The organism is Psychrobacter sp. MES7-P7E, from assembly GCF_002863645.1.
Lineage (GTDB): Bacteria > Pseudomonadota > Gammaproteobacteria > Pseudomonadales > Moraxellaceae > Psychrobacter.
In genome coordinates, this window is record NZ_PJBU01000070.1 from 1 (window position 1) to 97426 (window position 97426).

Consider the following 97426-nt stretch of genomic DNA (forward strand, 5'->3'; position numbering starts at 1 on the left):
GACTTCGTCAGCAGATTTTAAATATTCAAAGAAACGTTCACACTGCTTGTAAGCCTTTATTATCAAATCTTTTATAGATTGTGAATGGCGCTTAAAATCAAGTTCAGGTGAAGCTATGCTCGCAGCTGCGCCAGCTTTAGCTTCAACGAGGTAAAGTACATCATCAATTAAAACTAGGGTATCGTTTTCAGCCCATTGTTTAGTTTTGGGGTCTTTATAATAGACTTCTTGATAGATTACTGCTCCACTCAGTTGTTCAGCAAGTATTTCGGGGAACGCAGCTTCACTCATTACTTTCTGTCGTTCTTTAAAAGCTTCTTTGTAATCAGGCTTCTTTTGCAACAAATTAAAAAGAAGCGAACGGTACCCTGCGTCCCGGATAAAACAAGGATCTACAGCATAATAGTCTTCACCAAGTTTGATTAAAGGTTTTTTACGAGCAGGTAATGTCCTGTAAGGTGTGCCGGAAAAATCACCTTCACTGAAGAAATCAAGCTCCTCACCACGTGAGTACGCCAAATCTGCTAAAAGTTCTGAAGGTAGTTTTGTATGTCTACTGACATTGGATATACCACCTCTTAGCATATCATCCACAGCTAAGCCCGCACTTTTCGTTTGTTGAGCGTTTGCTTCGACCCATTCTTCCATAGCATCTTCGAGCGGTTTATTCTGCTTTTCAGCGAAATCTTGAGCAGCTTGAAACTGCTTCATCATTTCTTCAATAGCATTAGCCTGGCCTACACGCGTTGCATTGGCTAACTGTTGAAACCCCTCAGCAATTTCAATAGCTCCAATACCATAAATATCTTTTAAAACATCATCATGTGGTGCAAGAACATATTGATAAAACTCACCTTCTAACACCTGATAGCGATTTCCTCTGAGCATAAGCCAAGATGATTTGGCCTGAAATTCAATATCCGCCGTATTAGAACCGAAGTCTTTATTCTGAGTATTTATAGAAGAAACCATCGCAAAACACATGGATTTTTCTCGTAAATTTCGACTAAGTGCAAATAATTCACCGCATTTTCTTTCATCAAACACCACATATTCTTGGGCTACATCAGAAGCAAGAACCGCATGCACGTACTCTAATAAGAATTGAATTTCATTTTTTTCTTTATTTTGAGTATCGGAGCTTAGTTCTGGCGAAGTGGTATTACTGTTCATCATCATAAGTTGGCCATAAATGTACCCAAGCAGTTCTTCTGGTGGGATCCCATTTATTAAAATACGTATTTTTGTAGCAACCTGCTCCATCTCCTTTAACAGGTTAGCGATTACTTTTTCTTGTTCGATATTCATCACTTTCAATCCTTTATAGGAAAAGTAGAAATTCAGCGCGATACAACGTTGATGAGGATTTGTAAAGATAAGCTCACAAATATCAGTTTAATGATCGAAAAAAGCACTTGCTCAATACTAACAGTTAGTTATAACCAATATAATTCCGGCATTATCAATCTTAATATTAAACTATAAGAAATTAGTATTACTGGTTATTCTCTAATATCATTCTATTTATATTCAATAAAACGTGGAGGGTTATAACTAAGATATATTATAAAACCATTACCCACCAGATTTGCACAAAACCCGTTACCATTCAACCCATCGTATTTACTCGCAATTTATATAAACGTTATCAAAAAAATCTTGCGATAGCGGTGTCAAAATTGGACAACCAAATACCAAGAGCCATGAATTAACATCACTAACAAACCTATAGTTGCATCTGACGCTTATTACGCCTAGTATTTCGCTCCTTTAAATAACTCTATTTTTAACAATAGCACCTCCATAGGTTTGTCTACTCACAATAAAGAAGGATTCGTTATGCCAATAAATACAACCACAATTATTGATGGTGGCATGGGACGAGAATTGGCGAAACGTGGTGCACCGTTTCGTCAACCTGAATGGTCAGCACTGGCAATGATAGAAGCGCCAGAGATCGTTCGTGATGTACACCGTGCTTATATAAAGAGCGGCGCGGCAGTCATTACGACCAACAGTTACGCCCTAGTACCCTTTCATATCGGCGAGGAGCGTTTTGTGGCGCAAGCACAAGATTTGGCAGCAGCATCAGGCGAAATGGCACGTGCAGCAGTGACGCTAGAAGGCGCAGCAACCAAAGTAGCTGGCTCTATCCCGCCACTATTTGGCTCCTACCGTGCAGACTTGTTTGATGCTGACCACGTAGAAGATATCGCCACCCCACTAATCAAAGGTCTAAATCCGTATGTCGATTTTTGGCTCGCTGAGACTCAGAGTCTAATCGCCGAGTCTATCGCTGTTCGTGAGCTACTTAGTACGCTAGATACAGACAATAAACCGCTATGGGTAGCTTTTACTTTAGAAGACAGTATGGATATCGATGTACCACGTCTGCGTTCAGGAGAAACCGTCGAGGAAGCTGTGGCAACGATGGCTGCTCTCGATGTCGAGGCGATACTCTTTAACTGCTGCCAACCTGATGTCATCGAGCAAGCACTAGATGTCGCACAAACTGTACTGCAAGCAAAACAAGCGCAGCATATCAAACTTGGCGCTTATGCCAATGCTTTCCCGCCGCAACCAAAAAATGCTGCGGCAAATGATACGCTTAATGAAGTACGTGATGATTTGACCCCGCCTGCCTATCTGCTCTGGGCACAAAAGTGGCAAGCACAGGGTGCTTCATTAATCGGTGGCTGCTGCGGTATTGGCCCTGAGCATATTCAGGAATTAAGCCAACATTTCACTGCTACTGCCTAGACATAGGCTGATCTGAACATAGAAAATGTAAGATAATTAGATCGTTGAGTTCATCATGCTGACGACCATCGAATGTTATTTAATGGTCGGCATGTTGCTGGTCATGGAGCTATGCTGTAAACGTATCGAAAAATTCAGTAGCAGCTACAGGCTTGAATGAAATCATTGACTAGCTTGTCATAAATATGCGTATTGTATTTTTAACAGCCTACCATTCCTACCGCTACCCTGAAGTCTTTCTACCCGTTTGTATCAGTAGGACACCACTTAAAATCAGTACCAACGCTATAATTTCTAAGCTGGTGATGTCCTCTCCAATTACAGCGCCAATGATGACAGCAACGACTGGAGCAATATAAGTAGCACCAGCAGCCCGCACCGAACCCAACGTCTCGATAATAAAATAATAAATCAAAAAAGCAGCGCCAGTACCCAAAGCACCCAGACCAAGTATCGTTCCCCACATTGCCCTAGTATCTGTCGACAGCTGGGTTATACCATCGAAATCGATGAGTATCGAAAGCGTTATGACAGCCAACCCCACTTGCCAAGTGGCTAACGCCAGTGGCGGCAACCTCAAAGGAGACAGATAGCGCCGCGCATATACAAAAGACGCACCCACACTCAAAGATCCTGCCAACATCCACAAAACGCCAACGAGAGAGACACCAGTAGCGCCTTGCCATGGTCGCGCACTTAATGCGATACCAGCAAATCCTAGCGCAAGTCCAATCGCCATTTGCTTGGTCGGACGCTCATCAGGTAAGAACAGCGCCGCGCCCAAAAAGGTAAATATAGGGATTGAGCCACTTAATAGACCTGCAATGCTACTGGGCAATAGCGCCGTACCTGCGACAAATCCATAATAGTAAAAAGACGTTGCGAGCACTGACATCACTATAAAGTATGGCAAATGCTGTAACTGCGCCCGAGTAATTACTTTACTGTGCCAGGCAACGGCAACCAATGGTAAGAACCCAAATAGCAGGCGTAAAAATACGGTTTGTGAGGGGCTAATTAGAGCCGTCGCCCATTTCATAAAAATAAAATTCGACCCCCAGATGACACCAAGTAGCACCAGTGCAGCATATGCTCGAAACATAACATTGGCCTTAATAAATAGATGAGCTGCTTTTTTCAAGCAGCTAGCGTCGATAGTGTTTTATTGCTTGTACTAACAGTCTGGTATTAACTATCTTGTATCAATAGGCTTGTATTGATTGATTCGTTACACAGAGCGAATGACGCCACCATCAACCCGTATATTCTGACCAGTGATATATCCGGCAGCTTCGGATAATAAAAAGGCAATCGTTGAGGCGACTTCTTCAGAGGTGCCATAACGCTCCATCGGTACACTAGCACGTCGCTCATCGACTTCAGGCAAGCTATCAATCCAGCCAGGTAAGACATTATTAATACGCACACCTTTTGCTGCATAGTCATCTGAGAAAATCTTGGTAAAAGCGCCAAGGCTGGCACGAAAAGCCGTTGACGTAGGAAAAAGCGCAGTCGGCTGCGTTACCCAAGAGGTAGATATATTGACGATAGCACCGCTACCCTGTGCCACCATGATTGGCGTGACCAAACGAATTGCACGTACCGCACTAAGAAAGTAAACCTCTAGCCCTTTATGCCAATCCTCATCAGTGATGTCCAAGATAGGTGCGCGCGGGCCATGACCAGCAGAGTTTACAAGCGCATCAATACGTCCCCACTGTTGCATCGCCAAATCAACCAAACGTTGTACATCTTCATTAATAAGGTTGGAGCCAGTAACACCAATGCCGCCCAACTCTTTTGCTAAAGCCTCACCTTTACCAGAGGAAGACAGAATAGCGACATGATAACCATCGGCTGCAAGTTTACGAGCAGCGGCAGCACCCATGCCTGATCCGCCTGCGGTGATAAGCGCTACTTTTTTTGTTGTTGTAATATTATTCATCTTTCTTTCTCCATTAGTTATCGTTTCATTTATCATAACCAATAAAATCAGATTCCTAACATCATAATAAAAGATGCTAGACTGTAGAAAATCTATAGTCTAGGAAAACAAAATGTCAAACAGCCATCGTACATTGCCACCGCTCAATGCCTTACGTGCATTTGAGGCTGCTGGGCGTCATCTTAATTTTCGGGCGGCGGCGGATGAGCTGTTTGTGACACAGGGCGCGGTCGCTCAGCAGGTAAGAATGCTAGAGGAGCATATCGGCTTTCCTTTGTTTCAAAGACTACCAAGAGGCGTGGCTCTCACTAGCCAAGGTTCTGTTTACTTTGCAGAAGTTACTCGCGCTTTTAAAATTTTGGATAAAGCAACAGCTCAGCTACTCAGAGAACCCAAGACAGTCACTATCAGCGTGACACCGACTTTTGCCACCAAGCTATTATTACCTCAGTTGTCAGCTTTGACCGCTGCTATCCCTGATGTAGAATTGCGTACGGTAGCGACTGAGTCCATTGCAGATTTTGACCGTGATCAAGTAGATATCGCTGTGCGTTTAACACGCCCTCCCTTTCCTACCTCACTCGAGGCTCAGCTACTGTTTAACCAAACACTCGTGGCAGTTGCCAGCCCGCACCTGATAGCCAGTAGAGAACTGCCTATATCAACAGAGGCGCTACAAGAAATGCCATTGCTCCATGACTCACATCATCATTGGCCACGATTTTTTGGTACCACAGATAAGCTGCCCGGCGCTGTATTTAACCAAACCGCATTGGCTTTAGATGCAGCGCTGGCGGGTCAGGGCGTTGCGATTGCTTGTCAGGCTTTTGTACAAGCGGATTTGAATGCAGGAAGATTGGTTCAGGTAAGTGAGTCAACGCTAACAGTCGATCCAGATTATTATCTCGTTCGCAAAAAGAGTTCGTCATCAACACCAACTGTCGACGCTGTCTGGAACTGGTGTGTCACTCATTTAGCACTGGCTTAGTACAGGCTTAGCACTGACTTGATTTAGCTAGGGCTAGCTAAGCATTAAGTTAAGCGTCAATATACATAATCTAATCTCAAACTTATTAACGTAGTTAGCTTCTGAAACTAACTACGATTTCAGTCGTGCTTCAACGTAATGATGTAGACCTTTCTGCTTTTTTATCCTCGTCTTTTCTCCTCTTTTTTCCTTATGCTAATTACCCTAACTTAAAAATAAAACACAGCTACCTACCCCATTCTGAATCAAAAAACGCCCTATTTTTACGTTATTAAACTACTAAGTTTTTATGTCACATTACATACAACTTACACAGTTAATTTATCACAAACAATTATCGGCTAAATTATTACTTAATTTTGTATTAGTATGCCTTGGTATTCATTAAATGACTGAGGATACAAGTACTTACATTGTCTATAGGCCCATTCTTTCTATATAAATTTCATTTGCTGTACATGCTTAAGGACCAGACATGACTGCTAACACACAAAAAGCTCTAACTAGCGCAGCACTCAGTTTTCAATTGATGACGCGAGCTGAGCCTCCAGAGCTGGTTATCGCCACGATAAAGTCGTTATTAGCAGTAAAAGAAGCACGCGATGAGATATTGATTATCGATAATAATAATAGGGAGACGTCGTTATATAAGCCATTAGCAGCATTTTGCCAAAGCTTAGACGTTAAATTGAACGTCCATTTTTATCATATTGATCGTGTCGAAGGATTCAAAGCGGGTGCTTTAAACTTGGCACTTGGGTTAATGTGTCCAGACTGTAGTCACATTGTGGTGGTCGATAGTGATTACCAAGCATTACCACATGCTAGAGCCTCTATTACGCAGGCTATCGCTCAATATCCTGAGTATACCCTACTGCAGTTTCCGCAGTTTTATCGTAATGAAGGACAGCTCGATGCGCATAGCGAGTTGAATCACTATTTCAATCATCATTTGTATCGTCCTTTTAATCGCAATCGCGCCTTATCAACGGGTACTTACGCAGTCATTCGACGCTCAGACCTTTTGAGCATAGGAGGCTGGTCAGGCGCTTCTATCACTGAAGATGCTCAGATGGGCGTGCTTATGCATCGACAAGGTTTTCGCAGTCAGTTTGTGCCAGAAGTTATTGCCACAGGCTTACTACCTAACACGCTAGATGACCTAATATGTCAACGCCGACGCTGGATCTACGGCAATATGCAAGTGCTCACGGATTACTTGTCAGTCCCGTACAACTCTCCATTTCAACATGTCTCGCAATCTAAAAGTATGGATGAACGTTTAGCATATATACGCGCTCATCTGTCTCAATTAAGTGCTTGGGCAAACTTCACGGGGTTCTTTATCCTTTTGCATATCTGCTCATTATTGGTAATGGTTGATATGCTTTTAATAAATAACGCTGACGTGTCGATGCTTGCACCTTTATATCTGGTTTATGCAGGCTACACATTTTTTATCCTTAGACGTCTATGGGCTTACTGCCGTGATCAATCGCCTCTCAATCAACAAATAGATGACAGCTACCAGCCCCGTTTTGGTAGAAAAATACGTGCATGGTTGATGCATTTGAACTTTTGGGAAATTGGTGCCTTGTCATGGCTTCCGGTGCTGTGGGGACGAGAAAAACCTTTTGTCTGTACGCCAAAACAAAACTATATCCAAAATCGTCATTCCTTATTCCTTAAGAATATAGCGGCGTTACCAAAACTGCTGTTGGTGCTAAATATCATTACAGCCATAGTTGTAGCGCCATTTTCACCGCTCTATTCGCCAGTACTATTTATATGTGCAGCGGCAGTTTGTATTCTTAAACTAAGCGCCGCCAAGGTCGCAATGGATAATTTCTCTGATGCTCGAGCAGATATATTAAGTATGAGTAAGGTTCTGAGACAGACTCTAAAAGTAGCCCATGAAAAGAAGACGACTATCACGACATCTTATGCGACGTCTTTATTTAAAGATAAAAAGACCATCGACTCGTAAGAATCAGTACTTATAAAGATAGCGGTTTATATAAGCCAATTTTGAAACAAGGTCATTCTATTGTCTTTTATTGTTTCTATACTAAGTTCCCTATACGCCACTCTACTAACCAAAACGCTTATAGCCATGATGCTTATAACTATAAAGGTCTTAAAAACATGATTAGGTCTTCGAATTCACCGCTACGTATTGCCATTATTGCGCATTCACTATATCCCATTGCCCAGCCTTACGCGGGTGGTCTAGAAATGATTACCCAATTGATTTGTGATGAGCTAGTGGCGCAAGGTCATGAGGTATTGCTTTACGCTCATAAAGATAGCGAGACGAAAGCAACGCTGGTGCCATTATTGACTCGTCATGAGTTTAACAAGATGGTCTATGATAATGAGCATGAAACGGTCGCCATGGGCCGTGAAGAGATGTACCAATATCTCACCTATCAGATAGCCCTACGAGATATTATCGAACGTGATGAGCGCGGTGAGATTGATATCGTACATAACCACAGTCTGCATCATATTCCGATGATGACAGGCCAAGCATTTGGCGAAAGGTTTTTTACCACTTTTCATACGCCTATTTTTCCACAGTTACGTTTGGCACTTTTGACGCTACGCTCTGGTACAACCACTCAGTTTACAGCGATTAGTAAACATCAACAGCAGTTATTCGCTGAGTTTGTTCCCTCACAAGTGGTGTATAACGGCATCGATGTCGAATCCTTTACTGCCAATACAGAATCGCTTGGCAATACTAATGGTAGCGATGACGAGGTGTATTTGTGGTATGGACGCATCTGCCCTGAAAAAGGCACTCATTTAGCCATGCGGTACTGTATGGAAGCTGGGAAGAAACTTATCATAGCAGGACCTAAAAGCAACGAAGACTACTTTAATCAAAAAGTAGCCCCTTTATTATTTAAAGACAGTAAGAGTGGCGATGACAAACTATTCAGTTACGTAGGTCATGTCACCAAGGACGAGATTAACAATTACTTATGCCAAGCAACTGCCATGCTATTCACCAGTACTTGGGACGAGCCATATGGATTGACCTTGGCTGAAAGTTTGGCATGTGGCACACCAGTGATTGGTTTCGATGCTGGAGCCAGTGCAGAAATTATTACTCCAGAGACAGGAGTCATCGTACCTAAAAAAGACAAAGCCGCCTTTATCAATGGCTTTGCTACGATTAAAAACATATCACGCCAAGCCTGCCGTGACCGTGCTTTAGAGTTTTGTTCAGTGTCAGCCATGGTAGACGGCTATCTGGAACTTTACCGAGCAGCGTTAAAAAATAGAACTGCGTTAATAGAAGACAATTCAGTAAGTTATATCAACAATATCAACAGCTATGAGCTCTCTGATTTAACAAAAGACTCCCTGCAGTTTTTCAATCAGGCCATTCAAGCACCAATTGAAACTGATAATGATCTTGTTAGCTTTTCTGAGGGATCGTAATGATGCGTATTGGATATTATGCTCATCATCACGGCTCAGGACATTGCCGACAGGCAGACAAACTGGCTGCATTGCTACCTAATGACGCAAGAGCGCAATTAACGGTATTTACGAGCTTAGATATAGATAGCTATCGTTTTACCGCTATTGATGAACAACAAATCGTACGTTTAAATGCAGAAGATGAACGCCCAGATGACATACTAGCAGGTCGTGCAGGAGAATATTGGCAACCAGCCAGCCTACATTACTCGCCCGTAGGCAATGGCGACATTCAAAAACGCAGTCACCAAATATTAGACACTATCTTTCAATGTAAGATTGATCTGATGATTATCGATGTCAGCGTTGAGGTGGCAATGCTCTGCCGTGCAGCAAGTATTCCTTACCTTTACGTTAGGCTTCCTGGCATTCGCGATGATACGCCACATTTGGGTGCTTTCGTTGGCGCGCTTGCCTTACTAGCACCTTATCCTAAAGCGTTAGAGTCTGCCCAGACATCTGAGTGGGTCTGTGATAAGACGCTCTATCTTGACTTTATCTACTCTCAAAAAGCTGAGTCATACACTTATGAGAGTTTTATAGATATCTTGGCAAAATTAAGCGTAGGTGGCGAAATTTCTGCGCCTAAATCTACAAACCTACCATCTATTGAAACTCAATTAACAGATAAGTCCGGAGCTACAATACCTGTTATCACCGTTATCAAAGGCTACGGTGGACACAAAGCGATTGACGAAAAATTATCAGAGTTGCGCTCACTGCTACCCAATGCATTAATTATCTCTCTCGGGCCTATAGACGATGACAAACGATGTTATGTCGATATCTCAACTGAAGTAAATGACGTCACACCATTTATTTGTCATAGCGATTATCTGATGATGGCCTGTGGCTTAAATGCTGTTGCGCAAGCGTATCATTACGATACGCCGCTCATAGTAGTGCCTGATGACAGACCGCATAATGAACAGGTCGTCATGGCTGAAGCGTTAGTTACTCAAAATAAAGCGCTAAATTGGCAGCAGTTTAAAACCTTGATGAGCGTCAATAACGGTCAACCTGAATCTATTGCCCAAACAATTCATGGTCGAAATAAACCACACCCCACTACCTCGGTTGATAGCATTGAAAAAAATAACAGTGAGGAAGATAGCATTGAGGAAATCAACGCAGTTACGCCAATAGCTGCTCAAGCGTTTATGCATAGCACCACTGATTATCCTACTACTAATCTTTGGTTTGAAAACTGGTTGCTTCCTCGACTCAACTTAATGCCCGAATCAACAATTAAATACTGACTTATTAAAAATAACAGGCAACCTGATAGCGAGGTAAAGACAAGCGATGACCATTCAGCCAACGAATAACGCTAGCACAACTTCTGATACTGTATCGATGACCGTCATTACGACTTGCTATGGTCGTAATCGTCATCTCTACAACCTACTCAGCAGTCTAGAAAATAGTAGTGTAAAGCCAGCCGAAGTCATTATCGTCAATGACGATGCCGATCCCAATCGGTTAGCTGAATTTTCACTAAATATCGTGAAATTACCAACTACGGTTAAATCAGCTGTAAATGATGGTGGTGATACTACAACTACAGAGTTTGATATCGGACATAATCGCAATCTTGGAGCGTTGCAGGCAACTCACGATATGCTGATTTTTTTGGATGTTGATTGTATCGTAGCGCCTACGTTTATTGAGCAAATGTATAAGAAGCTTCTACAATATCCTAGTGCGCTTTTGATGGGTCAACCGCGCTATCTAACGCGACCATTATCAGTAGAAGAAAATGCACAATTAAAAATCAATCATCTGCCTTTGTCTCTTTTAGACGAGCTGTCTGTCTATAACCCTTATCGTTATAATTTTGATGAAGCTGACTCATATCCTACTGAAACAGAGCAAACAGCCATCAAACAAACTGATGATTACGGTGCATTTTGGAGCCTATGCTTCGCTATCAAGCGGCAGACTTTTGATAAAATTGGCGGTTTTGACACCCAATATACAGGTTATGGTGCAGAAGATACCGATTTTGCCTTTACAGCACGTCGATTAGGTATCAATTTTTACCTTACTGCTGATATCGCTTATCATCAGCAGCACAGTGTCTACCGGCCACCTCTTAATCATCTGGACAGTATCATTGTCAATGCCAATCGCTTCTATCAAAAATGGCACTGTTGGCCCATGACAGGATGGCTGTCCCAATTTTCCGATATGGATCTGATTGATTGGAAAGAAGAACAGTCATCATTGATAGCCGTCCGACGAGAGCCTGACGATAACGAGATAAAGCGCGCTCATTGCCCAGACGCTCCTTATGTTTAACTATTTCTAGCAATTTTTAGCTAACGAAAACTTAGCTAATCAATATTCTAGTACCGATGAATAGTCACTCCTTTAGGTAGTCGACTCATTTCCTGACGTTCAAAATCCCAATTATGACCATGCCAAAAGTGAGCAGTTTTATCATTGTCATTGAAGCCGATCATTAATATCTCTAATGGTAGTTTTGTCTTTTGAATATGGTGTAAGTATGCTCGAGCTACCAGCATCAGCCGATATAACAGAAAACCTGATGAGGGTGCTGACGAATGAATCTCGGTAAAGCATGGATAGTCAGCAACGACTTTATGATGCTCTGATAGCACACTGTGATAGGTAGGGCTTGATAATAGTTTTTGCATGTTCGAGGGAATATCTAAGATGCGATGAGCAGTGATAGGATCGTCATTAGGGCTTGGATCATCAGCTAATGTTGGAAACTGATAAGGCTGGTTGCTCGTCAATATCCCTAATGGCGCGGTCTCTGCCATTTGCTCCACCACTGATATATGATTGCTTCTAGGCGGTAGGCCAAAATGCAGTTTACTGTCACCAATCTGACGAAAAAACAACAGCTTAGGCAGTAAACTAGCTAGCTGATGGCTAGCAAAAAAATCAGCGTGAATAAAGTGATTAAATAACACTAAGACATCATCGGGCTGTAACAACATCTCAAGCTGCGTCGTGGTTACAGCAGGATTATTTGCAATTAGAACAACTCGTTTAGCTTGCTCTAGTGCAGTCTGTATAACGACTGGTAGTGTTAAGAAAGCAGATTGCGCTGTATTTATGTCATTAGATATATATTCGCTATTCTTTGACAGCGCGATACTCTGTTTGAATATTGGTTTTTCTGTATTGGACTCTATATTAGACATAGCAACCTTAGTTAATGTGAACTTTTTATTGCTACTTTAGCATTATTAGCGATTTTTATAGAAAAATTGACGATGTTAGTATGCCTATTGCTTTTGCCTTAAATAAGTAAAGCCCTTAAAACTTATACTTGATCAAATTTTTTCACGCTTATATATGAAGCCTTCTTCGTCATAAATTTGATAAGTAACATCTAATAACGTTTCCAGTAATCCAGACTTATCAAAATGTCTAACACTCATCACGATTGGCGAAGTTAATATCCCCTCTTCAAATGGGATATAGGTTATCTCTTGATGACGTAAATGCTCAAGTGTCTTTGGTACGATAGTCAACCCTTCTCCTGCTGCTACTAACCCTAGGGCAATATGCAATTCACGTACTTCCATGAAATAATTCGCCTTCAAATTACGATTTTCAAATAGTTCTAATACGTAATCAATGAAACTGGGCCTCGGTGCTGTTGGATAAAGTAAGAGGTTTTCATTTGTTAAATCGATCAAGCTTAAACTGTCGCGTTTTTCTTTTGATAATGGGTGTTCGATAGGAACAGCAACTACTAAATCTTCCTCTCTAAGCACCATTCGCCTAATAGAAGCATCTTCAAATAATAACCTGCCAAAACCTACATCTATCTTACCTTCTGTCAATGCTTGCATTTGTTGCCAAGAGTTTAGCTCATACAATTTAACTTCGATATTCGGATGAACTTCTCTGAAACGGGATATTACTCTCGGCAATATGCCATACAATATAGATGATACAAAGCCTATTGAGAGCGAATTATCAAAATTTCCCTTACGAATAGTCATAGTACGCAGATCGTCTGATTTTTTTAAAATTTGAATAGCATGATCATAAAAAAATTCGCCAGCCTCAGTGAGTTTCAAGGGACGATTCTCCCTATCGATAAGCGTAACGCCAATCTCTTCTTCCAACTGTTTTATCTGCCGGCTAAGTGGTGGCTGCGAGATGTATAAACGAGCAGCTGCTTTATTGAAGCTTTTTTCTTCTGCCACGGCTATGAAATAGCGTAAATGCCTGAGTTCCATTATTCTTCCTTGATTGACTTCCTATTGTTTCTATCCTAAGTCGTTCTAATTTCTTCCCTTTTATCCATCACCTACTTCATATACAAAACATCCATACCTAAAGAACATAACATACCACCTACCTTTCGACAAAATACCTAAAAAGTATTAAAAAAAGACTAAATAGGTCTTAGACATGTCGATATTTAACACTTATAGTTCTTATTAAGCATAAGGAAGCCAAAATTTTATACTAAGGATAGATATGATTCGTTCAATTAATACTTTACTAGTACCAATACCTACTATTCGAGCGCATAAACTGGCTTGTACCGTGATGAATGAACAAGTATTGGTTCTGGTGCATATCCAAACCGAAGATGGCTACGAAGGTTGGGGCGAAGCAACGACGATTGGCGGCTTAAGTTATGCTGAAGAAAGTCCTCATAGTATCAAAACTAATATCGATACTTACTTTACCCCTCTCTTGATGAAAGAAAAGCCTACAAGCACAGCAAAAGCAATGCAGCTATTGAATACCCACATCAGCGGCAATCGTTTTGCAAAATGCGCGATTGAAACTGCTCTACTCGACATCGAAGGCAAAAGACTCAATCTACCTATCAGCGAGCTCATCGGTGGTCGCGTCCGTGATCGTATCGAAGTGGCATGGACGCTTGCTAGCGGAAATACTGATACCGATATCGCTGAAGCTCATCAGATGATTGAACAGAGAAAGCATCGGATTTTTAAATTAAAAATAGGTAGCAACCCTATCCTTGATGATGTCGCCCATGTGTTAGCTATTAAACAAGCTTTACCTGATTGCCGCATCACCGTTGATGTTAATCAAGCATGGACAGAGCTTGAAGCTATGAAAGGTATTAGTCTGTTGCAAAATGGCGGTGTTGATTTAATCGAGCAACCAGTATCGATGCGTAATAAATCAGCGCTAAAGCGTTTAACTGAACACTTTGACGTGGCTATTATGGCTGACGAAGTCGTGCAAGATCCACATAATGCGTTCCAATTGGCAACGGATCATTGTGCCGATGTCTTTGCTGTAAAAATCAATCAAGCTGGTGGATTAAAAGCTGCATGCTTAATCGGACAAATGGCACATCTAGCAGGTATCGAGCTTTATGGCGGGACGATGCTTGAAGGACCTATCGGTACGGCAGCATCCGCCCATGTGTTCTCGACATATCCAAGTCTCAACTTCGACACTGAACTCTTTGGTCCTTTGTTATTAACTGACGACGTTTTAGCACAGCCTCTTGATTATCAAAATTTTGGATTGAGTGTACCTACGGGCGCAGGCCTTGGTATCGAAGTAGATAGCGATAAAGTCTATCACTACGCCAAACAAGCAGTCCCTACGTTACCTAAACCATCAAATCCATAATTCTCTACCAACGCTCAAACTGAAACGCTGTAAAAGTCAGCCAAATTATCTTTCATCACGTATAAGGAAATAATTATGTTATACCACGTCAGAATGGATGTCTTAATCCCAACAGATATGGATACCGATAAAGTCAACGAGCTTAAGGCAACTGAGAAAGCACTGTCACAGAAGCTGCAAGAGCAAGGTAAATGGCGTCATATTTGGCGTATAGCAGGTCAGTATTCTAACTTCAGTATCTTTGATGTTGAGAGTAATGAAGAGCTACACGATATTATGATGTCATTACCACTTTATCCGTACATGAAGGTTGAAGTGACACCGTTATTGCGTCACCCATCATCTGTTCGTAGTGATGACAGTTAAATCAAGGCATTAAATCTGTAATCAGAATCTATAAAAGGTGGGTAAGAATACTCACTGTAGTTACCCCTTAATAAAACAGTCCTCAACAAGGAGAGAGACATGGAACGCAGCCAAATTGAAGCATTAGCCACTCAGTTCATCAAAGGCAAAATCGACTTCCCTGAACAAGTAAATCCACGTGTACAAGAGATTGTATTACGTATTGTGACCGACCTTATGCAAACCATTAATGACTTAAAAATAACCGCCGATGAGTATTGGTCTGGGGTTGAGTTCATTGGTGATTTAGGCAAAGAAGCCGGTTTGTTATCACCAGGTCTTGGTTTTGATCACTTCATGGATTTAATGATTGAAGAAGATTTAAAAGAAGCAGGATTGGATGGCGGGACTGTACGTACTATTGAAGGCCCTCTCTATGTCGCTGGCGCACCAGAAGAAAAAGGGTTTGCACGTCTTGATGACGGTACAGATATTGATAATGGCACGGTGCTATTTATGCAAGGCACTGTTTATGGTGAAAATGGAAAACCTCTTCCAAACGCAAAGGTAGAAGTATGGCATGCCAACAGCTTAGGTAACTACTCTTTCTTTGATGAATCACAGTCTCACTTCAACTTGCGTCGTAGCATCATTACAGATGAGAACGGCAATTATGCATTCCGCAGCATCGTTCCGCTAGGTTACTCGGTACCACCAGAAGGAATGACGCAAAAAGTATTGGGCGCGCTAGGACGTCATGGTCATCGCCCAGCTCACATTCATTTCTTCGCCAGTGCTGACGGTCATCGCAAACTGACCACGCAGATTAACATCGATGGCGATGAGTACCTATGGGATGACTTTGCTTTTGCAAGCCGCGAAGGTTTGGTACCAGAGGTAACGATGGTCGAAGATGCGGACAAGCTAAAAGAAAAAGCGCTGGATAAGCCTTACGCAAGTATCGACTTTGACTTTCATTTAGTAAAAGACATTGACCAAGCTGTACAAGGCAGCGAAGTAGAACGCCGCCGTGCTCAAGGTTAATGAGCACTCATATTAAATAGCATTAATTAATTGATCACTACTAGCGACTTACGTTTGATATGCCCTCAGTTGCCGTATCAAACGTAAAATTCTAATCTCATTTTATACCGTCATTATACAAGGAAGGCAGCCATGAGCGAGCGTATCAATTTAGTACCTGAAGGATCAGACATCACTATTGATGATTTTTTAGAAGAGAACAGTGAAAAAGGGATTTATCGTCTGCATCGTAGCGCCTTCACTAACGAAGAGCTGTTCGAGCTTGAGATGAAGTACATCTTTGAGAGCAACTGGGTCTATTTGGCTCATGAGTCTCAAGTTCCTGATAACAATGACTACTACACCTCATACATCGGTCGTCAGCCCGTGATTCTTGCCCGCAATAAAGAAGGCGAGCTGCATTGCATGATTAACTCATGCTCACATCGTGGTGCACAGCTCTGCCGTCATAAGAAAGGCAATAAAGCCACTTACACTTGCCCTTTTCACGGTTGGACTTTTAACAACTCAGGTAAGCTGCTTAAAGTTAAAGACCCAAGACACGCCGGCTACCCAGAATGTTTCAATAAAGAAGGTTCACACGACCTAAAACAAGTGAAAATGGCCAATTATAAAGGCTTTATCTTTGCTAGCTTAAATGATGATGTTCAGTCAATTGAAGACTGGCTTGGTGGTTCTACCAAAATTCTTGACATGATTGTCAATCAGTCGCCAGAAGGTCTAGAAGTTCTACGCGGCACATCAACCTATACTTTTGATGGTAACTGGAAACTGCAAGCTGAAAACGGTGCTGATGGCTATCACGTATCAGCTGTGCATTGGAATTATGCGGCTACCACTGCACGTCGTAAAGAACAAGAAGCAGTCAAAGAAGACAACATCAAAGCCATGAACGCTGGAAAATGGGGACGTCAAGGTGGCGGTTTCTACTCTTTTGAAAACGGACACATGCTGTTATGGACACAGTGGGAAAACCCACAGGACCGTCCAAACTATGCCTATCGCGATGATTATGTCGCTAAATACGGTGAAGCAATGGCGGACTGGATGATTGGACGTTCACGTAACTTATGCCTATATCCAAACGTCTACATTATGGATCAGTTCAGCTCACAAATTCGTATGCTCCGCCCTATCGCGGTTGACAAAACTGAAGTCAGCATATGGTGTATCGCACCAAAAGGCGAAAGCGATGAGTCACGTGCACGCCGTATCCGTCAGTATGAAGATTTCTTTAACGTTACTGGTATGGCAACACCTGATGACTTAGAAGAGTTCCGCTCATGCCAAGAAGGTTATAACGGTATCAAACTTGAATGGAATGATATGTGCCGAGGCTCCGAGCACTGGATTCAAGGAGCAGATGAAGGCGCTGCCGCTATTGACTTAAAACCTTTAATGAGCGGTGTTAAGACTGAAGATGAAGGGCTATATACCGTCCAACATCGCTACTGGCATGAAGAGATGAAAAAAGCTCTAGAGCAAGAGCAGCAGCTACACGGTGCTAATAGCGACTAATACATTTTTATTATTACTCTGCTATTTATTGTAGAACTGACAAAAAATAAGGATATCAATCATGAAAAACACAACTGTTAACATTGAAGACATTAGACAGTTTCTATACCGTGAAGCGCGTTTATTGGATGAGAAAAAATGGGAAGAATGGCTCACTTATTACGATGAAGACTGCCCTTTCTGGATGCCAAGTTGGGATGATGATGGTCAGCTCATCAGCGACCCACAACGAGAAATTTCGCTGATTTATTATCCGGACCGCCGTGGTCTTGAAGATCGTATCTTCCGCATCGAGACTGAGCGCTCATCAGCGACCATACCTGATACACGTACCACGCACAATTTATCAAATATTGAATTACTCGAAAACAATGACGGTATTGTGACGGTACGTTTCAACTGGATCAACAAGTCCTTTCGCTATCACGAGACCAATACCTATTGGGGTTACTCTCAGTACAAAATAGACATGACTCAAGACCAACCAAAAATTTTGGATAAGTATGTGGTCTTAAAAGACGACTATGTGCATCAAATCATGGATGTCTATCACGTCTAATCATTATTCACTCATTACTTAATCACTAGCTTTTAATTAATACGTGTTGAAAAGGGATATTTCTCATGGAATATAATATTGCTCTACAGTTCGAAGACGGCGTCACGGGCTTCATCAAATGTGAAGCCGACGAAACAGTTGCCGAAGCAGCGTATCGTCAAAAATTTAATATCCCTGTGGACTGCCTAGATGGTGCTTGCGGTACTTGCCGTTGCCATTGTGAATCTGGCAGCTATGACATGCACCCTGATATGTATATCGAAGATGCACTCACAGAAGCTGAAGCTGAAGAAGGTTATGTACTCACCTGTCAGATGATTCCTGAAAGCGACTGCGTGATCAAAGTACCAACCTCCTCTGAAGCTTGCAAAGTTGGCAAGTCTGTATTCAAAGGCAAACTACAGCAGCTGAATGTACTGTCTGAGTCTACCATTCACTTTGGCGTCGAAGTCGATAATCCAGATGCGCTAGTATTTTTGCCAGGCCAGTATGTCAATGTCAGTATTCCTGATTCTAACGAGACACGCTCCTATTCATTTAGCTCTATACCTAGTGCCAATCAGGCCGAATTTGTCGTCCGCAATATTCCTAACGGCAAAATGAGCACCTTTTTATCTGATACTGCAACTATAGGCCAAGAGATTAATTTTGAGGGTCCATTTGGTAGCTTTTACCTGCGCCCTCTAATCCGCCCGACCCTATTTCTAGCAGGCGGTACCGGTATCGCGCCTTTTTTATCGATGCTAAAAAGTTTAGAAGTGTCTGGTGCTCATCATCCTGTCAGGATGGTCTACGGCGTCACCAACGATTTTGATCTGATAGAAGTCGAGAAACTAGAAGAAGTAAAACAAAACCACCCTTGGTTTGACTACCGCACCTGTGTCGCCACAGAAGATAGTAGTCATGAGCGTAAAGGTTATGTTACCGGTCATGTTGATAATGAGTGGCTGAACGATGGTGACGTCGATGTGTACTTGTGTGGTCCGTTAGGGATGGTGGATGCGGTGAGTAATTGGTTAGACAGCAGTAATCTAAAACCGTGCAATTTTTACTATGAAAAATTCACGCCCAGTGAACAATAACATAGCTTAGCCGTATTACTCTACTAGCAAAGCATGAGCAAGATTTTTAGGAGACTGTCATGAGTAAAAGATTTGATAATAAAGTATGTATCGTTACTGGTGCCGCCCAAGGCATCGGGCGCGGAGTCGCATTACGCTTAGCAAGTGAGGGCGGAAAAATCGTCATGGCAGACTTTTCTCCATTAGTAGAAGAGGTGCTGGCTGAAATCATTGCTAATGGTGGACAAGCCGTTACCATTCAAGCTGACCTTGAAACCCGTCAAGGTGCTAAAGAGGCTATTGATAAGGCACTTGATAGCTATGGGCGTATCGATATATTAGTCAACAATGTCGGCGGCGCAATATGGATGAAACCTTTTACCTGCTTCTCTGAAGCAGAAATCCAAAAGGAAATCAGTCGCTCATTATTTCCAACATTATGGTGTTGTCATGCGGTATTACCAACCATGGTCAAACAGCAGTCAGGCATTATTGTTAATGTGTCCTCTATCGCTACTCGTGGTATCAACCGCATACCCTACTCGACAGCGAAAGGCGGCGTGAACGCCATGACCGCATCGCTCGCTTTTGAGTATGCAAACGATGGCATCCGTGTGAATGCCGTGGCAACTGGCGGTACTGAAGCGCCGCCCAGAAAGATTCCACGTAACGCCAAACCATTAACTGATGATGAAAAATCATGGATGAATGCGGTGGTTGATCAGACCATTGATCGCACCTTTATGAAACGCTACGGCACGATAGATGAGCAAGTCAATGCCATCTTGTTTTTAGCATCCGATGAGTCTTCTTATATTACTGGTAGTACCATTCCTGTAGGCGGTGGCGACGAAGGCTAATAATAAATCTGTCAATCAGTAGCATGCATCTTAATTTGCAACCCCGTAACGAATGCTAATTTGCAAGGAAGCAATATGGCCTCTGTAATCCAAACCTTAAAAAACGACTGGTCGCTCTCTGCATCGGTTGCAGGGTTCTTAGCGGTTCTTATTTCCTATGCAGGTCCTTTGATTATTTTTTTTCAGGCCGCACAAGCCGCACAAGTATCGGATGCCATGATGGCGTCTTGGATTTGGGGTGTCTCCATTGGTGCTGCCATTCCTGGTATTTATTTATCTATTAAATATAAAACACCGGTTATTACAGCATGGTCCGCACCTGGTACCGCTTTACTGGTTACCCTATTTCCACAGATGAGTATTAATGAAGCTGTTGCCGGTTATATCATCTCAGCGATTGTCATATTTATTATTGGAGCGACAGGTTACTTCGACAAAATATTAAAATGGATTCCTAACGGTATTGCCGCTGGCATGATGGCAGGCATCCTATTTCAGTTCGGCTTAGAATTATTTAAAGCCACTGATAGCATGCCATTTATCGTCTTTAGCATGCTCGGTTGCTATTTATTAGCCAAACGCTTTTCGCCGCGCTATACGATGATCTGGGTGTTGATATGCGGTGTTATCTTAAGCGTCTTACTTGGCAAAATGAACCCTGTCCATTTCGATTTAGCCGTTACCATACCTAATTTTATTGCACCTGAATGGTCGTGGAACTCAACGTTTAACCTCGCTATACCACTCATCCTTGTGAGCTTAACTGGTCAATTCTTACCCGGCATGGCTATTTTAAATCTAAGTGGCTATGACACGCCAGCCAAGCCTATTGTGAGTGTTACAAGCCTCGCCTCTTTAGCAGTTGCATGTGTTGGTGGTATCACTATCGTACTTGCCGCTATCACAGCCGCGCTTTGTACTGGCAAAGATGCGCATGAACTTAAGGAAAAGCGCTATATCGCAGGTGTCGCTAATGGCATCTTCTATTTATTTGGCGGTTTATTTGCTGGCAGTATCGTGATGGTATTTAGCTTGCTTCCAAAAGAGCTTGTCGCGGCACTGGCCGGCCTTGCGTTAATCGGTGCCATTTCTGCCAATATCACCATTGCTATGAAAAATGATGAGCAAAGAGATGCAGCGTTAATTACCTTTTTGGCGACAGCATCGGGTATGAGCTTTTTGGGATTAAGCTCTGTGTTTTGGGGCATTCTTATTGGCATGATTGCTCACTATATTCTGACCAAAAAACGCCTACTACCAACATCATCTATCTCATTAACGACCTCTAATAATGAAGCCAATTAAAAGCAAGTCTCTTACAAAAAATTTAAGTAGTGTCAGAGCAATGAGTCTAACCCATGTACCACTTATTAATTTTAAAGACACTACCTCATATGACTTTTTATAGGATATAAACATGATTAACAAAGCTGATAAAGGTATCACTGACGTACTTAGTCAAATCAAAGATGGCGCCACCATTATGATTGGTGGCTTTGGCACGGCAGGTCAACCCGCTGAACTCATTGACGGGCTTATTAATTTGGGCGTAAAAGATTTGGTCATCATTAATAATAATGCCGGTAACGGCGACCATGGCCTTGCCAAACTCTTACAAACAGGTGCTGTACGTAAGATAATTTGCTCTTTTCCCCGTCAATCAGACTCTTGGGTATTTGATGAGCTTTATCATGCTGGCAAGATTGAACTGGAGCTAGTACCACAAGGTAATTTGGCTTGTCGTATTCAAGCAGCAGGTATGGGACTCGGCGCAGTATATACGCCAACAGGCTTTGGCACTTTACTCGCAGAAGGTAAAGAGACTCGTCATATCGATGGTAAAGACTATGTTCTTGAATATCCGATAAAGGCTGATTTTGCCTTAATTAAAGCCAATAAAGGCGATCGCTGGGGCAACTTGGTGTACCGCAAGTCTGCACGCAACTTTGGTCCAATCATGGCAATGGCAGCTGAAGTAACTATCGCCCAAGTCTCTGAAACGGTGGATCTTGGTGAACTTGATCCTGAGTATGTTATTACACCGGGTATCTTTGTGCAGCATGTGGTGCAAATCCAGCCTACTAGTACTGAACCTGCTAGTGATGAATATGCTAGCACAGCAACGACAGCCACCGCTTAATACTGCCAATTATAAGGATCGTCATCATGAGCCATACTTCCTACACCGTTTTGACCCGCGATCAAATTGCCGAGCGCGCTGCACAAGATATTCCAGATGGTGCTTATGTCAATTTAGGCATCGGACTACCGACCAAAATTGCCCAATACCTACCGGATGATAAAGATGTATTTTTACATTCAGAAAATGGCTTACTAGCTTTTGGACCACCACCTGCTAAAGGTGAAGAGGATCCCGAGCTGATTAATGCCGGCAAAGAATACGTCACCATGCTCGATGGCGGTAGCTTCTTCCATCATGGCGACTCTTTTGCGATGATGCGTGGTGGTCATATCGACATTTGCGTATTGGGCGCGTTTCAAGTGGCAGCCAATGGCGACTTAGCCAACTGGAGTACCGGTGCAGAGGATGCAATACCTGCCGTTGGCGGCGCAATGGACTTAGCCGTCGGTGCCAAAAAAGTCTTTGTCATGACCAATCATACCACCAAGACGGGCGACCCTAAAATCGTCAGCGAGCTTACTTATCCTGTGACTGGCAAAAACTGCGTTGATCGCATTTATACTGATTTATGTGTCATTAATGTCACCGATAAAGGCTTAGTAGTCACCGAAATGGTCGATGGCATTAGCTTCGAAGACTTACAGGCCTTGACGGGTGCCACACTGACTGACGCTACTACAGTAAAATAATAAAAAGGATAATATCTACAATGGATAACTTAACAAACGCTTATATCATTGACGCCATTCGCACCCCTTTTGGACGCTACGGCGGCGGTCTAGCACCCGTACGTGCAGACGACCTAGGCGCTATCCCTATCAAGGCGTTAATAGAACGTAATGCTAATGTCGACTGGGTACAAGTAGATGACGTCATCTATGGCTGTGCCAACCAAAGCGGCGAAGACAATCGCAACGTCGGACGTATGTCGTCATTGCTAGCCGGCCTACCTTATCAAGTGCCTGCGACAACTGTTAACCGCTTGTGCGGCTCGTCGATGGATGCGTTAGCGATAGCTGCTCGTGCGATTAAAGCTGGTGAAGCCAATTTAATTATCGCAGGTGGTGTTGAGAGCATGAGCCGTGCGCCATTTGTGATGGGCAAATCAGGTCAGGCATTTGGTCGTAGTCAAAAGCTGGAAGATACTACTATGGGCTGGCGCTTTATCAATCCAAAGCTTGATGAGCTATATGGCACAGAGACTATGCCGCAAACCGCTGAAAATGTCGCAGAGCAATTCAATGTCAATCGAGCTGACCAAGATGCATTTGCGCTACGTAGCCAACAACGTACCGCAGCGGCGCAAGCGTCAGGATTCTTTAAAGACGAGATGACCCCTGTCGTCATCCCGCAGCGTAAAGGCGAGCCTGTCACCGTCGATACTGATGAGCATCCTCGTGCTGACACCACCCTTGAGAAGTTGACTAAACTGCGTCCTATCGTCACCGCAGATGGTACGGTGACTGCTGGTAATGCCTCTGGAATTAATGATGGTGCAGCAGCCTTCCTAGTAGCGTCAGAGCAAGCGGTTAGAGAATTTAATCTAAAGCCGCGTGCGCGTATTGTGGCCTCAACTACGGTAGGCGTTGAGCCACGTATTATGGGTTTCGCCCCAGCACCAGCGATGAAAAAATTGCTTGAGCATACGGGACTAACGCTTGATGAGATGGATGTCATTGAATTAAACGAAGCTTTTGCCGCGCAAGCTCTAGCTTGTACGCGTGACTTGGAGTTAGCTGATGATAGCGAGCGCGTCAATCCTAATGGCGGTGCGATTGCCCTTGGTCATCCACTCGGCGCCTCAGGTGCCCGTTTGATCTTAACTGCCCTCAATCAACTTGAAAAAACGAGTAAGCGTTATGCAATCTGCTCAATGTGTATCGGTGTTGGACAAGGCATCGCAATGATTATTGAGCGCGTTGAAGGCTGATTAATCGTTCAAAATAAAATAAATAATACCCACCTCAATAGGTCAAAAGTAATACTTCAATCACACGATAGTCAAAATAAGGACATTCATCATGCCTGTATTTGAAAATAAAGACGTAACGCTAAATTATGCCACCTTTGGTGATAGCAGCAACCCCGCCCTAATATTTTCCAACTCTTTAGGTACTAGCTATCGTATGTGGCAACCACAAATCGATACCTTGCAAGATGATTATTTTATTATCTGCTATGACACTCGTGGTCATGGTAAATCATCAGCACCCAGAGGCCCTTATAATTTAAACCAGCTGGGGCAAGATGTGATTGATTTGTTAGATCACCTGCATCTTGATAAGGCATTTTTTTGTGGCATTTCTATGGGCGGCATAACAGGTCAATGGTTAGCTATCAATCATCCCGATCGCTTCCACCACTTGATGTTATGTAATACCGCCGCGAAAATTGGTAACGAAACAGCATGGACGGAGCGTGCAAGGTTGGTACGTGAGAAAGGTCTAGCGCCTATCGCAGCTACAGCTGCTCCGCGTTGGTTTACAGCAGATTTTATCGATCATTACCCAGATGTAGTCGCGGCATTGTCTAGCGCTCTTGCGGCTGGCAGTGCAGAGGGCTACGCAAGCTGCTGCGAGGCGTTATCTATCGCTGATACTCGCGAGCAGTTACAAAATATTCGTGTACCCGTCACAGTAGTTGCAGGTATCGAGGATCCAGTGACAACGGTTGCCGATGGTCAATATATAGTCGATCATATTCCTAGTGCTAAGCTCGCCACTATCAATGCCTCGCATATCTCAAATATTGAACAACCTGAAGCATTTAATGAGTATATTAAATATTACCTGCAATAACGCCAATAAATGCTTTTAAAAAACACATTCATTAGCGTTGATTAATTAGGCTAATTTTATCTATTTATCTTATATTTTTAATCATCTATATATTTTTTTAGTATATGGATGATTTTCTGCGTATTCAGTATTTTCATAATAGAAATTAATGAAACTTCTTGGCGTTAGTTGTCTTACACACACTCACTGCAAGCATCATTCTTCGTATCTAATACTTTATAAGAGTACCGAATACTCTAATAAAGATAAAAGTCAACATTGTTTCAATAGAATGTTATATAGAAAAATATACCTTTTAGGTATCGATTGATACCTAGATAGTTTTTGACTTAGCACCTGTAAAACCCTAACTTGTAAAGCACGTATAAGGATATCATCAACGGAGAATATGAATGGAATCTCAAACCTTAAACATCAATAAAGTTATTGATGAAGCCAAATTTTCACCTTTTCATTGGAAAGTCCTGTTTTGGTGCTTACTGATTATTATCTTTGACGGCTACGACCTCATTATTTACGGCGTGGCCCTGCCATTACTTATGGAGGAGTGGTCATTGACTTCGGTACAAGCAGGTTTTCTTGCTAGCGCAGCACTATTCGGTATGATGTTTGGTGCCATGATTTTTGGCACTTTATCTGACAAAATCGGTCGTAAAAAAACAATTATGATTTGTGTCGCTCTATTCAGTAGCTTTACTTTTTTTGGTGCTTTCGCTAGCGGGCCTATGCAGTTTGCGGCTTTGCGCTTCATTGCAGGTCTAGGTATTGGCGGCGTGATGCCAATCTGCGTGGCACTAACATCTGAATACGCACCGAAACGTATGCGTAGTACTTTAGTCGCTATTATGTTCAGCGGTTATGCAATTGGTGGTATGACGTCAGCATTATTAGGATCTTTTTTGGTGCTAGATTTTGGCTGGGAAATTATGTTTTATATTGCGGGCATCCCTACTTTGCTATTGCCAATTATCTGGAAGATGCTACCTGAATCCTTGATGTATTTGGTCAAAGAAAAGCGAGAAGACGAAGCTAAAAATATCGTTCAAAAATTGGCTCCTCAAGAAAAAGTTACACCCTCTACTACGTTAGTACTAGACGAACCCACCAAAGGTGATGATGCACCAATTAAAGCGTTATTTCTGAACAGACGTGGATTCACTACTATTATGTTTTGGGTAGCATTTTTTATGTGTTTGCTGATGGTTTACGCTTTAGCAAGCTGGTTACCAAAGCTAATGATTCAAGCCGGTTACTCATTAGGTGCTAGTATGTTATTTCTATTTGCACTTAATATTGGTGGGATGATTGGGGCTATTGGCGGTGGTGTCCTAGCTGATAAATTCCATTTAAAACCTGTACTAACTATTATGTTTGTCGCTGGGGCAATAGCATTAATTTTGCTTGGCTACAACAGTCCTCAGATTGTACTATATACGCTCATTGCGATTGCAGGTGCTACAACCATCGGCTCACAAATTCTGCTCTATACTTTTGTGGCTCAATATTATCCTACCGCTGTACGTACGACTGCTATGGGTTGGGCGTCAGGGATTGGACGTATTGGTGCTATCGTAGGTCCAATCCTAACTGGTGCGCTTCTCACCTTAGAGCTGACCCATCAGATGAACTTCTTATTTATCGCTATACCAGGTATTATCGCAGCCATCGCTATCTTCTTAGTAAATCTGAGCGCAGCGGTCGACAGCAAAGAAAGCAAACTGCAACCAACAAGATTAGATACTTCAGCAGCGTAAAAGTAATATTGACTTTAAAAATCGTATTTCTGTTACCGTAGAAAACACATAGTACCTTATCTTTTTATAAACTAATATAACTGGCGTTTCGATTCTTACAATTGCAACGTCAGTTATATTTATAAAAAAGCTCCTAGTATATATTCTAATACCTGAATAACATGATAAGTATCAATAAAAAATCATTAATCAAGATAATACATCCCCACTATAACTATGAAGATGCGCCATCGTATCGCTTACTCCTCTCAACACTTCAACTCAAAAATCATATTTTGCCATTATTTCAATTTGCTGACCTGCTGGCATCCATGGGAATGTCGTTACGTCCTGATTTCTCCACTCAATACCCAAATCTAGATCTGGTAGATACTCATAGATAAGGTTTGCGCTTTTTACATTAGCAGAAGTGTCTGCCGCATCGTTTACATTTACTTCACCATAACGCAAGTTGCCACGCAGCTTTTGGGTAAACTGATGCTTATATCCTACGCTATAGCCAGTTTGCGAGATCAGCTTCCCATCCTCGGCATCACAGTCTACGCCGCCATTCATAATTAGCGGTCCTCCAACACAGATGGCAGAATAGGCACCCATGCCTTTACCATTATATATACTGGCATGGAGCGAATCTTTACCCAATGTTAGCTTGCCAGCTAAAGAAACACCGATACCCACATCTGAACCATCTCCGTTCTCAGCATCACGAGCCGTGACAGCCACGTTATAGTCAAAGTTAGATATCTTATCTTTGTAGCTTACCACCATATCAGGTAAGCTCGCATTATCGTAAACAGGGTCTTGCGCCGTAAAACGTAGCCCCTTATAAGTATAGTGCAACGTCAAATCTGGACGAATATAAGAACCACCACCAGAGGCCGTGCCCAAACCAGTGCCCCAAAAATCAAGCTGCTCCGTAGACAGAGGTGCCACTGCCAAAAATTGACCGTTCCAAGTCTTACCCACTGTCAAATCATCAACCTGAACATAAGCATGACGCAAACGCAGATTTGAGCCGCCCTTGGCGTAATCGCCATAAAAATCACCTTCGATAAACCCCGTGAGTTTTTTATCATCTACCGACTTAGTCGTTTTCACATTAATACGAGACTGGCGTAAATTACCCTTAAATTCCGACTCGCCTTCATCAGGAGAGTTAAAAGCACCTTCTGCTTTGATGTAACCACCGATACTCAAAGTCGTGTCATCTGTTGTCACAAGATCGATTGCTTGTGCAGATACGCATGTTACAACCGTAGCAAAACCTACAGATAGCCTTTTTATATAAAGCATCATTCATCTATTCCCTGTTTTATGTTGATATCCTTATCAATCCCAATTGCTACTACGCTTTCTTTAATCCATAAAAATAAATAATCCTTTTAGATGAAAATTAACTTCTAATTAATAAGTACTTTCTAATTAAAAACCCAATCATAATTTGACCGATATATTAGGTTTTAGGCTTCTTGATTAATACTTTCCAAAGCAGCAATCGCGTCTTTTTGCGACTCATTGATAGGCTTTTTTTGCCCACTCAATTTATCGAGATATACCAACACCGACTCACCGATTGCAACGACTGCTTTCTGCACCGTACTGTAATAGGTATATTCATGAATCAGACTTGAATTACCTATTTTTTTGACCTTGACACCAATCCATAATTCATCAGGGTAAGCAACCGATTTGAGGTATCGACATGACGAGGCAGCCATCACCGAAGACGTCTGTTCGTTAAATAAACCAAGCCGCCTGTTGTAGTAGATACGAGCATTTTGAGCATATTCGTAATAAACCACATTATTGACATGACCAAAGGAGTCCATATCACCCCATTCCACTTGCTGAGGATAGATAACGGTAAAGTCATGCAATGGGTGATTGTCATCGCTTGTGACAATCTCTTGTATTTCTGGGAACGTAGGCGCAGCTTCCATAATTTCTCTCTTTTTATTAGATAGGCTTTGTTATATAGACGATAAATATGACTCAGGGTGCGCGTGACTCACACACCTCCCCTATCCCTAGCATTTAATCAAGCACTAGGGTTTATGCAAGTTTTCCTTTTGTCAGAGTCGATTTGATGGTGACCAGATTATTTGACTAGATGAGGTTTTCTGAGTACATCGACCGCATGCGTTTTTTATCGAGTTTACCGACGCTGGTTTTTGGCATGTCTGGCAAAAACCTCACTTCACTTGGCACACCGTATTTTGGCAGATGACCTCTCTCTACTGCTTGATGACCCAATGCCAAAATATCTTCCATTTTTGTGTCGACATGGTCTGGTTTTAGCACTATCAATGCCAAGGGGCGCTCGCCCCAACGCTCATCTGGTACACCAATCACCGCGATATCAGCGACGCTAGGATGAAAGGACAAAATGGTTTCGACCTCAAGCGAGGACACCCATTCGCCGCCAGATTTAATGACATCTTTGAGCCTGTCTGTGATGCTTAGCGTACCATCAGCGGTCATGCAGGCGATATCTTGAGTATGCATCCAGCCGCCTTTCCATAACTCATTACCTGCGTCAGGATTTTTAAAATAGCTTTGGGTCAGCCAAGGCGCGCGTATCACAAGCTCGCCTGTCGATTTGCCATCCATGGGTTGTGGTTTACCGTTCTCATCCCAAATTTCCATCGAAACTAACATAATTGGCGAGCCTGATAGACAGCGATAATTCAGATTATCCTCTAACGTCATCGACTCTGTTTTGTCATCGAATACTGCTCGAGACAGTACAGGGCAAGACTCTGACATACCAAAGCCTGACATAAACTCTATACCACATTCGATTGCTGCCTTTGCCAAGCCTTCGTTTAGCTTTGAGCCACCTAGTAACAGTTTAAGATCTTCGAATTTGCGGCCACGCTCTGCCATTTCTTTGAGAAGCATTTGCAATATCGCAGGGACACCATGTGACAGCGTGACCTTGTGCTCCTCAATCAAATCGACCAGTTTTGGTGCCAGATATCGTCCTGGATATACTTGCTTGAGCCCTATCATGGTTGCGCCATATGGCCAGCACCACGCATGTACATGAAACAAAGGCGTCATTGGCATATAGACATCGTTGTAGCGCGCGCCTTGACCTTCGGCATTGAGGGCTGACGCCAAGGTACTTGCCATCGTCTGTAGTACAATCTGTCGATGAGTGAAGAAAACCCCTTTTGGATCGCCTGTCGTACCACTGGTGTAAAACGTAGTAGCGATGGTATTTTCATCAAAATCTGGGAAGACAAACTCGTCACTAGCAGCTGCTAATAGCGCCTCATATTCGCCATCGACATAGTCTGGCAGCTCAGCTTTATCACTTTCTGCTTTATTGTCATCTTCATCATCAGCCCACATTACATGCTCGATAGAAGGCGCATCGTCACGATAATCTTTAATCATCGGCGCAAATTCAGCATTCAACAATAAGGCTTTTGGCGCAGCATGATTGACGGTATATAGCACTTTTTCTTCAGACAGGCGCACATTAACGGTTTGCAAAATCATGCCCGACATTGGTACTGCAAAGTAGGCCTCAAGGTAACGATGACTATCCCAGTCCATGACCGCGACCACATCACCTGCCTGCAAGCCCATATTTTTTAATACATTGGCCAAGCGATTGATACGTTTAAAAAACTCAGCATAGGTATAAGTGACTTTGTCGGCATAGCTAATGGTTTGGTTAGTGGAAGCAATCTTGGCGCGGTTTAGTAGCTGTTTGATAATTAACGGGAAACCATACGCGTCTTCGGCTTGATGGTAATTATCGTGTTCGTTGAGTATGGTTGTCATGGTATCTTCCTTGATAATAAATTGTCCTTGATATAGTCAATTCTCTATAAAAGAGTGACAGCGTTACCCTCACTTGAAGTATCACAGTTACATCTGCGATCGGTTGCCTTGTCTCTCTTCTAAACTGAATCAACTATAATCAATAATGGGGCGAGCATGCTTTTGAGTCTCAAACGCGTTCTATCACCATGGCAAGCCCTTGCCCAATACCAATACACAAGCTGACCACGGCATATTTGCCGCCCGTACGCTGTAGCTCTCGAGCAGTACTCAAGGCGATTCTGGCACCTGATGCGCCAAGCGGATGACCGACAGCGATGGCCCCACCATTGGGATTGACACGCTTATCATCAAAATCAATATCTAACCCTTTTAGACAACCCAGTACCTGTGAGGCAAAAGCTTCATTGATCTCAATGACAGACATGTCCTCAAGGGTCAGATCCGCACGCTTTAGTGCTAGCTTAATCGCTTCAACAGGACCCACGCCCATGATATTGGGTTCAACACCCATTGCACCTGATGATAAGATCTTGGCAATCGGTTTAAAGCCTAGCTTTTTCTCTGCTTGCTTTGAACCAATGATGAGCGCGGCAGCACCATCATTGATGCCAGACGCATTACCTGCGGTGACGACTCCATCTTGATTCAACGGTTTGAGTTTTTGTAGTGCTTCAATATTAGAGCTGGCACGCGGATGCTCATCATCTATGACTACTTTTGCAGGCAATTTCTTACCTTGGGATACAGTAATAGGTGTTATCTCATCGTCAAAAAACCCTGCTTGCTTGGCGGCTTGGTACTTGGCTTGCGATGCGGCTGCAAATTTATCGGCTTCCTCGCGCGTAATACCATACTTCTGCGCGACATTATCGCCCGTCTGCGGCATGGTATCACTGCCGAACTGCTCAATAATTTTTGGGTTGGGAAAACGGCTACCAATGGTGGTATCAAAAACTTTAAAGTCACGGCTAAAAGGCTGTTCTGTCTTGGCAAATACAAACGGCGCACGCGTCATCGACTCGACCCCACCTGCTAAAATAATATCCCCTTCATTGCACGTAATACTGCGAGCAGCATCGACAACAGTAGACAGACCTGATGCACATAGACGGTTTACTGTCTGACCTGGAGTTGTTACATCCAACCCTGCTAGCAGAGCAGCGTTACGCGCGATATTGCGAGAGTCCTCGCCTGCTTGGTTGGCACTACCTAGCAACACTTCATCAAAGATATCAGCAGATAGTTGGTGTTTTTCGACCAATGCTTTCATCACGGTAGCAACCAAATCATCAGCACGTACGGTTGCTAATGCGCCAACATAGCGACCAAATGGACTTCTTAATCCGTCATAAATATAAGCATCTAACATAACGTTTCCTTGTCGTATTTTTTAACTCTAAATAATGGTTTTATGGTTTAATAACCATATCTTGTCGTTCAAATTAGTAAGTGTTTTGCTGAGTAAACAATGACATGTCAAGCTTGGCACGGCGTTGCAGCCAAGAGCTTGGACGATAACGTGGGTCACCTGTCAGCCCGTAGATGCGCCCTAAAATAAGCAGCACACGCGAGGCCCCAAGATGGTCGCCCCAAGAGATAGGACCATATGGATAACCTAACCCAAGCTTGACAGCATTATCGATGTCCTCAGGTGAAGCAATCCCTTGCATAGCAATGTCACAACCAAGGTTAATCACCATAGCGACCACACGTTGTGCCACAAAGCCGATGCTTTCTGTAATTAGCGTGGCACCGACAGCGGATTGCGTGGTTGCTTCACTGTCATCCAAGCCCTTACTGAATAATGCATAAGCTTGTGCGATAAATGTTTCCTGCGTGACGAGACTTGGCATCAAAGTACGATGCTTTGCTAGTCCAGTGAGCATATCAATGGCAACGGCTTGCTTAGGATTAACTTGATAACGAATGGCAGCATTGGTCGTATCTTCGCCATAGGGTGCGAGCAGCACCAAACTATCAGGGTTTGGCTTGTCGTTGTCATCGATCGCGACACCCTGAGACTTTAGGTAATCGACCAGTTGAGTTTTGTCTTCTGCCAGATCAGCGCCAACCCAAACTGAGGTAATAACGGCATCAGATATGAGTGCTTCGGACGACCGATCTTGAGCAGTAGCTGCTGACAACTTCTGACCGTTTTCATAGTGATAGAACCCTGCACCAACCTTACGACCAAGCTTTTTACCTACTAGCATTTGACGGGTCAATGGATGCGGGCGATAACGCGCTTCGTGATAGAACTGGTTGTAAATCGACTCCATCACGGGGTGCGATACATCGATACCAGTGAGGTCTAATAGCTCAAACGGCCCCATGCGAAATCCTGCGCCTTCACGCAAAATTTGGTCAATATTCTCAAACGTGGTTACCCCTTCACCCAATATTTTTAACGCTTCTGTGCCGTACGCTCTACCGCCATGATTGACGATAAAACCCGGTGTGTCTTTTGCTACCACACCTAGATGACCCATACGTTCGGCCAAATCGGAGAGAACGTCAATCACTGATTGCTGAGTAGACAGACCTGGAATGACCTCTACAATTTTCATTAAGGGGACTGGATTAAAGAAGTGAAATCCTGCCACGCGCTCCGGATGATCACAGTCAGCAGCAATTGCGGTCACTGATAAGGATGAGGTATTGGTCGCCAAAATAGTATCGGCAGTGACCACACCTTCTAACTGGGCAAAAAGCTGTTTTTTGATGTCTAGATTTTCGATAATGGCTTCAACCACTATCTCAGCAGTCGCAATTTGGTTAAGCTCCTGTAGTACCGTCAAATTACTTAAAGTATCCTGTAACTGCGCATCGGTAAACTTACCTTTAGCAGTTAGTTTTTCTAGGGTACTTTGCAAGGATTGTCGTCCTTGTTCAGCAGCGCCTGACTTAGCGTCATACAAGAGTACTTGGATGCCAGCTTGAGCAGCAATTTGAGCAATACCCATGCCCATAATACCAGTGCCGATAATGGCAATTGTGTTCACAGTCATAATAACTCTCTACATAGTGTGCTATGAAATTTTGGTTCAAAGGTGATAACTTGCTTCAAAAGCAATCACAATGTGGCTCTGAATTCACGTGCCTATGAATTCACGTGCTTATGAATTAACGCGGCTAGGGATTAATGCCCTTTGTACTCCGCAGGACGCTTTTCTAAGAAGGCTTTAGCGCCTTCTTTTTGGTCGTGAGTATTGAACAAAATCTGGAAAGCCTTACGCTCTAAAGCCAACGCACCTTCTAAAGGCATATCAACACCCAAATTTGCCACTTCTTTGATTTGCGCTAAGGCAATGGGAGAGTACTGTGATAGCTGCTCAGCAATCTCAATGGCGCGTGTGATAGTAGCCTCATCTTCAACGACTTCAGATACCAGCCCCATTATGTCCGCCTCATCTGCACTGATCATATCGCCCGTTAGTACCATCTTCATGGCCTTATGTTTGCCAACCGCGCGAAACAAACGCTGCGTCCCGCCAGCACCTGGCATGAGTCCTATCTTGATTTCGGGTTGACCAAATTTGGCAGACTTGCCTGCGATGATGATGTCAGCATGCATGGCCAACTCACAGCCACCGCCCAGCGCATAACCATTGACGGCAGCAATAATGGGTTTTTGGCAGTTAGTAATGGCATCCCAATAGCGCTCACTATGACGCAGGTACATATCCGCTGTACTAGTAGTCAGGAAATCATTGATATCTGCACCAGCGGCAAACACCTTGTCACCACCAGTAAGGACGATCGCTTTGGTTTGTGGGTCATCATTTAGTTGAATGAACAAATCTGCCATTTGTTGACGTAGCTCGCTGTTTAGTGCATTGCGCACTTTGGGGCGATTAAGTCTAACGACACTCACGCCCTCTCCTTTTTTCTCACAAATAATGAGCGGCTCTTCCATGATCGACCCCTTAAACTTCATTCTTGCATAAAGTATAAACACCCTAACAAAGTATTTATTTTGAATATTAAATATCGCTATGCGGTATTTAATATCAATATATACTGTTTATTTTGGTTTGTGAAGCATAAAAATTTGATATATTAGAATAAATGTAAAGTAAAACGCTATATTCAATTATATAAATACCGCAATGCGGTTTTTTAAACCAAAACTATTGTAATTTAATAATTCATCGATTATGCTGTTTATCCAAGGACGTCAGATTATTTAGCACCGTCATAGAGCCGATATTGATATCAGGCATCAATCAAACAAGGAAGATTCATATGATTAGAGATAAAGAGACCCTCGACCACATCACTCAAACCATTCGTAACTTCGTTAACGATCAACTTATCCCTATGGAACATTGGGTTGCCGAAAATGACCGCCTTCCAGAAGAGATCATTGAGCAAATGCGAGAATTAGGGCTTTTTGGACTGACCATACCCGAAGAGTACGGCGGACTTGGTGTCACTATGGAAGAAGAAGTCACGCTGGCATTTGAGTTAGGACGCACCTCCCCTGCGTTTCGCTCATTAATAGGGACAAATAATGGTATTGGCTCATCTGGCCTAGTGATTGATGGCACTGAAGCGCAAAAGCAGAAGTATCTACCTCGGTTGGCCAGTGGTGAAATCATCGGTTCGTTCTGTTTGACCGAGCCGGAGTCGGGATCAGATGCCGCCTCATTGAAAACGACCGCTATTAAGGATGGTGATACTTATATCATCAATGGCACCAAACGTTATATCACCAATGCCCCGCAGGCTGGCGTATTCACTGTCATGGCACGTACTGACCCACAAAACAAACGCTCTGGCGGTATTTCAGCATTTATTGTGGAGAGTGACACACCAGGTATTACTTTGGGTAAAATTGACAAAAAAATGGGCCAAAAAGGCGCGCATACCTGTGATGTGATTTTTGATAATTGCGTCGTACCGGCGGATGCACTCATCGGCGGTGTTGAGGGTGTTGGCTTTAAAACGGCCATGAAAGTTCTTGATAAAGGGCGCTTACATATCGCAGCAGCCAGTACTGGAGCTGCTACTCGCATGCTGAATGATGCACTCAATTATGCTGTCGAGCGTAAGCAATTTGGTCAACCGATTGCTAGCTTTCAGCTTATTCAGGGCATGCTCGCTGATTCAAAAGCAGAAATCTATGCTGCCAAATCCATGGTGCTAGACGCTGCACGTCTGCGTGACGAAGGCAAAGACGTCGTTACTGAATCCTCATGCGCTAAAATGTTTGCCACTGAGATGTGTGGCCGTGTTGCTGATAGAGCGGTACAAATCCATGGCGGTGCCGGTTATATCGCAGACTACGGTATTGAGCGTTTTTATCGTGATGTACGTCTATATCGTTTGTATGAAGGTACCACACAAATTCAGCAAGTCATCATTGCCCGCAATATGATTAAAGAAGCCAGCGAGTAATCCCTACCACTTTTTTACCCACCAGAATGCACGGCGGTATTTGCTAGGATGCTGATACCGTTCCCCTCTATTTTTACCACTACGCATCAAATTAGTTTTTCATTCTCACAACGTTAAGGATATAAATTGTGAAAAGTGTCGCTATAACTGCAGATCCAAGTATGAGCTCCTCCCAAAAACAACCTTGGAAACTGGCCTTTGTTTTTTGTTTTTTAGTTTTACTATGTGATGGGGCTGATATCGGTATTCTTGCCTTTACCTTATCCAGCCTAAAACTAGAGTTTGCACTGACCAATGTACAGGCTGGCGCTCTAGGCAGTTGGTCGTTATTTGGGATGGCAATCGGTGGGTTTTTTGGTGGTTGGGCTTGCGATCGCTTTGGCCGAGTACGTGTCATCGTTCTTGCGACTGGCATGTTCTCTATATTGTCTGGTTTTAGTGGATTGGTGCAGAGCTATGAGCAGTTTGTCACGCTACGGGTTATTGCCTGCTTGGGGCTTGGTAGTCTTTATATCGCTACCAATACGCTTATGTCAGAGATGGTACCTACCAAGCATCGAACCACCGTCCTTGCTGCATTAATGACTGGATTTACTTTAGGCTCATTGGTTATCACCAGTGTATCCGCTTGGATCATCCCTAGCTATGGTTGGCGTACACTATATCTACTGACTTTTTTGCCGATACTTTTGGCAGTATCAATGTACTTTTTAGTCCCTGAACCCCAGTCTTGGAAAGACGCTCGAGCACTAAAACTGAGCGGCGCACTAGATACTCTCAAAAAAGCAGAGAACCCATACAAAGCGATAATGGAAAATCCGAAACACCGTATCATGTTTATCCTATGGTCAATGAGCTCAGGACTTTTGTTATTCGGCTATTTTGGTGTCAGCAACTGGCTACCTTCTTATCTAGAAACTGAATTGGGTATCAAGTTCAAAGAAATGGCACTGTATATGGCGGGAACGTACCTGACTATGATGTTTGCCAAAGTTGTGGCTGGATTTATGGCTGATAAAATCGGACGTAAGATAGTATTTGCCTTTGGTACGATGGGCACCGCATTGTTTATTCCTATTCTAGTGTATATGCATACTCCAGAAAATATCGGCTGGTTAATGATCACCTTTGGTTTCTTATATGGTATTCCTTATGCCATTAATGCCACCTATCTAACCGAAAGTTTCCCTACTGCTATCCGAGGTACTGCGATCGGTGGTGCATTTAATATTGGACGGCTTGGCTCTGTAATTGCTCCTGTTGCCATTGGTTATATGGCCATGCATAACTCTATCGGCGCAGGTTTATTACTTATGGCAGGTGCATATTTCTTATGTGGTCTTATCCCTACTTTGTTTATTAAAGAAAAGCAATATGATCCACAACAAGCCTAACCATACCTCTTATAACGACTATTGCTACCGTTCATACCGCATAGCGAAACAATAGTTTCTCGTTATGCTATGCTGAGAATGAGAATGTGAAAGTAAATTGATATAATATAATTAAAGAGACAGTGGGTAACTGTGAGCTGATATTAGCTCACAGAATGCTATGAATAATAAAGTTTTGTGATTTTATAACGCTTGTATGAATTTGATTGGGGATAATAGACGACATATGACTAATGATACCCTTACCGATGAAGACGCTAACAACGAGATGCATATTGAACTGTTAGAACCCATTGCAGAGATGAGAGATAAAAATGACCGACAATTTGTCACAGCGTTGGCTCGAGGGTTAGAGCTGCTGCGTTGTTTTACCCCGCAGCGACCTTATCTAGGCAACCAAGACCTAAGTCAACTGACAGGCCTTCCTAAAGGCACCATTACTCGTCTGACCTATACGTTGGTCAAATTGGGATATTTAAAACAATCGACCAATAGTAGTAAGTACCAGCTTTCGACAGGGGTACTAAGCTTTGGTTATACCATGATGACTAATATCTCTATCAATAACCTTGCGACTCCTTATATGGAAGAGCTGGCAGACTATGCCAATAGTGCCGTTGCCATGGCTACTCGTGATCGACTGATGATGGTGTATCTCAACGTTGTGCAAGGCCAAGGGACCACGACCATGCAACGCAATGTCGGCTCTTATTTGCCTATTCATTTAAGTTCGATGGGGAGAGCCTGTTTGGCGAGTATGCCACCTGCTGAGCAAGAGTTTATCCTTAATGCCATTCGTAGTAAGTATAAAGATGATTGGCTAAAGATTAGACGAGGATTAGATAAAGCCTTTCAAGACTATGAAGACTATGGTTATTGTTTTTCAATTAGTGAATGGCAAAAGGATGTCAACGCGGTAGCCATTGCGCTGATGCACCCAACGGAAGGCTTGCTCACTTTTAACTGCGGCGCACCAAGTTTTATCCTTAGTCGTACCAAACTAGAAGAAGACATTGCCCCTCGCCTGCTGCATATGAAAAACATGATCGAGAGTAATCTATATATTAGCTAGCATCGCTTAAATGTGCCCCATGAAAATAACGATTCATCTCCACCAACTATTCAAGCGATAGTCATATAAGTCACTCATATCGTTTTGACATTTTATGTTACGTGTCTTTTTATTTTCAGTGCCTTTAGACGTTTTTTGAGGATTCACCATGAGCCAGCTTTTTTCGCCTTTGAAACTTGGGCAACTCACATTAGATAACCGTATTATCATCGCACCCATGTGCCAATACTCTGCCAACGATGGAGCGGCAAGTGATTGGCATATGATCCATTTGGGCCAAATGAGTTTGAGCGGCGCAGGACTACTTATTTTAGAAGCAACAGCGGTCAATCCACAAGGACGTATCAGCTATGCTGATTTAGGTTTATGGGATGACAGGACTCAAGCTGCACTAGATAAAACGCTAACAGCAATCAGACAGTACAGTCCTATGCCAATAGGCCTACAACTGGCCCATGCTGGACGTAAAGCGTCAACCGAAAAGCCATGGGACGGCGGCGGTTCGATTGCCCCTGATGAGGTAAATGGGTGGCAAACGGTGGCACCATCAGCGCTTGCGTATGACGAAAACTCTACTGTACCCACAGCCATGGACCAAAAAAACATTGATTCGCTCATCAGCGATTTTGTCGATGCGGCAAGACGTGCCGATGCGCTGGGTCTTGACCTGATTGAGCTTCATGGTGCGCACGGCTATCTATTGCATCAGTTTTTATCGCCGCTTTCTAACAAGCGTGATGATCAATACGGCGGCAGTCTTGAAAACAGAATGCGCTTGTTACTTGACGTGTTTACAGCGGTTCGAGCTGAGTTTTCAAGTAAAAAGCCAGTGGGTGTGCGTGTGTCTGCAACCGATTGGGCCCAAGGCGGCTGGGACCTTGCCCAAACGATCGAGCTGGCTAAAGCATTAGAGGCATTAGGCTGTGATTATATCCATGTGAGTACCGCAGGACTTAGCCCAGACCAGCAAATTCCTGTGGAAGCGAACTTTCAAGTGCCTTTTGCAACCGCGATAAAAGAAGCCGTCAATATACCCGTCATCGCAGTGGGCTTAATCACCGAAGCCGAGCAAGCGCAAAGCATCATTGCTGAGCAGCAAGCGGATGCGGTTGCATTAGCACGCGGTATGCTTTATGACCCGCACTGGCCTTGGCATGCGGCGGCCGAGCTTGGCGCAACCGTCAAAGCGCCTAAACAATATCTGCGCTCAAGCCCACATGGCAAGCCGTCTCCGATAGAATAAGTGTAATCGAACTACGAACATAGACTGAAGACATTACTTGCTTCAGTCTATGCATTAACTCACTTTAATTCAAACTAAAGTAATTATGGCTTAAAAGTTAGATAGTCATCAGTGTATTCAACTTGACAAGTGGTAGTGATATCAACGCTGCCATAATTTACCGGCTGAAGTGTAGCGCAGGGAGGTCAATTTATGGTCTTGTTAGGCCTGCTAAATGTTCCATAAGCGGAATTACCTCATTGTAAATACCCCATTCTTAACACAACATCATCGTAGAATAATTAAGCCACCTGCCTGTACTCAGCAGGTGTCATTGTAGTGGCATAATGAAATAGGACAGTAGATAAGAGGTTATACTATCACCAAGACTGGAGAGAAGATATGACCACTACACACCGCACAAACAAAAGTATTAAGCTATTATTCTAGTAAGTAATGAAACAAAATTATATATGGTTTTCCGTTCACCCTGAGCCTGTTGAAGAGTAGGAAAACCGTTATGGTTCGACAAGCTCACCACGAACGGTTTTTTATAATTTAAATTTGTTCAGTTACTTAAATCAGAATAGTATGATGAAGAAAGCCTTTCCTAAATTAGATACGCATAATATTCTACTGCTTTTCACAATATCACCATCTACAGTTTAACCTATCAAACGCTGTGCTAAAAAATTCACCAACACGCCAATTTTTACCACATTACGGCTAGTGGGCGGATACACCAAATAAATCCCGTCATCTGTCGCCAAAGACGGGGTCACTTGCCAATCAGACAACACCTGTACCAACGCCCCAGACTGCAACGCTTTCTCAATCAGCCAATTAGGTAAATGGCTAATCCCTTGTCCATCAAGCGTGGCTTGTTTCAGCATTTCTATATTATTACCCATCAAATTCCCTGTCACCCGCAAACTTTGCGTTTTACCCGTTTGATGGAAATACCACTTTGACGCATAGCCTTGATACATAAACGGCAAACAATTATGCTCGGCTAATTGTGACGGTATTTGTGGTGTTCCATGCAATCGTAGATAATCGGGACTGGCACATAACAGCCGTTGCTGAGAGGCAATAAATTTTGCTACCAAGCGGTCATCCTCCACACGCCCTAACCGCACCCCTACATCATATTTCTCATTAAATAAATCTACAAATTCATCACTGGCAAATAGCTCCAATTCAATTTTTGGGTATAAATGGGCAAATTCGGCAAGCAATGGGGCGATTTTTTCAATCCCATAGGCACTGGGAAAAGTAAGGCACAATCGCCCTTGTGGCTCAATTTGCTCCTCTTTAATCGCTTCATTTACCTGTTGTAATTCAGCTAATATCGGCTCGGTCTGTTGTAAATAACGCATCCCTGCATGGGTCAAATCCAAATGTCTGGTTGAGCGATTCAATAGCTTAACTTGCAAGGATTGTTCTAAGTTATCAATTTGCCGAGTGACAGACGACACCGCCAGCCCAAGCTGACTTGCCGTGGCAGTAAAGCTATTAGTATTCGCCACATGGTGAAAAATAGTGAGGGCATAGAAGTAATTGATGGTCATGGGTTTGTTAGCAGTTAAGTGTATTTTTGAATAAACATATTTTTGCAAAAAAAGCAAAACTGTTTCTAATTTTACCCCAATTATCATTAAAAATAAAAGCATTATACTAGGGCTATATTTTTTAATGCTTAATTTAACGGAGTGACTCCCATGACCACAAGCTCACAAACTGCTGTACCAAACCTCTCTGTTCTTGGACAAGACAATAGCCAATTATTTCACACCGCTGAGACGAATGAAAATATAACCCCGCAACAAAAACAACTACCCCCTCATCTTGCCAATCACCCTGCATTTAGTGAGGTGTTTCAAGCGGATAAACTCACCTTGGGATTGATTGCCCCGTTTAAAGGCTATCCCAATAGTCCGATTCCGAGCTTAGAAGACTTTGGGGAAACCGCTGTCTTAGCAGAACAGCTTGGATTTTCTGCACTATGGTTGCGAGATGTGCCATTTTATGACCCAAGTTTTGGCGATGTTGGACAAGCATTTGACCCCATGGTTGCCATGGGCTATTTGACTGCGAAAACCCAACGAATTGCGATAGGTTCAGCAGGCATCGTTGCACCTTTGCGGAGTCCCATTCATATCGCCAAAGCCTCAGCAAGTACGGCAGTATTAAGCAATAATCGCTTTATTTTGGGGATGTCGAGTGGCGATAGACCTGTGGAATACCCTGTGTTTCAGCAAAACTTTGACAATCGTGCCGAGCGTTTTCGAGAAAGTTGGGACATGATTCGTGCCTTAACCACCCAAAAATTTCCGCAGTTTAAAGGGCAACATTATGGGGATTTAACAGGCAATATTGGCTTTATCCCTATCCTTGAACAACGCTTACCGATGGTTGCTATTGGTCGTGCCAGACAGGAACTAGATTGGCTTGCTAATACTGCCGATGCGTGGATTTGGCATGGGGTAAACCCAAAAGATACCAAAAATATCGTGCAAACTTTGGCGGATTTAAATCAAGATGACGCTTGGCATCCTTTTGGTTATGCCAATTTTGTCGAACTTAGTGAGAATCCGAATGAGCCTGCTCAATTATCTCGCAATATTTATCTACGAGGCGGGTCACATAGTTTGCTGGAATTTTGGCAAGAGCAGAAAGAACAAGGCTTATCTCATGTCACCATTAATTTAAAGCCTACCAAACGCCCTGTCAAAGAAACGTTGCAAGACTTAGCAGAAAATGTGTTAGCCAAATTAAACCAATAAAAATGGGGTATAAAACCATGAAAACGCTTGTCATTGATACCACAATCAATGCCCATACTGAGTCATTTTCGGCTCAGTTACTACAACAAATCAAACAGCAATTTGCTGAAAGCACAACCTATTTGCCATTAAATGACATGGATTTACCTACCTTGGATGAGGCAACCCTAACGGTCATTTATAAACAAAAAGCAGGGGAGGCTTTGAGTGTGGCGGAGCAAGCTATCGCCGACACTCGGCAATCGATGTTACAGCAGTTTAAAGCGCATCAAAAAATCGTTATTATCTATCCGATGTATAACTACAATATCCCTGCTCGACTCAAAGATTATATGGATATGGTGTTGGTGCCACGAGAGACTTTCCAGTACAGCGAGGCAGGTAAAATTGAACCCTTATTGACCGATAATAGAGCCGTGTTGTTTCTACAAATTAGTGGGTCGATGTTCTCATTGGATAAAGAATGCCAACAAATGGAATTTGCTTACCGTTATTTGGATATGATGTTTGCAAAAATGGGCTTTAAAAAACGCACCTTGATTCGAGCAGAAGGCACAGCCATTTGTGATAAAGAGGCAATTTTACAAGCCACGCTAGAAGATTTTAACCAATGGCAAGTTAATTAAATTTTAAGATAGCTGATACATAAGCTCAAGTTACCCAATATACTGTTAGGAGAATTTTCTTATGAAATCAAAATACCACCCTTTATTTCAACCTTTTACCCTTAATAATGGCATCGTCATCAAAAACCGTTTGGTAGTTGCTCCTATGACGCATTGGGGTTGTTAGAAGCAGCTATTACAACAGTACTAAATCTAGGTCTATAGACATTGAACTTATAAGGCTCAAAGCCTTAATCAGAGAAGTATTTGAGCAGTCAAATGGCTCGGCTGGTGCAAGGACGGTATCTGCTATCGTCACGCATCAACATGACATTAAACTCACACGCTACAGAGCAGTTAAACTGATGGCACAAATGGGGTTGATTAGTCGACAGATAAAATCACATAAGTACAGGCGTTGTGAAGAATTCCATAAAGCTTATGGAAACATACTAGACCGTCAGTTTGCGCCCACTGCACCAAACCAAGTGTGGACAGGTGATGTTACTTATATTCGTATCAAAGCCGGATGGTGTTATTTAGCCATCGTTATGGATTTATATGCTCGACGTATTGTTGGTTTTGCCTTGTCAGATAGCCCGAATACCCAGCTGACCACATCTGCACTAAAAATGGCATATCACATAAGACTTGAGCCTAAAGGCGTGCTGTTTCATTCAGATCAAGGCAGTCATTATACCAGTGAAGAGTATGCTAAATGCGTAGCCAAGTGCAATGGTATGTCGCATAGTATGAGCCGACGAGGCAACTGTTGGGACAATGCACCTACAGAGAGGTTCTTTAGAAGCTTTAAGACAGAGTGGATGCCAAAAAACGGCTATGACAATATTGATGAGGCTCGGCAGGCAGTAAATGATTATATTTGGGGCTATTATCAAAGTGTAAGACCACACAGCTTTAATGAGTATTTAACACCGAGCGAGAAAAAGAGACTTTATTTCAACAAAAACCTCTTAAGTACTGTCTAAAAATATTTGACCACTACAAGTATACAATGTGTATTCTCCTACGTTCTTTCAAATCTATACTTTACCTACCACTCACCACTCATGTGATCATATAAATAACTTCAAATACCAGATATTAACAAGGAAAAATCACCACCTCATCGCCTTCTTGCCATGGTTCAAACTTAGTCATAACTTGCAAAAATAACGGATGTTGCAACCAATGTTGTAGCCATAGCTGTAGCTTGGGATAAGGCAAACTATAAAAAATATCACGATCTACATGGGCAAACTGGCGAACAAACGGCATGATACCGATATCAGCAACCGTCACGTTATTACCTAGTAGATACGTATTCTTAGTCAATAACGCTTCTAAATCCTGCAGAAAAACTTCACCCTGCTGCCGATATTCTATTTGAGTCATCTCAGGGTGACGATCGGCATATTTGTAGCGATCGAGCCACTGCTTAAACTCATTGTCGTTTTGTGCTATCAGTGCATTAGCCTCAGATGAAACCTTTTCACCTAGCAGTCCTTGAGGATCGTTTTGCTCAAGCGCCCACATCATGATCTCCGCACTCTCTTCAATGACGGATCCATCTGAAAGCTGTAATACAGGAACCGTGCCTTTTGGACTAATCGCTAGCATCTGATCTGGCTTATTCTTTAACGTTATTTCTCGTAGCTCTAGTGGTAACTCGGCGAACATTAGACCGAGACGAGCGCGCATAGCATAAGGACAGCGACGAAAAGAGTACAAGCGAGGCAACGAGGTGTTCATAGATTCCTCCATAGTTGAATAGGAATTAAGCAATAGGTAAAAAGCAAACGAAGAAAAATTAGCAGACGCAAACCTACTGACATCGATAGTTATTAAGGCGCTGTTGAATAGGTGACAGACTTATAATTGGCCATAGTTTCTACCAACGACTGTGGCAAATAGGCATTTTTCAGGTGCGCGTGCGAATAATGCTGCTCAATCCACGATTGATAGTTATAGACAGTTAGCGTACCACAATATAATAAATATAAAACCTGTACACCGATGCTACGCGACAGCCCCATCACGCAATGAAAATTGATAAGTGTGATGAAGCTATCCTTTACCTGATTACCTTCTACCTGACTACCCTCTACCCAACTCTCATTATTAGCGGTTATCGCTTGTGTCTCTACCGATTGTATCAACGCTTCAATTTGTTGAAATAGATCAATATAGTCTTGGAGCAATACGTCATTTAATGGCTGCAAATCCAACAAAGGCAAATATAAGTAATGAACAGGCATCTTAGTGATATCGTTAGCAACTACTTCAAGATTGTGGGTGTGGCTAGATATCTCAGCAGCTAAATCAACAACAATAATTTGATAGCGAACTGCAGGCCGATTGCTTTCTAACGAACTTCGCAACTCTAATGAGCTGTAGCTAGATAACCAATACGTTATATGGCTACTTAGATCCGTCTGCATCAATCGAGGTGAAGCAACAACATTGACCTTGTCATTAATAGCATATGGCGTGAGTGAATACTTTTGACTTTTGGAGAAAATTTTGAAATACCACTGTCCAAACAACGACATGCCATTGTAAATAATAATGATTGGTGCAAACTTAATCCAAGTATGTAAGGTCAGTCGACCGCTACTGGATTTTTGAAACCAGCGTATATCTCGTATTGGCTTGACCTGTTGATAGACACCAGCCAACATCGTAAAGCTGATTAACCAATATGAAGCAATCATAATGGCTAAATCTTCTACAACTTCAGACGCTATCATACTCATATTAGCAAAGTAAAACCCTGCTATCGCTATCAATAAGAATCCTATTACTCCTAGTGTCAGATGCTTGATTACCAGTGCATTACGGATTCGATTTGAGAGTATCAGCACCAACACTGCCAATACTACCCCGCCGAACATATCTAGCAAATGATGTTGATACGTCAACACTGTCGACAGGGCAATCAATGTACATATGCCAGTCAGCAACAATCGATAAGCCGCTGAAATCCATCTCTTTTTAGACGCTACAACATCCCATAAGGATACGCCAAGCAACATGGCATAGCTGACATGCAATGATGGCAACTGATTGAATGGCTTGTCCACCAACTGCAAAAACTGATAACCAAACTGCGTCCAATCATCAGGTATCGATCGATTGAATGAGAAACGAGCGGGATAGAGATAGAAAATTAAACAGGCAAAGATGGTCGTCAGAATCAAGCGATAGCTCAATAAAGATAATTGTGTAGACGTCCGCACCAAAAAAAAGCTAACCACAAATAAAACCAACGACCAGCTATAAGGAATAATCATAGCGGGAATAAAAGGAACAAATTTATCAAACGGTGTGGCGAGATTATAAATTTGCGATGGGTAGCGTGTATATAAAGATACGCTATAAACAGTCGTCAAATTATAAAGCAAATAAAATATCGCTAACGCAAGACCTAGGTGTTTGAAGCGATTTAAATTTGATGGAGTTTGCAACACCTAGTACCTCATTTGACTATTGAATAAACATTTCAAAAAACTTTGGCAATATAATCATAGTCAAAGTTTTCACAATAGCAACTTATTGTTGGCTAAAAACCGCCTAAACCCATTGGAAATACAGTGGTTTTGAACTTATACTTGACTATTTTCCGGACTTAGAAGGATTTGAGAAATGCAGTTTTTGAGGATGATAAGTCAGCAGTTGAGTCGATTTACGGCATTGGTTATTATTTTAGCGGCCGCAGTGACATTTATAGAGCCTGCGACTTTTTCTTGGGTGACAGGTGATGCCCAAGTCATCGTTCTGGGTGTCATTATGCTCGCAATGGGTATGACACTAGGTAAAGAAGACTATAAGGTGTTGGCCCAGCGCCCGCTTGATATTTTTATCGGTTCAATTATCCAATATACCATTATGCCGATTTTAGCGATTAGCGTGGCCAGATTGTTTGATTTATCGCCTGGGTTAACACTGGGTCTAGTATTGGTTGGTACTTGTCCTGGTGGTGTGTCTTCAAATATTATGAGCTACCTTGCAAAAGGTGATGTGGCATTTTCGGTAGGTATGACCACCGTATCGACCATCATTGCACCGTTAGTGACGCCGCTTTGGCTCAATTATTTGGTTGGTCAATCTGTAGAGATGGATGGCTGGGGTATGTTCCGCTTTATGCTATTAGTGACATTGTTGCCAGTCGCTATCGGCTCTATGTTAAACATACTATTTCAAAACAAGCACTGGTTTAATGATGTACGTGCGGTGATGCCAGGCGTAGCTGTATTAGCCTTTGCCGCTATCGTCGGTGGTGTTGCCGCTGTATTTGGCGATCAGTTCTTGCAGTCAGGGCTAGTTGTTATTTTAGCCATTGCGGTACACAATATCGTCGGCTATATATTGGGTTACTACTCAGGTGCCTTATTTGGTATGAGCAAACCCAAAAAGCGCACCATATCTATCGAGGTTGGCGTACAAAATGCAGGGTTGGCCACGGGCTTAAGCACTAAGTTTTTCCCTGGCAATGCAGAGTCCGCCATCGCTGCCGCCGTTGCTTGCATTTGGCACTCTGTTTCTGGCTCTATATTGGCCAATATCTTCGCTTGGTGGGATAAACGTCAAGAAGCGAAAAATCCTACCGTCATTGAGACTGAAGAGACCGTAGAGCTTGGTAAACCAATTAGAAATCATTAGTACCGAGAAAGGTAATGCTCAGTAAGGTAATACTGAACTAGGTGATATTGAACTAGTTAGTAAAGCTAAAACGCTATGAGTTAAAATACTATGCTAGATTATTGTTTCTAGCATAGTATTTTCTAATAAAGCACCTTCTAATACAGAGTCTTTCAACATAGAGACTTTTAAATGTGAATTTTCTAATAAAGCACCTTCAAATATAGCGCTCTTCAGCATAGTATTTTTAGCATAGCACTATCGGTAATTTGCATGAACCGCTAGCCTCTCTTCTAGGTTCTCACTTAACGTAGTCTACCGCAACTCATTTCCAAAACGTTTACGCACCTGACGCAAGTATAAAGCTGGTGCAATACGCCACAGTAAACTGCCAAAGCGTGAGGTAGGGTCCGGCAATATCCAACGTTTGCGCCGCTGCAAACCTTGATCGATCTGTTCGGCCATCCACTCAGCACTACGCATATTACCGATCATTGAGCGTGGATGCTTTGCGATACTGCCATCACGGCCGAGCGCGTGGTTCTCGATAGGTGTATCAAGAAAGCTGGGATAGACCATAAGAATATGTATACCCTCAGACTCTAGTTCCAAGCGCAATACTTCAAAGAACTGGGTCAGCGCACCTTTTGCCGCACAATACGCTGCCCGTCCAGGAACTGGCATCCAACCAGCCATTGAGCCGATACAGATAATTTGACCTTTAGATTCTCTTAGCATCGGTAGCGCAGCCATAGTCAGCTCCACTGCTCCTTGCCAATCTACCGCCATAACTTTGCGGAACACTGCAGGATCAGTCTGATGTGCTGGTGATCGATGGGTAATCCCAGCATTGTTCACCAATAAATCAAGACGGCCAAAGCGCTCGCTAACTTGCTCAATAAGGGCAGCAATATCATCAATTTGAGTAATATTAGTGACGACTGTCATGACTCTAGCAGAGTCCTCTAACTCACGAGCGCGGGCGATCAGCGCTTGCTCATCTATATCAGCGAGTACTAAGTGATGCCCAGCGGCATACCAGTGCTGTGCCATCGCCCAACCAAGTCCTGATGCAGCACCAGTGATTAAAGTAACAGTTATTGATGACATTGGTGGCATTGATGGCATTGATGGCATCGATGACTTTCTCCCTATCAAGGTTTACGCAATCCATTACATTCGATGAAGTACTCGAAGGTTTCGGCAGACGTTTTTTCTAAACAATAACCAAACTCTTCTTTGAGTCGCCTGTTACTCAGTACTGGGCGATAACGCAAAAAATTAACCTGCTCTGGCCCTGTTGGCTTACCGCTCCACTTTGCCACCTGTAAACCAGCTTTAACCAAACCCACTGGCAGAGTCAATAGCGGTTTATTAAGTCGGTTTGCGATATCCCTCATCGTCAGTGCACCATCGCCTGCCATGTTATAGATGCCAGATTTGTCCTCACGAATACCTATTTCCATCGCGCCGATCACGTCTTGATCCCAAATAAACACAAAGGGCGACTCACTGCCTTTGAGCGCAAGCACACGCGGCGCCATGAACAGACTGGTAATTTGATTGCGCGTATCAGCGCCTAGTACGGTACCAGGTCGAAAGATCAGCTGCTGTAATTGTGGATGCTGCTCGCGAAAATCTGCAAGCATTTCCTCGACTTGTCTTTTGTGATCCGAGTAGGCAAACTCAGGATTACCGCGTAGTGCATCTTGCTCATCAATCCATTCAGGATTGTCAGCATGATATCCGTAGGCAGCACCCGAGCTGGTGAGCGTTATATGTGCGACATCTTCTTTGATACAGCAATCAAGTACGTTACGCGTGCCATTGACATCGATATCATAGTCACGAGCACGATCTTTTGACGCTTGCAAGATAGAGGCGAGATGCACGACATGGGTAATGCCCTCTTCTTTTAGTAGCGTTGCCAAACCCTCATCGCGCACATCTAATACGTGAATTGGAAAGTCTAGATCATCGCGCTTGCGAATATCTGTGCCGACGACATGGTAATGATCAGCCAGGCGATTGCCCAACTGATGGCCGATGTAACCTGCGGCACCAGTGATTAATATACGTTTATTCACTATGCTTTTATTTATTGCGCTTTTATTCATAGGGTATCCGTGCCCAAATTTGTGAAAGTGTCAGTCCTGACACCAAATGCCATACACCCCAGAACGCCGTGATCAGCATCATGCCACCTGCCTCTGGGAAAAAAGTAAATAAAATAACCAATCCTAGCCCTGAGTTTTGTATTCCTACTTCCAAAGTCACCGCGCGCCGATCCGCGACTGGCAACTTGAGCACCAGCCCCATGCCATAACCTAACGAAAGCGCCAATAAATTATGGCCAACGACCAACCAAAAAAAGCTATGGAAACGCTCTAAAAATAGCGCGAAATTGCTAGAAAAAGCGATTGCCACAAAAGCCATCAGCACGAGTAGCGAGAAAATACGTAGCGGTTTTTGGATACGTACGACCAGATCTGGCAAGCGGCGCCCCGTTACCATCCCTAGCACTAAAGGTAACGCTAACACTAATAGAACCAGTATCAGAATACTGCTAGGCTCAATCGTTATCTTTGTCAGATACTCACGCGTGTGTGGGTTAAGCCAACCATAAAAGGCAAAATTGACTGGTGTTAATATAGCTGCAGCGAGGCTCGATACCGCAGTCATACTGACTGACACCGCGACATTACCGCGTGCCAGCCAAGTCATAATGTTAGAAAAACTACCACCTGGGCAAGACGCGACCAAAATCATTCCTAGCGCCAACTCAGGATCGATATTCAATGCCCACGTAAACAGGCACGTGGCTAAGGGCAGTAGAAAGAACTGAGCGAACAGACCTGCTATCGGCGCAATAGGATACAAGACGATACGCTTAAAATCTTCGAAACGTAAGCTCAATGACACGCCGAACATCATCAGCGCCAAGATTAGATTGAGCAGAATCAAACTCCGTGGCTCAAACGCCACTGCCGCTATCATACCTCTAACGCCAATACAGGCTGCTCTGTTTCAAGCTCGGCAATATGCTTGGACAGCGTTTCTAAGTATTCATCTTTGTTCACGTAATATGCCATACGCGCAAGCTTAATATAATCATAGCCACCATCGAGTGTCTTGCCAGCTCGCTTACGCTTCACTTTATTAAACTGTTTAGCAGCTGCTGTATTTTGCTGACGCTGCTGAATATATAGTGCGACAAGCCGCGCTTGGTGATTTCGTCCTTCCCAGCCCAACCCTGCTGCTTCAACCATACCCATCATAAATAAATTATCATGCTCAGGATGAAAGACATTCATATAAAGCTGAGGAGCGTCATGATTGGCAGGCCAATTAAGATGCGCGCGCTCAACAAATGGATAGTCTAGTAAATACCCAGTCGCCATAAGAATCAAATCATAATCATGACTTTCTCCATCACTAAAGGTCACCGTATGACCATCGATGCGGCGAATATCACGGCGCGCCTTAATATCGCCATGACCCAAATGATGTAATACCAATGAATTGACCACAGGATGTGATTCATACATGCGATAGTTTGGGTTTGGCAATCCATAATCAGAAGGTTTTCCGATAACCATACGAATCATCGCCGCATCCATACGCTGCTTAACTGGACGCGGCAACTTTAGTTTTCCGCCTAGTGTGTCAATTGGCTGACCCTTGATAAATTTGGGAAGAAAGTAATAGCCGCGGCGCAGACTGATATCCACCAATTTAGCATGATGCACCGCGTCAACAGCGATATCAGCACCAGAATTGCCACAGCCAACGATCAACACACGTTTGTCTTTAAACACTGACGGGCGACGATATTCAGAGGAATGCATTAACCTGCCTGCAAACGTACCTGGCAGACTTGGTATATTTGGGGTATGTAAAGTGCCATTTGCCATAAGCACACCTTCAAACAGCCGCGATTGCTTTTGACCATTGCACTCACTAACTAAACGCCAGCCATCCCCTTCAGGCACCATGCTGACCACACGCGTGGAGAATTCATAACATGATTTTAGATTGAACGTATCTGAAAAGTCGCGGAAGTACTGACGAAGCTGGGTATGATGAGGATACGCCGCGACTGAGTCACTCATAGGAAACTCTTTGAACTCCGTCATACGCTTGGACGAAATCAAATGGGCACTTTCATACATGGTACTGTGCGGATTGTCGATATCCCATAGGCCCCCTACATCTGTATGTAGCTCAAAGCCGACAAAAGGAATATTGAGTTTTTGCAAATTTCGGGCTGCAGCGAGCCCCATTGGACCTGCTCCAATTACTGCATACATAAGCGCCACCTTAAAAATCCATTTCAATTATATAAATCAGTCAATTCCGTTTGACTGCATCTCTGGTAAGCGATACCAACGTACTCCATACCAGTGATAATACAATAGCATACATTGGTACATTAGCTGGCTCAAATGAACGAAGCGCTCAAATAGACTGCTTATAAAAGGTAAACCAAACGCTGATTAACACTCCCTTTTTGGTTCAAAACAAACCTAACTTCGCTCAGTATAAAAATACTGTCCTAGTTGCAGGCTATCCTATTATCGAAACATAAAGCGATCTCTCTAATTTACTCAAATATGATATAGTAGAAATAGGTTCAGCAAACCATTGTAATAATAATGATTATCATTATAATAAGCATTTAACTTACATGCTGGAAATATTCATGCAACTATCTCGCTTATCTGCTGCGTTATTTAATCTTTCGAATGTATCTGGTTCTTCTCTACGATTAGCATCTATACCCTCGCGATTGGTATCGACGAAATCACCCTCTCTAAAGACACTATACTCAACCTGTCTATCTACTTCTGTCATCGTATTAGCAACGAGTCAATCGGCATGGGCACAGGTAGATGATGTAGATGCTCAAACCACTCCTAACGTGGTACTTGATACTATCGTCGTAACCAGTAGCGCTGATGCTTCAGCAGATGGACTACCAAGCGCCTATGAAGGTGGCCAAGTTGCGACCGGCAGCCGCGTCGGAATCTTGGGTAACCAAGACATCATGGATACGCCGTTCTCTACCACCTCATACACCAATGAATATATCGCCAATCAGCAAGCGCAAAGTGTAGGCGATCTACTCAAAAAGGATCCTACTGTTCGTGTAGCAAGAGGTTTTGGTAACTTTCAAGAAGCCTATTTCATGCGTGGCTTTATCACCACATCAGATGACACCATGTACAACGGTCTATATGGCATCTTACCAAGACAGTACATTGCAACTGAATTGTTCGAGCGCGTCGAGGTTCAGCGCGGTGCCTCAGCAATGTTGAATGGTGCGGCACCGAGTGGCGGTAACGCAGGTGGTACAATCAATTTGCTACCGAAACGTGCTGGTAATGAGCCACTACGTGAAGTGACGCTTGGTTATGGTCAAGGTGACCAAGGCAAAGTCGCAGTAGATGTTAGTGATCGCTTCGGTGCTGATGACGCTATTGGGATTCGCTTTAATGCTGCTTATCAAGATGGAGACAGCGCAATAGATGATGAGTCTTCGACCTTGGGTCTGGCGGCGCTCGGTTTGGATTATAGAGCGGATCAGTATCGCCTATCGGCCGATTTGGGCTGGCAAGACAATAAGCTGTCAGAGACTCGTCCTAGTGTCAATCTTGGTGGGGTGTCTAGTGTACCAAATGCTCCAGACGGCTCAAAAAATTGGGCGCAACCTTGGACCTACTCCGATGAAGAGGATGTCTTTGGTACCATTCGAGGAGAATATGATTTTACTGATAACATTACCGCTTATGGTGCTTACGGTGTGCGAAGTGGCGAGGAAGAAAACTCACTAGCCACTTTAACTGTCAACAACGTTGATGGTGCGGGCACGATTTATCGCTTTGATAATTCCAGAAAAGATTTAGTACAAAGTGCCGAGCTCGGTCTGCGTGGTAAATGGCAAACGGGTGAAGTGGCTCATAATTGGGTACTAGCAGCTGATCTCTATGACCAAGAAGAAAAAGGTGCATTCGCGTATGATTTTGGTAATCAACTCGCGACCAATTTGTACCACCCTACCGACTACGCTGAGGTCCCTTTTACAAGCACAGCAATCTTCGGTGGTAATTTAAATGACCCAAAATTAACCAACAAAAAGCAGTTTCAAAGCTTTGCGCTAGCAGACACCATATCACTGTTCAACGATAAGCTAAAAACTACGGTAGGCGTACGTCATCAAAATATCAAAACAACCAGCTATGACTATAATACCCAAGCCAAAACAGCTAGCTATGATGAAAGCGCATGGACACCAAGCGTCGGTATCATTTATCAGCCAACGATGGACTGGTCTGTATATGGTAATTATATCGAAAGTCTAGCACCAGGAAAAAGAGCGCCTCTAACTAACGATAATGACGCTGTCACTAATGGTGGTCAAAATCTAGATCCGTACGTGAGTGAGCAAACTGAACTGGGTGTGAAATACGACAATGGTATGATTGGCAGTAGTCTCGCTGTCTTCCGAACTGATGAACCGCGTGCTTATATCAACAACTCAAATACGTTTACTGCTGCTGGAGAAAATCGTCATCAAGGTGTGGAGTTGACTGTCTTTGGTAGCCCAAGTGAAAACATGCGCCTCAATGCTGGTGTTACTTACTTAAGTGCTAAGCAAAAAGACACTGGTGATAGTGCATTAGATGGTAATCGAGTGATTGGTGTGCCTACCTTACAGAGCAATGTCAACCTAGAGTATGATTTAGCCGCCGTTGAAGGACTGACATTGACGGGTGATATTATCCACACAGGCTCTCGTTATTCGGATAATGCCAATACCTTAAAGGTTGATGGTTATACTACCTTAGACCTTGGTGCACGCTATCGCACTATGTTGGCAGGACAAGACGTTACTCTAAAAGGCATGGTAACCAATGTCACAGGTGAAGACTACTGGCAGTCAGTAGGCGGTTATTCAGATGCAGGCTATCTAAATGCAGGTGAACCAACGGCCTTAAAAGTATCGGCAACGTTCGACTTTTAAGCTTTATTAGTAGGCTTTCTTAGGTTTTATAAAAGGGATTAGGCGCGACCTACTCCCTTTTCTGCTATCAAAAATTTATTCTATTACTGAGTTACTATGTCCTCTCATACCACAGCGTCCTCTCGCATGACTGCTTCTTTATACCATATGATTTGGGCGAATTATCGTCTGCCTTTTCTCAAAGTCATTTTGCTAAATTTGGTCAATGCCGCTGTCAGCGTGGGTATTATTGCCTATATCAACCACACCTTTATCAGTCAGCCAGTATTCGATACCTTATCTTGGTTAAGTTTGGCGCAGTTTTCACTGCTGGTGTTGTTACTGCTATTGACGACTTTTTTGTCGCAATATGCATTGACGCGACTGGGGCATCGATTTGTCTATGAGCTTAGAACAAAACTGGTCAAACAAATCATCGATACTACCGTTCCTCAGATAGATCATTTGGGTAGCGCACGCCTACTTGCCAGCTTGTCTTCAGACATTCAATCGATTACCGTTGCTTTCGTCCGTATGCCAGAGCTAGTACAGGGTGTTATCCTATCTGCTGGTGTTGGATTGTATTTGGGTTGGTTATCGCTGCCATTATTATTTATTGTCCTGTCTTGGATTGTGATGACGATTTGGATAAGCACCCTCTTGGTCAAGCATGTTTATACCCATTTGACCGAATTAAGAGAGATTAATGACGCGTTATATCAGGATTATCAGTCGATAATAGAAGGTCGTAAAGAGCTGGCACTTAACCAACACCGAGCAGAAAAACTGTATACAGATGATTTCTTGGCCCATGCCAAATCGTACGAGAAGACCGTGACTAAGTCTGATACTTTTCATTTATCAGCGGTGAACTGGTCCAATATTATGATGTTTGCATCGATTGGTATCGTGTTTGCAATGGCCAATTATCTCGATATTCCGATGGGGGTTGCCACTACTTTTTCTTTGACGATTTTGTTTATGCAGTCGCCGCTCCTACATGCGGTTGGCGCTTACCCAACATTGCAGACCGCTCAAGTTGCGCTAGAAAAGATACAGTCTTTAGAATTGGCCGAGCATCAGCCGAGCTTTGCGACAGACACGGTTGCACAGGACTGGCAGTCCATAACTTTGAATAATATCAATTATCGCTATGTAGGCAGTAGTAATAGTAGTCATGCACCAGACACAGCGGTTAATGATAATGCTCAAAATAGCGATAACAGTGATAACAATCAGAACCCTTCCAATAACATCTTAAAGTCCGTCAATTTAACCTTGCAACGAGGTGACGTGGTTTTCTTAATCGGTGCGAATGGTAGCGGCAAATCTACCCTTGCCAAAATCATTACTGGTATCTTTACTCCTACTACAGGAACGGTACAAGTCGATGGACAAAGCGTTAATTCAGAGAACAACGCCGATTTTAGACAGCTGTTTTCTGCGATTTTTAGCGACCAACATCTATTTAAACAGCTGATTGGATATGAGGGTAATGATCCTGATGAGGCCCTAGTATCTGACTGGCTACATAAGCTCAATCTACAAGAAAAAGTAAGTGTGTCTGACCATAAACTCTCTACAGATAAGTTGTCGCAAGGTCAGCGCAAACGCTTGGCTATGCTAATCGCTGTCGCCGAACAAAAAGACATATTACTGCTCGATGAGTGGGCAGCCGACCAAGACCCTGCCTTTCGCCGCGTGTTTTACCAAACGCTCATTCCTGAGCTAAAAGCCATGGGTAAGACACTGTTTATTATTAGTCATGATGACGGTTATTTTGAGCATGCTGATCGATTATTACTGATGAAAGAAGGCCGTCTCATTGAGCTAAATGCCGAAGAGCGACAGCGTGCCAGCAAAGATGCCATTGCTATGCTCAAGTAAGCAATACTTTAACTACTAGCATGAACCGATTTATTTCAATCCCATAAAACGTTTGATCAACTTTAAGCTAAATAGCAGTTAATCTGAGTATTTTTTAAGCAAAAAAAGGAGCGCCTTACTGTAAGGCGCTCTTTTACTATATAAGGAACAACGATATCTTACCGTTCGCTTATTTTAACCGTTTCTGCAAAAACCCAACTCGAGAAATCACCAAGAAGTCTAATAGCGCGATAGCTATAATCGCGATAATAGCAGTCGGGAAGATGATAGCCACAACTAATAATGGAATAGCAAGCGGCCACCAGACGGAAACATTTAAGCCGCGAGCTGGTGGGTTTAATCCCGCGCTATTGCTTTCCTGACGAGGGCGACGCTGCCACCACATGATATAGCCACTGACACAAATAACGATTACCGCTAGGCAAAATAGTACATTAGCCAGTACGCTCCACCATCCGAGCGTACCCATATGCAGCGCGATACCAGCCGCCATGAATTTACCAAACGCATTATAGTCATCAAAATGAATATCAGCTAAGGCATTACCCGAATAACGGTCGATATGTACCGTACGATCTGCTATCGGACTTTTCATATCATAGCTCATTGAGTCTTGGCTAATGGTCCAGACGCCTGTACTACCTTGTGGTAGGTTCAATTGATAACGCCCTACAAAACCGATTTCACGAGCGTAGCGATCCACCGTATCAATCATAATGGGTATATTGGCGGCGATACCATCTTTGCCCTTGGTCGTACCTGATAAAGGCATTGGCGTCAGCTCAAGTACCCAAGGAACTTCTTTGTTGTCGCCAGAGTTTAGAGCACTGCCATGTGTGGGTGCATCAGTATGCGCTTCTGACGCTGCCGCACCATGTACATGCGGCGCTGGTGTAGACTCTTGCATGGCAGCATGTTGGCTGTGGTCAATTGATACGGGAACAGGTGCAACGCCCCACTTACCTGCAGGAAACTGGCTCCATGCCTGCACCACTCTCTCACCCCATACACCTGCCCATGCCATACCTGATATACAGAAAAACAGTAGCAGCACAGATATCCAACTGCCCAATGTCGCATGAATCGTACGGATAAAAGAGCGTTTTTTCTTATTGGCTGCCCTTTCATTAGGTATCAGCATCGCTTTGATGGATTTACGTTTTTGCCACCACAGATACCAACCAGACAAAATCATCAAAATAGTCAATGATGCCGCCGTTTCTAACAGATAATCACCGACTTTACCAATCAGCAAATCACTGTGAATATCGTTAAACGTACTATAAAGACCGCTACTGGTAGGCGCACTTTGGACGATATCAGCCGTATAGGGATTGACTGCCACCATATTGCTTTGATCATCTGATTTTATCTGAAATAAAGCCACTGTATCGGTATCACGAGGAGCGATATATTTAACCAGTGTGCTATCAGGCAAGGTGCTCAGCGCGTTCTTTGCTTGAGTAGAAACAGGTGATTGAACTGTAGGCTCTGGCACGACAACCGTTAAGCGGTCGTTGTCACGTCCTACTGTGTTGGACATAAACAGCATACCGAGCGCCGTTATCGCTAAGACAATTAAAAAGGGAGCAACAAAAATACCTGTATAAAAATGCCAACGCCACACTGTGAAATAGCGTTGGTTGTTGGAGGATTGGTTGGAGGGTGTGTCCATAAATGTGACCTTAAACAATCTTTGGTTGCTCAATAAACAACGTAAACCTATCGATAATAGTAATACATCTGCTTGCAAGACCAATTTTAAAGAGTCTCGAAACGAGCTAGAATAAAGCCGTACAGTGACGTCGATACAGCGATGTAAAAGTTCTACTGTAAATAATTGTATTCAGAATGCTGCTGCATAATACGAGAAAAGCCTGACAAAAACCATCGTTTAAAATACATCGGTCAAAACAGTAAGTCTGCGTGGCTCTATTCGCAATACTGCTTCATTTGCCATACTGCGCCTCTACCTTTTTAAGTTCTGCAAATACTTCTCAAAACTGTCTCGTTGTAATTTTTTAATGATAATAATTATCATTAGTGTTATTATTAGCGTCGTTGTAAATTTGTTTTAACTGTCACAAATAACATTTAATCATTTTAGTCCAAGAGGAAATCTGATGCGGTCTCATCTAACCACTAACGTCATTCGCAAAAAATATCTCACCACAGCAGTACAAATTGGCCTGATCATGGGTATGAGTCACGCCGCTTACGCTGTAGAGCCGACAAACAACACTGAAAACGATGAGGCTGCTACACCATCAGCCACCTTGGATGCTATCACCGTCTACTCAGATGGCTATCGTAGTACTGGCACCAAAACTGCATTGGACCCAAACGACGCACCAATGAGCTATACCAGAATCGATCAAGACCTGTTGCAAAAGCGTCAGGCAGACAGCGTCAATGCTGCATTACGTTATGAGCCAGGCGTAAGCTCTGAAAGCCGCGGTACGGTATCTGTCTTTGATGAGTACAATATCCGCGGATTTAAAACCTATTCAAACTTTTATGACGGACTAAGACTGCCCTACGATGGCGCTTGGAACCTAATGCCACAAGTCGATGTCTATGCGACTGAAGCGGTCGAAGTCGTGAAAGGACCCGCCTCTTCCCTTTATGGCTATGCAGCACCCGGCGGTATGGTGAATCAAATAGCCAAAGCCCCTAAGAGCACTCCAGAAAATGAAGTACAGCTACGACTTGGCAATCAAAACCTAAAAGAAGTGGCCGTCGATAGTACAGGGCCTATCACAGACACCTTAAACTATCGCCTAGTCGCGCTAAAACGCCAAAAAGATGGTCAAATGCAAACCACAGAAGAAGAGCGATTGCTGATTAATCCGTCCCTTGAATGGCAGGCAACTGATGATGTCTCGGTACTTGCCAATCTGTTTTATCAAGATGATCCAGAGATGGTACCATCTACCCCATTGCCTGCTGTCGGCACTGTCTACAAGGCAAGCTATGGCAAGCTCGACAGTGATGCCTATGCAGGCGATGAATGGAATAAATTTAGTAAAGAAGTATTTATGCCAAGCGTTACTGTGAACTGGGATATCAATGACCAGTTAACTTTTAAACATATCATGCGCTATACCGATGCCGAGGCGCAACAACGCAATATGTATAACAGTGGAGGGTTTGTAGAGGGCAGTGACACGATTCTCAATCGCGTGGCTTATACTACGGATGAGAGCATGAATAACTGGACCACGGACAACCAGCTTGCCTATAAATTCAATACAGCTAACACCTCACACAATCTACTGTTCGGTGTTGAGTATCAAGAGACAGATAGCAGCGCGACTTACTATGATGCTGGCGCAGATGGCACGCCAAACCTTGATTTATCTAATCCAGATTATTCACAAATCAATGCTGATACTCTGCCATTAGATGCTTATCGTCAAGAGGAAGATATCGAACAAAGTCAGCTTGGTTTTTATGTACAAGATGAAATGAAGTGGAAAGACTGGACGGTAGTGGCAGGCTTACGTCACGATGATTTTGACAGTATCACTGATCAAACCAAAGCCACTGGAGGCGTCATCTATAGCGATAAGAAAATTGATAATGATGCATCAGAAACCAGTGGACGTTTCGCTGCCATTTATGACTTTGGTAATGGTTTCTCCCCTTATGCCAGCTACTCGCAGTCGTTCCAGCCTGTGGTCGGTAGTAACTTTATTACCAATGAACCATTTAAGCCAACCACTGCCGATCAACTAGAAGCTGGGGTGAAGTACTTGTCAAAAGATCGTGCCACTCAAGGAACGCTTGCCGTATTTGATATCACACAAAAAAACGTCGTAGTAGCGGATGAAATCAACTACAGAAGCCAAACGCAAACTGGTGAAATTGAATCAAAAGGCTTTGAGATATCAGGCAGTCGTATGCTCAATGATTGGGTAGATCTCGCTGCAAGCTATAGCTATACCGATGCTGAGATCACAGAAGATGAGTTCAATCCTGATGTAGTCGGTAACACCCCTGCCCAAACTGCTAAACACAAAGCCACGCTATGGGCAGACTACTATGCTACGGACAAACTCACTCTTAATGCTGGCATTCGCTACGAAGACGGCATGCAGATTGACAAGCAAAACTCTGATGACTTACCCAGTGTGACGCTGGTAGATGTCGGCGGCAGCTATCAAATAAACCCAATGCTCGCGGTGGGCGCTAGTATCAACAATCTGTTCGATAAGACCTATGTTGGTGCTTGTTACGACATCAATAACTGCTGGATGGGACCTGAACGTCAAATGTCCGTCAGCCTAAAAGCCAATTTTTAATAAATACTACAGACAGCGGGTTGGTTCTATTAGTAAGCTAACCCGTTGTTAGAAGGAAAGCACAATATGGCAAAACCTACTCCAAGAGTACTAGAAGTTATTGGCACTAGATACATTACGCCAAATATGTGCCGTGTCACGCTTGGCGGTGCTGACATGGTTGATTTTCCTATCGATCAAGAAAGTGCTTATATCAAACTGATGTTCCCTCAAGATGCAGATAGTCGCCCACTGATGCGTACTTATACGGTGAGCGTGCAACGTGATGACGCAATAGATGTTGATTTTGCTTTACATGAGACGGAAGGACCTGCATCGGCATGGGCACGAAATGCGCAAGTCGGCGATCAAATTCTGATAGGTGGTCCAGGGCCAAAAAAGCTCATTAACGATGAAGCAGATTGGTTTTTATTAGTCGGTGATATGACCGCGCTACCAGCGATTACGGTCAACTTAGCCCAGTTGCCTACTGAGGCTCATGGTTACGCAGTACTTGAATTGACGACTGAGGCAGATCGTCAGACGCTCAAAAAACCAGAGAACGTCGAGATACATTGGGTGATTAATGCGCATCCAAATGCAGACGATAGCCCTTTACTGGACTGTGTTAAATCATTGAACTGGCTCGATGGTCAACCTGCCGTTTGGGCTGCGTGTGAATTTCATAGTATGCGCGCACTGCGCCAGTACTTCAAAGTTGAGTGCGCAATACCAAAGACGCATTTATATGTTTCTAGCTACTGGAAAGTCGATAGCACAGAAGATCAGCATAAAATCGTCAAAAGTCAGGATGCGCAAACGGAAGATCAGTAAATACGTATTTCAAAGCAAAAAAGGAGGGGCTAAGATTAGCCCCTCCTTTTTTATAGCCTACTGTTTATCACAATTCAGCGGTCTTCATATTACCTTCTTTAACCCGACTAATCGTCACCCCAGTGAACCCGAATAGTAGCGTCAATAGCAATGACAAATAACAGAAGAACGCATAAGGCAAGTAGTCTAATACCGGCACCCCTAGCGCCTGACTGATAAACACCCCGCACACACTCCAAGGCACCAATGGATTAATCACCGTCCCCGCATCCTCAATCGTCCGAGACAAATTCTTTGGATGTAATTGTAGACGCTCAAACGTCGACCGAAATGCCGTACCTGATAATAGAATACTCAAGTACTGCTCACCGATTAGCACGTTAATGCTTAGTGCCGACATCGCTGCCGCAAATATCGCTCGTCCTGATGTTGTCAATGTGTCTTTAATACCAGATAGCAGTGCAGGCAGAATCCCCAGTGCCGTCAATAGACCACCTAAGCTTAATGCCAGTATCACAATCGCCTGCGTAAAGAACATACTCTGTACACCGCCGCGCGACAGCATACCACCTACCTCACCTAGCTCTAATGACTCAGCAGGGGCATAGCCTGCAAACAGATAACCACCCAATTGTCCAAAGCTTGGTGAACTGTGTACATAAGTAATGATAAGTGCCACTGCTATAGTACAGATAATCGTATAAATCGCATTAACCCGAAACAGTGCCAATCCGACTAATACCACAAAGGGTAATACCGAATACCCATGTACCAACCCACTGTCTATCAGTTGTCCTTGCAATATAGTCACTTGACTCAGATCAGCACTGGTCGTCTGTCCTGAGAACATCCAAAACAGTATCACCGTCAGTATCCACGCAGGGACTGTCGTATACATCATATTACGAATGTGCTCAAACAGATCGATACCAACGACAGAGGACGCAATCGTACAAGTATCAGACAATGGCGACATCTTATCACCGAAGAACGCGCCTGATACTACCGCTCCTGCTGCTATCGCCACATTGGCATCAAAGGCATTACTCATCCCAATAAAGGCCACACCCAAGGTAGCTGCAGTCGTCAAACTACTGCCCAAGGCAATACCAATAATGGACGTCAAGATAAAGGCAGAGATATAGTAGTACTCAGGTGAGATAAGCTGAAAACCTACATACATCAGTGTAGGAATCGCCCCTGACATCATCAAAGCCGCAACCATCAGTCCAATAAAGAAGAATAGGTAGATGGCACCGATACCACGCATGACACCTGAGGCCATTTGCGCTTGCATGTCATCAAAGCTGAGTCCTTTATATATACCAATAGCCAGTAGTACACAGATGGCCAATATAAGAGACAAATGCGGCACCCAGCCAAAGCCGATCATGGTGATACCCATGATACCGATGACGATGGCGGATATGATAAAGGCGAGCTTGGCACTGATTAATGTGAGGGGTTTTGGTGGCATGACACATCCTTAAAATGCCAGTAAATACTGGCACTAAATTGGGTTTGATTTTAATTTTAATGGTAGAAGTACGGTTAAAGTGATTTGCTAATGAAGCAACTTATTACTTACCCAGTAAGTCATCGGTCTTAGCTGCCATGACAAAATCATTGCGATGCAAACCCTTGATACTATGCGACCACCAAGTGACCGTAGCCTTACCCCACTCTACCAATATACCCGGATGATGTCCTTCTGCTTCAGCGATTTCTGCCAGTTGATTGGCAAATGCCATTGCTGAGACGAAGTTTTTAAATTTGTACTGACGCTGCAATTGCTGAATACCATCCACCTCAATTAGTGACCAATCAGGAATTTGCGGTAATAATTCTTTTGCTTCGGCTTCATCGACTTTCGGTGCGCCAATGCGGCAAGCTTCGCAGCTGTTTTGTGATAACGCTGTCATAATAAAATCCTTTTATAGTGGCTGTTTTCGATGTCAGTTTTTAATGGTTGTTTTGATAGCTAGTTTCTAATACTCGTACGTTCATGTTGATATAGCTGTATTGCTATCTCAATACTTTGTACTGAAGTGATGATTTTCACGTTTAATTTTGAATTGACGTTTTTAACGAGTTTTTTCTGGATAGGTCGGTTCAAATAGTCCAAGCGACATAGCTTTTTTGACCGTACCCATAATGTCACTATTGACTATATCAAATAAGGTATCTAATTCATCAATGACATAGTAGATCGGCTGTATCTGATCAATACGATAAGGCGTACGCAACACATCAAGCAAATCAAACGCTCGATGTTCAGGTTGCGGTTTAGGCTGATGCTGTGTTGTATATTGAAGGTTTGATTGCTCTTGTGCTGTATGATCAAGTGCGTAGATCGTTTCAGAAGGTGAGCTCAATATACCGCCGCCATAGATTCTACGATTTTCTACGCGACTGCCGACCAATCCAAACTCAATAGTGAACCAATACAGTCGTGCTAAAAACCAGCGTTCTTCTTTGGTCGCACTCAAACCAAGCTTGCCATACGTCTCATTAAAAGCCGCAAACGCAGGATGGGTCAATAGCGGACAATGCCCAACGATTTCATGGAAAATATCAGGCTCTTCAATATAGTCCATATCATCGAATCGACGAATAAAGGTCGCCACAGGAAAGGACTTATTGGCCAGCAATTTAAAAAATTTACCAAAGCTGATTAATGCAGGGACAGCGGCGGTCTGCCAACCTGTGGTCGCTTGTAATACCTCATCGATATCATGCAGCTGCGGGATATGCGTCGTCGGTAAATTTAACTTAGTCAAACCTTCTAGATATGCAGTACACGCACGATTGGGCGTTTGCTCTGCTTGACGCGCCAATAATGCTTGCCACATTGCGTTTTCATCATCAGTATAATGAATATGACCGTTTGCATCAGGTTGATGGGAGATGTAAGGCTGTTTTTTATCGGTCGCATTGTGATGAGTAGATTCATCGTTGCCCTGCTGATTGGCTACAGAGCTATTGGCACCGATGGCTATATTAGGAGAATCTATCTGTGAGAGGCGTTCCATGCCTGTGTTCCTTTTATCGCAATGAGAGCATTATCTTTGCAGTCGTGCTGTTAGGTAATGCACTTATTAAGGACAATACAAAGTCCTTTTGTCTTGTCCATTTGTTAGATGTGGTTTAGGCATTAAATGGTTTTATAGCGTTTCAGTCTCTGGCTGACCGACCGTGCCGCGACGTACTTGGTCGCGCTCTATCGATTCAAACAATGCTTTAAAGTTACCTTCACCAAAACCGTCTGCGTAATCGCCTTTACGCTGAATGAACTCAAAGAACACTGGGCTACCCAAAATGGTTTCAGAGAAAATCTGTAGTAGCAGACGCGGTGCACCGCCTTCTGTCGTGCCATCTAATAAGATACCGCGCATCTGCAATTCAGCCACATTTTCACCATGGTTCGGTAAGCGCTCGCTCAGCATTTCATAATAAGCGGCATTTGGTGCAGTCATCAACGGCATACCAGCCGCTTTTAGCTTATCGATACTGGCAAACAAGTCATCACTGGCCAGAGCAATGTGCTGAATACCTTCACCATTAAAGTGCATTAGGTACTCTTCGATCTGTCCACCGCCTTGCTTGGCTTCTTCATTCAATGGAATACGGATTTTGCCATCAGGTGCTGTCATGGCTTTACTGGTCAATCCTGTATACTCACCCTTAATATCAAAGAAACGGATTTCACGGAAATTAAAGATGCGCTCATAGAACTTTGCCCAGTACGCCATGCGCCCACGATAGACGTTGTGCGTTAAATGGTCGATGACTTTGAAGCCATAGCCGACAGGGTTTCTATCGATATCCGCAAAGAACTCAAAGTCGACATCATAGATAGATTCGCCATCTTTATAACGGTCAATCAAATAGATTAATGAGCCGCCAATGCCTTTGATAGCAGGCAACCTAAGCTCCATCACCCCAGTTGGCACGTCTACTGGCTGTGCGCCCATTTCAACCGCACGCTCATACGCTTTTTTGGCATCTTTTACCCGAAAGCCCATGCTACAAGCACCTGCGCCATGCTCTTCAACGAAGTAACTGGCTTGGCTTTTTGGCTCGCGGTTTAGGATAAGGTTGATATCACCTTGGCGATATAGCGCAACGTCTTTCGAACGGTGATTGGCGACATGGGCAAAACCAAGCTGCTTAAACAATGCGTCGACTGCATCAGGCTGCGGAGAGGCGAACTCGACAAAATCAAATCCATTTAGTCCCATTGGGTTGTCAAATAAATCTGCCATTGTAATTATCCTTAATTTCAATTGGTAATAGAAAATCGATGAGTAGTAAAAGTCGATTAATAGTAAAAGTCCATAAAACGATTGATAATCAATCTTTATTGTTGACGTTGTATTTATATTAGATTAGCTTTATTTATAAGACTAATTGTTTTTTATGATTTATTTATCAGGTTTACTTATGAATATCAGCATTCGCCAATTGATCGCCTTTATCAAAGTCGCTGACAACGGCAGTTTTACTCGTGCCAGCGAACAGATGTATTTGACTCAATCTGCTGTCAGCGGATTGATTAAAGAATTAGAATCTGGCCTCGGTATCGTGCTGTTTGATCGTACCACTCGTCAGTTGTCTTTGTCAGCAGTCGGACGGCATCTACTCCCACAAGCGCGGCGGATCTTGAACGAGATGCAGCTATTTGAAAATGAAGCGAGTAGCTTGACCAGCTTAGCCCAAGGTCAGGTGCGCTTGGCTGTTTCTCAGTTCGCGGCGTCCTCCCTACCTGCAGTCATCGCCCAGTTCGCCAAAGAATATCCAAATATCGGCGTTTCACTATTGGACTGTTCAGCAGAGAATTTGCTCAAGCATATTCAGGATATCGAAGTCGATTTAGGGGTGGGTACTGAGCTTGGTTTTATAGAAACTGAAGATGATATCAGGGCTGACTTGTTATATCAGCTACCATTTTGTGTGGTTATGCCAGACAGCCATCCGTTAGCAAAAAGAGACGAAATTACTTGGCAAGATTTATTAGAAACGCCGCTGATTACCTTACAAGGTCCGTTCCTTGAGCAAGTAACCGCAGAGCTCGATGATTCTATCTCCGCTCACGTTCAACAGGCCCGCTACAAGGTGAACTTTATGTCCACCGCGCTTGAGATGACGCGCCAAGGTTTTGGCATTACCTTATGCCTACCCTACATGCCTGAGGTGATTGACTGGGTCAGTGCGAATGGTCTACTGATGCGCCCGCTCACACAACCGGTCAAAATGCGGCAGTTCTTTATCTATCAGCGTGCCTCACGGGCGCTGTCTCCGGCGACGATTGCCTTTAAACAGTTTCTGCAAACGTATTTTGCGACTCATTATAACGACCTACATCACTCTGAATCATCGTCTACCAAATGATGTATATCGGCTCAAATGCGCTTGATAGATGGATAAACAATCTATTTGGCTATTTATTTTATTAATTGCCTCATATAACTCACTCTCGTGTTGAGTTCAGCCGCGATTTGCTCTATGATTTTCGGCTGCTCGATTTATATTTTTATAAGGAAATGGCATGTTTGAACGTATCGATTATTACGCTGGTGATCCAATTTTAGGTCTTATGGAAAAATACTCAGCAGATAGCAATCCTAACAAGGTCAATTTAGGCATTGGTATTTATTATGATAAGAATGGCGTATTGCCTGTACTCGACTGTGTAAAAACAGCCGAAGAGCGTATTGCTGATCCTATCGCACCGCGTCCATACCTGCCAATGGCAGGCCTACCAGGCCACCGCAAAGGCTGTCAGGAATTACTATTTGGTAAAGACGCTCAGATTTTAAAAGACGGCTTGGTCGCTACTATCGCCACCATCGGTGGTTCTGGCGCGCTAAAAGTTGGTGCTGAATTTATTCATGACTGGTTCCCACAAGCTAAGTGCTATGTGAGCGATCCGACATGGGGCAACCATATTGCTATCTTTGAAGGCTCTGATGTAGAAGTCGGTAAATACCCGTACTACGACAAAGCCAACAGCAGCATCAAATTTGATGAAATGATTGCGTTTTTTGAGACATTAAACAAAAATGACGTTATTTTGCTACACCCATGCTGCCATAACCCAACCGGTATGGATTTGACTCAAGCGCAATGGGACACTGTACTCAACGTCGTGAAGGCGCGTGAGCTGATTCCATTCATGGACATCGCTTATCAAGGGTTTGGCGAAGACATGGACAGCGACGCTTACGCTATTCGTAAAGCAGTTGAGATGGGCCTCCCATTGTTTGTTAGCAACTCATTCTCTAAAAACTTGTCGCTATACGGCGAGCGCGTCGGCGGCCTATCAGTCGTCTGCCCAACCGTAGACGAAACCGAGCGCGTATTCGGTCAGCTAAACGCAACCGTACGCCGTATCTACTCAAGCCCGCCGTCACATGGTGGACGTGTGGTCGATATTGTCATGAATGATGAAGCACTACATGAGCAGTGGGTTGGCGAAGTTTATGCGATGCGCGACCGTATCAAAGCCATGCGCCTAAAGCTAAAATCAGTATTAGAGGCCAAAATCCCTAACCGTAACTTTGACTACATTACTCGTCAAAACGGTATGTTTAGCTTCACAGGTCTCACACCTGAGCAAGTTGAGCGCCTACAAAGCGAGTTTGGTGTTTATATGGTCTCTAACTCACGTATGTGTGTGGCTGGCCTGAACACCAGTAACATCGACTATGTAGCAAATGCCATGGCAGATGTCCTAAAAGACTGATTGAGCCAACTTACTTAATAGGTTACTTGATATGTAACTTGACAAAATATAGACGTGAATAGAAGAGGCTGAGCGATTGCTCGGCCTTTTTTTGTGCATGGCATTTAATCAAAACCATCTAGTCAGAACCGTTTAGCTAAAACCCTTTAGTCAAACAACGGCAACAACTTTTCAAAGCAGCCTTTTCACAAAAGACGTTGCAGAAAAAACTTGCAATCCATATATCAATAAATTACATTATACGTAAGTGATTAATTATAACGTAATTCGTAATTTATATTAGCAAGGAGCAAATCATGTCAACGACTGACAGCACCCTCACCTCTTTTATTGATATCGCTGCTGACTCTGACTTTTCTATTCACAATCTCCCTTATGGCATCTTTAGTGAAACCAAAGACGCTGCTAGTGATAGCAAGCGCCGTGCAGGCGTTGCCATCGGTGAGCATGTACTGGATCTATCTGTACTCGAAGCCGAAGGATTATTAAGTTTGAACGGTGGTCCGTATTTTGACCAGTCCACTCTAAATGCTTTTATTGATTCTGGTCGAGACAATTGGACGCAAGCACGTACGACGATTCAGACACTGCTGTCTAGCGACAATGACACCCTACGTGACAATGCAGACTTACAGAACAAAGTCCTGTTTAAGCAAGCAGACGTCACCATGCATTTGCCAGTGCAAGTACCGGGCTTTACCGATTTTTACTCATCGAAAGAGCACGCGACCAACGTCGGCACCATGTTCCGCGATCCAAACAACGCCCTGCTACCTAATTGGACCGAAATGCCTGTCGGCTATAACGGACGCGCCAGCACCGTCATCGTCAGTGGAACTGATATCGTGCGTCCATCCGGTCAGCTAAAGCCTAGCCCTGACGACCGCCCTATCTTCTCTGCCTGTAAGCGCTTGGATTTTGAGCTAGAGACCGCATTTGTCGTTGGTAAAGGCAATCATATCGGTCAGCCAATCGCCGTAGATGATGCCGCTGATCATATTTTTGGCATGGTGTTGCTCAATGACTGGTCAGCACGAGATATCCAAAAATGGGAATACGTGCCTTTAGGTCCATTTAATGCTAAGACCTTTGCCTCCGAGGTTTCTCCTTGGATTGTCACCATGGATGCGTTGGCTCCGTTCAAAACAGCTTGTCCAACACAAGAACCCAAGCCACTCGCTTATTTAAATGAAAAATCGAGCGACAACAGCTTTGACATCAATCTATCGGTTGAATTACTACCTAAAAATGCGGAAACAGCGACCATCATTTGTGAGACCAACTTCAAATACATGTATTGGTCAATGGCACAGCAGCTTACCCACCACACCATCACTGGCTGCAAAGTTGAAGTCGGTGACATGATGGGTTCAGGCACGATTTCAGGACCAACGCCTGATTCTTATGGCTCGATGCTAGAGATTGCTTGGAATGCTACCAAACCAGTCACGCTTGAAGGTGGCGAAACACGCAGCTTTATCGAAGATGGTGACACAGTCATTATGAAAGGCTATAGCGAAAAAGACGGCATCCGTGTTGGCTTTGGTGAAGTACGCGGCAAGGTATTACCAGCACTGAGCTTTGATTTTGATAAATAGTATTTAAGAAATAACATAGATAGAGAAATAGCAAAATAGGCGTGAAAACTCTCATGCAGGCTGATAGGAAGACAAATGCATTCACCTACTCATCGTTATGTGAATACAGCCAAATGAGTGACGCGCCTTATCAAAAGGAGTTTGATATGAGCTTTCAAATTGAGAAAATCCATCATGTGGCTTATCGCTGCAAAGATGCCAAAGAAACCGTCGAATGGTATAAAAAGAATCTAAATATGGATTTTATTCTGGCATTCGCAGAAGATCATGTGCCTTCGACCAAAGCCTTTGACCCTTATATGCACGTCTTTTTGGACGCTGGTAATGGAAATGTCTTAGCGTTTTTTGAAGTACCCAATCAACCTGAGATGGGCTTTGATCCTAATACCCCAAGCTGGGTGCAGCATTTGGCGCTAAAGGTTAAGGACCGTGACGAGCTTATTGTTGCCAAAGAGCATTTAGAAAATGCAGGCATTGATGTCATTGGCGTGACCAATCACGGTATATTCCACTCGATTTACTTCTTTGATCCCAACGGTCATCGTCTAGAGCTGACCTATGACGATCCAACTTCAGAAGACAAAGTATCGATGATTACAGATGCCATTAAGCAAGACATGTTAGATGAATGGTCTCGTACCAAACGCGCACCAGCACACACGCAGTTTTTGCATAGTGATGAGTTGGCTGAAGCACGCGAGGCTGCTCCTGTCGGCGAGTAACTCTCCTGTCATTCTGTTTACTACCTTTTTACATGATCAGTTAATCATCACTTTAATCATAGAAGTGCTAATTGACGACATACCCTAGGTATCAATAAATAGCGAACCCTATCTAACCATCATGAAAGGATTCTATGATGAAAATAAGAACCCCTCTAGGAATACTCTTAGCCGCCTCAATTTCGATAACTGGCTGCTCCAATAACGACCAAGCAGCAGGCGCGTCTACAGATGCAGGTAAAGTGACAACGTTGCGGTTCTCGCATTTCATGACTGCCACTGACAATATAAATACCGAAGCGTTAGAGCCATGGGCAAAGAAAATTGAAGCAGATTCAAAAGGTCGCTTAAAGATTGAGATCTACCCTTCTGCAACGCTCAGCAAACCAGGTGCTACCTATGACGCTACGGCGAAAGGTAGTGTGGATATTGGTATGCAAGCGCAAGGATATACAGCAGGACGTTTTCCTTTAACGCAAATTGTAGAGTTGCCAGGTATCACAAATACCGCACAGCAGCAGAGCTGTATACTTCATAAGCTATATGATGATGGTGTCATTAAAGATGAGTATGAAGACACGCATTTGCTCGCTTTGATAGGGACTGGACAAGGCGCGCTTCATACGGTTGATAAGCCGATTCGCACGCCAGCTGATATGAAAGGTCTCCGTATTCGCCAACCTTCTGCGGTTGCTAGCCACATTATCGAAGCCACTGGTGCTGCACCTGTTGGCATGCCTGCCAGTGATACCTATACCTCTCTGCAGCGCGGTGTCATTGACGGGCTCAGCTTTACTTGGCAACCCATTCAAGCGTTTCGCCTTGATGAGCTGATCAATACGCACACCAACATTCCTTTTTATAATTCCACCTTTGTGATTAGCATGAACAAAGAGAAATACAACAGCTTGCCTGATGACCTCAAAAAAGTGATTGATGATAATTCTGGCGCAGAGCTGGCAGCGCATATCTCTAAAGTATTTGACGTCAGCAATGCCAAAGCAATGGCCGCTGCCAAAGAAAAAGGCGATATTATGATTGATATTCCTGATCCACTCAACGACCCAGATTGGAGAGGCCCATTAATGGAGGGCTCTCAGCATTACCTAGATGAAGTAAATGCAACTGGTCTAGACGCTGATAACGTATACGAAAAAGCAAAAGCGGCCAGTAGCGCCTGTATGGTTTAAAGGATGAATTGAAGGCACGCCCTAGCTTATAGCACCACATACTGACTAGGCAATTTGATAACGCTGTGCTATCGCCAGTATTTGCTTAACCACGTTATGTTGCTCGCTCATCGGTAACTGCTCTGTTGTTCCAATGATAGTGATAGCATATTCTAGCGGTAAATCTTCACTATCAGTTTTTTCACTACTCGTGGATGGTTTAGTAGCACTATTGGCAAGCTGTGGCAATATAACAGGAATCGTAATGGCGTTAATCCCCATAAGCATATCGCCCGTCACTGTCGCATAGCCTTGAGTACGAATTTTGGCCTGTAGCTGGGTAAAGTGCTGCCACTTCTCGGCCATATCTGCGGCGGTATTACTCGTATGCCATTCAGCTGTGACCAATGGCTGAATGACGGCATCAGGTTGATAACTGGCAAATAACTGCCCTGTGGCCGATGTCGTCAGAGGCATACGTGAGCCGATGCGAGTAATGATACTAATCGGACTGTCTGGCTCAACGGACTGAATAATAATAGGGCCTTCGCTAAACCATTTGGCAATTTGCACACCGCAATTTAAGGTGTCTTTGATTTCATCAGCCACTTGCGTGAGACGTGCCAAAAGATTGTTTTGGTTGAGTCCAGTATGTCCTAGTGATGCCAATGCATTGACTCTATCGCCAAGCCCATAGCGCCCATCATCAAGCTTACGCGCGTAGTTTTTGCGGATGAGGCTGACCAAGTAACGATGGGATTTTGCTGGATGCATTTGCATGGCTTCAGCGATATCTTTTAACATCATAGGCTCATTGCGGTCGATCAGCACATCGAGTATCGACAGCCCAATCTCAAGCGACTGAACCCCACTTTGGTTTTTACTGCTGATAGAACTGTCTACAAGGGTTTTGTCTGCTGGCATGATTTGCTCGATTCTGGTGTGCTTGGTTATTTTTAATGATGGTTTGCTTGTTAGTGGTTTGTTCAATAAGGGTTTACCCGATCAAATATCACTAAGATACAGCCCCTACTTCATAATATTTATCTTTATAAAAACACATCAATATAAGGACATGAATCATGATGACACTTTATGGCTACTTTCGTAGTAGCACGTCTTACCGTACTCGTATCGCTATGAACCTAAAAGGCTTAGATTACGATGATATCACGATCAATCTGGCACAGGATGAACAGTTAGAATATGCTTTCAAAGCGATTAATCCGCAAGGACTGGTGCCTGTCCTACAGACTGACGATTTACTATTATATCAAAGTCCAGCTATCTTGGAGTGGTTAGAAGAGGTCTACCCTGAGCATCCATTATTACCTAACGATGCTGCTGGGCGTATGCAGGTACGCGCGCTGAGCGCCATGATTGGTTGCGACATCCACCCAATTAATAATCGCCGCATTTTACAGTACCTACGCAATGAGCTGTCAGTAGACGAGAAAGATGTGATTGCATGGTGCAATCGCTGGATCAGTGAAGGTTTTGCCGCTTTAGAGACACGTTTGGCAGCGGATAACAATCGCGGACAGTTCTGCTATGGGGACAGTCCTACTCTCGCAGATTGTTATTTGATTCCGCAAGTCTCTTCTGCTCGCCGCTTCAAAGTAGATTTGAGCGCTTATCCCAATATCGTCGCCATTGATACTCATTGCCGTACACTAAAGGCATTTGCAGATGCCGATCCTATGATGCAACCTGATGCGCCGAAGCGTGAAGCGTGAAGCGTGAAGCGTGAAGCCTAATTTAAGACAGTTTTTATAGGATACCTATCTTTATAGAATATTTATCTTCTCAGCCAAATATTAAGTGACTTAAAATTAACACTTAATATTTGGTCTAGCTTTATTCTTCACACCTTCATATTTTCGCAGCTTAATCTCTAACTTTATCGCTTAACTTTGCCTCATTGATTACTATTTATTCAATTTTTACAATATAATTTTTAATATATTCATATTAACGGTTGTATGGTGGGCAGCTGTTGGTTATTCTTTATATAAGCATTTGTCATCTCTCAAATTTGTACTTTATCAGCTATAGAAAAAAGTACTGTCTTATTCATCACAATAAGGTTGAACAATATGAATGATATATCCTCAGCAAAGATAACCACCCTACCATCGGATGCAGCAAACAAGATTTATGCATCAGCAATCATGTTCAGAGATGAAACAGAAAGCGCTAGAAAAATTGCACCCGTGGTGGCCAATAAACTTTCAGAATTTGCATTATTTAGAATGGGGCTGCCTAAATCGTTAGGAGGATGGGCAGGCAATCCAGTAGAAACGCTAAAAACTTATGAGACGTTGGCCAGTGCTGAGGCCTCCGTTGCTTGGATCGTTTGGAACAACCATTTGGCCTGTACATTCGGTCGATTTTTGGACGAGTCCAGTATGAAAGAAGTATATAGCGACCCCTCTCATATTTATGCCAATTCCGCACGGCCTGAAGGCGTGGCACAAACAGTAGATAATGGATATAGGGTATCAGGACAATGGACACTCGTCTCTGGATGCCAATTGGCTGACTGGTTTGTGCTCCGTTGTCTCGTTATCTCCGAAGGCTCTCCTACGACCCTTGGCCCAGGTGCAAACTTAAAGCTATTTTTTATTCCCAAGAAAGATGTAAAAATCATTGATACGTGGGATGTGGGCGGCCTAAATGGCACAGGTAGCCACGATATCGTTGTTAAAGACGCTTTTGTCAAAGAGGCTTATGCAGTTGACTTTGATAGTCCTGTGGCTGTCGATACTGCCTACAGTCGACTGCCTATTGGTTGTATCAATGCTGCTGGCTGTGCAGCTATGGCGCTAGGCGTATTAAAAGCCGCTATGGATGACTTAGTTGATATGTGCCTTGAGAGAGTAACGCCTGGTAAGAGTCCAGATCTACGCGACCGTGCAACGGTACAAGCTACCATTGCTAAGAGCAAAACAATACTGGCATCAAAACGCGCCCAACTGCATCATAGTGTCGAGGTACTATGGGAAGAGGCACAGCAGCAGAACACCTTTACTGATATACAGCTTGCAGATGTATGGGCAGCGTCTTGTGAAGGCGCAAGAGAAGCTCGTGACATGGTATCTGAAATTTACGCAGTCGCAGGCACAGCCTCCCTATATAAAAAGCATAAGATAGAAAGGGCGCATAGAGATATTCATGCGATTTTGCAGCATGGCATTATTCAACCTCACTGGATGAATCAAGCAGGTATGGCCTATGTTGGACTGAAACCGAATGGTGCAATGTTCAGAATATAGAAGCCCTTAATTATAAATAATAAGCGCTTGTGAGACACAATTTACAAGCGCTTATTTTGATTCATCGACATTATTGCTGCATCAATTGTTTATCTTTAAGCCGTAAAAAAGCAAAACATTAGATGTCTTGCTTTTTTATAGTCTACCGATAGCTACAATTGAGAGGTTTTGTTAGTCAAAATGGAAACCTGCACCCACTGCGCCGCCTACGTTTCCTTGAGTATCTGCCGAACCATTTACCTTAATGACCCAGCGACCGTCGTTAGATAATTTAGAGAAACCAATTGCTACAGCACTTTCTCCGTTATAGGTACCGACACCGCCACCAATCAGTGACTTACCTGCGATATAAGCCTGAGGCATTGCCGACATTGCCATCGCGGCTGAAATACCTGCGTTTGCATCGTCTTCTACTTCGTCGATTTTGTAGCCAAGATCGCTCATATTATTATTGAGTCGACTATCAAGCGCGCTAAGCTGACTATAGTTGACGGCGTCTGTCGCTTCGACACCATCGGCGACACCAGTCATACGTTGGTTACCAGCATATAGACCTTGAGACGTCATACTTGGCCCATCTTGCATACTGATGCCCTCACTATTGATAATCGTTGTCCCAACTGTGACACTATCAACGCTGATATTACCGTTTAGATCAAACTTAATACTACTGCCATCTGCTGTGGTGGTGATGTTATTGCCACCAGTAAAGCTTAGGACACTATCATCGCCAATTGGTTTGTTGATATTGGCACCACTGTCTGCGCCAAAATTGAGTCCAGCATTTAGCTTATCCGTATTGGTTCTGATATTCGTGGTATTGGTCGTGATATTGCTGATATTCGTAGCAATATTTGTCGTATTGGTCGCGATATTGGTTGTATTAGTGGTAATGCTCTCTGTGTTAATTTGCACATTTTCACTAATTTCAATCGTGCCTTGTCTGATAGAAGCAATCGCACCATCAATATTGCTTTCACCCGTTCCACCAATGTCGCTGTTGGTGAAAGTACCATCTTCGGCATTGTAAACAGTGTCACCACCGATAATACTACTGATACCAGCTCCTTGGGCGTAAAGCTGACCACCGTTTATGGCGTCCTGGCTTTCTGCCGAAACTTCCCCATTTTGAACGTTGGTAATTTTGGTATTAGCGGCATCAATACCACTTTTCGTGATGCTTAGGCCACCTGCAATGGTCAGTCCATCGTCATTCATGACCGTACCACCAGTGGTTACGCTATTCAAAGTAATATCTGGGTTCAAATCAAAGCTAATGTCATTAGCATTGGTAGGGATGGCTACAGCTTGTAGTGATGGACTACTATCGAAAGCAGCGACATCACTCACTGATTTCCTAGATACCTTGATATTACCGTCTTTACTACTGAGGTCGACGGCATCTCCTTGTTTTACCATCGTAGCGATATCACCTTGAGCGGTGATGCCCCAACCTTGATCCAAGGCAATGGCGACATCTTTTAACTGCCCAACATTGACAGCATCCGTATTTAGCACACCTTCCCCAACGTTGCGAATGGTGTTGCCTCCATTATCTAGACCACGGCTACTCAATGAGACCTGCGAAACCATTCTATTCACGCCACTTCCAACGAAGGTAAAGCCTGCATCGCTCATGATGCTATTGCCTATCTGTATACTGCCATCATCTCCGAGGTCTAACTGATTATTCAGTTTCACTTGGACGCCAGTCGCAGAAGCGACAGTAGACAGATTGTTATCTCCTGTGACATTGATGGTATCGCCTAGGGCAAATTGCTGATCATTGGCACTATTGCCGTCACCAATTTTGATACCTTTAGCAATTTCATCATTAGTCATAGTGAGCTGTGCAAAGTTTACAGCATCAGTTGGTGCAACGCCTTTATCAACTTTGATAATTCTATTATTACCATTATCAAGACCTTCGTTGCTTAACGTAATGGTCTGATTAGGACCATCAGTGATGGTGACGCCTGCATTGTTAAGCACCGTGCTTTCCATTCTCACGCTACCGTTTTTACCAAGCATGACATCTTCAGCCAATCTAACATTTAGATTGCCCTCTTCATCAGCGATCACACCGATATTGTTTTCAGTTACGTTGGTAGCACCTCCTTGGAGTGTCAACGTTTGACCTAACTTGCGATTGACGACAACGGTTGTATCGTCTCCTGTGAAGTTCAGTCCTAGATCCACTGTATTGTTGGTTGCATTTAATTGTCTAACATTGACAGCATCTGTATCTCCCTGACCATCATCTACATTGATGATTCTATTACCGCCATTATCAAGACCTTCACTACTCACACGAACTGTACTATTAGCAAAGCTTGCACTAGTGAAAGTGACATCTTCTTTTGTAGCGATTTTAATACCGCCATCCTCAGCATTAAGAACAATGTTATCTCCCGTTAGGAAATTAGCCGTATTATCCGTTTTATTGAGCGTTTTGACATCAACGCCATCTATTTGAGCAACAATGGTCTGCATGGCACTGTCCGCTTTTACCAGACTGGCTTTGCTATCAGCACTTAAATCAACAGCATAATCGGTCGTGTTAGTCGTCTCGTCTTTTTCACCTGCTGTTACTGTGACAGCTGCAGATCCTGCTGAAGCAGTCACACCATCCGCATTAACGGTATAGACATCTTGACCGTTACCACCTGTAGACTTTACAACGTCAGCCACGTTAGTACCTGCGGCGACCTCTGTTTTAGCGGCAGCAGAGGCACTGCTGAGCTGACTGACATTGACAGCGTCATTTGGGTCTTCACCGTTATCAACGTTGATAATCTTTTTGTTGGCAGCATTGATACCACCAGATCTGGTCATGCTTGGACCATTCAGAATAGTTAGACCATCACTGGTTAGAGCAGTACTAGGAATACCTAGTGGGCCATTTACTATAATACCTGCACCAGTAACCGCTGTACTGCCTAGCCAATTACCTGTCAAGACACCTAGGCTATTAACAGTTGTTACAGGACCTAAATTATAAGGAAGGCTACTACTACTTCCCATTTTGACACTTCCATTAGTGCCAAGGTCTACGTTTTCAGCTAACTTTACAGTTAGGGTATTATTACTAGCATCAGACTCTACCCCAATGTTGCCTGTAGTTAAAGCAGCAGTGGCCTCTGCACCACCTTTGATATTAAGTGTCTCACCAAGCTTACGATCCACGGGAGCTCCTCTATCACTCGCAAAGGTAATCTTGCTTTCTGATAAATCTTCAATAGATTGATTAGTAGCGTGTAGCTGACTACCATTGATAGCATCAGTACTGTCTGTATTGACTGCTCCAGCAGCAACGTGCTTGATCTGACGCTCATGTTCTACTGAACCAACAGATACTTGTGCTCCTTTATCACTTGTTACACCAGCGTAATTATAGATCTTGTTGCCGATAATAAGGTTCTTTTCCTCCGTAGCTTCACTAAGCGTAGTTGATCCTGCACCTAAAGCTACAGAACCGTCTCGACTTGCTGACGCCCCCACACCAAAAGCAGAGGATGCTGCACCTACTGAGCTTGAACGGACACCGACAGCAGTAGAAAGATTACCTTCGGACCGTGCTTTAACACCAACTGCTAAGGATGCAGCGCCCCCTGCTTCAGTATGCCCATATGGATTATTTGGATCCTCTATAAGATCACTACCAGTATATGCATTGAATAAGTCGTTAACACCATCAACATTTGCAGCAGCATCTAAATCATCACCACCAATAGCAATAGATGAATGTCCTTTTGAGACAACATTCGCGCCAATAGCAATAGACTGCTCGCCACTTGCTAACGTTTGTTGTCCAGATTCCGAGCTACCAATAGCAATAGTTTGACTGCCTGTCGCCTTTGCATTGCCACCCATTGCCATCGCATTGTAGCCTGTTGCACCATCATTATTTGCGTTACCAATAGCAGTTGAGTCAACACTATAATATTTGGTTTTATTGTCTTTAACTATGTTGACCAATCTGTATAGCTGCGAGCCATTAACTGCATCTTTACTCCCTGCTATCACAGCACCATTGGATACATTGGTGATTTTGTTATTACCATTGTTTAGGCCACTACTGCTCAAAATGACACTATTGGCTGGATTTATGGCTGTAATCTTAATGCCAGAATTATCGACTAAGGTATCGCCCGTTTTGAGACTGCCATCAGTCCCTAAGTCGACATTTTCATCAAGCTTTATCGTTAGCGCTTTATCACGCCTATTGGCAGTCACGCTGATATTTTTGGTATTGGGATCGCCAATGACCGTCTCTCCACCCTGCACCGTTAGTGTTTGATGAAAGAATGAGTTGGTATGTATTCTAGGTGTTGGGTCGTCTCCAACAAAGTAAGTACCCAATGCATTTGCCTGCATGCCAAAGCCAGCAGCTAGTAGCCCAAGCGCTATAGTGCTCAGACGTAACGTATGGATAACAGACAGGTTAGACGTTGTGTTAATGGTAGCGTTAGAGCTAACGCTAGATTTGGAAGATTTGCCACGTCCCTTCGCGTATTCACCAACGGCGGTAAAACAACTTAAGGCTTCATTCCAGATGACTTTATAGATGCGGTTCATGATGCGTACTCCCTTACAGACTTGTCAGATTTAAAAAATCAGAGATAAGATCTATGTCAGAGAGACGATGTGACAAAATAAAACGGGTTATAAGCTTATAATAACGAGACCTTGTTCAAATAATAGTTGTAGTAGTCTTTAAGGAATAAGACGTTCTGTTTTGTATAATCTTTATCACTCTCTGCATATATTATTATTACCGAATATATACAGAGAGACAATACCGTTCATCCGTGTTTTGATACCGTTCGTCTATTATATTCATATAAACACATATAATTACTTTTAATTTTTGTCTACTTATAATAAATTACGTCGATTTTAAGAAGAGTCAGCTTTTATCTATTACTAAATATGCTCTTATACACATTAAAAATACATGATAAGCGCACATTGGTTACATAAATTGTTTCTGCATTATTTATCTTTTTGTCTGCTAGGTAGCACTATTTGAACCGCCAACCCTTGGATACCATCTTGGCGATTATGAGCACTGATATATCCTTTATGAGCCATAACTACAGCATGAACAATAGCCAATCCAAGACCATAGCCGCCAGTGTCACGATGCCGAGCAGTATCGAGCCGCACAAAGGGATGAAAAATACGTTCTAAGTCTTTGTCTGCGACACCGCCGCCTTCGTCTGTTATATTAATTTGAACAGCTGGTGCCTTATTGTCCATTTGTATTGCTTTGATTTCCGCAATCACTGTCGAACCCGCTGCCGTGTGCATAAAAGCATTACGAATGACATTTTCAAGTGCGCTATATAACTGCTCTGCATTACCTTGGACTGTCCAAAAGCCTTCCAAACTATCTAACGCTGAGACTACAGGCGGTTGCCATTGCCAATGCACGTCTTTATGTTGAAATTCAAAGCAGACATCCTCTCCGATATTGCTAATGATGTCAGATATGTCGACTGCCTCACTTTCCAAATTATCGACGGTATATTGCTGCATTTGTAGAGACTGAATATGAATGATTTGCTCAATTAGCTCATTCATTCGTGTAGATTCTTTATCAATACGGTCCAGATAACGATTGGCATTGGGCGCAAAGTCTCGAGTCAGCTCAGTCGCTACATCCAGACGAGCAAGTGGCGAACGCAGCTCATGTGAGATATCACTGAGCATTTGCTTACGTGCCAGCTCACTATCGACGAGCCTCGTTGATAGATGGGCAACGTCTTTGGCAAGTAGCCCCAACTCATCATCGCCCATCTTGGACAGTTCTGGGTTGGCTTGATAATTACCATCAATCATACGGTGTACAGTATTTTGTACACGGCCAATCCGCTGGGTTAGCGTACGACTGAGCCATATGCAGACCAATATGCTAAAGATAACAATCAATAGCAAACGTATGGGGAAATTACCGTGCTGTATCTCTACCACGTCTGAAAAACGCAAGTGCGGACGCAACTGTATGATGATTGACTGGCCATCAGGTAATTCAACAGACATATCGGCCAGCTCAGGACGAGTATCGATATCAGCCACTGCTGCACTACTTGCTGTTCTTGGCTTTAGGAGTTTTTGCCAAAAAGACGGCTCAATTTTCGGTATTTCATTGTCGTGTTCACGAAGTCTATTGTCAGCATTGCGACCTTCTGCACCATAAGCGTTATTCTCTACTCTAGGTGGCCTAGGTGGTATTTGCTGCAACGGTTGTATCGCACGATCCATTAGCCGCCGACCACTTTGCAACTGTCCTTGCGCACGATCGTCTTGGTCACGGTAACGCGGGAATATAATAGCGCCCTGCTCATCATAAACTCTGATTTGATTCATCAGCTGTCGGTCTTGACGATACATCTGCCTGACAGACTCTACATCACCAGCCCGTAGTGACGCGACCATCTCTTCACGCTTTATCAATAGACTATCGATTTGTACGTCCATACGAGAGGTCAGCTCTTTTTCAGCCAGCCAGCGCTCTACCACGATAGACAATACAGAGGTGATTAAAATCGTTAGTAATAAGCTCAGAAACATACGCCAAAACAAGGTAATGCGCACCTTAAACTTAGGTGCTTTTTTGAGGGTCTCCTCAGAAGCTTTCATCGATATGTCCGTCATTACAGCACCAGTTGATAACCTTTTCCACGCACCGCTTTTATTGGTTCATCGTGGAAAGGTTGAAGTTTTTTGCGTAAGCGAGATACATGTACATCGAGGCTACGGTCGAAGGGCTGCAACTCACGCTGCAAGACATTTTCTGACAGCCATGCTTTACTGACCACCTCCCCTTTTTGTTTGAGCAAGGCCACGAGCAGATCAAACTCTGTACCCGTGACTTGTAGCGTCACCCCATCTATCTGACAGGCGCGTTGGTTTTGATCGAGATGCAAACGACTCTCTGGCAACGGAGTATGCTCTGATGCGGTCGTATTGGTACGTTTAATCACTGCATTGATACGAGCCAGCAGCTCTCGAGGGTTACAAGGTTTGGTGATATAGTCATCGGCACCAAGCTCTAGACCAATAATACGATCAATCTCCTCCCCTTTCGCCGTTAACATAATGACAGGAATATCAATAATATTTGGTAATTGGCGCAAGACACTTAATCCATCTAATTTTGGCATCATAATATCGAGTACGAGTAAATCATAAACCGTATCTTCGTGTGCTACTGCCTTGAGTCGTTGTATGACTGCTGCACCATCATGCACGCAGTCACAGCGAATGCCATGATTGTCCAAGTACTCTTGCAATAACTGAGTCAACTCTTCGTCGTCATCGCCTATCAATATATTTGGCACACTTATCTCCTTTCACTTTCGATAGTATTAATTGGTTTAATTCGTTTAGTTACCCATATTATCAGGCAAGCGCGTAGCAATTCGCTAAAAACGTTACCTTTCTTAATACTTCATAAATGTTCGTAACCTTTAACTGTCGTAATATACTCTTATCAACAGCAAGTATTGCATTTCTAAGATGGCTGACCATAACGAGCGATAACGTTCAACAGATGGTACTTGCGAGATAAAAATTTAGCACTTATGAAATCAAACTCAATGTAATCAAGGATATTATGATGAAAAAATTACTATTAGGCTCAGTATTAGCAGCTTCTAGCATATTTACAGTAACGGCTTGCACCAGCGTTAACGCGACTACTGATACAACGCCAACTGCACAAATGCAGAAGAACCACAAAGATGGCGCGATGAAAGGCCCAATGTCAAAGCTGGATCTAACAGCGACACAGCAAGCGCAAATCAAAGCCATCATGCAAAACAAACGTGGCGATCGCACTACTGACCGTGCAGCACATCAAGCAGAACGCGCGCAAATGGATCAGCAAATACAAGCACTGACCAATGCTAGCACTTTGAATACTGCTGCTCTGAACCGTCTGGCTGATCAACGAGCGGCAAAAGAAAAGCAACGCTTTATCGAACGTGTACAAACACAACATGCCATTGCTCAAGTGTTGACTGCTGAGCAACGTGCAAAGATGGAACAAATGAAATCAGAGAGACAAGAAAAAGGTCGCAAGCATTCAAAAGACCGTAAAGGCCATGACAAACAGCATCAAGGTATGTAATAAGCCACTCCGGAAAAGTGTTATTTTACCTAGCTGTATACGTATAAAATGAAAAAGCGCGCCGTTAATAGGTGCGCTTTTTTTAGTGCAAAATTATCCTGTTCAAAAACTAATAATGCTTTCTATTTACTCATTAATACTCTAATCAGTTACTCAACCGAACCAATACGCTCTCTGACCATCGGCAACATGTTAAAGACCATCTTACCTACTGCCGTGCCATTACCATCTTGGTAGTATTGCAGCAGCTCTGGAGCATACTTTCGTAAATCAATGCTATTGCTAGCGTTCGGCATCTGCACATTACTTGGTAAGTTAGGAAACGCCAAGTCCTTAGTGCTGATAGCAGAATACTGCTGCAACACATCTATCCTCATGCCCTTATTACTATTCGCTTCGCTAGTGTTATCTAACTGACGGCGTAAGTGCTCCCATTTGAGTTGACCACGTTTATCAAACCCGTATAGTTCCTGTACTTCTGTATTGGCAACGGTCTCACCCGTCGTTGCTTCCTCATTCATTTGATCTTTTATCATAGTCAGTATTTTTTGCACAACAGACTTACTGGTGAATGCCTTTGGATTTTGAATCGACTCAAACGCTGTCATCGATTCGGGTTCTTGTACCAGCTCTGGGTATTTTTCACTGATTCGATCATAGAAAATCTGCATATATTTCTGTTGCGACGCTTGATAATCCTCAAAGCTTTGTACTCGGCGAATGATTTGATCGCTTGGTAACATAGCCGATAACTGGTGCGCGGGCAGCTTTGGAGACAGGGAAGCAAGTGAGTTAGGGGCAACATAATTAAACTGGCTGACAGGCGCCGCGTCATAAGTCGCATCTAACGCCGCAAAGTGGCTTTTGATTACTTCACCACCGAATCCTTTAGGCAATGTACCATCATCAATGGCTATTTTTAACCACTTATTTTGCCATTTTGTACCGAGTTTATCGTCTAACAATTCTGAGTTTAGAATCGCAAAATTATCTGCCCATAGGTAAATATCACCGTTTTTAAAATCCATATAAATAGGCTGGTTGATACTGCTGTGATGATTACGTGCTTGGTATTGCGCACTAGCGAGCATCGTAGCCTTGCCTGCCATCGGTTGATAGATCCCTTGAGAGTCGATAGAAAGCGGCTTTAGTAGATACTCATCTAATAACTGTGCTTTCTTCACATCTAACGGTCTTTGTTTATCTTCATAATTATCAAATAGCGCTTGATAATCTGGTGCTACTTTTACATCGCTATCGTATTGATGGTCATCCCATGCATGATAGGCATCTACGCACTCAAAATACGACTGCCTTATGCTGTCACGCTTAGTATCGTAATCCACCGCTAAGATATCTTTGTTTTGCTGTTCTGCTTGCAGGATTAGAGCGGCGTACGCTTGGTCATGTGCCTCTTCGCAATGTTCATCTACATAGTCTGATGCCGCCATTTTCTCCGTACTAGTATTAGTATCGGCATCTGTAAATTGTTGGTTATTGCCAATCTCAAGATTACTATGATAGCTAAAGGACTGACGTCGCTGTTTTTTCAGGGCTGTCTCTAGTGTTTTTTTGGCAATGCTAGGTGCTTGTTTTACAGCCGCCGTGTTGGACTGGCCCAAACTGGTAGACTGGCAACCTGTTAACAACAGCGCCCCTGTCAAAAATGCACTGGTGACCAACAGATTGTTTTTAGTCTTACATGGCAGACGTTGTGCAATGGTGTGATGTACTGTTTTCATTTTTTATCCTTAATAGATATGAGCGTAAATGCAATGCGATGATGTCATTTGATTTCTATTTTTCATTCATATCATCTTGAGCATCGTCAACTCGGCTCTCATCGACAGCGTCTGTGCCATTGTCGTTATCGTTACCATACTCATCAGTGCCATATTCATTACTGCTATAAGCACCCTCGTTACCGCTATCTTGATAGTCGTAGCGTGCATAGCGGGCCGTTTGTAATCTGTCTTTTTTCTCGCGCTGCGTAGCTATCCATGCATTGCCATCGATAGGAGGCATAGCGTCTGGACCAAAAGACTCTGTAAGCAATGGTGTCAAGGCATGACGGTTAAAGCTGGCTTTATCGTAACGTACTTGGTTTAGCATGGTTGTGGTCGACCCCATAAAATCACCACCGATATTGACACGTTGCTGCTTGGCCAGCAGTCGATCTGAGCTGTCTAAGTAATAGTAGTTGATTTGATTAAACGAGATAGGACCGATAGCTTCGATCAGCTGCAATAGCGAACCGACATCAGCGCTTTGATAGCCTTTATTGTATAACTGCACTTTAGCAAGTGCTGTCTTTAGTGCGGCACCATCAGGATATTTATCTGGATTGGCATCTACGTATTCTTGCAGTGACTTCGTTACATATTTGAGCGTCTTGCCAATTATTTCACCGCTTTGCTGACTACCAAAATAGACTTTGACTGCACGAGTCGCACCGACTTCTTTGGCAAACGCGTCACCACTGATATCTACTGCGCTAAAATGCTCAGGCGCCAGCTCAGCCATGCTGCTCTGTATCGCATTGAGCACCGCATCGTAGAGCACCGCTGGTGGCAACTGTGCCGTGACACTTTCAGGCAAACCAAAGCTCACCGTGTGCGAGGTCATCTGTGCTGGTAGTGGTGTATTCTCAGGGTTAACAAGTGCAACAATCGGCATGATGACCGATGGATCTACTACGACACTGCTATTATTAAAATCAAATGCTAACGGTATTTGTATCGACGAGCTAATCGTTGGTGTGGCGTAATCGTAGCTATAGACGCTTTGTAGTTGGCGCTGCTTGGGACGGTATTGACTGACACTATTGAATGTTAAATGCTCATACTGATAAGCATTGGATGCAGCTATTTGCTCAGGAGTGCGGTGGAACATATCAAGTATATTGCCAATCATACCTGTAGATGATATTGGTAGGCTGCCACGATTTACCGTCTCTGTCTTAGCTTGCTGTTTTTCCATTTGCATGGCTTCATACTTTGCAGCCATTGATTTGGGACTTAACCCTGACATTCCTGAGAGCATACCTTCAGTACCGCTACTGTATTCATCATAACTATCATAGTCGTCACTACTGTAATCATCGCTGCTATAGTCATTACTATCATAATCTGCTGTATCGTAGGCATACTCGTTATCGCTGTTGGTATCACTGCTCGCAGGCTCATTCTCCCCTGCTTCAGCCAATATAGCAGCAATGGCCTTTCTTTCTGCTTCAGCTTCTGCTCTAGACTTATCATAGTCACTAGGATAGTCGGACTCTATCGAATCTTTCGCATCATCATAATCGTAGTTAATACCCTCTACCACACAGACTTCATAAGCGTCATCATCTTCGTTTTCATTGCATTTATTCGATTCTACACCTACCGCTGCTAATTCTGCTCTAGCCTCAGCTTGCGCTTCATCATCGCTACTATCATACATACCCTCAGGCTGATACGCATAGGTTTCTATAATCGTTCTGAGCAAGCTACTCGCTCCTGCGTCGATACTATCTGGGTCAATGAATGGTGCTGATCGATAATTGGCTGTGGCGACTGCGACATGATCGGTCGCCAAGTGTTGACGAATGGCTGCTAGCAAGTGTGATTTGGCTTGGTTTTCGGTATTTGGATACTTCTCTTGATTAAACAGCTGCTCATAACGCGCGGCCTGAGCATTTTGACTGGCAGTAAAGGCTTGACCCTGACGTTGGCTCTGCGCGGTATCTGCAACACTAAAGTCCATCATGGTACTAGAGGCACTGCTATTCGACGACAGATTGGAAGATGAGCTGGCTGCAGTTGATTGGCAACCTGCGAGTACAAGTGAAGCACTACCAACTATCAAGGCGATAGACGTCAATTTACTGGTTGGATATAGATGACCATTGTTATTTTTACCATTATAGTTTTTATGATCAGTGCTAGATAAATAAGTGGGCGCAGTCTCAGAGTAGCGCTGTCGATTGCGGTTATTAATATGGTGTGATGACATAGTAATCTCTTTGTATGAATAGACAGTCGATAATGAGTGTACAGTGGTACCGTTATTTATATCACAAGACGTTACAATTTAGTAATATTAGCGAATATTTTTAAAGAATTTCTTCATTCATAAATAATTTTCTCTGTATAACTGCTGTCTTATCAGTAGCTTCATTTACTTGAAAATTAGCCTCGTTTATTTGAAATGTAGCTGATACAGCTAAGCGCTATAAAAGCGTACACCACAAAAGACAATAAACAACTTTCTACTATTTCATATTTTCGTTACTATTTAGGCTTATCTATTTCCTAACTCTATTCTCTCCACTCGCGTAAAAAGGACTTTGCGATGTCACAGTTATTATCTCGCCACCATCGAACCGCTCAGCAACGTAAACCAAAAATTAATACCTTACTCAAATCTAGCGTCGTGCTCATTACCAGTACGCTACTGCTATCTATATCCACACAGGCTGTAGAGCCAACGAACTCAACAAATAACGCCACGGTCAACAATACATCAATCAATACCAGTGCCATAAACTTGGCTATCATGGCTGATAGTCCAACGGTACTCTCTGAAACCAAGCGCATCACGCGAGCGAAGACCAATACACTTAACACCACATCGAACAATGCTAACAATGCTAATAGTGACCAAGCCATCTATTCTGAAGACGCCATTCATCATCCAGTTTGGGCAAAGAACGGCATGGTCGCTACTCAAGAAGCGCTTGCCTCTGACATCGGTTTACAGATTTTAAAGGACGGCGGTAATGCGGTAGATGCTGGCGTTGCGGTGGGTTTTGCCCTAGCAGTAACCTTGCCGCGTGCAGGTAATATCGGTGGTGGCGGTTTTATGATGATTTATGATGCCAAACAAGGCAAAACAGTGGCGCTTGATTACCGTGAAAAAGCCCCGAGTAGCGCCTCACGCGATATGTACCTCGATGAAGCAGGCAATGCTGTCAGCGACTTATCTCGCTATCATGGCTTGGCCGTTGGCGTGCCAGGGACAGTAGCAGGACTACTAAAAGCACTAGAAGAGCATGGTACGATGAGCCGCGAGCAAGTTATGGCACCAGCGATAGCACTGGCTGAAGACGGCATAGAAGTCACCGCTGGCTTGTCCGAGTCACTCACGGCGCTGAGCGATCGCCTGCAAAAATGGCCAAGTACCAAAAAAGTGTTTTTCAAGCCTGATGGCAGCGCTTATCAGCCAGGCGAACGTTTAAAGCAGCCTGAGCTTGCGCGTTCGCTAAAGCGGATTGCGATACAGGGTACCGATGGGTTTTATAAGGGTGAGACCGCTCAAAAACTGGTCAAAGCAGTCAATGAAGCAGGCGGCAGCATGAGCCTGCAGGATTTGGCCAATTATCAAGCCATCGCTCGCGAACCTGTCAAAGGCGACTATCGTGGCTATGAGATTGTCTCTATGCCACCGCCTTCCTCTGGCGGTATTCATATCGTGCAGATTTTAAATATCTTAGAAGGCTATCCGCTCAAAGACTATGGACAAAACAGCGCACAGACTATTCATCTAATGGCGGAAGCGATGCAGTTGGCGTATGCAGATCGAGCTGAGTATCTGGGAGATGCTGACTTTATCGATGTACCTGCCAGCGGTTTAACGTCACAAGCCTATGCAGATAAACTGCGTACGTTGATTGACCCCAATAAAGCCACGCCAGCAGCCACTATCAAAGCAAACAATCCTGTGCCGTACGAAAGTGATCAGACCACGCATTTCTCTATCGTTGATAAAAATGGCAATGCAATAGCCAACACCTATACGTTGAACTTCTCTTATGGTACTGGTCTCGTTGCGGATGGCACGGGCATTTTGCTTAATAATGAAATGGATGATTTCTCTGCCAAACCGGGCGTACCAAACGGCTACGGATTACTTGGTGGCGACGCCAATGCGGTGGAAGCCAATAAGCGTCCACTGTCCTCTATGAGTCCAACGCTTGTATTCAAAGACAGTAAACCTTACATCGTTACTGGTAGCCCAGGTGGTAGCCGTATCATCACGACTGTCACCCAGATTATATCCAACGTCATCGACCATGATATGAATATCGCTGAAGCAACGCATGCGCCGCGTATCCACGATCAATGGTTACCTGATGAGATTCGAGTCGAAAAGGCCCTGAATATCGACACAGTGAAAAAGCTCGAATCAATGGGTCATACGGTCAGTCCAAAATCTGCAATGGGATCTACACAATCGATCATGCTCACACCAAACGGTGTTTATGGATCGTCTGATCCACGTATTGTCGATGCGGCAGTGGTTGGTTATTAAACAAACTGACTTTAATTATCAATTACATAGCCCTCTATACCTCGTTGTATTGAGGGCTTTTTGCTGTTGTCTATAACCGAGTTTTTATACCTTAATGACTTAACTTACGCAGATTAAACCCTTTGAACCTGTGGCTGTCTGCGGCAAATAATGCTATTATTGACGACCCCATTTAAAACGTATCAATATGGCTATCGAGGTCTTGTCGGCCTCTAGATATCAGCGTAATTGATTGATAGTAATCAATTATTTTATCGCTAGCTTATTTCTTTGATCGTACCAGTAAGAGTCTTCTATGGCATTTGTACACCTTGGCATTCACAGCGAATATTCCATCACCGATTCTATCGTGCGTATTAAACCGCTGGTAAAAGCTGCTGCGGCTGACAATCAGCGAGCGTTGGCATTGACCGATTTGTCCAATTTATATGCCACGGTGAAATTTTATCGTGCCTGCTTAGGTGCGGGTATCAAGCCTATTATTGGCAGTGAAGTCATCATGGATAATGAAGACACACGCCTTACCTTACTTGCGATGAATAACGAAGGGTATCAAAACATTACCCGTATCGTATCGCTCGGGTTTACCGAAGGTCGCGCTGATCCTATCAATCATGGTACCCCGGTTATTAAGCGCAGTCATATCTTAGAGCATGCAGCAGGTGTGATTGTACTGCTCACAGAAAAGTCAGACGTGGGTCAAGCATTGGTCGGCTCGATGCCAGAAAAAGCCGATGAACTACTTACTGAGTGGCAGGCACAGTTTGACGATCGTTTATACTTTGCGATCAAGCGTACCAATCGCTCAGGCGAAGATGCTTTTATTAGAGCAGCCATCCATTCAGGTGCCAAACACAACATTCCTATCATTGCGCATAATGACGTGCGTTTCTTAGAGCAAGATGATTTTGATGCTCATGAAGCCCGCGTGTGTATTGCAGGCTCTTATGTCCTTGCTGATCCAAATCGCCCACAGACTTACTCAGATGAGCAGTATCTAAAAACACAAGCTCAGATGGAGCAATTATTTGCTGATATTCCGCAGGTCATTGACAATACCTTGCGCCTCGCTACACGCTGCAATGTCACCTTAACGCTTGGTATTAACGTCCTACCTGATTTTCCTGTGCCTGCAGGCGAAACGATTGAGTCGTTTTTCCGTGCCGAGTCACAACGCGGTCTTGAGCAGCGCTTAGACAAGCTGTTTCCTGTCGAAGCACGTACGGACAATTGGAACGATTTCCGTCAGAGATACGATGAACGCCTCGCATATGAGTTGGATATTATTCTATCCATGGGCTTCCCCGGTTATTTCCTAATCGTCATGGACTTTATCCGCTGGGCAAAAGCCAATGGTGTGCCAGTAGGCCCTGGACGTGGTTCTGGTGCAGGTTCGTTGGTTGCCTATGCACTAAACATTACCGACCTTGACCCGATTCATTACGATCTACTATTCGAGCGCTTCTTGAACCCTGAGCGTGTATCGATGCCCGATTTCGATATCGACTTTTGTATCGAAGGTCGTGACCGCGTTATTGATTATGTCGCGCAAACCTATGGTCGTGATGCCGTCTCACAGATTATTACCTTTGGTACTATGGCCGCAAAAGCGGTTGTGCGTGATGTGGCACGCGTACAAAGCAAATCGTATTTTTTGGCCAATAAAATATCCAAGCTGATTCCAAAAACGCCTGGCATCACACTGAGCCAAGCGCTTGAGCAAGAACCACAACTCAAAGACTTGATCTCTAATCCTGATAATATGGATTATGAAGATGCCATTGAGATTTGGGAGATGGCGATTAAGCTGGAAGGCGTCTGCCGAAATGTCGGTAAACATGCTGGTGGTGTATTGATTGCTCCGCACAAGATCACTGACTTTAGCGCCATTTACTGTGATGATGAAGGTCACCGTGTCAGCCAGTTTGATAAAGACGATGTAGAAGCTGTCGGTTTGGTGAAGTTTGACTTTTTGGGTCTACGCAACTTAACCGTTATCAACGCAGCGGTTGAAAATATCAATTTACGCCGTGCAAAAGAAAACGTACCTGCCTTAGTTTTAGAGGATTTGCCGTTAGATGACAGCAAAGCCTATAAGCTGCTGCAAGATGCCAAAACCACGGCGGTCTTTCAGCTAGAAAGTATGGGCATGAAAAAGTATTTGGCCAAACTGCAACCGACCAATATCGAAGATGTCATCGCCATGTGTGCGCTGTATCGTCCCGGCCCACTCGATGCAGGTATGGTAGAGATGTATATCGACCGTAAGCATGGTCGCGAGGAAGTCATTTATGACCATCCCAATCTTGAGCCGATTTTAGAAAACACCAATGGCGTTATTGTCTATCAAGAACAGGTGATGCAAATCTCGCAGGTGATGGCAGGCTATAGTTTGGGCGGTGCTGATATGCTACGCCGTGCGATGGGTAAAAAGAAACCTGAAGAGATGGCCAAGCAGCGCGATATTTTTGTCACTGGTGCCACCTCACAAGGCATTGATGAAGTCACGTCAGGCGGTGTATTTGACTTGATGGAAAAGTTCGCAGGTTACGGTTTTAACCGCTCGCATTCTGCGGCTTATGGCGTATTGGCTTATCAAACGGCCTACCTAAAGCAATACTACCCTGCCGAATTTATGGCAGCGGTCTTAACTTCAGATATGAACAACACCGACAACGTCGTGTTCTTTATCAATGATTGCCGTGAAAACTTTGGGTTAACTGTAGTCAATCCTTCGGTCAATCGCAGTGAATGGCATTTCGTTGCCGATACTCCGACCAATATCATATATGGTCTTGGCGCAATTAAAGGCGTGGGTGAAGGCGCGGTAGAGTCTATCGTAGATGCACGCCGCCGCGAAGGTCCATTTAAAGACTTATATGACTTCTGCCGCCGTGTGGACATCAAAAAAGTCAATAAACGCACACTAGAAGCATTGGTTAGCGCTGGCTGTTTTGATGACTTTGCCGCCACGCTACGACCTGACTTGCCAGCCGATGAAGCTTACGAGATTCGCGGTGCCTTAATGAGTCAATTGCCAAGCGCCGTACAAGCCGCTGAGCAAGACCGTCAAAACCGCGAAATCGGTATGATGGATTTGTTTGGTGAAATGGACGGTGTGGTCGCAGCGCCGCCGTTAGTCATGACGCCAGAACTCATCTGGGGTGACAAACACCGCCTAAAAGCCGAAAAAAACACCTTGGGACTGTACTTAACGGGACATCCAATCAATGAGTATTTGGATGAGTTGAAACGCTATACCTCTGGTGCGCGTCTCGACAAGTTGACCGATACTGGCTATAACGGCAGCTGTTATTTCTCGGGGCTTATCATAGATATTGCCAACTTTGGTAATCGCAACGTGATTACTTTAGATGATGGTACATCGAGACTCGAGGTCAGCTGCTACGCTGAGCGTTTTAATCGTGTCAAAGAACAGTTAAAAATCGATGAAGTCGTCATTATCAAAGGTAGCATTCGTGAGCGTGATGGACGTTTATTTGCACGTCTTGATAGTGCAATGAGCATGGTAGATGCCAGACTACGTTGGCTCAAAAAAATCAGTATCAAAGTTCACGGTAGTGATATTAATTTGCTCACACGTCTACAACCACTACTTAAATCAGCCCAAGCTGACATTATTCCCGAGCCGCGTTTGGCTTATAACCAAGAGCAAGACGAGCAAGGTGGCAGCGGTAGTAATGTCTACGATCCTGGAATGGGTGGCAGCTTGTATGATGAGAACGGTAATGATTTATTGGCATTAGAAAGCGAAATGAACCATGACGCGGCCAATCAAAACGGTATGCCAGCCAGTTATGCCAATAACGCCCTGAGTAATACTGACGCTTCTATCAATGATAATTGTCTGCCACTTGGGCTAAGCATTTATGAAGTCTATGGCATCGCAAATGTTGGACTGTCTGAACACTGGCGCGTTTACCCAAATGACGACAATCTGCAGACATTGAAGACTTTGGTCAGTGAAGAGAACTTACATTTCCATTACAGCTAAGACGTACATTACGTTTTAAAAATTCATTATAGTAATCTTATTGCTTTAACTTTTATAAATTGGACAACCACCATGGATGACACTACAAATAATAATATGCTCGGACAAACTGATGAAGAAATCATCAATCATGAACAGTTCGAGGACATGCGTGACCTGCTCGAAGAAGACTTTGTTGATTTGATACAAGTATATTTTTCTGATAGTAAGCAAAGAGTTGCAGCGCTGCGAATTGCCCACCAAAAAGACGATAACGCCAATGGCTTCGAAACTGCTCATGCTCTAAAAGGTGCCAGCGCCAACTTAGGTACGACTCAATTAGTTCGTCTTAGTAGCCAGTTACAAGAATACTGCCGTGAGCGCCGTATCAATGAGCAAGCCGTCCTGATCGAAGAGATTGCCATTGCATTACACCGTGCCGAACAAGAAATCAATCAGAGACTGGAACAATAATGAGTAACGACGCTTCATTAGCCGTATCATCACGCACAGTGAACGACTACCTTGATTGCTTGCAAGTAGTCATGGTCAATACAACTTTGCCTGCCAATATTGGTTCGGCTGCTCGTGCGATGCATACCATGGGCTTGTCTCGTTTAACGGTGGTCGATCCCAAATTACCGATTGACGAAACCAGTGTGTCTCATGCAGCGGGTGGCAGTGAGTTATTATCGTCAGCTTTGATTGCCCCCACTTTAGAGTCTGCTATCTCAGACTGTCAGTTGGTATTTGCCGCTAGCAGTCGTAGTCGTCATATGCCGCGCCCTGTTGTGACACCTACGCAAGCCGCTAAGATTATGTTTGACTTTATCGATGCACAGGCAGCTTTAAGTGCAGACGATAGTAATGCTGATACCTCATCTGCTGCTACTGCTAACAAACCAAATATCGCTATATTATTTGGACGTGAAGACCGTGGATTGACCAATGAAGAATTGGCTTATGCCGATTATCATATTCAAATCGATGCCAATCCTGCTTACCCTGTATTGAATGTTGCATCAGCGGTGCAAGTGATCGCCAGCTTTATTTTTGCTTATGCTCAAATGCATGCTCAGACAGTAGATAGTTTAAATTCGGATGCAAGCACAGACGCCCAATCGACAATCAATGTGAATTTGCGTCAGCAATGGGATGAGCCGGCTATTAATCATCAGCAGCTGCAACAGCTCACTCAGCGCACTACTGACCTTATGGTGCAGCGTGGACTAGCAAATAGCGAACATCTAAAATCATTGCCATCACGCTTGTCTAGACTTGGGTCACGCCTACAGCTTGACCAAAAAGAGTACCAGCTATTAAGCGCTTTGATTGCAAAACTGTCGAAAGACTAAAACAAGCCGTAGTTTATGAGCTTGCGTTTATTTGACAGCTTTTTACTATATTTTGCGGTATAAAGCTGTTATAACTTGCAGAAGCGTAGCGAAAATATATATTCCTGATTATCCGAACTTTATGACCACAGATTAGAGGCATCGCTGTTTTCGCAACGACACTCTACCGACGAATAGATAGGACGCTTTATGTCATTGCCATCCAAGTTGTTCAAATCACTTGTTACCATCAAGAACGATTTGAAAGAAGATATTGATGCAGTATTCACCCGAGATCCTGCGGCGCGTAATAGTCTGGAAGTGATCCTAACTTATCCGGGGATACATGCGCTTGTTTTGCATCGCGGTGCACACTGTCTTTGGAACAATGAACAAAAACTAGCGGCACGCGTGATTTCCTACGGCTCGCGCATCATGACAGGTATCGAAATTCACCCTGCTGCCAAGATTGGTAGACGCTTTTTTATCGATCATGGTGTCGGCGTCGTCATCGGTGAGACTGCTGAGATCGGCAACGATGTGACGCTATACCATGGTGTTACTTTGGGCGGTGTGTCTTGGAATAATGGCAAGCGTCACCCAACGCTAGAAGACGGTGTAACGGTCGGTGCTGGTGCAAAAGTTTTGGGACCATTTACAGTCGGTAAAAACGCTAAAATCGGCTCGAATGCAGTGGTAGTCAAACCAGTACCAGCAGGCGCCACAATGGTCGGCAGTGCCGCGCGTATGATCTCAGATCATCACGATGAAAAAGGCAACCCAATCGCGACAAAAGTACAAGACGCTAAGCAACAAGAAAAAGTTGCGCAAGCTGGCGAGAACAGCGATCAAACTAACGACACTACCCCTACTGCCAAACGTACCAATACTTTCCGTGCTTATGGTATCGACCCTTATTCACAAGACCCAGTCGCAGAAGCATTTGCTAAAATGCTCGAACACATTCAACAGTCAGAGAATCGCCTCGATCAACTACAGTCAGCGATGTGCGATATTGATCCTAATTTTTGCAAAAAAGAGTATGACAAACTGTGTCTAGAGGATTTAGATGTGATTGGTCGTGCTGATGTAGAAGATATCAATGATGAAAAAAATCGCTAAGACAATCGTTAGAAGTAGGCAGTACTGTTACCGTATAAACTGATAACAAATGCTTATACGAATTGTAGAAAAGACACAATAAATTCAAGGCGGTCTTAGATAAAATCTACCATATCCGCATACATGGTAGATTGACTTGCTTGACTTCCTAGCAAATTCCAATCTTTCGAATCGCTGACTTTCATCTCAGAGTAAGCTGCACAAGCTAAGAAGTTCTCTGATGAGTTGATAACTTAGAAGACCTTTGTTCGTCCTGTATATCCAATATTACTCAATGTATACAACAACGATATAATCAAAATTAGATTGTGCTATATCTCTGTGCCTGCGCTATACCAGATATTTAATAGTTTTTACTAAATAAATATATCCTGACCTCACCGCTTCTTGTGAGCTTTGATTTATCATATTGTTAAAATTAGAAAAAATTATTTAGCAGCCTTTCCGCACTGTTTACTTCACTAAAGCTATCAATTATTTCATTTTTAACCGTCTGCGACATGTATTTAGTACTTTTTAGTATTAGTAGTAGGTTTGAAATCGCCCAAGTAATCGTAAATAAAAATCTTTCTAGTAATTAATAAATTGATATTGACATACTGAATGGGGTGGCACTTCTCTTTATTGTATTCAAGATATTGATAAAACTCGTCCCTCTGTTGACCATTCCACTTATATCCATAAGGCATATTTCCTGAAAACGTTCTATGACTCTCAACTTTATGACCATCTATGGTCAATCTTAATATCTTCATTTTACTTGTGTCGGTATAACTACTTCGTAGATACAAACACCCTTCCTTTATATTATTTGGTTTTTCTGCTTTTCTTTCAGCGATATAGCGCACACCCCAGACCTCAAAAATAAAGTATCCGCATAATAAAGTTATGATGATAAGTTTTTGATGTCCGAGATAGATACCGCGGATTTTTTTACTATAACTTTTCATCCTTCTCTTCTTATAATTTTTAGGTTTCATCAATAACTGGGGTTAGTTTAAAACTAGCTATATTTAAATGTAATAGACCAACGTTCTTTACCACAGGGTATTTATCTTCGGTAAGGGTTTTAAGGTGCTCGGAAGGCGTGTTATCGCAGGCAGATAAAGTAGAGATTATTATTACTAATAAACTCGTGACTATCTTTTTCTTCGAAAAGTTCATTGGTTTTTGCATAGGTAGTAGTGTCTTGAAGATTACATCGTCACTTATACTAACAATTGCCTATATAGTC

The 97426-nt window shown here is 43.5% G+C and carries 74 protein-coding genes; 44 read left to right on the forward strand and 30 right to left on the reverse strand.

Going from position 1 to position 97426, the window contains the following annotated elements:
• Window positions 1-1308 (reverse strand): hypothetical protein (locus tag CXF62_RS01960; RefSeq protein WP_197707683.1); only part of this gene is annotated, 1308 nt, incomplete at its 3' end.
• Window positions 1309-1839: 531 nt separating this feature from the next.
• On the opposite strand from CXF62_RS01960, the gene CXF62_RS01965 reads away from it, so the two are divergent.
• Complete coding sequence (locus CXF62_RS01965) at window positions 1840-2760, forward strand: homocysteine S-methyltransferase family protein (RefSeq protein ID WP_185156580.1); 921 nt, start codon at window positions 1840-1842, stop codon at window positions 2758-2760.
• 223 nt (window positions 2761-2983) lie between these two features.
• Here CXF62_RS01965 and CXF62_RS01970 read toward each other — a convergent pair whose 3' ends face one another.
• Together CXF62_RS01970 and CXF62_RS01975 are read right to left on the reverse strand one after the other, a co-directional pair.
• On the reverse strand, window positions 2984-3862 hold the full coding sequence (locus CXF62_RS01970) for a DMT family transporter (protein ID WP_102092701.1): 879 nt from the start codon (window positions 3860-3862) through the stop codon (window positions 2984-2986).
• A 126-nt stretch (window positions 3863-3988) separates the two neighbouring features.
• Window positions 3989-4705, reverse strand: a complete 717-nt coding sequence (locus CXF62_RS01975) for an SDR family oxidoreductase (protein WP_102092702.1) — start codon at window positions 4703-4705, stop codon at window positions 3989-3991.
• A 112-nt stretch (window positions 4706-4817) separates the two neighbouring features.
• Between CXF62_RS01975 and CXF62_RS01980 the strand changes: the two genes are divergently transcribed.
• From CXF62_RS01980 to CXF62_RS02000, 5 genes are all read left to right on the forward strand, one after another.
• Window positions 4818-5693, forward strand: coding sequence for a LysR substrate-binding domain-containing protein (locus CXF62_RS01980; RefSeq protein WP_102092703.1), 876 nt, complete (start codon window positions 4818-4820; stop codon window positions 5691-5693).
• Between the two features lie 475 nt (window positions 5694-6168).
• Entirely contained in the window at window positions 6169-7680 is a 1512-nt protein-coding gene (locus CXF62_RS01985) for a glycosyltransferase family 2 protein (protein ID WP_102092704.1), read from the forward strand.
• 158 nt (window positions 7681-7838) lie between these two features.
• On the forward strand, window positions 7839-9143 hold the full coding sequence (locus CXF62_RS01990; RefSeq protein ID WP_101204520.1) for a glycosyltransferase: 1305 nt from the start codon (window positions 7839-7841) through the stop codon (window positions 9141-9143).
• A complete protein-coding gene (locus CXF62_RS01995; protein ID WP_145990530.1) occupies window positions 9143-10444 on the forward strand; it encodes a hypothetical protein in 1302 nt (433 codons plus the stop codon). Before CXF62_RS01990 ends, CXF62_RS01995 begins: the two co-directional genes overlap by 1 nt.
• Before the next feature lie 46 nt (window positions 10445-10490).
• A complete protein-coding gene (locus tag CXF62_RS02000; RefSeq protein WP_101204518.1) occupies window positions 10491-11486 on the forward strand; it encodes a glycosyltransferase family 2 protein in 996 nt (331 codons plus the stop codon).
• A gap of 47 nt (window positions 11487-11533) precedes the next feature.
• On the opposite strand, the gene CXF62_RS02005 is transcribed toward CXF62_RS02000, so the two are convergent.
• Window positions 11534-12361, reverse strand: coding sequence for a hypothetical protein (locus CXF62_RS02005; protein WP_102092706.1), 828 nt, complete (start codon window positions 12359-12361; stop codon window positions 11534-11536).
• A gap of 132 nt (window positions 12362-12493) precedes the next feature.
• The gene (locus CXF62_RS02010; RefSeq protein WP_101204516.1) at window positions 12494-13411 is read right to left on the reverse strand and encodes a LysR family transcriptional regulator; all 918 of its coding nucleotides are present in this window, start codon (window positions 13409-13411) and stop codon (window positions 12494-12496) included.
• Window positions 13412-13655: 244 nt separating this feature from the next.
• On the opposite strand from CXF62_RS02010, the gene CXF62_RS02015 reads away from it, so the two are divergent.
• From CXF62_RS02015 to CXF62_RS02075, 13 genes are all read left to right on the forward strand, one after another.
• The gene (locus CXF62_RS02015; protein WP_101204515.1) at window positions 13656-14795 is read left to right on the forward strand and encodes a muconate/chloromuconate family cycloisomerase; all 1140 of its coding nucleotides are present in this window, start codon (window positions 13656-13658) and stop codon (window positions 14793-14795) included.
• Window positions 14796-14870: 75 nt separating this feature from the next.
• Complete coding sequence (catC, locus tag CXF62_RS02020) at window positions 14871-15161, forward strand: muconolactone Delta-isomerase (protein WP_101204514.1); 291 nt, start codon at window positions 14871-14873, stop codon at window positions 15159-15161.
• Between the two features lie 99 nt (window positions 15162-15260).
• Window positions 15261-16184: a catechol 1,2-dioxygenase gene (gene catA / locus CXF62_RS02025; RefSeq protein ID WP_025643597.1), complete on the forward strand. Its 924-nt coding sequence runs from the start codon at window positions 15261-15263 to the stop codon at window positions 16182-16184.
• Window positions 16185-16316: 132 nt separating this feature from the next.
• On the forward strand, window positions 16317-17702 hold the full coding sequence (gene benA, locus CXF62_RS02030; RefSeq protein ID WP_025643599.1) for a benzoate 1,2-dioxygenase large subunit: 1386 nt from the start codon (window positions 16317-16319) through the stop codon (window positions 17700-17702).
• 61 nt (window positions 17703-17763) lie between these two features.
• Window positions 17764-18261, forward strand: a complete 498-nt coding sequence (gene benB, locus CXF62_RS02035) for a benzoate 1,2-dioxygenase small subunit (protein ID WP_025643600.1) — start codon at window positions 17764-17766, stop codon at window positions 18259-18261.
• Between the two features lie 65 nt (window positions 18262-18326).
• Window positions 18327-19343: a benzoate 1,2-dioxygenase electron transfer component BenC gene (benC, locus tag CXF62_RS02040; RefSeq protein WP_025643602.1), complete on the forward strand. Its 1017-nt coding sequence runs from the start codon at window positions 18327-18329 to the stop codon at window positions 19341-19343.
• Window positions 19344-19402: 59 nt separating this feature from the next.
• On the forward strand, window positions 19403-20182 hold the full coding sequence (locus CXF62_RS02045) for a 1,6-dihydroxycyclohexa-2,4-diene-1-carboxylate dehydrogenase (protein ID WP_101204513.1): 780 nt from the start codon (window positions 19403-19405) through the stop codon (window positions 20180-20182).
• Between the two features lie 75 nt (window positions 20183-20257).
• The gene (gene benE, locus CXF62_RS02050) at window positions 20258-21487 is read left to right on the forward strand and encodes a benzoate/H(+) symporter BenE (protein ID WP_101204512.1); all 1230 of its coding nucleotides are present in this window, start codon (window positions 20258-20260) and stop codon (window positions 21485-21487) included.
• A 112-nt stretch (window positions 21488-21599) separates the two neighbouring features.
• The gene (locus CXF62_RS02055; RefSeq protein ID WP_101204511.1) at window positions 21600-22322 is read left to right on the forward strand and encodes a 3-oxoacid CoA-transferase subunit A; all 723 of its coding nucleotides are present in this window, start codon (window positions 21600-21602) and stop codon (window positions 22320-22322) included.
• Between the two features lie 26 nt (window positions 22323-22348).
• Entirely contained in the window at window positions 22349-23014 is a 666-nt protein-coding gene (locus CXF62_RS02060; RefSeq protein ID WP_101204510.1) for a 3-oxoacid CoA-transferase subunit B, read from the forward strand.
• Window positions 23015-23034: 20 nt separating this feature from the next.
• Window positions 23035-24255 (forward strand): 3-oxoadipyl-CoA thiolase, encoded by a 1221-nt coding sequence (gene pcaF, locus CXF62_RS02065; protein ID WP_102092707.1) that lies wholly within the window; start codon window positions 23035-23037, stop codon window positions 24253-24255.
• Window positions 24256-24346: 91 nt separating this feature from the next.
• On the forward strand, window positions 24347-25123 hold the full coding sequence (gene pcaD, locus CXF62_RS02070; RefSeq protein WP_102092708.1) for a 3-oxoadipate enol-lactonase: 777 nt from the start codon (window positions 24347-24349) through the stop codon (window positions 25121-25123).
• Window positions 25124-25515: 392 nt separating this feature from the next.
• Window positions 25516-26877: an MFS transporter gene (locus CXF62_RS02075; protein WP_101204507.1), complete on the forward strand. Its 1362-nt coding sequence runs from the start codon at window positions 25516-25518 to the stop codon at window positions 26875-26877.
• A gap of 261 nt (window positions 26878-27138) precedes the next feature.
• Here the strand turns inward: CXF62_RS02075 and CXF62_RS02080 are convergent, their stop codons facing one another.
• From CXF62_RS02080 to CXF62_RS02105, 6 genes are all read right to left on the reverse strand, one after another.
• Window positions 27139-28173: a hypothetical protein gene (locus CXF62_RS02080; RefSeq protein WP_228153132.1), complete on the reverse strand. Its 1035-nt coding sequence runs from the start codon at window positions 28171-28173 to the stop codon at window positions 27139-27141.
• 164 nt (window positions 28174-28337) lie between these two features.
• Window positions 28338-28817 carry an acyl-CoA thioesterase gene (locus CXF62_RS02085; RefSeq protein ID WP_102090625.1) on the reverse strand — a complete coding sequence of 160 codons (480 nt, stop codon included), beginning with the start codon at window positions 28815-28817 and terminating at the stop codon, window positions 28338-28340.
• 166 nt (window positions 28818-28983) lie between these two features.
• Entirely contained in the window at window positions 28984-30672 is a 1689-nt protein-coding gene (locus tag CXF62_RS02090; protein ID WP_102092709.1) for a fatty acid--CoA ligase, read from the reverse strand.
• A 169-nt stretch (window positions 30673-30841) separates the two neighbouring features.
• Window positions 30842-32044, reverse strand: coding sequence for a 3-oxoadipyl-CoA thiolase (locus tag CXF62_RS02095; protein ID WP_101204504.1), 1203 nt, complete (start codon window positions 32042-32044; stop codon window positions 30842-30844).
• A gap of 73 nt (window positions 32045-32117) precedes the next feature.
• Window positions 32118-33683 (reverse strand): 3-hydroxyacyl-CoA dehydrogenase, encoded by a 1566-nt coding sequence (locus CXF62_RS02100; RefSeq protein WP_102092710.1) that lies wholly within the window; start codon window positions 33681-33683, stop codon window positions 32118-32120.
• Between the two features lie 131 nt (window positions 33684-33814).
• Entirely contained in the window at window positions 33815-34591 is a 777-nt protein-coding gene (locus tag CXF62_RS02105) for an enoyl-CoA hydratase (RefSeq protein ID WP_102092711.1), read from the reverse strand.
• A 329-nt stretch (window positions 34592-34920) separates the two neighbouring features.
• Between CXF62_RS02105 and CXF62_RS02110 the strand changes: the two genes are divergently transcribed.
• The 4 genes from CXF62_RS02110 to CXF62_RS02125 all read left to right on the forward strand — a co-directional run bounded on the left by CXF62_RS02110 (window position 34921) and on the right by CXF62_RS02125 (window position 39784).
• Window positions 34921-36075, forward strand: a complete 1155-nt coding sequence (locus tag CXF62_RS02110; RefSeq protein ID WP_101204502.1) for an acyl-CoA dehydrogenase family protein — start codon at window positions 34921-34923, stop codon at window positions 36073-36075.
• A gap of 161 nt (window positions 36076-36236) precedes the next feature.
• Window positions 36237-37469, forward strand: coding sequence for an MFS transporter (locus CXF62_RS02115; RefSeq protein ID WP_228153135.1), 1233 nt, complete (start codon window positions 36237-36239; stop codon window positions 37467-37469).
• Window positions 37470-37695: 226 nt separating this feature from the next.
• Complete coding sequence (locus CXF62_RS02120; protein WP_101204500.1) at window positions 37696-38541, forward strand: IclR family transcriptional regulator; 846 nt, start codon at window positions 37696-37698, stop codon at window positions 38539-38541.
• 148 nt (window positions 38542-38689) lie between these two features.
• Window positions 38690-39784 carry an NADH:flavin oxidoreductase/NADH oxidase gene (locus tag CXF62_RS02125; RefSeq protein ID WP_101204499.1) on the forward strand — a complete coding sequence of 365 codons (1095 nt, stop codon included), beginning with the start codon at window positions 38690-38692 and terminating at the stop codon, window positions 39782-39784.
• 644 nt (window positions 39785-40428) lie between these two features.
• On the opposite strand, the gene CXF62_RS02130 is transcribed toward CXF62_RS02125, so the two are convergent.
• Window positions 40429-41334 carry a LysR family transcriptional regulator gene (locus tag CXF62_RS02130; RefSeq protein WP_197707684.1) on the reverse strand — a complete coding sequence of 302 codons (906 nt, stop codon included), beginning with the start codon at window positions 41332-41334 and terminating at the stop codon, window positions 40429-40431.
• Between the two features lie 150 nt (window positions 41335-41484).
• Here CXF62_RS02130 and CXF62_RS02135 point away from each other — a divergent pair, with 150 nt between their 5' ends.
• From CXF62_RS02135 to CXF62_RS02145, 3 genes are all read left to right on the forward strand, one after another.
• Complete coding sequence (locus CXF62_RS02135; RefSeq protein WP_101204498.1) at window positions 41485-42549, forward strand: TIGR03571 family LLM class oxidoreductase; 1065 nt, start codon at window positions 41485-41487, stop codon at window positions 42547-42549.
• Between the two features lie 17 nt (window positions 42550-42566).
• Window positions 42567-43175, forward strand: coding sequence for an FMN-dependent NADH-azoreductase (locus CXF62_RS02140; protein ID WP_157822722.1), 609 nt, complete (start codon window positions 42567-42569; stop codon window positions 43173-43175).
• Window positions 43176-43381: 206 nt separating this feature from the next.
• On the forward strand, window positions 43382-44143 hold the full coding sequence (locus CXF62_RS02145; protein ID WP_322868749.1) for an IS3 family transposase: 762 nt from the start codon (window positions 43382-43384) through the stop codon (window positions 44141-44143).
• 115 nt (window positions 44144-44258) lie between these two features.
• On the opposite strand, the gene CXF62_RS02150 is transcribed toward CXF62_RS02145, so the two are convergent.
• Together CXF62_RS02150 and CXF62_RS02155 are read right to left on the reverse strand one after the other, a co-directional pair.
• Entirely contained in the window at window positions 44259-44906 is a 648-nt protein-coding gene (locus CXF62_RS02150) for a glutathione S-transferase (RefSeq protein WP_102092713.1), read from the reverse strand.
• Between the two features lie 92 nt (window positions 44907-44998).
• Window positions 44999-46447 carry a phosphatase PAP2 family protein gene (locus CXF62_RS02155; protein ID WP_228153136.1) on the reverse strand — a complete coding sequence of 483 codons (1449 nt, stop codon included), beginning with the start codon at window positions 46445-46447 and terminating at the stop codon, window positions 44999-45001.
• 352 nt (window positions 46448-46799) lie between these two features.
• Here CXF62_RS02155 and CXF62_RS02160 point away from each other — a divergent pair, with 352 nt between their 5' ends.
• Window positions 46800-47816, forward strand: a complete 1017-nt coding sequence (locus CXF62_RS02160; protein WP_102092715.1) for a bile acid:sodium symporter family protein — start codon at window positions 46800-46802, stop codon at window positions 47814-47816.
• Window positions 47817-48110: 294 nt separating this feature from the next.
• Here the strand turns inward: CXF62_RS02160 and CXF62_RS02165 are convergent, their stop codons facing one another.
• Genes CXF62_RS02165 through CXF62_RS02180 form a run of 4 tightly spaced genes read right to left on the reverse strand, consistent with a single transcriptional unit; the run spans window position 48111 to window position 52105 of the window.
• Window positions 48111-48932, reverse strand: a complete 822-nt coding sequence (locus CXF62_RS02165; RefSeq protein WP_228153133.1) for an SDR family oxidoreductase — start codon at window positions 48930-48932, stop codon at window positions 48111-48113.
• 17 nt (window positions 48933-48949) lie between these two features.
• Entirely contained in the window at window positions 48950-49912 is a 963-nt protein-coding gene (locus tag CXF62_RS02170) for an SDR family oxidoreductase (protein WP_102092716.1), read from the reverse strand.
• Window positions 49905-50792: a bile acid:sodium symporter family protein gene (locus CXF62_RS02175; protein WP_102092717.1), complete on the reverse strand. Its 888-nt coding sequence runs from the start codon at window positions 50790-50792 to the stop codon at window positions 49905-49907. Before CXF62_RS02175 ends, CXF62_RS02170 begins: the two co-directional genes overlap by 8 nt.
• Window positions 50789-52105 carry a flavin-containing monooxygenase gene (locus tag CXF62_RS02180; protein ID WP_102092718.1) on the reverse strand — a complete coding sequence of 439 codons (1317 nt, stop codon included), beginning with the start codon at window positions 52103-52105 and terminating at the stop codon, window positions 50789-50791. The genes CXF62_RS02175 and CXF62_RS02180 overlap by 4 nt, the downstream gene beginning before the upstream one ends.
• Before the next feature lie 392 nt (window positions 52106-52497).
• On the opposite strand from CXF62_RS02180, the gene CXF62_RS02185 reads away from it, so the two are divergent.
• Entirely contained in the window at window positions 52498-54819 is a 2322-nt protein-coding gene (locus CXF62_RS02185) for a TonB-dependent receptor (protein WP_102092719.1), read from the forward strand.
• A 147-nt stretch (window positions 54820-54966) separates the two neighbouring features.
• Complete coding sequence (locus CXF62_RS02190) at window positions 54967-56685, forward strand: multidrug ABC transporter permease/ATP-binding protein (protein ID WP_371547383.1); 1719 nt, start codon at window positions 54967-54969, stop codon at window positions 56683-56685.
• A 169-nt stretch (window positions 56686-56854) separates the two neighbouring features.
• On the opposite strand, the gene CXF62_RS02195 is transcribed toward CXF62_RS02190, so the two are convergent.
• Window positions 56855-58360, reverse strand: a complete 1506-nt coding sequence (locus CXF62_RS02195; protein ID WP_102092721.1) for a PepSY-associated TM helix domain-containing protein — start codon at window positions 58358-58360, stop codon at window positions 56855-56857.
• Between the two features lie 448 nt (window positions 58361-58808).
• Here CXF62_RS02195 and CXF62_RS02200 point away from each other — a divergent pair, with 448 nt between their 5' ends.
• Window positions 58809-60989: a TonB-dependent siderophore receptor gene (locus CXF62_RS02200; RefSeq protein WP_101204487.1), complete on the forward strand. Its 2181-nt coding sequence runs from the start codon at window positions 58809-58811 to the stop codon at window positions 60987-60989.
• Between the two features lie 66 nt (window positions 60990-61055).
• Window positions 61056-61802: a siderophore-interacting protein gene (locus tag CXF62_RS02205; protein ID WP_102092722.1), complete on the forward strand. Its 747-nt coding sequence runs from the start codon at window positions 61056-61058 to the stop codon at window positions 61800-61802.
• Between the two features lie 67 nt (window positions 61803-61869).
• Here the strand turns inward: CXF62_RS02205 and CXF62_RS02210 are convergent, their stop codons facing one another.
• The 4 genes from CXF62_RS02210 to hppD all read right to left on the reverse strand — a co-directional run bounded on the left by CXF62_RS02210 (window position 61870) and on the right by hppD (window position 66067).
• Complete coding sequence (locus CXF62_RS02210; RefSeq protein ID WP_102092723.1) at window positions 61870-63279, reverse strand: Na+/H+ antiporter NhaC family protein; 1410 nt, start codon at window positions 63277-63279, stop codon at window positions 61870-61872.
• Window positions 63280-63382: 103 nt separating this feature from the next.
• Entirely contained in the window at window positions 63383-63724 is a 342-nt protein-coding gene (locus CXF62_RS02215) for a 4a-hydroxytetrahydrobiopterin dehydratase (protein ID WP_102092724.1), read from the reverse strand.
• A 162-nt stretch (window positions 63725-63886) separates the two neighbouring features.
• The gene (gene phhA, locus CXF62_RS02220) at window positions 63887-64834 is read right to left on the reverse strand and encodes a phenylalanine 4-monooxygenase (RefSeq protein WP_102092725.1); all 948 of its coding nucleotides are present in this window, start codon (window positions 64832-64834) and stop codon (window positions 63887-63889) included.
• 132 nt (window positions 64835-64966) lie between these two features.
• Window positions 64967-66067, reverse strand: a complete 1101-nt coding sequence (gene hppD, locus CXF62_RS02225; RefSeq protein ID WP_102092726.1) for a 4-hydroxyphenylpyruvate dioxygenase — start codon at window positions 66065-66067, stop codon at window positions 64967-64969.
• Between the two features lie 178 nt (window positions 66068-66245).
• Here hppD and CXF62_RS02230 point away from each other — a divergent pair, with 178 nt between their 5' ends.
• The 5 genes from CXF62_RS02230 (at window position 66246) to CXF62_RS02250 (ending at window position 72057) form a co-directional block, all read left to right on the forward strand.
• Entirely contained in the window at window positions 66246-67193 is a 948-nt protein-coding gene (locus CXF62_RS02230; RefSeq protein ID WP_102092745.1) for a LysR family transcriptional regulator, read from the forward strand.
• A 157-nt stretch (window positions 67194-67350) separates the two neighbouring features.
• Window positions 67351-68547, forward strand: coding sequence for an amino acid aminotransferase (locus CXF62_RS02235; protein ID WP_102092727.1), 1197 nt, complete (start codon window positions 67351-67353; stop codon window positions 68545-68547).
• Between the two features lie 296 nt (window positions 68548-68843).
• Complete coding sequence (gene fahA, locus CXF62_RS02240; protein ID WP_102092728.1) at window positions 68844-70145, forward strand: fumarylacetoacetase; 1302 nt, start codon at window positions 68844-68846, stop codon at window positions 70143-70145.
• Between the two features lie 146 nt (window positions 70146-70291).
• Window positions 70292-70867 (forward strand): VOC family protein, encoded by a 576-nt coding sequence (locus CXF62_RS02245; protein WP_101204479.1) that lies wholly within the window; start codon window positions 70292-70294, stop codon window positions 70865-70867.
• 137 nt (window positions 70868-71004) lie between these two features.
• Window positions 71005-72057: a TRAP transporter substrate-binding protein gene (locus CXF62_RS02250; protein ID WP_102092729.1), complete on the forward strand. Its 1053-nt coding sequence runs from the start codon at window positions 71005-71007 to the stop codon at window positions 72055-72057.
• Window positions 72058-72102: 45 nt separating this feature from the next.
• On the opposite strand, the gene CXF62_RS02255 is transcribed toward CXF62_RS02250, so the two are convergent.
• Entirely contained in the window at window positions 72103-72960 is an 858-nt protein-coding gene (locus CXF62_RS02255) for an IclR family transcriptional regulator (protein ID WP_101204477.1), read from the reverse strand.
• 161 nt (window positions 72961-73121) lie between these two features.
• On the opposite strand from CXF62_RS02255, the gene maiA reads away from it, so the two are divergent.
• Together maiA and CXF62_RS02265 are read left to right on the forward strand one after the other, a co-directional pair.
• A complete protein-coding gene (gene maiA / locus CXF62_RS02260; RefSeq protein ID WP_197707685.1) occupies window positions 73122-73772 on the forward strand; it encodes a maleylacetoacetate isomerase in 651 nt (216 codons plus the stop codon).
• A gap of 360 nt (window positions 73773-74132) precedes the next feature.
• Complete coding sequence (locus tag CXF62_RS02265; RefSeq protein WP_102092731.1) at window positions 74133-75311, forward strand: acyl-CoA dehydrogenase family protein; 1179 nt, start codon at window positions 74133-74135, stop codon at window positions 75309-75311.
• A 171-nt stretch (window positions 75312-75482) separates the two neighbouring features.
• Here CXF62_RS02265 and CXF62_RS02270 read toward each other — a convergent pair whose 3' ends face one another.
• The 3 genes from CXF62_RS02270 to CXF62_RS02280 all read right to left on the reverse strand — a co-directional run bounded on the left by CXF62_RS02270 (window position 75483) and on the right by CXF62_RS02280 (window position 82657).
• Window positions 75483-79889, reverse strand: coding sequence for a YadA-like family protein (locus CXF62_RS02270; protein WP_102092732.1), 4407 nt, complete (start codon window positions 79887-79889; stop codon window positions 75483-75485).
• A 417-nt stretch (window positions 79890-80306) separates the two neighbouring features.
• A complete protein-coding gene (locus CXF62_RS02275; RefSeq protein WP_102092733.1) occupies window positions 80307-81956 on the reverse strand; it encodes a sensor histidine kinase in 1650 nt (549 codons plus the stop codon).
• A gap of 14 nt (window positions 81957-81970) precedes the next feature.
• Entirely contained in the window at window positions 81971-82657 is a 687-nt protein-coding gene (locus tag CXF62_RS02280) for a response regulator transcription factor (RefSeq protein ID WP_057759848.1), read from the reverse strand.
• 278 nt (window positions 82658-82935) lie between these two features.
• Between CXF62_RS02280 and CXF62_RS02285 the strand changes: the two genes are divergently transcribed.
• A complete protein-coding gene (locus CXF62_RS02285; protein WP_102092734.1) occupies window positions 82936-83448 on the forward strand; it encodes a Spy/CpxP family protein refolding chaperone in 513 nt (170 codons plus the stop codon).
• Between the two features lie 149 nt (window positions 83449-83597).
• Here CXF62_RS02285 and CXF62_RS02290 read toward each other — a convergent pair whose 3' ends face one another.
• Both CXF62_RS02290 and CXF62_RS02295 read right to left on the reverse strand, forming a co-directional pair.
• Window positions 83598-85190, reverse strand: a complete 1593-nt coding sequence (locus CXF62_RS02290; protein WP_102092735.1) for a hypothetical protein — start codon at window positions 85188-85190, stop codon at window positions 83598-83600.
• A gap of 55 nt (window positions 85191-85245) precedes the next feature.
• On the reverse strand, window positions 85246-87444 hold the full coding sequence (locus CXF62_RS02295; RefSeq protein ID WP_102092736.1) for a hypothetical protein: 2199 nt from the start codon (window positions 87442-87444) through the stop codon (window positions 85246-85248).
• Between the two features lie 339 nt (window positions 87445-87783).
• Here CXF62_RS02295 and ggt point away from each other — a divergent pair, with 339 nt between their 5' ends.
• The 5 genes from ggt (at window position 87784) to cysE (ending at window position 96192) form a co-directional block, all read left to right on the forward strand.
• Window positions 87784-89742 (forward strand): gamma-glutamyltransferase, encoded by a 1959-nt coding sequence (gene ggt, locus CXF62_RS02300; RefSeq protein WP_102092737.1) that lies wholly within the window; start codon window positions 87784-87786, stop codon window positions 89740-89742.
• A 295-nt stretch (window positions 89743-90037) separates the two neighbouring features.
• Window positions 90038-93757 carry a DNA polymerase III subunit alpha gene (dnaE, locus tag CXF62_RS02305; RefSeq protein ID WP_102092738.1) on the forward strand — a complete coding sequence of 1240 codons (3720 nt, stop codon included), beginning with the start codon at window positions 90038-90040 and terminating at the stop codon, window positions 93755-93757.
• Window positions 93758-93829: 72 nt separating this feature from the next.
• Window positions 93830-94210: an Hpt domain-containing protein gene (locus CXF62_RS02310; protein WP_102092739.1), complete on the forward strand. Its 381-nt coding sequence runs from the start codon at window positions 93830-93832 to the stop codon at window positions 94208-94210.
• The gene (locus CXF62_RS02315) at window positions 94210-95091 is read left to right on the forward strand and encodes an RNA methyltransferase (RefSeq protein WP_102092740.1); all 882 of its coding nucleotides are present in this window, start codon (window positions 94210-94212) and stop codon (window positions 95089-95091) included. Before CXF62_RS02310 ends, CXF62_RS02315 begins: the two co-directional genes overlap by 1 nt.
• A gap of 189 nt (window positions 95092-95280) precedes the next feature.
• Window positions 95281-96192: a serine O-acetyltransferase gene (gene cysE / locus CXF62_RS02320; RefSeq protein ID WP_102092741.1), complete on the forward strand. Its 912-nt coding sequence runs from the start codon at window positions 95281-95283 to the stop codon at window positions 96190-96192.
• A gap of 506 nt (window positions 96193-96698) precedes the next feature.
• Here the strand turns inward: cysE and CXF62_RS02325 are convergent.
• Window positions 96699-97142, reverse strand: coding sequence for a hypothetical protein (locus CXF62_RS02325; protein ID WP_102092742.1), 444 nt, complete (start codon window positions 97140-97142; stop codon window positions 96699-96701).
• Window positions 97143-97426 lie beyond the last annotated feature (284 nt).

What these genes read in the sequence shown, in the direction of transcription:
- CXF62_RS01965 (WP_185156580.1), top strand. Translation starts at nt 1,840, where the DNA reads ATGCCAATAAATACAACCACAATTATTGATGGTGGCATGGGACGAGAA.
- CXF62_RS01970 (WP_102092701.1), bottom strand. Translation starts at nt 3,862, where the DNA reads ATGTTTCGAGCATATGCTGCACTGGTGCTACTTGGTGTCATCTGGGGG.
- CXF62_RS01975 (WP_102092702.1), bottom strand. Translation starts at nt 4,705, where the DNA reads ATGAATAATATTACAACAACAAAAAAAGTAGCGCTTATCACCGCAGGC.
- CXF62_RS01980 (WP_102092703.1), top strand. Translation starts at nt 4,818, where the DNA reads ATGTCAAACAGCCATCGTACATTGCCACCGCTCAATGCCTTACGTGCA.
- CXF62_RS01985 (WP_102092704.1), top strand. Translation starts at nt 6,169, where the DNA reads ATGACTGCTAACACACAAAAAGCTCTAACTAGCGCAGCACTCAGTTTT.
- CXF62_RS01990 (WP_101204520.1), top strand. Translation starts at nt 7,839, where the DNA reads ATGATTAGGTCTTCGAATTCACCGCTACGTATTGCCATTATTGCGCAT.
- CXF62_RS01995 (WP_145990530.1), top strand. Translation starts at nt 9,143, where the DNA reads ATGATGCGTATTGGATATTATGCTCATCATCACGGCTCAGGACATTGC.
- CXF62_RS02000 (WP_101204518.1), top strand. Translation starts at nt 10,491, where the DNA reads ATGACCATTCAGCCAACGAATAACGCTAGCACAACTTCTGATACTGTA.
- CXF62_RS02005 (WP_102092706.1), bottom strand. Translation starts at nt 12,361, where the DNA reads ATGTCTAATATAGAGTCCAATACAGAAAAACCAATATTCAAACAGAGT.
- CXF62_RS02010 (WP_101204516.1), bottom strand. Translation starts at nt 13,411, where the DNA reads ATGGAACTCAGGCATTTACGCTATTTCATAGCCGTGGCAGAAGAAAAA.
- CXF62_RS02015 (WP_101204515.1), top strand. Translation starts at nt 13,656, where the DNA reads ATGATTCGTTCAATTAATACTTTACTAGTACCAATACCTACTATTCGA.
- catC (WP_101204514.1), top strand. Translation starts at nt 14,871, where the DNA reads ATGTTATACCACGTCAGAATGGATGTCTTAATCCCAACAGATATGGAT.
- catA (WP_025643597.1), top strand. Translation starts at nt 15,261, where the DNA reads ATGGAACGCAGCCAAATTGAAGCATTAGCCACTCAGTTCATCAAAGGC.
- benA (WP_025643599.1), top strand. Translation starts at nt 16,317, where the DNA reads ATGAGCGAGCGTATCAATTTAGTACCTGAAGGATCAGACATCACTATT.
- benB (WP_025643600.1), top strand. Translation starts at nt 17,764, where the DNA reads ATGAAAAACACAACTGTTAACATTGAAGACATTAGACAGTTTCTATAC.
- benC (WP_025643602.1), top strand. Translation starts at nt 18,327, where the DNA reads ATGGAATATAATATTGCTCTACAGTTCGAAGACGGCGTCACGGGCTTC.
- CXF62_RS02045 (WP_101204513.1), top strand. Translation starts at nt 19,403, where the DNA reads ATGAGTAAAAGATTTGATAATAAAGTATGTATCGTTACTGGTGCCGCC.
- benE (WP_101204512.1), top strand. Translation starts at nt 20,258, where the DNA reads ATGGCCTCTGTAATCCAAACCTTAAAAAACGACTGGTCGCTCTCTGCA.
- CXF62_RS02055 (WP_101204511.1), top strand. Translation starts at nt 21,600, where the DNA reads ATGATTAACAAAGCTGATAAAGGTATCACTGACGTACTTAGTCAAATC.
- CXF62_RS02060 (WP_101204510.1), top strand. Translation starts at nt 22,349, where the DNA reads ATGAGCCATACTTCCTACACCGTTTTGACCCGCGATCAAATTGCCGAG.
- pcaF (WP_102092707.1), top strand. Translation starts at nt 23,035, where the DNA reads ATGGATAACTTAACAAACGCTTATATCATTGACGCCATTCGCACCCCT.
- pcaD (WP_102092708.1), top strand. Translation starts at nt 24,347, where the DNA reads ATGCCTGTATTTGAAAATAAAGACGTAACGCTAAATTATGCCACCTTT.
- CXF62_RS02075 (WP_101204507.1), top strand. Translation starts at nt 25,516, where the DNA reads ATGGAATCTCAAACCTTAAACATCAATAAAGTTATTGATGAAGCCAAA.
- CXF62_RS02080 (WP_228153132.1), bottom strand. Translation starts at nt 28,173, where the DNA reads ATGATGCTTTATATAAAAAGGCTATCTGTAGGTTTTGCTACGGTTGTA.
- CXF62_RS02085 (WP_102090625.1), bottom strand. Translation starts at nt 28,817, where the DNA reads ATGGAAGCTGCGCCTACGTTCCCAGAAATACAAGAGATTGTCACAAGC.
- CXF62_RS02090 (WP_102092709.1), bottom strand. Translation starts at nt 30,672, where the DNA reads ATGACAACCATACTCAACGAACACGATAATTACCATCAAGCCGAAGAC.
- CXF62_RS02095 (WP_101204504.1), bottom strand. Translation starts at nt 32,044, where the DNA reads ATGTTAGATGCTTATATTTATGACGGATTAAGAAGTCCATTTGGTCGC.
- CXF62_RS02100 (WP_102092710.1), bottom strand. Translation starts at nt 33,683, where the DNA reads ATGACTGTGAACACAATTGCCATTATCGGCACTGGTATTATGGGCATG.
- CXF62_RS02105 (WP_102092711.1), bottom strand. Translation starts at nt 34,591, where the DNA reads ATGGAAGAGCCGCTCATTATTTGTGAGAAAAAAGGAGAGGGCGTGAGT.
- CXF62_RS02110 (WP_101204502.1), top strand. Translation starts at nt 34,921, where the DNA reads ATGATTAGAGATAAAGAGACCCTCGACCACATCACTCAAACCATTCGT.
- CXF62_RS02115 (WP_228153135.1), top strand. Translation starts at nt 36,237, where the DNA reads ATGAGCTCCTCCCAAAAACAACCTTGGAAACTGGCCTTTGTTTTTTGT.
- CXF62_RS02120 (WP_101204500.1), top strand. Translation starts at nt 37,696, where the DNA reads ATGACTAATGATACCCTTACCGATGAAGACGCTAACAACGAGATGCAT.
- CXF62_RS02125 (WP_101204499.1), top strand. Translation starts at nt 38,690, where the DNA reads ATGAGCCAGCTTTTTTCGCCTTTGAAACTTGGGCAACTCACATTAGAT.
- CXF62_RS02130 (WP_197707684.1), bottom strand. Translation starts at nt 41,334, where the DNA reads ATGACCATCAATTACTTCTATGCCCTCACTATTTTTCACCATGTGGCG.
- CXF62_RS02135 (WP_101204498.1), top strand. Translation starts at nt 41,485, where the DNA reads ATGACCACAAGCTCACAAACTGCTGTACCAAACCTCTCTGTTCTTGGA.
- CXF62_RS02140 (WP_157822722.1), top strand. Translation starts at nt 42,567, where the DNA reads ATGAAAACGCTTGTCATTGATACCACAATCAATGCCCATACTGAGTCA.
- CXF62_RS02150 (WP_102092713.1), bottom strand. Translation starts at nt 44,906, where the DNA reads ATGAACACCTCGTTGCCTCGCTTGTACTCTTTTCGTCGCTGTCCTTAT.
- CXF62_RS02155 (WP_228153136.1), bottom strand. Translation starts at nt 46,447, where the DNA reads ATGATTATTCCTTATAGCTGGTCGTTGGTTTTATTTGTGGTTAGCTTT.
- CXF62_RS02160 (WP_102092715.1), top strand. Translation starts at nt 46,800, where the DNA reads ATGCAGTTTTTGAGGATGATAAGTCAGCAGTTGAGTCGATTTACGGCA.
- CXF62_RS02165 (WP_228153133.1), bottom strand. Translation starts at nt 48,932, where the DNA reads ATGCCATCAATGCCATCAATGCCACCAATGTCATCAATAACTGTTACT.
- CXF62_RS02170 (WP_102092716.1), bottom strand. Translation starts at nt 49,912, where the DNA reads ATGAATAAAAGCGCAATAAATAAAAGCATAGTGAATAAACGTATATTA.
- CXF62_RS02175 (WP_102092717.1), bottom strand. Translation starts at nt 50,792, where the DNA reads ATGATAGCGGCAGTGGCGTTTGAGCCACGGAGTTTGATTCTGCTCAAT.
- CXF62_RS02180 (WP_102092718.1), bottom strand. Translation starts at nt 52,105, where the DNA reads ATGTATGCAGTAATTGGAGCAGGTCCAATGGGGCTCGCTGCAGCCCGA.
- CXF62_RS02185 (WP_102092719.1), top strand. Translation starts at nt 52,498, where the DNA reads ATGCAACTATCTCGCTTATCTGCTGCGTTATTTAATCTTTCGAATGTA.
- CXF62_RS02190 (WP_371547383.1), top strand. Translation starts at nt 54,967, where the DNA reads ATGATTTGGGCGAATTATCGTCTGCCTTTTCTCAAAGTCATTTTGCTA.
- CXF62_RS02195 (WP_102092721.1), bottom strand. Translation starts at nt 58,360, where the DNA reads ATGGACACACCCTCCAACCAATCCTCCAACAACCAACGCTATTTCACA.
- CXF62_RS02200 (WP_101204487.1), top strand. Translation starts at nt 58,809, where the DNA reads ATGCGGTCTCATCTAACCACTAACGTCATTCGCAAAAAATATCTCACC.
- CXF62_RS02205 (WP_102092722.1), top strand. Translation starts at nt 61,056, where the DNA reads ATGGCAAAACCTACTCCAAGAGTACTAGAAGTTATTGGCACTAGATAC.
- CXF62_RS02210 (WP_102092723.1), bottom strand. Translation starts at nt 63,279, where the DNA reads ATGCCACCAAAACCCCTCACATTAATCAGTGCCAAGCTCGCCTTTATC.
- CXF62_RS02215 (WP_102092724.1), bottom strand. Translation starts at nt 63,724, where the DNA reads ATGACAGCGTTATCACAAAACAGCTGCGAAGCTTGCCGCATTGGCGCA.
- phhA (WP_102092725.1), bottom strand. Translation starts at nt 64,834, where the DNA reads ATGGAACGCCTCTCACAGATAGATTCTCCTAATATAGCCATCGGTGCC.
- hppD (WP_102092726.1), bottom strand. Translation starts at nt 66,067, where the DNA reads ATGGCAGATTTATTTGACAACCCAATGGGACTAAATGGATTTGATTTT.
- CXF62_RS02230 (WP_102092745.1), top strand. Translation starts at nt 66,246, where the DNA reads ATGAATATCAGCATTCGCCAATTGATCGCCTTTATCAAAGTCGCTGAC.
- CXF62_RS02235 (WP_102092727.1), top strand. Translation starts at nt 67,351, where the DNA reads ATGTTTGAACGTATCGATTATTACGCTGGTGATCCAATTTTAGGTCTT.
- fahA (WP_102092728.1), top strand. Translation starts at nt 68,844, where the DNA reads ATGTCAACGACTGACAGCACCCTCACCTCTTTTATTGATATCGCTGCT.
- CXF62_RS02245 (WP_101204479.1), top strand. Translation starts at nt 70,292, where the DNA reads ATGAGCTTTCAAATTGAGAAAATCCATCATGTGGCTTATCGCTGCAAA.
- CXF62_RS02250 (WP_102092729.1), top strand. Translation starts at nt 71,005, where the DNA reads ATGAAAATAAGAACCCCTCTAGGAATACTCTTAGCCGCCTCAATTTCG.
- CXF62_RS02255 (WP_101204477.1), bottom strand. Translation starts at nt 72,960, where the DNA reads ATGCCAGCAGACAAAACCCTTGTAGACAGTTCTATCAGCAGTAAAAAC.
- maiA (WP_197707685.1), top strand. Translation starts at nt 73,122, where the DNA reads ATGACACTTTATGGCTACTTTCGTAGTAGCACGTCTTACCGTACTCGT.
- CXF62_RS02265 (WP_102092731.1), top strand. Translation starts at nt 74,133, where the DNA reads ATGAATGATATATCCTCAGCAAAGATAACCACCCTACCATCGGATGCA.
- CXF62_RS02270 (WP_102092732.1), bottom strand. Translation starts at nt 79,889, where the DNA reads ATGAACCGCATCTATAAAGTCATCTGGAATGAAGCCTTAAGTTGTTTT.
- CXF62_RS02275 (WP_102092733.1), bottom strand. Translation starts at nt 81,956, where the DNA reads ATGAAAGCTTCTGAGGAGACCCTCAAAAAAGCACCTAAGTTTAAGGTG.
- CXF62_RS02285 (WP_102092734.1), top strand. Translation starts at nt 82,936, where the DNA reads ATGAAAAAATTACTATTAGGCTCAGTATTAGCAGCTTCTAGCATATTT.
- CXF62_RS02290 (WP_102092735.1), bottom strand. Translation starts at nt 85,190, where the DNA reads ATGAAAACAGTACATCACACCATTGCACAACGTCTGCCATGTAAGACT.
- CXF62_RS02295 (WP_102092736.1), bottom strand. Translation starts at nt 87,444, where the DNA reads ATGTCATCACACCATATTAATAACCGCAATCGACAGCGCTACTCTGAG.
- ggt (WP_102092737.1), top strand. Translation starts at nt 87,784, where the DNA reads ATGTCACAGTTATTATCTCGCCACCATCGAACCGCTCAGCAACGTAAA.
- dnaE (WP_102092738.1), top strand. Translation starts at nt 90,038, where the DNA reads ATGGCATTTGTACACCTTGGCATTCACAGCGAATATTCCATCACCGAT.
- CXF62_RS02310 (WP_102092739.1), top strand. Translation starts at nt 93,830, where the DNA reads ATGGATGACACTACAAATAATAATATGCTCGGACAAACTGATGAAGAA.
- CXF62_RS02315 (WP_102092740.1), top strand. Translation starts at nt 94,210, where the DNA reads ATGAGTAACGACGCTTCATTAGCCGTATCATCACGCACAGTGAACGAC.
- cysE (WP_102092741.1), top strand. Translation starts at nt 95,281, where the DNA reads ATGTCATTGCCATCCAAGTTGTTCAAATCACTTGTTACCATCAAGAAC.
- CXF62_RS02325 (WP_102092742.1), bottom strand. Translation starts at nt 97,142, where the DNA reads ATGAAAAGTTATAGTAAAAAAATCCGCGGTATCTATCTCGGACATCAA.